The organism is Labrys neptuniae (assembly GCF_040797145.1).
Taxonomy (GTDB): Bacteria; Pseudomonadota; Alphaproteobacteria; order Rhizobiales; family Labraceae; genus Labrys; species Labrys neptuniae.
Genome location: NZ_JBFNQD010000005.1, coordinates 1 through 115,343, shown reverse-complemented (window position 1 = coordinate 115,343; position 115,343 = coordinate 1). Strand labels below are relative to the sequence as shown.

General features: G+C 63.7%; 103 protein-coding genes and 1 pseudogene (1 of these 104 running past the window's edge). 49 read left to right on the top strand and 55 right to left on the bottom strand.

Going from position 1 to position 115,343, the window contains the following annotated elements:
- Positions 1-1,375 carry the 3' portion of a caspase family protein gene (locus ABXS05_RS16530; RefSeq protein WP_367624684.1) on the top strand. It extends 713 nt beyond the left edge of the window, so 1,375 of the gene's 2,088 nt are visible here — the last part of the coding sequence; its start codon lies off the left edge, out of view; the stop codon is at positions 1,373-1,375.
- 92 nt (positions 1,376-1,467) lie between these two features.
- On the opposite strand, the gene ABXS05_RS16525 is transcribed toward ABXS05_RS16530, so the two are convergent.
- The 4 genes from ABXS05_RS16525 to ABXS05_RS16510 form a co-directional block, all read right to left on the bottom strand.
- A complete protein-coding gene (locus tag ABXS05_RS16525; protein WP_367624683.1) occupies positions 1,468-2,265 on the bottom strand; it encodes a phosphodiesterase in 798 nt (265 codons plus the stop codon).
- A 50-nt stretch (positions 2,266-2,315) separates the two neighbouring features.
- Positions 2,316-3,077, bottom strand: a complete 762-nt coding sequence (locus ABXS05_RS16520; protein ID WP_367624884.1) for an SDR family NAD(P)-dependent oxidoreductase — start codon at positions 3,075-3,077, stop codon at positions 2,316-2,318.
- A 59-nt stretch (positions 3,078-3,136) separates the two neighbouring features.
- Positions 3,137-4,075, bottom strand: a complete 939-nt coding sequence (locus ABXS05_RS16515) for a bifunctional helix-turn-helix transcriptional regulator/GNAT family N-acetyltransferase (protein WP_367624682.1) — start codon at positions 4,073-4,075, stop codon at positions 3,137-3,139.
- Between the two features lie 105 nt (positions 4,076-4,180).
- Positions 4,181-4,687 carry a DUF2165 family protein gene (locus tag ABXS05_RS16510; protein WP_367624681.1) on the bottom strand — a complete coding sequence of 169 codons (507 nt, stop codon included), beginning with the start codon at positions 4,685-4,687 and terminating at the stop codon, positions 4,181-4,183.
- Positions 4,688-4,726: 39 nt separating this feature from the next.
- On the opposite strand from ABXS05_RS16510, the gene ABXS05_RS16505 reads away from it, so the two are divergent.
- On the top strand, positions 4,727-4,981 hold the full coding sequence (locus ABXS05_RS16505; protein WP_367624680.1) for a Rossmann-fold NAD(P)-binding domain-containing protein: 255 nt from the start codon (positions 4,727-4,729) through the stop codon (positions 4,979-4,981).
- 53 nt (positions 4,982-5,034) lie between these two features.
- Here the strand turns inward: ABXS05_RS16505 and cuyB are convergent, their stop codons facing one another.
- From cuyB to ABXS05_RS16490, 3 genes are read right to left on the bottom strand one after another with little or no spacing between them, the layout of a single operon-like run.
- Positions 5,035-5,769, bottom strand: coding sequence for a cysteate racemase (gene cuyB, locus ABXS05_RS16500; protein WP_311936739.1), 735 nt, complete (start codon positions 5,767-5,769; stop codon positions 5,035-5,037).
- Positions 5,766-7,142: a dicarboxylate/amino acid:cation symporter gene (locus ABXS05_RS16495; protein ID WP_367624679.1), complete on the bottom strand. Its 1,377-nt coding sequence runs from the start codon at positions 7,140-7,142 to the stop codon at positions 5,766-5,768. The genes cuyB and ABXS05_RS16495 overlap by 4 nt, the downstream gene beginning before the upstream one ends.
- A gap of 4 nt (positions 7,143-7,146) precedes the next feature.
- Entirely contained in the window at positions 7,147-7,932 is a 786-nt protein-coding gene (locus ABXS05_RS16490) for a substrate-binding periplasmic protein (protein WP_367624678.1), read from the bottom strand.
- A 908-nt stretch (positions 7,933-8,840) separates the two neighbouring features.
- On the opposite strand from ABXS05_RS16490, the gene ABXS05_RS16485 reads away from it, so the two are divergent.
- From ABXS05_RS16485 to ABXS05_RS16470, 4 genes are all read left to right on the top strand, one after another.
- Positions 8,841-10,022: an efflux RND transporter periplasmic adaptor subunit gene (locus ABXS05_RS16485; RefSeq protein ID WP_367624677.1), complete on the top strand. Its 1,182-nt coding sequence runs from the start codon at positions 8,841-8,843 to the stop codon at positions 10,020-10,022.
- 3 nt (positions 10,023-10,025) lie between these two features.
- Positions 10,026-13,196: an efflux RND transporter permease subunit gene (locus ABXS05_RS16480; RefSeq protein ID WP_367624676.1), complete on the top strand. Its 3,171-nt coding sequence runs from the start codon at positions 10,026-10,028 to the stop codon at positions 13,194-13,196.
- A gap of 226 nt (positions 13,197-13,422) precedes the next feature.
- Positions 13,423-14,142 carry a response regulator gene (locus ABXS05_RS16475; protein WP_311936725.1) on the top strand — a complete coding sequence of 240 codons (720 nt, stop codon included), beginning with the start codon at positions 13,423-13,425 and terminating at the stop codon, positions 14,140-14,142.
- On the top strand, positions 14,139-15,587 hold the full coding sequence (locus ABXS05_RS16470) for an ATP-binding protein (protein WP_311936721.1): 1,449 nt from the start codon (positions 14,139-14,141) through the stop codon (positions 15,585-15,587). The genes ABXS05_RS16475 and ABXS05_RS16470 overlap by 4 nt, the downstream gene beginning before the upstream one ends.
- 134 nt (positions 15,588-15,721) lie before the next feature.
- On the opposite strand, the gene ABXS05_RS16465 is transcribed toward ABXS05_RS16470, so the two are convergent.
- From ABXS05_RS16465 to ABXS05_RS16455, 3 genes are all read right to left on the bottom strand, one after another.
- Entirely contained in the window at positions 15,722-16,054 is a 333-nt protein-coding gene (locus ABXS05_RS16465; protein WP_367624675.1) for a hypothetical protein, read from the bottom strand.
- An 814-nt stretch (positions 16,055-16,868) separates the two neighbouring features.
- Complete coding sequence (locus tag ABXS05_RS16460) at positions 16,869-17,654, bottom strand: FkbM family methyltransferase (protein ID WP_367624674.1); 786 nt, start codon at positions 17,652-17,654, stop codon at positions 16,869-16,871.
- Positions 17,655-17,744: 90 nt separating this feature from the next.
- Complete coding sequence (locus tag ABXS05_RS16455) at positions 17,745-18,065, bottom strand: hypothetical protein (protein ID WP_367624897.1); 321 nt, start codon at positions 18,063-18,065, stop codon at positions 17,745-17,747.
- Between ABXS05_RS16455 and ABXS05_RS16450 the strand changes: the two genes are divergently transcribed.
- From ABXS05_RS16450 to ABXS05_RS16440, 3 genes are all read left to right on the top strand, one after another.
- Positions 17,946-18,911 carry a UDP-glucuronic acid decarboxylase family protein gene (locus ABXS05_RS16450; protein ID WP_367624883.1) on the top strand — a complete coding sequence of 322 codons (966 nt, stop codon included), beginning with the start codon at positions 17,946-17,948 and terminating at the stop codon, positions 18,909-18,911. The two genes, ABXS05_RS16455 and ABXS05_RS16450, sit on opposite strands and share 120 nt — an antisense overlap.
- Positions 18,912-19,027: 116 nt before the next feature.
- A complete protein-coding gene (locus tag ABXS05_RS16445; protein ID WP_367624673.1) occupies positions 19,028-19,675 on the top strand; it encodes a carbohydrate binding domain-containing protein in 648 nt (215 codons plus the stop codon).
- A gap of 54 nt (positions 19,676-19,729) precedes the next feature.
- On the top strand, positions 19,730-20,575 hold the full coding sequence (locus ABXS05_RS16440; RefSeq protein ID WP_367624672.1) for a hypothetical protein: 846 nt from the start codon (positions 19,730-19,732) through the stop codon (positions 20,573-20,575).
- A gap of 7 nt (positions 20,576-20,582) precedes the next feature.
- Here the strand turns inward: ABXS05_RS16440 and ABXS05_RS16435 are convergent, their stop codons facing one another.
- The 27 genes from ABXS05_RS16435 to ABXS05_RS16305 form a co-directional block, all read right to left on the bottom strand.
- The gene (locus tag ABXS05_RS16435) at positions 20,583-21,068 is read right to left on the bottom strand and encodes a hypothetical protein (protein WP_311936706.1); all 486 of its coding nucleotides are present in this window, start codon (positions 21,066-21,068) and stop codon (positions 20,583-20,585) included.
- Positions 21,065-21,913 carry a hypothetical protein gene (locus ABXS05_RS16430; RefSeq protein ID WP_367624671.1) on the bottom strand — a complete coding sequence of 283 codons (849 nt, stop codon included), beginning with the start codon at positions 21,911-21,913 and terminating at the stop codon, positions 21,065-21,067. Before ABXS05_RS16430 ends, ABXS05_RS16435 begins: the two co-directional genes overlap by 4 nt.
- Positions 21,897-23,720 carry a carbamoyltransferase family protein gene (locus tag ABXS05_RS16425; protein WP_367624670.1) on the bottom strand — a complete coding sequence of 608 codons (1,824 nt, stop codon included), beginning with the start codon at positions 23,718-23,720 and terminating at the stop codon, positions 21,897-21,899. The genes ABXS05_RS16430 and ABXS05_RS16425 overlap by 17 nt, the downstream gene beginning before the upstream one ends.
- A 16-nt stretch (positions 23,721-23,736) precedes the next feature.
- Positions 23,737-24,510, bottom strand: a complete 774-nt coding sequence (locus ABXS05_RS16420; RefSeq protein WP_367624669.1) for a glycosyltransferase family 2 protein — start codon at positions 24,508-24,510, stop codon at positions 23,737-23,739.
- Positions 24,503-25,693 (bottom strand): glycosyltransferase, encoded by a 1,191-nt coding sequence (locus ABXS05_RS16415; protein ID WP_367624668.1) that lies wholly within the window; start codon positions 25,691-25,693, stop codon positions 24,503-24,505. The genes ABXS05_RS16420 and ABXS05_RS16415 overlap by 8 nt, the downstream gene beginning before the upstream one ends.
- Positions 25,690-26,637, bottom strand: coding sequence for an exostosin domain-containing protein (locus ABXS05_RS16410; protein WP_367624667.1), 948 nt, complete (start codon positions 26,635-26,637; stop codon positions 25,690-25,692). The genes ABXS05_RS16415 and ABXS05_RS16410 overlap by 4 nt, the downstream gene beginning before the upstream one ends.
- A gap of 18 nt (positions 26,638-26,655) precedes the next feature.
- Complete coding sequence (locus ABXS05_RS16405; RefSeq protein ID WP_367624666.1) at positions 26,656-28,092, bottom strand: DUF8712 domain-containing protein; 1,437 nt, start codon at positions 28,090-28,092, stop codon at positions 26,656-26,658.
- A complete protein-coding gene (locus tag ABXS05_RS16400) occupies positions 28,092-29,282 on the bottom strand; it encodes a glycosyltransferase family 4 protein (RefSeq protein ID WP_367624665.1) in 1,191 nt (396 codons plus the stop codon). Before ABXS05_RS16400 ends, ABXS05_RS16405 begins: the two co-directional genes overlap by 1 nt.
- 2 nt (positions 29,283-29,284) lie before the next feature.
- Complete coding sequence (locus ABXS05_RS16395) at positions 29,285-30,568, bottom strand: glycosyltransferase (protein ID WP_367624664.1); 1,284 nt, start codon at positions 30,566-30,568, stop codon at positions 29,285-29,287.
- On the bottom strand, positions 30,565-31,827 hold the full coding sequence (locus ABXS05_RS16390; RefSeq protein ID WP_367624663.1) for a glycosyltransferase: 1,263 nt from the start codon (positions 31,825-31,827) through the stop codon (positions 30,565-30,567). Before ABXS05_RS16390 ends, ABXS05_RS16395 begins: the two co-directional genes overlap by 4 nt.
- On the bottom strand, positions 31,824-33,113 hold the full coding sequence (locus tag ABXS05_RS16385) for a glycosyltransferase family 4 protein (protein WP_367624662.1): 1,290 nt from the start codon (positions 33,111-33,113) through the stop codon (positions 31,824-31,826). The genes ABXS05_RS16390 and ABXS05_RS16385 overlap by 4 nt, the downstream gene beginning before the upstream one ends.
- Positions 33,110-34,150, bottom strand: coding sequence for a glycosyltransferase (locus tag ABXS05_RS16380; protein ID WP_367624661.1), 1,041 nt, complete (start codon positions 34,148-34,150; stop codon positions 33,110-33,112). The genes ABXS05_RS16385 and ABXS05_RS16380 overlap by 4 nt, the downstream gene beginning before the upstream one ends.
- Complete coding sequence (locus ABXS05_RS16375) at positions 34,147-35,523, bottom strand: glycosyltransferase (RefSeq protein ID WP_367624660.1); 1,377 nt, start codon at positions 35,521-35,523, stop codon at positions 34,147-34,149. The genes ABXS05_RS16380 and ABXS05_RS16375 overlap by 4 nt, the downstream gene beginning before the upstream one ends.
- Complete coding sequence (locus tag ABXS05_RS16370) at positions 35,520-36,455, bottom strand: glycosyltransferase family 2 protein (RefSeq protein WP_367624659.1); 936 nt, start codon at positions 36,453-36,455, stop codon at positions 35,520-35,522. Before ABXS05_RS16370 ends, ABXS05_RS16375 begins: the two co-directional genes overlap by 4 nt.
- Before the next feature lies 1 nt (position 36,456).
- On the bottom strand, positions 36,457-37,344 hold the full coding sequence (locus tag ABXS05_RS16365; RefSeq protein ID WP_367624882.1) for a glycosyltransferase family 2 protein: 888 nt from the start codon (positions 37,342-37,344) through the stop codon (positions 36,457-36,459).
- Between the two features lie 5 nt (positions 37,345-37,349).
- Complete coding sequence (locus ABXS05_RS16360) at positions 37,350-38,186, bottom strand: FkbM family methyltransferase (protein ID WP_367624658.1); 837 nt, start codon at positions 38,184-38,186, stop codon at positions 37,350-37,352.
- Positions 38,183-39,409 (bottom strand): ABC transporter ATP-binding protein, encoded by a 1,227-nt coding sequence (locus ABXS05_RS16355; protein WP_367624657.1) that lies wholly within the window; start codon positions 39,407-39,409, stop codon positions 38,183-38,185. The genes ABXS05_RS16360 and ABXS05_RS16355 overlap by 4 nt, the downstream gene beginning before the upstream one ends.
- A gap of 24 nt (positions 39,410-39,433) precedes the next feature.
- Positions 39,434-40,306 carry an ABC transporter permease gene (locus ABXS05_RS16350; RefSeq protein ID WP_367624656.1) on the bottom strand — a complete coding sequence of 291 codons (873 nt, stop codon included), beginning with the start codon at positions 40,304-40,306 and terminating at the stop codon, positions 39,434-39,436.
- Positions 40,287-41,345, bottom strand: coding sequence for a glycosyltransferase family 4 protein (locus tag ABXS05_RS16345; RefSeq protein ID WP_367624655.1), 1,059 nt, complete (start codon positions 41,343-41,345; stop codon positions 40,287-40,289). The genes ABXS05_RS16350 and ABXS05_RS16345 overlap by 20 nt, the downstream gene beginning before the upstream one ends.
- Positions 41,346-41,370: 25 nt before the next feature.
- On the bottom strand, positions 41,371-43,185 hold the full coding sequence (asnB, locus tag ABXS05_RS16340; RefSeq protein WP_367624654.1) for an asparagine synthase (glutamine-hydrolyzing): 1,815 nt from the start codon (positions 43,183-43,185) through the stop codon (positions 41,371-41,373).
- Between the two features lie 40 nt (positions 43,186-43,225).
- The gene (locus tag ABXS05_RS16335) at positions 43,226-43,870 is read right to left on the bottom strand and encodes a hypothetical protein (protein WP_367624653.1); all 645 of its coding nucleotides are present in this window, start codon (positions 43,868-43,870) and stop codon (positions 43,226-43,228) included.
- Positions 43,867-46,077 (bottom strand): GumC family protein, encoded by a 2,211-nt coding sequence (locus ABXS05_RS16330; RefSeq protein WP_367624652.1) that lies wholly within the window; start codon positions 46,075-46,077, stop codon positions 43,867-43,869. The genes ABXS05_RS16335 and ABXS05_RS16330 overlap by 4 nt, the downstream gene beginning before the upstream one ends.
- Positions 46,078-46,117: 40 nt before the next feature.
- The gene (locus ABXS05_RS16325; RefSeq protein WP_367624651.1) at positions 46,118-47,506 is read right to left on the bottom strand and encodes an O-antigen ligase family protein; all 1,389 of its coding nucleotides are present in this window, start codon (positions 47,504-47,506) and stop codon (positions 46,118-46,120) included.
- Positions 47,507-47,675: 169 nt separating this feature from the next.
- Entirely contained in the window at positions 47,676-48,212 is a 537-nt protein-coding gene (gene nusG / locus ABXS05_RS16320) for a transcription termination/antitermination protein NusG (protein ID WP_311936644.1), read from the bottom strand.
- Positions 48,213-48,339: 127 nt separating this feature from the next.
- Positions 48,340-49,017 carry a hypothetical protein gene (locus tag ABXS05_RS16315; RefSeq protein WP_367624650.1) on the bottom strand — a complete coding sequence of 226 codons (678 nt, stop codon included), beginning with the start codon at positions 49,015-49,017 and terminating at the stop codon, positions 48,340-48,342.
- A 13-nt stretch (positions 49,018-49,030) separates the two neighbouring features.
- A complete protein-coding gene (locus tag ABXS05_RS16310; RefSeq protein WP_367624649.1) occupies positions 49,031-50,389 on the bottom strand; it encodes an outer membrane beta-barrel protein in 1,359 nt (452 codons plus the stop codon).
- A gap of 29 nt (positions 50,390-50,418) precedes the next feature.
- A complete protein-coding gene (locus ABXS05_RS16305) occupies positions 50,419-51,009 on the bottom strand; it encodes a polysaccharide biosynthesis/export family protein (RefSeq protein ID WP_311936635.1) in 591 nt (196 codons plus the stop codon).
- A gap of 216 nt (positions 51,010-51,225) precedes the next feature.
- Between ABXS05_RS16305 and ABXS05_RS16300 the strand changes: the two genes are divergently transcribed.
- The 4 genes from ABXS05_RS16300 to ABXS05_RS16285 all read left to right on the top strand — a co-directional run bounded on the left by ABXS05_RS16300 (position 51,226) and on the right by ABXS05_RS16285 (position 57,489).
- On the top strand, positions 51,226-51,966 hold the full coding sequence (locus ABXS05_RS16300; RefSeq protein WP_367624648.1) for a metallophosphoesterase family protein: 741 nt from the start codon (positions 51,226-51,228) through the stop codon (positions 51,964-51,966).
- A 401-nt stretch (positions 51,967-52,367) separates the two neighbouring features.
- Positions 52,368-53,648, top strand: coding sequence for a sugar transferase (locus tag ABXS05_RS16295; protein ID WP_367624647.1), 1,281 nt, complete (start codon positions 52,368-52,370; stop codon positions 53,646-53,648).
- Positions 53,649-53,669: 21 nt separating this feature from the next.
- Positions 53,670-54,914, top strand: coding sequence for a glycosyltransferase family 4 protein (locus ABXS05_RS16290; protein WP_311936629.1), 1,245 nt, complete (start codon positions 53,670-53,672; stop codon positions 54,912-54,914).
- A 187-nt stretch (positions 54,915-55,101) separates the two neighbouring features.
- The gene (locus ABXS05_RS16285; protein ID WP_367624646.1) at positions 55,102-57,489 is read left to right on the top strand and encodes a glucose/quinate/shikimate family membrane-bound PQQ-dependent dehydrogenase; all 2,388 of its coding nucleotides are present in this window, start codon (positions 55,102-55,104) and stop codon (positions 57,487-57,489) included.
- Positions 57,490-57,519: 30 nt separating this feature from the next.
- Here the strand turns inward: ABXS05_RS16285 and ABXS05_RS16280 are convergent, their stop codons facing one another.
- The 7 genes from ABXS05_RS16280 to ABXS05_RS16250 form a co-directional block, all read right to left on the bottom strand.
- A complete protein-coding gene (locus tag ABXS05_RS16280) occupies positions 57,520-58,707 on the bottom strand; it encodes a serine hydrolase domain-containing protein (RefSeq protein ID WP_367624645.1) in 1,188 nt (395 codons plus the stop codon).
- Positions 58,708-58,721: 14 nt separating this feature from the next.
- Positions 58,722-59,450, bottom strand: coding sequence for a glutamine ABC transporter ATP-binding protein GlnQ (glnQ, locus tag ABXS05_RS16275; protein WP_367624644.1), 729 nt, complete (start codon positions 59,448-59,450; stop codon positions 58,722-58,724).
- Positions 59,447-60,103, bottom strand: a complete 657-nt coding sequence (gene glnP, locus ABXS05_RS16270; RefSeq protein ID WP_367624643.1) for a glutamine ABC transporter permease GlnP — start codon at positions 60,101-60,103, stop codon at positions 59,447-59,449. The genes glnQ and glnP overlap by 4 nt, the downstream gene beginning before the upstream one ends.
- 93 nt (positions 60,104-60,196) lie before the next feature.
- Entirely contained in the window at positions 60,197-60,949 is a 753-nt protein-coding gene (locus tag ABXS05_RS16265; RefSeq protein ID WP_367624642.1) for a transporter substrate-binding domain-containing protein, read from the bottom strand.
- A 66-nt stretch (positions 60,950-61,015) separates the two neighbouring features.
- Positions 61,016-61,903: a PhzF family phenazine biosynthesis protein gene (locus tag ABXS05_RS16260; RefSeq protein WP_367624641.1), complete on the bottom strand. Its 888-nt coding sequence runs from the start codon at positions 61,901-61,903 to the stop codon at positions 61,016-61,018.
- Between the two features lie 78 nt (positions 61,904-61,981).
- On the bottom strand, positions 61,982-62,857 hold the full coding sequence (locus ABXS05_RS16255; RefSeq protein WP_367624640.1) for a helix-turn-helix domain-containing protein: 876 nt from the start codon (positions 62,855-62,857) through the stop codon (positions 61,982-61,984).
- Positions 62,858-63,105: 248 nt separating this feature from the next.
- Positions 63,106-64,125, bottom strand: a complete 1,020-nt coding sequence (locus ABXS05_RS16250) for a 1-aminocyclopropane-1-carboxylate deaminase (RefSeq protein ID WP_311936614.1) — start codon at positions 64,123-64,125, stop codon at positions 63,106-63,108.
- Positions 64,126-64,262: 137 nt separating this feature from the next.
- Here ABXS05_RS16250 and ABXS05_RS16245 point away from each other — a divergent pair, with 137 nt between their 5' ends.
- The 13 genes from ABXS05_RS16245 (at position 64,263) to ABXS05_RS16185 (ending at position 78,394) form a co-directional block, all read left to right on the top strand.
- A complete protein-coding gene (locus ABXS05_RS16245; protein WP_367624639.1) occupies positions 64,263-64,739 on the top strand; it encodes an Lrp/AsnC ligand binding domain-containing protein in 477 nt (158 codons plus the stop codon).
- Between the two features lie 210 nt (positions 64,740-64,949).
- Entirely contained in the window at positions 64,950-66,353 is a 1,404-nt protein-coding gene (locus tag ABXS05_RS16240) for a rhamnulokinase (RefSeq protein ID WP_311936610.1), read from the top strand.
- A gap of 36 nt (positions 66,354-66,389) precedes the next feature.
- Positions 66,390-67,145, top strand: coding sequence for a DeoR/GlpR family DNA-binding transcription regulator (locus ABXS05_RS16235; RefSeq protein ID WP_367624638.1), 756 nt, complete (start codon positions 66,390-66,392; stop codon positions 67,143-67,145).
- Positions 67,146-67,242: 97 nt separating this feature from the next.
- Complete coding sequence (locus ABXS05_RS16230; RefSeq protein WP_367624637.1) at positions 67,243-67,926, top strand: class II aldolase/adducin family protein; 684 nt, start codon at positions 67,243-67,245, stop codon at positions 67,924-67,926.
- 66 nt (positions 67,927-67,992) lie between these two features.
- Positions 67,993-68,766 carry an SDR family NAD(P)-dependent oxidoreductase gene (locus ABXS05_RS16225; RefSeq protein ID WP_367624636.1) on the top strand — a complete coding sequence of 258 codons (774 nt, stop codon included), beginning with the start codon at positions 67,993-67,995 and terminating at the stop codon, positions 68,764-68,766.
- A gap of 248 nt (positions 68,767-69,014) precedes the next feature.
- Complete coding sequence (locus tag ABXS05_RS16220; RefSeq protein WP_367624635.1) at positions 69,015-70,112, top strand: LacI family DNA-binding transcriptional regulator; 1,098 nt, start codon at positions 69,015-69,017, stop codon at positions 70,110-70,112.
- A gap of 85 nt (positions 70,113-70,197) precedes the next feature.
- Complete coding sequence (locus ABXS05_RS16215) at positions 70,198-71,547, top strand: extracellular solute-binding protein (protein WP_367624634.1); 1,350 nt, start codon at positions 70,198-70,200, stop codon at positions 71,545-71,547.
- A 151-nt stretch (positions 71,548-71,698) separates the two neighbouring features.
- Positions 71,699-72,631, top strand: a complete 933-nt coding sequence (locus ABXS05_RS16210; protein ID WP_367624633.1) for a carbohydrate ABC transporter permease — start codon at positions 71,699-71,701, stop codon at positions 72,629-72,631.
- Positions 72,624-73,445 carry a carbohydrate ABC transporter permease gene (locus ABXS05_RS16205; RefSeq protein WP_367624632.1) on the top strand — a complete coding sequence of 274 codons (822 nt, stop codon included), beginning with the start codon at positions 72,624-72,626 and terminating at the stop codon, positions 73,443-73,445. The genes ABXS05_RS16210 and ABXS05_RS16205 overlap by 8 nt, the downstream gene beginning before the upstream one ends.
- A gap of 129 nt (positions 73,446-73,574) precedes the next feature.
- Positions 73,575-74,345: an SDR family NAD(P)-dependent oxidoreductase gene (locus ABXS05_RS16200; protein ID WP_367624631.1), complete on the top strand. Its 771-nt coding sequence runs from the start codon at positions 73,575-73,577 to the stop codon at positions 74,343-74,345.
- A gap of 35 nt (positions 74,346-74,380) precedes the next feature.
- A complete protein-coding gene (locus ABXS05_RS16195; protein WP_311936583.1) occupies positions 74,381-75,274 on the top strand; it encodes a sugar phosphate isomerase/epimerase family protein in 894 nt (297 codons plus the stop codon).
- Positions 75,275-75,297: 23 nt separating this feature from the next.
- The gene (locus ABXS05_RS16190; protein WP_311936580.1) at positions 75,298-76,365 is read left to right on the top strand and encodes an ABC transporter ATP-binding protein; all 1,068 of its coding nucleotides are present in this window, start codon (positions 75,298-75,300) and stop codon (positions 76,363-76,365) included.
- Between the two features lie 232 nt (positions 76,366-76,597).
- Positions 76,598-78,394 (top strand): flavin-containing monooxygenase, encoded by a 1,797-nt coding sequence (locus tag ABXS05_RS16185; RefSeq protein ID WP_367624630.1) that lies wholly within the window; start codon positions 76,598-76,600, stop codon positions 78,392-78,394.
- An 82-nt stretch (positions 78,395-78,476) separates the two neighbouring features.
- Here ABXS05_RS16185 and ABXS05_RS16180 read toward each other — a convergent pair whose 3' ends face one another.
- The 9 genes from ABXS05_RS16180 to ABXS05_RS16140 all read right to left on the bottom strand — a co-directional run bounded on the left by ABXS05_RS16180 (position 78,477) and on the right by ABXS05_RS16140 (position 88,249).
- Entirely contained in the window at positions 78,477-79,268 is a 792-nt protein-coding gene (locus ABXS05_RS16180) for a glucose 1-dehydrogenase (protein WP_367624629.1), read from the bottom strand.
- Positions 79,269-79,279: 11 nt separating this feature from the next.
- Positions 79,280-80,251, bottom strand: coding sequence for a sugar-binding transcriptional regulator (locus ABXS05_RS16175; RefSeq protein ID WP_311936572.1), 972 nt, complete (start codon positions 80,249-80,251; stop codon positions 79,280-79,282).
- A gap of 140 nt (positions 80,252-80,391) precedes the next feature.
- Positions 80,392-81,156: an SDR family oxidoreductase gene (locus ABXS05_RS16170; protein WP_367624628.1), complete on the bottom strand. Its 765-nt coding sequence runs from the start codon at positions 81,154-81,156 to the stop codon at positions 80,392-80,394.
- A 14-nt stretch (positions 81,157-81,170) separates the two neighbouring features.
- Positions 81,171-82,670: a sugar ABC transporter ATP-binding protein gene (locus ABXS05_RS16165; RefSeq protein ID WP_367624627.1), complete on the bottom strand. Its 1,500-nt coding sequence runs from the start codon at positions 82,668-82,670 to the stop codon at positions 81,171-81,173.
- Between the two features lie 148 nt (positions 82,671-82,818).
- On the bottom strand, positions 82,819-83,757 hold the full coding sequence (locus tag ABXS05_RS16160; protein ID WP_311936563.1) for a sugar ABC transporter substrate-binding protein: 939 nt from the start codon (positions 83,755-83,757) through the stop codon (positions 82,819-82,821).
- 78 nt (positions 83,758-83,835) lie between these two features.
- On the bottom strand, positions 83,836-84,816 hold the full coding sequence (locus ABXS05_RS16155) for an ABC transporter permease (protein WP_311936560.1): 981 nt from the start codon (positions 84,814-84,816) through the stop codon (positions 83,836-83,838).
- A 66-nt stretch (positions 84,817-84,882) separates the two neighbouring features.
- On the bottom strand, positions 84,883-86,364 hold the full coding sequence (locus tag ABXS05_RS16150) for an FGGY-family carbohydrate kinase (protein ID WP_367624626.1): 1,482 nt from the start codon (positions 86,362-86,364) through the stop codon (positions 84,883-84,885).
- Positions 86,364-87,338: a transketolase family protein gene (locus ABXS05_RS16145; protein WP_367624625.1), complete on the bottom strand. Its 975-nt coding sequence runs from the start codon at positions 87,336-87,338 to the stop codon at positions 86,364-86,366. Before ABXS05_RS16145 ends, ABXS05_RS16150 begins: the two co-directional genes overlap by 1 nt.
- Complete coding sequence (locus ABXS05_RS16140; RefSeq protein ID WP_367624624.1) at positions 87,335-88,249, bottom strand: transketolase; 915 nt, start codon at positions 88,247-88,249, stop codon at positions 87,335-87,337. Before ABXS05_RS16140 ends, ABXS05_RS16145 begins: the two co-directional genes overlap by 4 nt.
- A 393-nt stretch (positions 88,250-88,642) precedes the next feature.
- Here ABXS05_RS16140 and ABXS05_RS16135 point away from each other — a divergent pair, with 393 nt between their 5' ends.
- From ABXS05_RS16135 to ABXS05_RS16115, 5 genes are all read left to right on the top strand, one after another.
- Complete coding sequence (locus ABXS05_RS16135) at positions 88,643-89,704, top strand: LacI family DNA-binding transcriptional regulator (RefSeq protein WP_367624623.1); 1,062 nt, start codon at positions 88,643-88,645, stop codon at positions 89,702-89,704.
- A gap of 27 nt (positions 89,705-89,731) precedes the next feature.
- Entirely contained in the window at positions 89,732-90,976 is a 1,245-nt protein-coding gene (locus ABXS05_RS16130) for an ABC transporter substrate-binding protein (RefSeq protein WP_437178674.1), read from the top strand.
- A gap of 104 nt (positions 90,977-91,080) precedes the next feature.
- Positions 91,081-91,962 (top strand): carbohydrate ABC transporter permease, encoded by an 882-nt coding sequence (locus tag ABXS05_RS16125; RefSeq protein ID WP_367624880.1) that lies wholly within the window; start codon positions 91,081-91,083, stop codon positions 91,960-91,962.
- Positions 91,959-92,819 carry a carbohydrate ABC transporter permease gene (locus ABXS05_RS16120; RefSeq protein ID WP_367624622.1) on the top strand — a complete coding sequence of 287 codons (861 nt, stop codon included), beginning with the start codon at positions 91,959-91,961 and terminating at the stop codon, positions 92,817-92,819. The genes ABXS05_RS16125 and ABXS05_RS16120 overlap by 4 nt, the downstream gene beginning before the upstream one ends.
- A gap of 24 nt (positions 92,820-92,843) precedes the next feature.
- Positions 92,844-94,808: a glycoside hydrolase family 127 protein gene (locus ABXS05_RS16115; RefSeq protein WP_367624621.1), complete on the top strand. Its 1,965-nt coding sequence runs from the start codon at positions 92,844-92,846 to the stop codon at positions 94,806-94,808.
- A gap of 107 nt (positions 94,809-94,915) precedes the next feature.
- Here the strand turns inward: ABXS05_RS16115 and ABXS05_RS16110 are convergent, their stop codons facing one another.
- Complete coding sequence (locus ABXS05_RS16110; protein WP_311936539.1) at positions 94,916-95,614, bottom strand: GntR family transcriptional regulator; 699 nt, start codon at positions 95,612-95,614, stop codon at positions 94,916-94,918.
- A gap of 95 nt (positions 95,615-95,709) precedes the next feature.
- On the opposite strand from ABXS05_RS16110, the gene ABXS05_RS16105 reads away from it, so the two are divergent.
- The 10 genes from ABXS05_RS16105 (at position 95,710) to ABXS05_RS16060 (ending at position 104,911) form a co-directional block, all read left to right on the top strand.
- Positions 95,710-96,312 (top strand): amino acid synthesis family protein, encoded by a 603-nt coding sequence (locus tag ABXS05_RS16105; protein ID WP_367624620.1) that lies wholly within the window; start codon positions 95,710-95,712, stop codon positions 96,310-96,312.
- 16 nt (positions 96,313-96,328) lie between these two features.
- Positions 96,329-97,174 (top strand): alpha/beta fold hydrolase, encoded by an 846-nt coding sequence (locus ABXS05_RS16100; RefSeq protein WP_311936533.1) that lies wholly within the window; start codon positions 96,329-96,331, stop codon positions 97,172-97,174.
- Complete coding sequence (locus ABXS05_RS16095) at positions 97,171-98,106, top strand: flavin reductase (protein WP_311936530.1); 936 nt, start codon at positions 97,171-97,173, stop codon at positions 98,104-98,106. The genes ABXS05_RS16100 and ABXS05_RS16095 overlap by 4 nt, the downstream gene beginning before the upstream one ends.
- Positions 98,103-99,140, top strand: a complete 1,038-nt coding sequence (locus ABXS05_RS16090; protein WP_367624619.1) for an LLM class flavin-dependent oxidoreductase — start codon at positions 98,103-98,105, stop codon at positions 99,138-99,140. The genes ABXS05_RS16095 and ABXS05_RS16090 overlap by 4 nt, the downstream gene beginning before the upstream one ends.
- Before the next feature lie 4 nt (positions 99,141-99,144).
- Positions 99,145-100,608 (top strand): aldehyde dehydrogenase, encoded by a 1,464-nt coding sequence (locus ABXS05_RS16085; RefSeq protein ID WP_367624618.1) that lies wholly within the window; start codon positions 99,145-99,147, stop codon positions 100,606-100,608.
- Positions 100,609-100,612: 4 nt separating this feature from the next.
- Positions 100,613-100,963: an NIPSNAP family protein gene (locus ABXS05_RS16080; protein ID WP_311936521.1), complete on the top strand. Its 351-nt coding sequence runs from the start codon at positions 100,613-100,615 to the stop codon at positions 100,961-100,963.
- An 18-nt stretch (positions 100,964-100,981) separates the two neighbouring features.
- Positions 100,982-101,992 carry an ABC transporter substrate-binding protein gene (locus tag ABXS05_RS16075; protein WP_367624617.1) on the top strand — a complete coding sequence of 337 codons (1,011 nt, stop codon included), beginning with the start codon at positions 100,982-100,984 and terminating at the stop codon, positions 101,990-101,992.
- Between the two features lie 165 nt (positions 101,993-102,157).
- Positions 102,158-103,030, top strand: a complete 873-nt coding sequence (locus ABXS05_RS16070) for an ABC transporter permease (RefSeq protein ID WP_367624616.1) — start codon at positions 102,158-102,160, stop codon at positions 103,028-103,030.
- 1 nt (position 103,031) lies between these two features.
- A complete protein-coding gene (locus ABXS05_RS16065; RefSeq protein WP_311936513.1) occupies positions 103,032-103,832 on the top strand; it encodes an ABC transporter permease in 801 nt (266 codons plus the stop codon).
- The gene (locus ABXS05_RS16060; RefSeq protein ID WP_367624615.1) at positions 103,829-104,911 is read left to right on the top strand and encodes an ABC transporter ATP-binding protein; all 1,083 of its coding nucleotides are present in this window, start codon (positions 103,829-103,831) and stop codon (positions 104,909-104,911) included. The genes ABXS05_RS16065 and ABXS05_RS16060 overlap by 4 nt, the downstream gene beginning before the upstream one ends.
- A gap of 68 nt (positions 104,912-104,979) precedes the next feature.
- Here the strand turns inward: ABXS05_RS16060 and ABXS05_RS16055 are convergent, their stop codons facing one another.
- A complete protein-coding gene (locus ABXS05_RS16055) occupies positions 104,980-105,621 on the bottom strand; it encodes a TetR/AcrR family transcriptional regulator (RefSeq protein ID WP_367624614.1) in 642 nt (213 codons plus the stop codon).
- A 307-nt stretch (positions 105,622-105,928) separates the two neighbouring features.
- On the opposite strand from ABXS05_RS16055, the gene ABXS05_RS16050 reads away from it, so the two are divergent.
- The 8 genes and pseudogenes from ABXS05_RS16050 to ABXS05_RS16015 form a co-directional block, all read left to right on the top strand.
- On the top strand, positions 105,929-107,041 hold the full coding sequence (locus tag ABXS05_RS16050) for a sugar ABC transporter substrate-binding protein (protein ID WP_367624613.1): 1,113 nt from the start codon (positions 105,929-105,931) through the stop codon (positions 107,039-107,041).
- 186 nt (positions 107,042-107,227) lie between these two features.
- Positions 107,228-108,193: an ABC transporter permease gene (locus ABXS05_RS16045; RefSeq protein ID WP_149249470.1), complete on the top strand. Its 966-nt coding sequence runs from the start codon at positions 107,228-107,230 to the stop codon at positions 108,191-108,193.
- Positions 108,194-108,200: 7 nt separating this feature from the next.
- Entirely contained in the window at positions 108,201-109,706 is a 1,506-nt protein-coding gene (locus tag ABXS05_RS16040; protein ID WP_367624612.1) for a sugar ABC transporter ATP-binding protein, read from the top strand.
- 11 nt (positions 109,707-109,717) lie between these two features.
- Positions 109,718-110,659, top strand: a complete 942-nt coding sequence (locus ABXS05_RS16035; protein WP_149249472.1) for an ABC transporter permease — start codon at positions 109,718-109,720, stop codon at positions 110,657-110,659.
- 16 nt (positions 110,660-110,675) lie between these two features.
- Positions 110,676-111,710, top strand: a complete 1,035-nt coding sequence (locus ABXS05_RS16030; RefSeq protein ID WP_367624611.1) for a zinc-dependent alcohol dehydrogenase — start codon at positions 110,676-110,678, stop codon at positions 111,708-111,710.
- A 78-nt stretch (positions 111,711-111,788) separates the two neighbouring features.
- The gene (locus ABXS05_RS16025; protein WP_367624610.1) at positions 111,789-113,288 is read left to right on the top strand and encodes an aldehyde dehydrogenase family protein; all 1,500 of its coding nucleotides are present in this window, start codon (positions 111,789-111,791) and stop codon (positions 113,286-113,288) included.
- Positions 113,288-114,892 (top strand): GMC family oxidoreductase, encoded by a 1,605-nt coding sequence (locus tag ABXS05_RS16020; protein WP_367624609.1) that lies wholly within the window; start codon positions 113,288-113,290, stop codon positions 114,890-114,892. The genes ABXS05_RS16025 and ABXS05_RS16020 overlap by 1 nt, the downstream gene beginning before the upstream one ends.
- Positions 114,893-115,149: 257 nt before the next feature.
- Positions 115,150-115,343 (top strand): annotated as a pseudogene (locus tag ABXS05_RS16015) (IS110 family transposase); the annotation flags it as partial.

Genomic DNA, 115,343 nt, shown 5'->3' with positions numbered 1-115,343 from the left:
GGTCCTTTCGCCGGGCTATTCGATCCAGCGGGTGATGAGCGAGGTGACGAACGCCGTGGGCGAGCAGACGACATGGGCCCAGACTCCCTGGATGAAGTCCTCGCTCACCCGCGAGCTCAAGCTCGACGGCGAGCAGACTTTGGCCGAGGCCCAGGCAGTGTCGCAAAACTGGGCGAACCTGTCGCTGAAGCTCCTATGGACGCATGAGGGCCGGCAAGCCGCGCTGGCTGCCGCCTTGAAGGGATTGCCGGCCGAGCCCAGCGAGGCGACGCTCAGGGCATTTCCGGATGCCTATCTCGCCGTCTTCTCCGCCATGCATGCCAGCATGTCGAAACTGCCGGTGAACGGCTTGCCCCTTGGCGACATCAACGGTGACCAGGTCGCAGTGTTTCGCCTGCTCGAGAACGGTGCCTCGAGCCTGGAGCTCTGGTCCCAGTCACGTCAGGTTCTGCTGCGCCCGGTGGCGGAATATCCCGCAAACGAGGCCCATGGCGCCAGGTTCAGTCCTGACGGCACCCTCCTTTTGAGCTTCGGCAATGGAACGGTTGCCGGATGGGATATGGCCACGGGCGTCAAGCGTTTCGAGACCGTGGTTGCGCATGAGGCCGCCGGCGGCCTGCTCGGCCAGCGCAAATGGGTCTTCGATGTCGGCTTCAGTCCCGATGGGCGCTTCTTTTATGTAACCGCAACGGACAAGAAGATTCTTCAGATCCTCGATGCCCGCACGGGCAATGTCGTCGAAGCCTTCGACGGTGCCGCGTTCGCGCCCGTTGCGGACGTCGCTCAGTCTCCGGCGGTGAAGTATATCGGTGACGACAAGCTGCTCCTGCTGCTCTCATCGAGCCAGCAGCCCGAAGGGCCGGTGATTGCGACCTATGATCTGAAAGAGCATCAGTTGACGCTGATCGATCGGGTTTCCGCGAAGTCGGTGACACATTTGGGCTATGACCCCGCGGGGCGTTACGTCGCTCTCACGCTCATGCCCGACAATGGCTTCAGCGGACAGGCCGACTTCATGGTCTGGGATATTCGTTCCAAGAAGAAGGTCTTGTCCGCCAAGGGCATGGTGATGGACGCCTCCTTCGATCCGACGGGGCGTTTCGTGCTTGCCAGCGCCGGAACATCGTCGACGGTGTATGACCTTTCCGACGGCAAGGAGACCAACCTGGCGGCGATACCATCCGGGTTTCGGGCCATGCCCGGCTATATTGCCTCGTCGACGGGGCTGTCGCCCGTGGTGATGCCGTCCGGTCCGTGGTTTTCGTGGGATCTACCGCATGGACGGGCGCTCGTCGATCTGGCCTTTTCGACGCTGCCTGGGGAACAGCAGGCCCGCGTGGCCCAGGAGAGGGTTTCCTACGTTGGAAATGACTGATCGAAGCGCGTTCGGGTGCGAATGCCCATCGGCTTCGCGAACCGGCCCGATCCGGCTTATGCTCGGAAGACTTGCGTTCGGAAGACTTGCGCTCAGAAGAAAGGCAGCGGTCCCGGGAAGTTTCCGATCGGCACCCAATGGGTCAGCAGGCCATGTCCGGGCCGCCAATGATGCAACAGGAAGGCCGGTGGCTCGACATAGGAGGCCGGTATGGAATCCGCCGCAAGGCGGAGCGCAATGGAGGTTGCGGTGCTCGGCGCGGTCATGAGCATGGTTCCGGCGAATCGCGCCTGCGCGAAACGATGAACATGCCCGCACAGGACGCGTTCGATATGGCCGTGGCGAAGCAAGAGCTCGGCAAGCCGCTCGCCACGAAGGCATTTATAGGCGTCGATGAAATGGATGCCGATGTCGATCGGGGGCTGGTGCATCAGGATGACGGTCGGCTGGTCCGGGTATTCTGACAGTGTCTGTTCGAGCCAGAGCATCGCTGCGTCATCGATGTCGCCGTGATGCTGGCCGGGGACAGTGACATCGAAGCCGATCACACGCACCGGCCATCGGGTGCCCGTGTCGAAATGAAGGGGGCCGGCCGCCGTCAGGCTTCCGGTTTCACCAAGACAGGTCCTGAAGGCTTCCCGCTCGTCGTGGTTTCCAGGGATGGCGAAAACGGGTTGCCGCAACCTGGAGAGCGCGTGCCGGGCGGTCTCATATTCGGCCTCGGATGCTTCATCGACCAGATCGCCGCCGATGATCACGATGTCCGGCTCCGGCCTGAGCGCCTCGAGCGTTTCCATCGCTAGGTCGAACATGGCATTGGAGTCCACCAGTCCCTGATAGAGATGGCCTTTTTCCCGCAGATGGGGATCCGACAAATGGGCGATCAGCACTCAATAACCTCATCTAAAGCCGCGGTACGCCCTGGAAGGTCGGGCCCTTCTCAGCCGGCCAGGAAACCACCATCCGCACCGAGCACATGGCCGACGATATAGCTCGCCTCGCCTGAAAGCAGCCAGACGACCGCTGCCGCAATTTCCTCCGGGTGCCCCATGCGGCGAAGCGGCAATCCCGCTGCGACACTCCGCATGTCCGCGATGCCCGAGGACAGCATCATGTCCGTGACGACCCGGCCCGGCGCGATGGCGTTTATCCGAATGCCCTTGGAGGCATATTCCATGGCCGCGGCACGCGTCAGCGCAATGGCGGCCGCCTTGGAGGCCCCATAGAGCGCCAGACCCGGATTGGGATTTCGGATGCCGCTGACGCTGGTGTTGTTGACGATCGCCCCGCCACCCGAGGCCATGAGCGCCGGGATTTCATGCCGCATGGCGTGGAACATGGCCCGTACATTGGTATCGAATACCTGCGCGTAGACGCCGTCGCTCTGTTCCGCCAGCGGCGCCCGTCTCTCCTGGAAACCCGCATTGTTGAACACGGCATCGAGACGGCCGAACCGTCGCATCGTCTGTTCCGTCAGCCTGGCGAGATCGTCTTCCTGCGTGACGTCGGCAGGGATGAACAGGCTCCTCGCCCCTGAGCGCTGCAGTTCTTCCTCGAGCCTGGCACCAAGCGTCTGCCGGCGGCCGGCGATCACGACGATGGCGGCGCCTTCCCGGGCCATGCGAAGGGCGGTTGCACGACCGATGCCGCTGGTCGCACCGAGAACGAGGCAGGTGCGCCCGTCAAGCCGTTCAGCCGGCATGTGGATCGGAGCAGGACCGGCAAGGTCCGAGAGGGTGGGGGGCGGTGCCACTGCGGACGTCATGGGCGGGGCCTCATGAAGCGCTGCTCCAATACTTCGCTGCCCCATTGCCGGCCGGGGCGCTCTTCGACGCAGACGAAGCCATGTCTTTCATAGAGGTGCCGCGCCGCCGCAAGGCCGGCAAAGGTCCATAGATGGGTCTCCTCGAACCGGTTCCGGTCCACGAAATCGAGCGCGGTCGAGAGCAATCGACGGCCGGTACCCCCGCCACGAACCGACCCTTCCACGATGAACCAGCGCAGATGCGCGATGCCGGATCCAAGGTCCTCGCCGTCGATGGCGATGGAGCCGATGATCCTGTCGCCATGGATAGCGCTCCAGATATTGTTGGCGGGCCTGTCGAGACGATCGCAGAAAGCGGCCAGACCGCCGGCGACGACGGATTCGAAAGCCTGGCCGAAACCGGACGCATCCGCGTAGTGAAGCGCGTGCATTTCGGTGATGCGGGCTATCAGTCCAGGTCGATAGCCGGGGGCGATGCGAAGCGGCGGCGCGGGGTCGGGCCCATCTGCGGCGAGGGACCCGGCGTAGAGGCGAAGGCCGTCCAGGACGACATTGCATTGGTCGGGAGACAGACGATCCAAGGCAGATACGACCTGCTCCCGGGCGAAGGCGTGAATGGCCGTAACCCGGTTTCGGCCAGCCGCAGTCAAGGAGAGCCTTCTTTCCCGGGCATCCTGCTCCCCCGGCTCTTCCAGGACGTCGCCGGAGAGGATGAGCTTGCGCAGCATGCGGCTGACACTGGACTTTTCCAGGCGAAGGATTGCGCTGAGCGTCCGGGCTGTGATGCCCTCATGCTTTTCGATTTCGATCAGGGCGTGGACGGCGGAGGGCGACAGGTCCGTTCCGGCCAGAGACTCGTGCATGAAGCCGAGTTCGCGGACGAGTTGCCGAGAAGCCTCGCGCACCAGTTCGATGATAGGCGGGGAGCCGGACATGGCGAAGCGTCCAATTTAGTTGTACGATACAACCATAGCTGCTTCTCGCCTTTTGTCGAGCCTCATCGTGTTCATCGCGGTGACCTTGGGCCCGCGGATACCCCGTTACGCCGTCGGGCGTTCGAGATCCTCGTCGGGCTGCATGATGAAGATCAGCACGAGGAGAATGGTGACATAGAACCGGAAGGCGGGATTCTGGCCATTCCAGGTCGAAGACTGCCACATGGCAAACCACTCCCCGCCGATCACCATGAAGCCGAAGAACCAGACGAGAAACCCGATCGTGGAGGCCATGACGGCATGGTTCTTGGCAGCATGGAAGCTTCTTGCCGGCGCGTGACGGGCTTTCCAGAGCGCAGCGCTGGCAAATAAGTACAAAATGCAGGTAATTGCTTCGCCGGCTATGATTAGAATGTAGGAAGCATTCCACAGGATCGGGCTGCTGATCGACCTATACATCAAACTATTGCCCGGAAACGTGCTGTCCATGGACAGGACATGCTTTACGAATTCGTAGTTCGAGCCATAGTCGGTGATGTTGCCGAAGGTCACGAGAAAGGCGAAGGCCGCAAGGCAGAGGCACATGACGATCTTGGCGTAGCGGGTGGACATATGCTGTACTTCCTCGGTTGAGACGGATGGGCCCGTGACTTGAGCAGTTCTCCAGCTAGCCTGCCTCGGGGAGGCAGGATCGTTCTCACGGCCAGTGCGAAGGCCTTTGCCGACAGGGCGGGGATACTGGCAGCCCTTGTCGGCGTGGCACTGCCTCTGGAATGCATGGTCGGCGATTGGGTGACCGTCTCCGGCAGCGATTTTGCCGTCATGCGTCGCCGCTGGGTTCTGGTGGACGAGGTCGTCAGCCTGGAAATCACGCTCGACCATCCCGCGGGGCGCGGCCTGCGCTGACAGAGCCTTTGTGGCCTGGGGCCTTCGGCGGAACCCTCAGACATCCGGGCACCTCACATGGCGATATTGCGCCGGCGATCGGGATCGCGAAGTCGTTGAATGCAGGTCAAGGCGAGGGCCAGCGATGCGTCGATCACCAGCATGCCCTCCGGCACCACCTCTTCTGCCGCGATGGGAAGCTCGGTGCAGGCGAGAATGGCCGCTTCGGAGCCGTCTTGCCTGCAGAGCTCGAAAGCCGCTGCACAGGCAAGTCGCGCCTGCCTCAGTTCACCGAGCTTGACCTGCAGGATTGCATCGTCGACGGCGTGCTGGAAGGCTGGCCCGATCGGGTTGCGGCAATCGAAGCCCGCTTCCCGCAGACGTTTCTGGTAGAAACCCGAACGCAGGGTCCCTCGCGTTGCCATCACGGCTGCCCGGTTCCCCTCGTACCGGCGATGCAATTCGCCGATGGCCGCGTCCGCGATATGGATGATCTCGGCCCTGGAGGCCGCAGACAGGGCGTCGTACCAGTGATGGGCCGTATTGCAGGCGATCGCGATGATCTCGACATCGAGGCTGTTGAGCATGTCGATCGCCTCGATCAGCCAGGGAAGGGGCTTGTCGCTGCCCTCGCGGATGGCGCCTGAACGGTCCGGTATCTGCGGCACGCTCAAGATCGCCATGGAGATATGGTCGGCATCGTTCTCGGCTGGAACCGCGTCGATGGTCTTGCGATAGAAATCCGCGGTGGCAAGCGGGCCAAGACCGCCGACCACACCGAGACGCGGTCGCAGGAGCCGGCCGGTCATGCCGCTGCTTCCGCCTTGGGAACGTTGAGCGCGAACCCCTCGCTCTCATCGACCGGATGCTGGGCCGAGTCCTTGGGCGCGATCGCGGCTGTCGCCGCGGCGATCGTCGATACGACCGTCAGCGTTCGCATGGTGTCGGTCAGCGCATCGATGGTGAGAAACAGCACGAAGGGTGCTTCGAAGGGCAGGTTCAGGTGCGCGCACAGGATCGCCATCTGCGACAGCGTGACGGCACCGCTCATCCCGGCCGTGGTCATGCCCACCAGGATCGAAGCGCCGGCGATGTAGACATAGTCGTTCATGCTGAGCGAACGGCCGTAAAGCTGGGCAATGAACAGCGAGCCGCACACGAACAGCATGATCGGCCCGGCGCGCAGCATGGTGACGTGAAGCGGCACCAGCATCTCCACGACGATACGGTTGAAGCGCAGGCGCTCGCCGACGAGGCTGATGATCCAGGGAATGCTCGCCGTGCTGGAGCGGGTGGCGATGGCGATCATGAACAAGGGCTGATGGGCCTTGAAGGTCGCCCACAGGCTTTCGCCGCTGCGAAACCACACCACAAGCAGCGACAATATCATGATAGTGCCGGTTGCAACGGCGAAAGTGGCGATGAAGCCGACCATCAGCAACAGTGGTTCGACGCCGGTCAAGGCGGTCTGGCTGGCGATGATCGCGAAGGAGGCGAGAGGCAGCAGGACGTTGAACCACCCTGTCATGATCAGGCAGGCACGATAGACCGTCTCGAGGGCGTTGGCGAAGCTGAGGGAGGTGGCGGCGGGCACCCGGCCGATGCCGATGCCGAACAATATGCAGAAGACCAGCACCTGCATGGTGTTGCCGACCGACAGCGAGTTGAAGATGTTGCTGGGGATCAGCTCCAGCAGACCTGAGAACACGCCCTCGTTCGTGGGGGGCTGGCTGGGTGGCGCCAGCGTCATCTGCAAATCCGTACCGATGGTTCCCCGGTTGTTGAGCACGGTGCCGAGCTCGATGCGATCCTGCACGTCGGTGATCACCCCCGGCTGCAGCACCAATGTCACGGCTCCTGTGATGGCGACGGCTGCCACGGATACCAATGCGATCGCCATGACGACCTTGGAAAGATAAGCGGCCGTTTGCGGATCCCGGGTCATCGATTTGATCGCGAAAACCGTCGCCGACACGATCAAGGGCAGGACGACCATCTTCAGCAGATTGAGGTAGGCGTCGCTGATCGGCGCGAGGGACTTGGCGAAATCCGGCAGGTAGGCGCCGCAGAGGGCCCCGAGCACCACCGACGCGATCACCGTCCAGGGCGATTGGGAGATGCGCCGCAGGCCCGCATTCCAGGTGGCCGATTTGTGCTCGCTTGGAACGGACACGGAGCTCATGGGGTCAGGCCTTGCGCAAATAGCGGTTCACCAGTTCGTCGGCCGTCATGGGCTTGTCGCGCCCCGACAGCTCGAGGAACAGATTGACGAATTCCAGGAGGTGGGGAGAACCGCGGCGCACGCCGATCGCAATGGTGTCGGTCAGATCGGTCAGGGTAACGGATCGCGCCACGATGGTGAGCGACGGGTCCTCGTGCAGCAAGCGCTTGATTTCCAGATCGTCGCGATAGGCCGCGTCCACATGGCCCTCCCGCACCGCTGCGACCAATTCCTGCCAGGTGAGGAAAGTCCGTACCTTCGCCTTGGTGAAATTGTTTCGCGCATAATATTCGAATGATGATCCGGCGATCACGCCCAGTTCGCCGTCGAATGCACGTACGACTTCCTCGGGTTGCCGCCCATTGGCAAGGATCGCGAAGCGGACCCGATTGATGATCAGGGCATGGCTCAGCTGGGCATAGGGACGCGAATAGCTGATGTTTCGCGCGCGACTGAGGGTACGGCTCAGCTTGGCGACGACGATGTCGGCGCGGCCCTGCTCGATCAGCGCAACCGCGCCATCGAAAGTGGGGGAACTGCGGTCGAGGACCAGCTTGACGCCGAGGGCGTCGGCAAGCTGCTGGCTGGTGTCGGCATCGATGCCCTGCAGCGTGTCGCTGCTCCCCCCAAAGAAGGGCGGCGATGCGAAGCCGGGCATGGCGACGACCAGCGATTTGCGCGCGAGAATCTCTTCGACATCCCCGACCAATGGCGTTGTTGCGAGAGACTCGTCGGGCTGGGTTGCTGCCACAACGGGCGATGCGGCAAGAGCAGGTGCTGCTAGAAAAAGAATTCGCCTGGTGATCATGATGTTGTGCAATCCCGAAAACAAACAAGACTCACATGCAATCCGAATAGGCAGCGCAATCAGGAGATGACCTGCAGAACAACGTGCTACCCTTTCGCTCTACACTGCATCCTCGCTCGGAGATCGGACACTTGAGGCGGGTGGGTCATAGGGCTTGCACAATGAATTCCCATCCGGTCAGGTCATACCGGCGGAAAGGTGTCGGCCCCATCTTCCAGGTGCTGATGTCATCCCCTCAATCCGAATTTCTCAAACCTCGGAAACACTGCGGCTGAACGCATTCGGCAAATTTATATCTAGTCTAGCGATAGGTTAGCTTAGATGGTGCCTGGATTTTTACAAGGTACCGCAGTGGCGAAAATTCCATCAGTTATGGCTATCCATGACCTTTTACACTTTATCCCGGAGATGCACACGTTCACGCTCCTCCGTCGTGTCGGTGATGATGGTTTATCGCTACGATATGGAAGTTTAATTATTTAAATTCAATATATAAAATTCCCATAATAAATGAATAATTTCAATTATACAAAATAATATTTGAGGATTTTTCTTATATAAATTGGTATTATCTGCAATTTTTTCAAAAAATTCATATTTGCAAAATTTTCAAGTGGAAAATTACTTCGAATATCCACGGCTCCGGCTCGAAGGGCGCCGCCGTATAATCCTGGGACAAAAGATATCGGCTTTGTCGCAAATTGTGCGATGCAGCAAAGTCGGTACATCCTTCGACAAACTGCGCCTTCCAACGGCACACTTTCGAGACAGGCCTCGATCAGTCTGACCCGCGACAAGGGCGCTCCGACGACAGGCGGAACGCTGATAGACGCATGGCGCGGAGCACGGACTTGAAAAACGCAAAGGCAATCATGGGGCTGGCCGGCCTGGCAATCCTCGCTGGCATGACGGCTGCGGGTTGGACTCTCTTTCAGGCACGGGCGGCGGTGACGCCGGCGCCCATCCGTCCCGCACCCTCGGTCGTCGTGTCCCAGCCCCTGCAGATGCGCGTCGTCGATACGCAGGAATTCGCAGGTCGCTTCCAGGCCAGCGCCATGGTCGAAATCAGGGCGCGGGTGCCGGGCTATCTCGACGCCATCAATTTCGAGGACGGACAATTGGTCGAAAAAGGCCGTGTGCTCTTCGTCGTCGATCAGCGTACCTATCAGGCCTCGCTCGACATGGCCAAGGCCCAGCTCAAGAGCGCGGGGGCACAGGCGGATCTGGCCGGTCAGGAACTGGAGCGGGCCCGCCAGCTCGCCGGCACGGCGGCCGTCTCGCGTTCCACGCTCGATCAGCGCCTGCAGCAAAAGGCGGCGGCCGATGCTGCGATCGAGACGGCGCAGGCCACCTTGCGACGGGCCGAACTGGATCTCGAATTTGCGACGATCCGTGCCCCGATTGCCGGGCGAGTTTCCAATCGCCGGCTCGATGTCGGCAGCCTCGTCTCCGACAGCGGCACGGTTCTCACCACCATCGTGGCGCTCGATCCGATCGACTTCGTCTTCGACATGAGCGAACGGGACTTCCTGCGCCATGAGCGCGCCATGAAGGCGGGAGCCATGCCGTCCATGCGCGACAAGGGTGTTGCCGTGCAGGCTCGGCCGGATGGCGAGACAGGTTGGTCCAATGACGGCGTCCTCAGTTTCGTCGACAATCGGCTGGAGCCGGGCGCCGGTACCATCCGCGCCCGCGCCACGCTCGCCAATCCGAGCCTTGCCATTACTCCCGGCCAGTTCGGCCGGGTTCGCATGGCCGCCTCCGGCGACTATCCGGCCTTGCTGATCCCGGAGACGGCCGTCCTCACCGACCAGGCAAGCCGCATCGTACTCAAGCTGGGAGCCGACAGCACACTGCAGGCCGCGACGGTCGGTCTTGGTCCCAGCCGGCCGGATGGGTTGAGGGTGGTGACCAGCGGGCTAGGCCCGGACGATCGCATCGTCGTCAACGGCCTGCTGCGGGCCCGGCCGGGCCAGAAGGTCGCGCCCCAACCGGGCAGCATCACCACACAGACGGCCGGCCTCGCGGAGTAGACGATGCGCATCGCCCATCTTTCGATCGATCGCCCGATCCTGGCGACGGTCATGTCCGTCCTCGTCGTGATCATCGGCGTGGCTGCCTATTTCACCCTGCCTCTGGCGCAATATCCCGAAATTGCCCCGCCGACGGTCGTGGTCCAGGCCCAATATCCCGGCGCGTCGGCCGAGACTGTGGGCGATACGGTCGCCGTGCCGCTCGAGCAGGAAATCAACGGTGTCGAGAACATGCTCTACATGTCCTCGCAGGCCACCGGTGACGGCCAGCTAACCCTCACCGTGACCTTCCAGCTCGGCACCGACCTGAACGAGGCTCAAGTGCTGGTGCAGAACCGCGTGGCGGTGGCGGAGCCTCGTCTGCCCGAGGAGGTCCGTCGCCTCGGCGTCACCGTGCGCAAGACCTCACCGGACCTTTTGATGGTCGTGCAGCTCTTCTCCCCGGACGGGTCGCGCGATCCCCTCTACATGGCCAATTATGCCACGCTGCGTATCCGCGATGCCTTGCTGCGCCTGGACGGCGTCGGCGATGTCCGTCTTGCGGCGTCCCGCGATTACGCCATGGTCGTGTGGCTCGATCCGGACAAGGTCTCGGCGCACAATCTTTCGGCGGGGGAGGTGGTAGCGGCCCTGCGGGCGCAGAATGTCCAGGTCTCGGCGGGGGTGATGAACCTGTCGCCGGTGCCGCGCCAGGGGGCCTTCGAACTCAATGTCGAAACGCTCGGGCGATTGACCGACAAGGAGCAATTCGAAAACGTCGTCATCCGCACCGATGCCGAAGGACGCGTCATCCGCATCCGGGATGTCGCCCGCGTCGAGCTGACGGCGCAGAGCTTTCGTGGCACCGCCTATCTCAACGGGCAGCCGGCCCAGCCGATCCAGATATTCCAGCAGCCCGGGTCCAACGCCATCGAGACGGCCGCGCGCGTGACGGCGACCATGACGCGTCTCGGTGCGGAGATGCCTGATGGCCTGAGCTACGCCATTCCCTTCAATCCCACAGAGTTCGTCGCGGAGTCGGTTCGCGAAGTCTACAAGACGATCTTCGAGGCCATCGGCCTGGTCGTCCTGGTGGTGCTCCTCTTCCTGCAGACCTGGCGCGCTGCCATCATTCCCATCCTGGCGATCCCGATATCCCTGGTCGGTACCTTTGCCGTCATGGCGGCGCTGGGCTACTCCCTCAACAATATCTCCCTGCTGGGCCTGGTGCTTGCCATCGGCATCGTGGTCGATGACGCCATCGTCGTCGTCGAGAATGTCGAGCGCCATCTGGCCGCCGGCCTTTCGGCGCGAGAGGCCGCCCACCGCTCCATGGACGAGATCGGCGGCGCCCTGATCGCCATCACTCTGGTCCTGTGCGCCGTCTTCGTGCCCGCCGCCATGATGTCGGGCATTTCGGGGCAGTTCTTCCGGCAATTCGCCGTCGTCGTCGCGGCGGCCACGGCCATTTCAGCCTTCGTTTCGCTGACGCTCAGTCCGGCTCTGTGCGCGCTGCTGCTGAAGCCGCATGCGGCCGAAGGGCAGAAGCGCCGGGGCTTCCTGCCGATGCGCCTGATCCATGGCTTCTTCGGTCTCTTCAACCGTGGCTTCGACCGCCTCTCCATTGCCTATGGCAGCATGACAAGGCGGCTCCTGCGTGTCAGCGTTCTCATCCTCGTCGCCTATGCCGGCCTGGTCGGTCTCTCCGGCTGGCAATTTGCCCGCGCACCCACCGGCTTCATCCCGGTGATGGACCAGGGCTACATCATCAATGCCGTGCAGCTGCCGCCGGGCTCGGCCCTGAGCCGGACCGATGCGGTGATGAAGGAAGTCTCGCGCCGGCTCCTCGCCACTGAAGGGGTGGCAAATGTCGTGGCCATTGCCGGGCTGGACGGCGCCACCTTCACCAACGCCTCCAGCAGTGGCGTCGCCTTCACCATCCTGAAGCCTTACGCCGAACGCGAGCGCCAGGGGCTGACCACCGACCGGATCATCGCCTCGCTGCAAGCGCGCTTCGCCGATCTCTACGAAGCGCGCATCATTCCGATCAAGCCGCCCTCGGTACGCGGGATGGGCAATGCCGGCGGCTTCAAGCTGATGGTGCAGGACCGCAACGGCCAGTCGCCCCAGGCGCTGGAGGCGGCGGCCCAGCAGGTGCTGGCCGCTGCTTCGCAAGCCCCCGGGATTGCCAATGCCTTCTCGCCGTTCAACACGGCGACCCCGCGGGTCTATGCCGATGTCGATCGCATCAAGGCGCAGATGCTGGGGGTGCCCGCCGCAAGCGTCTTCGAAGCGCTCGAAGTCTATCTGGGTTCGGCCTATGTCAACGATTTCAACATGCTCGGGCGAACCTTCCAGGTGCGGGCCCAGGCCGACGGGCGCTACCGCACGGATCTTGCCTCGATCGGCAATTTCAAGATGCGCGGCGATGGAGGGGCCATGGTGCCGTTGAGCGCGGTGGCGACCTTCCAGGAGAAGTCCGGCCCCTATCGCATTCCGCGCTTCAACCAATATCCGGCGGCCGAGATACAGGGGGCTGCGGCGGCGGGGACCTCGACCGGCGCTGCCCTCGACCGTATGGAGCAGATCGCGCGCGACAACCTGCCCGAAGGCTTTGGCTTCGAATGGACCGAAGTGGCCCTGCAGGAGCGGCTTGCCGGCAATACCGGCCTTCTGATCTTCGGTGCCTCCGTCGTCTTCGTGTTTCTCCTGCTGGCGGCCCAGTACGAGAGCTGGACGCTGCCGCTCGCCGTCCTGCTGATCGTGCCCGTATGCCTGCTGTCGGCGGTGAGCGGATTGCTGATCTTTGCCATGGACGTCAACATCCTGGCCCAGATCGGCTTCGTCATCCTGATCGGGCTGGCGGCCAAGAATGCCATCCTCATCGTCGAATTCGCTCGCCAGGCCGAAGCGGAGGGGCTCGGCCGCGTCGAAGCGGTGGTGCAGGGTGCCCGCATCCGCCTGCGACCGATCCTGATGACCTCGCTCGCCTTCATTCTCGGCGTGCTGCCGCTGTTCCTGGCCAGCGGTGCCGGCGCCGAGATGCGGCAGTCGCTGGGCACGGCCGTCTTCTTCGGCATGATCGGCGTCACGGCCTTCGGCCTCGTCTGCACGCCGGTCTTCTATGTGCTGTGCCGCATGCTTGAAGGGGGAGCTCGTCGAAAACCCGTCTCGGCCGCGATCGAAGCTTCCTAGTCAAAGCAGCGGGATCTGCAGGATTACGCCGGTCACAGGAAAAATGTCGCAAGCTATGGCGCGATATCCGCAGGATACAATTGGATACAGTTCAGGCTGGTTTGTCCCGACAGCCGGTCTACCCAGCCCGCTGCGACGCCATTACAATAGAACGTGGAAGAGACGGCGGTGGGCATGGTGCGAAGAGCCTGCTTTGCCCTGGTCGCCCTAGGTCGGAGTGTCATGCATGGAATCGGTGCCCCATATCGCGGTGGTCGACGACCACCGTGACATTCGCGACCTCGTCGGCAAATACCTCACCCAGCATGGCTATCGTGTCAGCGTGGCCGAGAATGCGGCGGCGTTGCGGCGGCTGCTCGAGCGCAACGCGCCCGACCTCATCATCCTCGACGTGATGATGCCGGGCGAGGATGGCCTGAGTGTCTGCCGCCATCTGCGCAGCACCACGGTGGTGCCGATCATTTTCCTCACCGCCATGGTCGATGACACCGACAGGATCATCGGCCTCGAAATGGGGGCAGACGACTATCTCACCAAGCCGTTCAATCCGCGCGAATTGCTGGCGCGGATCAAGGCGGTGCTGCGACGGGTCAACAGCCTGCCGCCGCAGCGCGGTGCGGTGAAGGCCAAGACGCTGCGCTTCGACCGCTGGCAACTCAATGTCGGCCGCCGCGAGCTTGCCGGCTCGGACGGTGTCGCCATCCCCCTCAGCACGGCCGAGTTCCGGCTGCTGACGGCTTTCCTCGACCATGCCGGCCTGGTGTTGAGCCGCGATCAATTGCTCGACCTCACGGTCGGGCGGGCCGCCGACACCTTCGACCGCAGCATCGACAACCAGGTCAGCCGTCTGCGCAAGAAGATCGAGTTCGATCCGAAAAACCCCATGCTCATCAAGACCCATTGGGGCGGCGGCTACAGCTTCACCGCGGAGGTCGAGCAGGCATGATGGCCTTGTGGCGGCGCAGCCTGGCTGCGCAGATCATCACATTCATGCTGCTGGCGCTGGCGGTCTCGCAGGGCATCGGTTTCTGCGTTTCCTGGGACGAGCGCGGCCAGGCCATGCGCGCGGCGGCCAAGGGGGAGTTCTTCAGCCGTGCGGCTTCGCTCGCTCTGTCGTTGAATGCGACGCCGGATGCGGTGCATGACGACATTCTCGCCGTCAGCGGCACGATCTATTCGCGCTTCTGGCTGTCCGACCGGGAGCCGGTCGATGCGACGGCCTGGGCCAAGGACGCCTGGATGCGCCTTCACCAGCCACTCCCGCCCGGCAAGGTGCCCGTCCATCCCAAGCCGTCCGGCGGCCCGCCGGTGGCGGCCGTACCGGAAATACCAACCGGCGCCGCCTTCGCCAGCGAACCTGCCCGCTGGGTGGAGATCGCGCCGCAGTCCTGGCTGCTTGCCCGTCCCGCGAAGTTTCAATATCTCAACACCGCGATCGGCATGGGTCTGGCCGTCCAGCTGGACCGGGGCATGTGGCTCAATGCGGCCTATGCCAAGAACTATCACAACGCCTTCTGGACCTCGCAATCGACCCTCTCGCTCGGCATCACCGCCCTGGTGCTGTCGGTCATCGCCATATGGGTGGCACGCAGCATAGCCCGGCCGATGCGCCGCCTGGCTACCGCGGCCGAACTGCTCGGGCGTGGCGAGGCCGTGCCGCCCCTGCCGGAATCCGGGCCTGACGACATCCGGCAGACCGCCGAGGCCTTCAACCGCATGCAGGCCCGGCTGCAGCGCTTCGTCGAAGACCGCACCCGTATGCTCGCGGCCATCGGGCACGACTTGCGCACCCCGCTGACTTCCCTGCGCCTTCGGGCCGAGTTCGTTTCGGACCCGGAGATCCAGGACAAGATGCTCAAGACCATTGCCGAGATCCAGACCATGACGGAATCGGCGCTGGCTTTCGCGCGCGAGCAGGCAACGGCCGAGACCACCCGCACGGTCGATCTTTCAGCGCTGGTGGAGAGCCTGTGCGATGATCTGGTCGATATCGGCCAGAACGTTGCCTTCCTTGACGGCCCGAAGATCAGCTATCGCTGCCGTCCCGATGCGCTGCGCCGCGCCGTCCGCAATCTGGTCGAAAACGCCGTGCGCTATGGCGAGCGTGCCAGGGTTACGCTCGCGCGCACGGCCGAGAGTATCGACATCGTCATCGAAGATGATGGGCCAGGTATTCCGGAGAATGTCGGCGACCAGGTGTTCGCTCCCTTCTTCCGCCTCGAGCACTCGCGCAACCGTGAGACAGGCGGGGTCGGTCTTGGCCTCTCGATCGCCCGTGCCATTGCCCGCCATCATGGCGGCGACATCCGGCTCTTCAATCAGGCCAAGGGGTTGCGGGCGGTGATCGGTCTGCCGCTCGTCACCGGCCGCACTGCCCGGGCCCGGGCGTGACGCCAAGGCCGTAGCCGCCTCTGATGGCACCCCTGCGGGGACTCAAGGCACGAGCGGCATTGCCAGCCCTTTCGACCGACTGGATAGGCTTGTCTTGCGGCCGTCAAGGCGCCCTGCAATTTGACGATGTCCCTTCAAATCGCAAGGGCGCATGGAGCGCTTGCCGCCTCAGTCGATGGCAGACTGATTGGGCGCGGCGTTGTCGGCGGCGGCGATGAGGCGGTGATTGCGGCGACCGACGTGAAACCTGTCGTGTCTTTGGCATGAGGGGCTGGCGAGACCAGCAGGTTCAAGGCGATGATCGCGGGAATCGAAGCGATGACGAGGATATCGAAAAACACGCCGCCGGCGCGGCGATAGGCGATGGCAGCGGGGCCATCCAGCGTCTCATAGGCGGGGTCGCCGACGAAAGGCACTTCATCGTCGACGATTTTCGATCGCGTGGAAAAACCAGCAAAGGATGTCATGGCCTTGCCTCCAGTTGCAGGGCGTGACCGTAAGCATCCTTTGTCGCGGGACTTCGCCGCCAGGGCGGAGATTTGTCGAAAAGCGTGTACCGGCGCCCCCTGTGACATTTGGATACCGTTGAGAGCCCCCGCAGGGACGCTTGGCAGGGCTGGATCCGTTGGCGGCATCGCCATTGCCTTCACCGTCCGGCATGGCCCGGGCCAGGATTCGTTTCAGACGGTGTTTGTTCCCTGAAACCGGCAAAAGCCCGGGGCCCGTACTTGCTCTGGTTTCAATCAGGGCCTGTGACACTTTCTTACAAAACAACCTGCTTCCGGACAAACTTGTGAGGCAGGTGCCGGCTATTATCAAAACAACGGCGATAAGGAATGTGGCGTCCGATCGATGATGGCCGAAGACAAGGGCAGGCTTGTGCTTTTCTTCAATCTAGCGATGCGGGTGGGCACTATCTGAATTGTAGGATTACTTTCAAATCCGCTCTTTGAATTTACAGGAATCTGCGTTTCTGTTGGAGCGAAAACCTATCTGTGAGGCAATATGAGCGATCAGATCATTAACGCCATTCTCCCTGCTGCAAAATATATCTATATCGTTTCTGTATTAACTTTTCTTTCGGTCCAGACTTTAATCACCTATCGCTATTATAAGAGTTGAATAAGGTATTATTTCACTCTTCTGGTGAATTTGAGCAGAAGACATTTCTCGGCCCGTATCAGTGATACGGGCCGAGTGTGTTCCTGAAGCTTTCATGCCCATCGCCTTTTCGCCGTCCTCGCGGGCAACATCCTTCGAGGCGGCTTTCCAGGGAAGGAGTTAGAATCTTTCCGGTTTTGACGGAGGCGTAGCTGCGGCCGGAGGAAGAGCGAAAAGCGCGTTGGAGACACAGAACATCTCGCCTTCGGCAACGACATAGTCGTTGTAGGACGCGACGAAGCGATAGCCATGGGGCCGCAGCAGCGTATCGATGGAGATCAGGTCGCCCCCCACCGCCTTCTCCTTGGGCTGCAAATCGTTGAACTCCACATAGATGAATTTGATGGCCCGCCGTTCCAGCATGGCGCGGCCGCCCTCGAGAACCATGCGGTCGAAGCCCTCGGTGTCGAGCTTGAGAATGTCGACCGCTTCGAAGCCGTTTTGCTGGCAATAGGCATCGAGGGTCATCGACCGAACACTGATCCGCGTGGCACCTTGCGGGTAGCGCAGCGCATATTGCGCGCGGTCGCTGAGGCTGTTGATCTTGGAGGAGGGGTACTCGAACATGTCGACTGTGCCGGTCTGCGTGCCGAGCGCCGTATTGACGCCGGTAAACCGGGGCTCCTGGCCGAGCCGTTGCATCAGGACGGCGAATGTATCCGGGTGCGGCTCGAAGCTGACGATTCTCGCGCCTGGGAATTTGCGCAGGGCGAGGGCGGCCGTCTCGCCATCATTGGCACCGACATCGAAGACGGTCACAATGGGATAGCACCAATCCTCGGCAAGATGCCGGATGTCGGCCCAGGGATCATGGCCGAATTTGGCCCCGGTCCTGATCAGGAGCAGTCCGTGCCGGGCCAGCACCCGTTTCACCAGCCTGGAGATTTGTGCGCGAAGAACGCCCATCGCCGTGCTGCACTCCAAGCTCGCCCGCTTTGACTGCGGGGCGGGGGATTCGACGAAGGCCTATTAAGTCATTTCACCTGTTAAGTCATTTTACCTGGCATGATAGCCCTGTTGAGCCATGGCCTGGATGTCCGGGAGGCAAAAGGGGAGGGTTGTGCCGGCAAGTGGCAGGCGTGGTTCCCCATCGAATTTGACGACTCCCCAAAAATCGATAGTTTTCTTGGTCATGAAGGTCTTGAATTGCGGCATCGGACTCGCAGGACGAACAGGAATGCGGCTTTGAGCAGCGTCTTGGTGACGGGTGGCGCCGGATTTCTCGGTTCGCATCTGTGCGAGCGCCTGCTGAAAGAAAATAAAGAAGTTATCTGCGTCGATAATTTCTTCACCGGGTCTCGCCGCAACGTCGATCAACTTCTTGGCGATCCTTCCTTCAGGCTGTTGCAACACGACATTACGACGCCGCTCAATCTCGAAGCCGACGAGATCTACAATCTGGCCTGTCCGGCTTCGCCCAAGCACTATCAGTTCGATCCGGTGCAGACGACCAAGACGAACGTGCTGGGCGCCATCAACGTGCTGGATCTGGCGCGGCGCCTGAAGATCAAAGTCCTGCAGGCCTCCACCTCCGAAATCTATGGTGATCCGCACACCCATCCCCAGGCGGAAGATTATTGGGGGAATGTCAATCCGATCGGGGCACGTTCCTGCTACGACGAGGGCAAGCGCTGCGCCGAGACCTTGTTCTTCGATTATGTCCGCCAGTACCATGTACCCGCCAAGGTCGTGCGGATCTTCAATACCTATGGCCCGCGCATGCAGCCCGATGATGGGCGGGTGGTGTCGAACTTCATCGTCCAGGCCCTGTGCAACCAGGACATCACGATCTATGGCGATGGCGGGCAGACGCGTTCCTTCTGCTATGTCGACGATTTGATCGAAGCGCTGGTCCGCATGATGGCAACGCCGGCCGATGTTCACGGACCGATCAATATCGGCAATCCCGTGGAGATAACCGTCCGGCACCTCGCCGAGCTCATCATCGAATTGACGGGTTCGTCGTCGCGGCTCAGATTCCGACCCCTGCCGGCGGATGATCCGCGCCAGCGCCAGCCCGATATCGCCAAGGCGCGTGCGTTTTTGGGCTGGGCGCCGTCTGTCGGCCTTCGCGACGGCCTCGCCAGGACGATTGCCTATTTCGAGGACCTGTTGAGATCGGACGAACATGGGTTGCTGCGCAGCCTCACTCCAGCCCAGTGAGTTCCTGAGGCCATGCGGGCAGCGCTGGCGGGAAGTTCAATGCGATTGTTGATTGGCCGGGCATGATCTATCTTGCCAAGCTAACCTGACGTGGGGACTGGCGCCGGGAGAGTGGCATGCAATTTCTGCTCAAGGCATGGGGGCCGTTGCTTCTGGCATTCGCCCTCGTTGTTTCGCCAATTCTGCTTGCACAGGCCCGCGCCCAGATCATCACCAATGGCGGCTTCGAGACGACGACCGGGTGGACGTATGCCGGAGGGTCGACGCGCACTCAGGAAGGGACATTGGCTCTCAACCCGCCGGCGCACGGTGGGAGTTTTTATGGCACGATTGCTACGGGCGGCGGCACGATTTCGCAATCCATCAATATTCCTACCGCTGGCACTTATCAGTTGAGCTTCTATCTCGCGCCGCAGATTTCTCTTTCTCTTGGAACTTTGAATTTTAGCGTGCAGATAGGTGGAACAACTTATAATTTGACCTATGGTATTACAGTTATTGGCTTGGGTGGGTACAATCTTTATACGCTTACCGTCAACTTGCCTGCGGGTCTGACAAATCTCGTTTTCACCAATCTGCCCGGTCTGCTGACGGCCCCGTTGCGCGTGGATGACGTGTCCCTCGTGCAAATTCCTGGGCCTGTGCCGGGGACGAGCACGATTTCCTATCTGGTGGTAGCCCTTCTGGCTCTGGTGCTGGGACGCCGGCAAATGCGAGATGGGTTGAGATGGCTCCGAAGCCTGTTATCGACTGGTTGTTCATAGTCTCAGCTTGGTAGTCGCGCTCCATTTCCACGTCTTGCGTTAGGGCAAATCCATATGCCTTCTCTGCCCATCGAGGTTTCACTGATCATTTTCGTGATCCTGGTGGCTATCGGCATCGCCGGCTTCTTCGCGTCCTCGCGGCCCTACAATATTTTTGCCGAAAGCTGGCGCCAGGCATGCGTGACGATCATACGCCAGCCAGGTCTGTTCTTGGCAGCCTGGTTGATCTTCGCCGTCCAGGAGGTGGTGCCACCGCTGTCCTTCCTGGTGGCGTGGCCGTCGGGTTTGGTTCAGATCGGCCTGCTTGTCGCCTTTCATGCCCTGACGACCTATCTGCTTGCCCGCGTTGCGCTGCGCCTGCACCGGGGGCTTATCCATGGCGAATGGCGCCCCATCATACCCACTGGGGCGCGGGCACGGCGCATGGGTTTCTACGTGCTGTCGTGCTGGGCCGTCATCGGGCTGCTCAAGCATCCGCCCTTGCCGGGTTCGCCGGTGCCGCATGAGCAACTCGTGCGTGGGGCCGTCCTGCTGTCCTATGCGCTCGGCTTCATGGCGACGGCCGGACTGGCGCTGGTGGGGCCTGCCGCCTCCCTGGACGAGCCTCGCCCGATATGGACTTCGCTGAGGACGGCGTGGCGCGAACCGATATCCATCCTGGTGATCATTATCGGCATCGGCCTGCAGATCGGCTTCGTGATGGAGGGGGCCAATCTGCTCCTCGGTCACTATCCCCAGATCGGCGAGTTGCGGCTGGTCGCAGCACCGGTCGTCTGGGCGTTCATGGCGCTCATCCTGTTCATGTCGGAATTCGCACTGGTGATCTTCCTCACGCGGGTGTGGGAAGACCGCTACGAGGAGGACACGCGCAGCGCGGCTCACAATTTCAATTGGACCTGAGCGCGGCTCAGGGATTGGTGAGCAGAGCTGACCAATCGGGCTTGTCACTCCGGCATCGATGGGGCGAGAAGACGGCGAGGCCGATGGAGTCCCAGGCGCTCGAGCGGGAAAGGCCGAGCGCGACGCCGAGCTTGCGCTGCAACCACGGCCAGGCGAGATCTCGCAGATGCAGGCTGGGCACGGCCGCGCCGCCATAGACGGTGGTCAGCTCTTCATCGGCACCGGACATATCCGCGAGAATCCGGGTGGCATCGCGGTGGATGGTCTGCGTCAGCACCGCCCGCGTCGGTGTGGTGCAGTCGGGCCGTGCGAAGGAGAACTCGGGGCCGAGCGGGGTCTTGCGTTGGGCCGAGAGCGAATAGCCGGCTTTTGCGAAAGCCAATGCGATCTGGGTTTCCGGGGCGGGCTGCGGCGGAAGACGAGCCTGGCGGATCGCCAGACCCAGTGAACAGACCACCAGCGCAGCGGCCAGGAGATGAAATAGGCGCGTCATACCGGAGCTTGCGTCTGCCCGGGCCTGGCCCGGCAATAGGCGAGGACGACGATCAGAACGGCATAGAACGCTGCCAGGAAACTCGCGCCCGTGCCTTCATGCCAGACCAGATATCCTTCCTTCGAGGCGCAGATCAGCACCAGGCGCAGCCAGTTCAAGGCGAAGGTGGTGCCGATCACGATGAGGAACGCCGCGCGGTCGGAACGGCGGAGCGGTCCCCCGAGGCCGACGGCGATGATGGCGTAGGCCGTGAGGTTCTGGACCAAAGTGGTCGAGGTGGCGCAGCCCCACATCACGTCGAAGCCGATATTGTCAGCCGGGCGGAGGATATAGGTGCCATAGCCCGATACGTCCTGGCCTGCCATCTGGAGCAAGGTTCGCACGGTGGTGGCATCGAGCAGGCCGACGACATTGTGAAGAACGAGGAAGGGCCAGCCCAGAAGCACGAACTGGGCGATGAAGGCCAGCAAGGCAAGGGCCGAGGCGCGGCAGGACGGGCGCTTGCGCAGGCGCCATGCCGCAAGGACGGCAAGCGCCAGCGCGGCAGCGAGCGGTATCTGGCGCAGCACGAGCACGCAGAAGGCCATTGCTGTAAGGATGAGGACCGCTTCGCCGATCTGGAAGGGGGCGTCACGACGCTCGCGGCCGATCAGCCGGACAATCATGGCGATCTCGATCACTTCCAGGACAGAGATCACGTTTGGCAGGTCGCCGATCTGCCGCAAGGGCTGCTGGCCCAGCCGATAATACAGCCATTCCAGGCAAGCGAGGACGAGGCACCAGCCATAGACGGCCCGGCAGGAGACGGCGCGCGAGGACGCCGTGGCTTCAGGAACCGCCGACATGGCTATCGGAGACGTGGTTATCGGCGGCGTACCGACTGTCGGGCAGGCCAAGGAGCCCTGTGTCCTGCCGGCGTCGGATCATCACATGCCCGAGCACGAGAATGTCCATGCGCGTGCGCAGGAAGCAGTCGAGCGCCTCGCGCGGGGTGCAGACGATGGGCTCGTTTTCGTTGAAGGAGGTGTTGAGCACCATGGGGATGCCGGTCCGCACGAAGAAGGCGGAAATCAAGGCATGATAGGCGGGGTTGGCCTTTTGCTGCACCGTTTGGGGCCGCCCCGTGCCGTCCACATGGGTGATGGCGGGCACGAGGGCACGCTTGTCGGGCCGGACCGGGAGAACCTCGGTCATGAACGGCACGTCGTCGATGCCCTCGAACCAAGCGGCGGCATGCTCGGCGAGAATGGAGGGCGCGAAAGGCCGGAACGACTCGCGGCGCTTTATCTTGTGGTTGAGAAGCTCTTTGATGTCGGCCCGGCGGGGGTCGCACAGGATGGAGCGGCTGCCGAGCGCGCGCGGTCCCCATTCCAGGCGCCCATCGAACCAGCCGACGACATGACCGGCCGCGATGGCGGACGCGGTCTCCCGGCAAAGCTCGGCATCATCGTCGAAATGCCCGATCTCACAGCCCATGGCGGCGAGATTGGCGGCCTCCGCCATCACCAGCCGATCGATGTCTGCGGAGGCAAAACCTGGTCCCCAATAGGCGTGATCCATCGGGGGCATACGATCGCCGCCGAGCTTGTGCCAGACGGCCAGGGCGGAGCCGAGAGCACCGCCGGCATCGCCGGCGGCAGGCTGCACATAGAGGTGCCGGAAGGCGGTGGTTCGCCTGATCTTGCCATTGGCCACCGAGTTGAGGGCGCAGCCGCCGGCCATAGCGAGGTTGGGCAGGCGATAATTGTCCCAGACAGCCTGCAGGATGTGGTCGAGGACCTCCTCATAAAGGGCTTGGGCCGAGGACGCGATATCACGATGGCGCTCGGTCAGTGCCTCGTTCGGCGCTCTCGCCGGGCCGAGCAAGTCCTCCAGCCCATCCGAATAGAGCGGGGCGAAGACTGGGGCACCGCCCTGCCAGTCGAAGGCGATCCTCTCGCGGTGATGCCGTAAATAGCCGAGATCGAGGCTGAAGCCACCCGCCGCTTCCAGCCTGATGACACGCCGCAGCCTGTCGAGGAAGAGCGGCCTGCCATAGGACGCCAGGCCCATGACTTTGTACTCGTCGCCATAATGCGGAAAGCCGAGATATTGGGTGAGCGCCTGGTAGAACAGGCCGATGGAATGGGGGAACAGGACCCGTCTTTCGACGGCGATGTTCTTGCCTTGCCCGCTTCCCCAGGCAGTGGAGGAAAAGTCGCCGAAGCCATCGAGGGAGAGGATGGCCGCTTCCTGGAAGGGGGAGGCGAAGAAGGCCGATGCCAGATGGGCCAGGTGATGCTCGATCCGATGCACCGTGCCCTTGAAAAGCTGCCCGGGAAAGGCGGCAACCAGTTCATCGGATACGGACAGGCGCTTGCGCCTGTTCCGGAGACGGTCGAGAACGAGGGCAGGATCGGGCCTGTGGCGCATCATATGGGCCAGACGCTCAAGACGATGCACCTTCGGGTCGCTGTTGAGGGCGACATGGTCGACGTCTCCAAGCCCGATACCGGCCTCCTGCAGACAATAGGCGATGGCCTGGCTCGGAAACCCCGCCCAGTGCTTGATGCGGCGAAAGCGCTCTTCCTCAGCGGCAGCAACGATCTTCCCGTCCCTGAGAAGGCAGGCTGCGGCATCGGCGTGGTAGGCGTTGAGGCCGAGGATGATCAAGCCGGTGCCCCTCCCGTCATTTTGCCAGGCGCCGATCGATCAGGGTCAAGGCAATCAGGCATTCGGCGATCAGGCGCTGCAGGGTGTAGTACCAGCCCGCCCAGCCATCGAGAAACGCGCCCTTCCACAGCAAGGTATAGAAGAATACCAGAAGCGGGGCCGGCCATGCCTTCAGCCTGAGACGGTCGACCCGGCTCAGTGCCTCCTTCGGGCTGGCAAGCAGATGGTCTGCCTCGATCTGCGCATAGCGCTTTTGGGAATCGACCCATCTGAGAAGGGGCTTGCGGTCGTCGTGATAGAGGGGAGCGGCCAGGCTGCCGACCTCGCCGGCCACGGTCACGCGATGGCCATGGCCCTCGTCGCGATAGCGTGCCGCCTGCCGGCGATAGAGCACGGTGCGGGCCGGATAGAGCGTCCCCCGCAGGGGCTTGCCATGGATGCGATAGATGAAGGCGGCCGAATAACCCCGCGCGGTCCCTTCGCGGAGCGACTGGATTTCGCTAACGAGGCTCTCGCTCAATTCATAATCGGCGTCGAGCGAGAGCACCCAGGGGGTCTCGATGAGGCCCAGGCCGAAATTGCATTGGCTGGCGAAACTGTCGAAGGGGCGATGCACGACCTCGACATTGGCGTATCGGCCGGCGATCTCGAGGGTCTCGTCCGTGCTGCCACTATCCACCAGCAGGATGCGCGGCGCCCAGTCCAGCCTGTCGAGGCAGCGCGCCAGATTGGGAGCCTCGTTGAAGCTCAGGACCAGGACCGTCGTCTGCGGCGCGATCAACTCAGACATGCACGGCTCTTCCGGCGAGGGCGGTTTGACCCGCCTGGGCGAGGATGGCCTCCTGGTAGACATCGAGCATGGTTGTTGCAATGCCCGGCCAGGAGAATTGCTCGCGTGCCGTCTTCTCGCCCGCCTGTCCCAGCCGCGCGGCAAGATCCGGGTCTGCCAGCAGTGAAGAAAGCGCTGCGCCAAGTGCCTCGGGAGTGCCTTCGACCACCAGGCCACAGCCGGCGCCGGTGACCACATCGGCCAGCCCGACTTCGGGGGTGACGACGACGGGGCGGGCACAGGCCATCGCCTCCAGGACGGCGTTGCCGAAATTCTCCGAATGGGAGGCCAGCGCGAAGGCGGCACAGCTGCGCAGCAGGGACCATTTCTTTTCGCCGTGCACGGGACCGACGAAGCGGATGCGGGCATCGAGGCCCAACGCTGTTGCTCGTGCCTTCAACCGGGCGGTTTCGCCCTCGTCGTCATTGCCGGCGATGACGAGATCGGCGTCGGGTACCAACCGCATGGCATCGATCAGGCGCTCGATGCCCTTCTTCCAGCTGATCCGCCCCAGAAAGAGGATATAGGGCCGGACGTAATCGGGCTGCATGAGGTCAGCACCGGCAGGCGGCGCGTCGATGCCATTGGGCACCAGGGCGAAAGCCTGGGCCGGCAGTCCCAGCTTCTCGATTTCGAGACGTTCGGATCGGCTGGTCACATGGACGGCCGCAGCCCCGGCGAGGTTGGCCCGGTCGAAGGCCTGTATCCAGGCCGATTTCAGCAGCCGGCTCTTGCGCTGGATCAGCGGACCGACGAGCATGCCTCGTGGTGCCAGCAGATAGGGAACGCCGTTTCGCCCTGCATGTCTTGCCGCGGCCGTGGTCGGCCATAGGAAAACGGAATGGAGATGAACGATGTCGAAGGAGCAGACGTGCTTTGCCAGGGCGCGGCCCATGGCGGGCGAGCGATAGAGACGCCGGCCCAGCCCGGCGGGGAAATAGTGGACATCCACCCCGTCGAGCTGCACCGGCCGATCGGTCGGGACCGGCAGGACACCGTTACCGTCGACATTGGTGGTGTAGACCTGCACGTCGCAGCCCTGGCTTGCCAATGCGCGGCACAGACCGTGCACGGCATGAATAGGCCCGCCATAGCGCAGCGCCGGCAGATAGGTCGGCACCACATGAAGGCAGCGCAGGGTCAAGATGTCAGCCCCGGCGCGGCGCGGAACCGCGTCTTGACCCGATGCGCCAGCGTATAGCCTTCACGCCAGCCCAGTGCCTTCCAGGCACGTCCAGCCAGTGCGGCGGTGCCTGTTTCGTAGGGAAGCATGACCAGCATGGCGAGCAGGCGGTCGAAGAAGACATCAGGGGCGAAATGCGCCGCGAACACCCGGCGCGCGCGATCGCCCATGGCAGCGGCCTCCCCGCGCGCCTCACTCAGGATGTGCGGTATGTGCATGACGTCCTTTTCGGCCACGAACAGGCTGAAGTCCCGCCACGGAATATCCGGCGGCGGCAGCCAGGCATCGGCGATGATCACCGGTGCACGGCCAAGCGCCATCGCCTCGAAAAGGCGGATGCTGGCGGCGCCGAAGCCGCGCGGACAAAGGGCGAATTGCGAGCCGAGCAGCAGCTCGCGATAGGTCCGGCGATAGTCGAAATCGGCGAAGCGGCCCGGTGCCGCCGCAAGATCGAGGCATGGCGTATCCGGGCTGTCGAGGGCCAGCAGACGCTCTCGTATCGGATGCGTGCCGGTCCGGCCCAGAAACGAGAAGAGATGGGCTGGCTCCTCCTGCGGCGGGGAGGCAGCCGGCATGGGGGCATCGGGGTCGGGCAGATAGCTCCAGCTCCGCGCCCAGGGCAGGGCCCTGGTGAGGGATGGATAGGCTCCTGGCAGCGCTGCATAGGGCCAGTCCGATTCCGAGAACAGGAAGTGCCTCGCCGCGGGTTGCGTCCCGATCTGGCGCCGCAAGTGCGGCAGGTCGGCAAGGCCGACATAGCCGCTGTCGAGGTACAAGACGATATCGGGGGTGTCGTCTCCCGCCGCGATCCGGAAGGCCGAGGGCGGATGCAGCGCTGCCAGCCTGCGAGCTTTCGAGAGAGCAGGGTTTTCCCGCAGGGCCGTGAGGAGAACGCAGGGGCGCATGGCGTTGCGTCCGTTTTGTCAGCGTCTTGCCGGCCTGGCTTCCAGCCAGGCGCGCAGGCGCGGTGCCACCAGCCGGACGAACAGGGCGGTGAGAAGGACCGAAACCATCACGCCGCCGACCAGTTTCGCCAGGCTGACTTCCAAAAGGGCGGCCTGGGCCAGGATGGCGCAGGCCGAGGTGAAGCCAAGCAGTGGTCCGGCTCGCGCAGAGTGCACCAGCCAGCGGTAGATGCGACCATAGAGATAGCCGAAGACCAGGATGACGGCCATCATCGGCAAAGGGCCGAAATCGATGTAGAGTTCGGCCATGTAGCCCAGGCTGATCGAGGTGCCGCGATAGGTGCCCGACAGGCCGCCCGTGTAGTAGTTGGTGCGGCGCGTGTCGTCGACCTGGCTCTTATCGGCAAACAGGATGCGCGGCATGAAGGGGCGGCTCGCCGCATCCAGCAGGAGCGCGCCCTTCTCATGGGGGATGGTCTGCGGGACGCGGGCGAGAACCACCGCGAACAATTCGACATAGGAAATTCGGTGGAGCATCTTCCCGGTCGCCTCCGACATCGAGGCGCCGTCGAGCCTGCCGAGGAGCTGGGCTATGGTGGCCAGCCGCTCGCCGAGGTCGAGCGTGACGGCCTGCGAGGCCGAACCTCCGGAGGCGGCATTGCGATAGTCTTCCTTGATGGCCGTCCACAGGATTCCGCTGACGACAATCAGACAGACCAGGATCGCTCCGCCCGCGATGTGAAGGCCGCGCAGGCGCGTTCCGGCCATGGCCGTGGCAAAGAGGGTGAAGAACATCACCGTCTTGAAATCGGAGAAATACCCGCCCGTGCTCATGGCCAGTTCGGCAAGAAAGACACAGGAAAACAAGGGGTTGCCTAGCTGATTTCGCACGAAGGATGCATAGGCGAACATCATGAAGAACGCCCATTTCAATCCGGCCAGGGCGAGGAGCGGCTGCGCAAGCCCGGGAATGAGCGCGGCAGCCTGGAGGGCGCCGACCGCGACGATCGAGGCCGCGAGATAGAGAAAGAACCAGGTGGCGAGCGGCCGGGCCAGCACCGCCTCCCGTGCCTGCCGGCTGGCGGCCCTGTCGGGCGGGCCGCTGCCGAGCCGCATGCCCAGCGCCAGGAACAGCAGGCCGGCCAGGGTCAGCAGGATCGCTGACTTGTTGTCCCCGCCATAGATCGTATAGGCGCTGACGTCGATGCCGAGCCAATTGGCATGGAAGGCCGATATCGAGGCCTGCAGCCATTGATAGGCGAAGATGAACAACCCGATCGGCGGCTCGCCCGGCCGCCACAGCAGGGCGACGCCGGCCACGAGCACGACCAGGCTGAAGGTGGTGAGCAGGGCGTTCTCGGCGGGCAGGTTCAAAATGGCGAGCAGCACCGCGCCGACAATCACGGCCCCGGGCAGCGGGGCTGCCGAGCGTGGGGAGGTGGCCGATATCGGCATCAGGTCAGGGCTCCCGACGTCCTGCGCTGGGAGGGCGCCTTTTCGAGGCAGGACGATAGGGCAGCCTCGATGCCATCGACAGCGGCGCCTACGCTATAGCGGCGGACCAGCGACGCAAGGGCCTCCTTCGTTGCGAGCCCCGTCGGCAGATCGGCGAGGGCTCCGGCAAGCGCGCTGACGTTACCGGTCTCGAAGGTCCGTCCGGTGCGGGGATCGGCGGCCAGGTCGGGGGCGCAGCCACATTGATCGGATACGATGATGGGCCGCCCGCAAGCCTGGGCTTCATTTGCCACGAGGCCCCAGGTTTCCTGCCCGGAGGAGGGCAACGCCAGCCCGTCGCAGGCGGCATAGAAAGCCGGCATTTCGGTCTGGTTGCGAAAACCGAGGAAATGCAGCCGTACTCCGACCTCTGCGGCGCGCGTGAGCACCACCTCGCGCATCGGACCATCGCCGGCGATCATCACCTCGATCTCGCATCCTTTGCTGCGGCACAGCGCTGCCGCCTCGATGAGGTCGAGAAGACGCTTACGTTCGACCAATTTGCCCGCAAACGCGATGGCCCGGCTGCCCTCGGCAATGGACAGGCTGGTGCGCAGGGCCTGGCGGGCCTCAGGCGTCGCCCGCGTGGCAAACCAGTCCGTGTCGACGCAATGGGGCGAAAAATGCAGCCGCTCGGGTGGGTAGCCATAATGACGGTAATAGGCCAGGGAGTTCTGCCCGACATAGAGCACCGCATCGAAGAGGCGCAGCAGGCGGGGATAGGCCGCCTGCTTGGTCCAGGCCTTCAGGCGCCGGCGCGGTGTCAACAGATGGCTGTCTCCTCGCACCAGCACGGGCAGGTTGAGGCGCCGGGCGGCGGCAATGCTCTGGAGATAGGATTTCAGGGCCCAGCCGCAGATGAGCAGGGCATCGAAACCGCCCTCCTGCAGGGCCCCGGCGATGGCGGGCGTATCGCAGCCGAAGAAATGATCCACGCCTGGGTTCCTGGCCTTGTTGGCAAGGAAGCGATGCGGGTAGCCGCTGGTGAGATCTATGTCCCAGTCGAACGCCACCCCGAAGCCGGCCTCGGCCTGCTGCCGGGGCGTGGGATTGTGCGCGAAGAAGACCTCCAGCTCCATGCGCCTGGCGAGTTCCCGGAAGATCGGCGCCTGGTACTGGATCGGATGGGAGGTGAGAACAGCCAGGCGCATGATCAGAGCAGCCCATCGAAAATGGCGCCATAGCGGCCGGCAATCGCCCGGGCCGAGAAGGGCTCCAGGAGATCCTGCCGGGCCTGACCGAGGCTGGCGGGGTCGAGGGCCAGGCGTTCCAATCCGGCGGCGATGCCCCGCGGCAGGCCGGCCAGGCCGCTTGCGTCGGCGAAGGAGAAATGGATGCCCCCGCCTGCTGCCGTGAGAAGGGCGTGGGCGCTGGACTGGCGGTGAAACAGCGAAAGATAAGGGCGCTGCGTCAGCAAGGCAGGATAGATCTTGGACGCCGTGTAGTGGGCCTCGTCCGAGCCGACCAGCAGGAGGCCCTGGGACTCAGCCATCAGTTGCAGCGCTTCGGCATAGGCAAGGCGCTGGGGCGTCTCGACGACGAGATCGGCGACGCCTTCCGCCTCGGCAAGCGGACGGATGGAGTACGTATCGCAGCCATTGGCCTGATTGCTGGTGCCGATGAAATGCAGACGCAGGCGCGCCGCAAGCTGCGGATGACGTGCCCTCACCGTGGCAAGGCCTTTCAGAAGGATGCGGAAAAGCTCCTGCGAGCGTGGCAGTGCCGTACCGACATAACTCAGATTGATCATCGCCGGATCGAGCCGGCTCGGGCGGGTGCCCGGCATGGCCCGGAGGAGATCGAGATCGCCGGGATCCCCGCCGATCGGCAACGCTGCCATGCGCGAGGCGTCGAGCCAGGAATGGCGCGCGGCCAATTCCTCGTTCTGGCGTGCGGAGACCGATGTCACGAAACGGGCCCTGCGCAAAGCCGGCCCTTCGAGGCGAAGCGCGAGCTGGTGGGATAGCCCGGCCTTGCTCAACCGTTTTTGATCCCCGCCCCAGGCCGAAACCCAGGGGTCCTGGAAATCGAGCACCACCGGCACGCCGAATTTCGGCTCGATCCAGCGCGACATCAGCATGGGGTAGAAGGGCGATCCCGTGATCAGCACGGCGTCGATTCGCCTGGTCGAGAGCAGTTCGGCCGCGCGGCTCGAAAGGGCCGACCAGGCCCGCAGGCTGAGATCCCCGATACCCAAACGGCGTGTCATGCGGGCTTGCAGGGCGGGAACCTTGACGATCTCCAGCCCCGGCGAGACCAGACTGCCGAGCAGGGGATCGGGTTCCTGCTCGTAGAAGCGATCATCCACGCAGAGGACGACAGGGGTCCAGCCCGCTGCCGGCAGGTGATTGGCCAAATGCCGGGCCCGATGCACGCAGGCCAGATTGGACGGCGGGAAATAGGGCGAGACGATCAGGACGGTGCGCGGGAGGGTCATGCCCGCCTCCGCGACGAACCGTCCAGGGCTTGGCGCGCCAGATCGACCACGATCGCGCCTTCCCGATCCCAATTATAGGTTTTCTGCGCAAGATCGAACGCGCATGCCCGCGCTTGCGCCAAGCGCGCCGAATCCTGCAGCAGGCTGTCGAGGCTGGCAGCCAGGCTCACGGCATCGCCAGCTGTGAAAAGTGCGGTGGCAAGCGGATGCAAGCCGGCGAACGCCCGCTGAGCCGGCGTATCGGAGAGGATGGCGGGGAGCCCGGCCATGAGATAGGTGAACAGCTTGTTGGAGAGGGCGAAGGCGTTGTTGGCCGTGTGCCCCGGTTCAGCGCACAGGCCGAGATCATGGTTGGCGGCCAGCCGGATGAGTTCGCCGGGCAGCGCGGAGGGCTGGAAATGCAGGCGCTCCGGCACGCCCTCCTGTTGCGCAAGGCTCTGCAATTGGTCTGCATAGGGCGCATCCACATGGCCGCGCAGATAGAGGTGCGGTCTTGAGGCGGCCCTCGCAATGGCCTTGATGGCACATTCGAGGCCGCGATCGGAGCCGATCACCTGCGAGAACCAGTAGAGCGAGGGACCTGGATCGGCCGTGCCCCTGGCGGTTGGGCGATCCGGGGCCTGCGACAGCGGAAAGCTGTTCAGCACGACCTGCGGCGGGTACATGGCGTAGGCCTGCGCATAGGCACGTGCGATCTCGGGCGAGGCGGCGGTGATATAGCGGCATCCCGGCAAGGCTGCGGCCTCGATGGCGCGCAGATGCGAGCGGTTCGGCTCTGCTGCCGGGCCGTCGCGCCATTCGCCGAGATGGAAATCCTCGGCGTCATAGGCATAGCCTGCCCCAAAGCGCAGGGCCGCGGCCCTGGCCGCCGGCAGGGCCGGCGGATAATGGGCGATGTAGAGATCGGCCGCGATGCGGCTGGCTGCGGCCATCAGGACGGGTGTGAACACGCTGAAGGCCCGGGAGCTGAAAAGGCGCCTGCCGCTCGCGGCGTGTGCAGCCCCCGCGAGTTCCTGGCCGAGCCGGCGCAGGCGCCAGCCCGCCCGCGAGCGCAGGTCGATGCGCTCGATCCGGAACGGCGCCTCTCTCAGGATGGATTGATCGCGCGGCTCCACGCCTTCCAGCATGCGGATGGCGACCACGGTGACGGTAAAGCCCGCCTCATGCAGGGCATGCGCCTCCTTGACCACACGCGGATTGGATCCGAGCTGGCCCGGGGTGAGGATACAGATATGAGATCCCGGGTGGGGGCCTGTCATGTCCGCTCCATCTGGGGCATCGGGGACCCCTGACCGGAGCTACGCAGGCGCTCCCTAAGGCCGTCGGCCAAAGCGGCACGATAAGCCGGCCATTGATGACGACGGGCCGTCTCGAGCGCGCCGGTCCGCATGGCTTGCAGGTGCTGGCGGTTGTCGAGGCACCAGGCCAGGGCCTGCGTCAAAGCCTCTGCATCGGCTGAGGGAATGACGAGCCCGTTCTCGGGCGTGACCAGGTCGGCCGCGCCCGTCATGTCGGTGACGATCACCGGCAGGCCGTGTGCCATGGCTTCGGCCACGACCATGCCGAAACCGTCGGCAAGGCTGGGAAACACCAGGACATCGGCCTGTTCGAAGGCCTGGAACAGATCGGCACGCGGGCGGGGCCCATGGAAGCGGACCGTCTCACCAGCCTGGGCAAGAAGGTCGGCGGGCAGCTCGATCCGGCCATAGATATCCAGCCTGGCATGATCAGCGGCCGGCAGTCGGCGCCAGGCCTCGAGCAGATAGGGCACGCCCTTGCCCAGGGTGACATTGCCGGCATAGACCACACGCAGGGCCTTCGCATCGTTCCTGCGTGGGGGCGGCTCGCGATCGAGCACCGGGGGAGCGCCGAGGGGGACGACCAGGATCTTGGCCGGATCCGCGCCCCCGGCGATATGGGAACGGGCGGTGAGGGCGGAATTGGTGACGATGAGATCGGCGAGCCCGATCTCCGCGTCGCGTCTCGCCTGCCTTCGCGCAAAGCGATCCGAGAAATAGGCGGCATTGGCATCGTCGAGCTGCTTCCACCGGGCCAGTTCACGCCGCCTGATGTTCTCGAATTGCCGGCTGCTGAGGGAGGGCAGGTGCAGTATGCGTGCCGCTTGTTCCCGTGCTGCGCGCTGGAAGCTCGCCAGCGCCGTATATTCGAAGGCATGGATGGCGTCGGCCCCGGGCACGTGGCGGCTGGCGACGGTGGCATCGAAGCGGTGGCTCATCCGGTCCCAGATGCGGTCGACGGTCACCGGCCCTGCGCCGCCCTTGGCCACGACGCTGCGCAGAATCTCCCAGGCCGGATAGGCCTGCACGAGGCTGTGCGGGACCGTCTCGATCGAACGGCGTAACAATTGTTCTCTTAGCGCCGCAGCCTGGCGCGACGGCAGGGTGCGCAGCAGGCGATCGCCCCAGCCCTGCGTGGAATAGTGGAAACCGGTCACGAAGGTCTTCAGCCAACCCTGTTCATGCAGGGCCAGGGCGATCTGCTGGGCATGCAGCATGGTGCCGGGATAGCTCAGCACCGACCTCATGCGGCAGCCCTCGAACCCCGTCCCGCGATCATGGCCTCGTAGATCTCTAAATAGCGATCGGTGACCGCATCCTCGCTATAGAACGTCTCGACCCGCTGCCGGCACGCGGCTCGTTCGATCCTCTTGAGTTCGGCGACTGCCGCTGCCATCTCCTCGACGGTGTCGACGACATAGCCGGTGCGGCCATGCTCGACCACTTCGGGGACGGCACCGCGTCGAAAGCCGATGACCGGCGTGCCGCAAGCCATCGCCTCCGCCATCACGATGCCGAAGGGCTCTTCCCACAGGATGGGCATCAGCAGGGCCGCGGCGCCACCGAGCAACGCGTCCTTCTGCCGGTCGTCGACGGGCCCAACATAGTCGATATCGCCGTCATGCAGATGGGGCGCGACATGGGCCTCGAACCAGGCCCGGTGCTCGGCAGCCAGATTGCCGGCGATGACCAGCCGCCGACCGGCCAGCCGCGCCGCTGTGATGGCAAGGTGCGGCCCCTTGATTTCTTCCACACGCCCCAGGAACACCAGCGGCGCATCGACCGGTATCTGCTCCCGGAGGGTATAGGTCTCGCTCGGCACGCCATTGGGAACGATGTGCCAGACGCCGATATGCCTGACATGGCGCACCATATGCTCGCTGATACCCGAGAATTGCAGCGTGCCGCGCGACAGGCGCTGCGCCAGCCCGGTGGTGCGCGGGCTGATCTCGCGCTGGTAGGTCATCAGCTTGGGGATCGCGCGCGGCAGGAGCGGCGCCAGATAGGCCAGTCGGGAGAAGCTGTGGATGATGTCGAAACGCTGGCCGGCGATCGCCCTCGCCAGTTCGCCGGCATTCCTGACCGTGTCGAAGCGCGAAAGGCTGCTCGCGCCGGGCCAGGCCCGCTTTGGGACGGGGCATTGCGAGGACGGGTGCGCGAACAGGGTCAAGTCGTGGCCGCGTGCCACCAGGCGGCGTGCCAGCATGTCGACCACGCGTTCGATGCCGCCATAGAATTGCGGCGGCACCGGCAGCTCGGGATCGCAGGTCAGGGCAATCCTCATGGCGTGATCCTCGCGAGCCGGCTTTCCGGGGCGAGGGCGGGCGGCAGCGACCGGTAGAGGCCGATCATGTCGTCGGCGACATCGGCCTGGCTGCGCAAGAGGCCCTGGAATTTCGGCAGGGGGCCCTCAGATTTGCGAGCCACCAGCCGCTCGATCGCCTTGGCCCAGTCCGGCACGGAGCCGGGCCGGAGCAATTCGCCGGCCTTCGTCCCGGCCACAAGCTCGGCGATGCCGCCGAGATCCGATCCCAGCACGTAGAGGCCGGCCGCCTGTGCTTCCAGCACGACCAGCGGACCGGTCTCCAGCCAGAGCGAGGGCACGACGAGAACATCGTGCGCGGCCAGGGTCTCGGCGATCTCCGAATGAGGCCGGGGCGGGTGGAACCGGATGCGCGAATCGCCTGCGGCCAGGGCTCGCACTTCAGCCTCATAGCCATCGTCCTCAGCGGCGCCGATGGCGTAGATGGAAAGTTCGACTGGCATCTTCTCCGGCAGGCTGCGGAGGGCGGCGACTGCGACATGAATACCCTTGGCCCGGTCCCATCGCCCGAGATAGACGAGCCGCAGCCTGGTGTCCTCCGATCTCTTTCGAGCCGCAGCTTGCCCGGCCTCCGCCAGATAGGACGCCGCGAGGCCATGGCGGCTGAGCGCGAGTTTGTCGGGCGGCGCGCCATTGCGCGTCAGCGTGTCGGCGAGCCATTGGCAGACGGCGACAAGCCGGTCGCTCAGCTCGAAGGCTTCGTCCAGCTCCTGCGCTTTCCCGAGGGCGAGTGCCCTTGCCGACAGCGCGGTGGCAAGCCGCGTGCGACCCTGCCAGGCCCTGGCGGCAAGGGCGCGGGGCAGCCGGCCGACCGCCCAGGCGGCGGCGCGCGGGGCGCCGCGGCTCTCGGCCCAGCAGGCGCCGCAGCGGGTCTCCTCGACGAGGCCGTCGCAAGGGGTCTCTCCGAAGCGAAGCAAGGTACCGCGCAGGCACACGGCTCCGGCAACATGAAGGGTCAGGACGGTTCTCAGCCCCTGTGCGCGGGCGGCGCGCAGATGGTCGAGACCGCATCCCGTCGTCCAGGAATGCTGGTGATAGATGGCGCGCGGATTCTGCCGGAGCAAAGCCTGGAAACGATCGAACTGGCCATGCCTGCGCGTGCCCGATCCAGGCTGTCTCGTCTCGGGCAACTCGACCGGATAGGTCCACACCGTCGTGCCCAGGTGTTCGTAGCGGTCCGGCGCGCCCGGCGCTCGCGGCACGAGCACGGCACATGTCAGGCCTTTGTGCGAGAGTTCCTGCACCAGCCCTTCCAGATAGACTTCGGTGCCGCCGAGATCATAGGGCGGATACCAGGCGGTCGCCATGACGACATCGGCTGGCTTCTCGCTCATGGCCGCCCCATCATCGACAGCAGGCCATGCGCGGCGCGCAGCCCCAGCAGGCGGGCGAGCGGCGTTGCGATACGCGTATGCCGCGATTGGCGAAGGCCGAGCGTACGGCTTGCGGCGCTCGCTTCGAAAAAGCCCTGGTCCCGGCAGCGCAGCAGGCCACGCCCGGCATTGTCGTAGAGGTCGCACAGTGTGGCGATGCGGTCCGAAGTGAGGGTGCCGTGCTCGCGCCACAGTGCCTCGATCTGCCGGCCGTTGCGGAGCACGTCACGCCAGAACCGCACCGGCTCACGCCGCGACAGGCTCTGTGCCGTGATCCGGTAGCGGGCGCCAATATGGGCGCTGGGCACGAAACGTGCTCCGTGAAAGGCCGCATCGAACATGAAGCGAGCGTCCTGGATCACCGGCAGATCGGGGCGAAAGCCGCCGATCGCCTCGACCAGTCGGCGGCGATAGAGCAGGGCGCCCGTGGTGATCCAGACATGGCTGGCGATCGCTCTTTCCGCGTCCTGGCGCAGCGCCGGCCAGTCGATGCCGCGGGCCTGCGAGAGGGTGGCAGTGCCCTGTTCGTCCGTGCTGAACTCCTGATAGTCGCAGGCGACCGCATCGGCCTCCTCGGCGACGGCAAGGCGCCGTTCGAGGGTGCCTGGCGTGAGCAGATCGTCCGCATCGAGGAACAGCAGCCATTCGGAGGAGGTTTCGGCGATGCCGCGATTGCGCGCCGCCGAGACGCCGCGATTGGGGCCCTCGATGACGCGATCGGCAGGCAGATAGCGCCGGGCGATCTCGGCCGAACCGTCGGTCGAACCATCGTCGATGACCACGAGTTCGGCGAGGCCGGGCTGGCCGATGGCACTTTCGAGCGTTTGCGCCAAGGTGAGGCCGGCATTGTAGCAGGGGATGACGACGGCAACGCCTGGCAGGAACGGCGGCATGTCAGCAAGGCTTCCCGGCGGTGTCGGGTCGACGGATAAGAAGAGGCGGCCGCGCGGCATAGATTACGGCCGCAGGAAGCGAAAGCCCCAGGGTCAGGGCCCTTGCAAGAGGGGTACCGCCGCGCAGATAGCCCGGGTGTCGCGCTTCGCTCGCAATCACCCGCAGCAAAGCCAGCAAGACGCCCGGCCAGCTACGGCCGGTCTTGCGGCGGAAATAGGCCGTCTGCCGCATCAGGCGCGCGGCTGCCTCCATCAGCGAGCGGCGATACCAGGTGCCGTTTTCCTGCCGGTTGTGATGCTGAGCCTGCAGATCGGGGTGACGGACGAGACGCAACCCCTGCTGCTTGAGGCGGTGGGAGAATTCGGCATCCTCGAAATTGCGGTCGAGGCGCTCGTCGAAGCCGCCCGCCGCCATGAAATCCTGCTTGTGCATGGCCAGCGCGCAGGTGGGCAGAAAGATCAATGGATCATCATCGCGCCCGTTCAAAGGGTTGCCATCCGCGCGCCCTATCGCGCCCTGCTGGGGCCAAGTCGCGCCCCACGCTGCCTGAGGCTTCTCGAGCATCAGCGAAAGCAGGCGTGGAATGTAGGATCTTTCGAGTTCCATATCGTCATCCAGGAACAGCAGGATGTCGCAGGATGCTGCATTTGCGCCGATATTTCGGGCCCTGGAAACATTGGCCTGAGCAAGACTGATGAAGCGCAGGCAAGCGAAATGCTCCGAAAAGCCCCGCAACTTCGAAAGGTCGGCGCCGGGCGTCTGGTCGACGATGGCTACGTCGAGATCGCAGGCCTGGTCGATCACCGATAATTTCGCAAGCAGGCTGGGCAGCCGCTCGACACGCCGGAAGGTCGGCACCACCACGGAGACGAGTGCCGGCGAAGACATCTGCTTCAAGCGGATATCCGTCGCGCCCACAGATTCTCCTCTGGAACGTCCTGTTCGGGCGAATAGCGAACCCCGTCGATTGTCAGCAGTTCGTAGCCGAAATCAGAAAAATACGCTGTGAGGTGGCTGGCCGCGATCGCATAGTCAAAGCGGGAGGGAAGGTACTCGAACAGGATATGCCGCGGCCGAAGGACGGAATTGCGGAACATGTCGTCGATGATGGCAAGATCATAGCCCTCGATATCGATCTTCATCACGGCGGCGGCCGCGATATCCAAGCGGTCGGCGAGTTCAGCGATCGTGACGGCCATGGTGAGGAGGCGCCGCGTTTCATCCGGTCTTCTGGGCCTCATGGTGCCAAGCGCTCCTGCTTCCGGAAGGCCGAATTCGATGAAGCCGGTCGCATCGGCAAGTGGTGAGGTTACCGGCAAGACCCGATCCTCGACCTTGCTCAGCCGGATATTGTCGAGAAGCCGGAAGCAAACCCCGGGGTGGGGCTCGATGGCGATCACACGTCCGGCCGGTCCCACCATGCGTGCGGCGGCAATACTGTATTGGCCCACATTGGCGCCGAGGTCGATCACCGTTTCCCCGCTCCCGATGAGGGATTGAAACAGAGCCAGGCTTTTGGGTTCGTAGGAGCCGTGCAGGAACATGGCATGCTGCACATAGTCGACAAGGTCCAGCTTGAACGTCCCGAAGGCCAAGCGGGCGATGACATGGCGAAAGGGCCGGCTGGCGCGCAGCCAGTCGTAAAGCCGAAGCTTCATCGGATGGTCCGGCATGTGCCAGTAGCGGCGCAGAAGCCGGGCGTGCAGCGGTAGGGATGATGCCGCTGTCATTCCTGCCTTTCAAAGGTGATCGGCACGGCCACGCATCCGCGTTCATAGGATTGCTGGAAATCGAAGCCCGCACGCCCCGGATCGGATTGCACGACATCGAAGCAGATGGGCTGGGACAGGCGATGAAACTCCTCGACCCAAGGCTTGGACAGCCACAGATGCAGCTCGTAGCTTCCCCGTGCCAGCGGCAGGGCGCCAATCTCCAGGAACACGCGATTGGTGCCGGGGTAAATGTCGAATTCCTGGCCATGCATTGGTGCTGTCGATGAATAGATCAGCTTGCGCCCCAATCCGTCATGGATTTCGATTTCGATCGCCGCGCGCCGCCGATCCGGGGATTGAATCATGCAGGTGACCGCGAGCTTCTCGCCGAACAGGATCTGGTTGGCGGCCAGGGTGGCTCTGGCGATATGCGGCCCCAAGGGTGGCCGGTCCTCGACCACCACACCATCGTCGCCCCGGAAAAGAGCGGAATAGCGCGCAATGGTCTCGGCAGCGGCGCCGTGGTGGAGAATGCGCCCGCCGTCAAGCAGGATGGCATTCTGACATAGAGCGCCGATGGCGCTGAGATTGTGGCTGACGAGCAGGACCGTCCGGCCCTGGCCCGCGATCTCGTTCATCTTGCCAAGGCATTTCTTCTGGAATTCCGCATCACCGACGGCGAGGACCTCGTCCACGATCAGGATTTCCGGCTCGAGATGCGCCGCAACGGCGAAGGCCAGGCGCGTATACATGCCGCTGGAATAGTGCTTGATCGGCGTATCGATGAATTTCTCCACCTCGGAAAAGGCAACAATCCGATCGAATTTGCGGGCGACCTCACTGCTGGTCATGCCGATGATGGCGCCGTTCAGCCGGATATTCTCCCGTCCCGTCAGCTCGGGATGAAAGCCGGTGCCAACCTCCAGGAGGCTGGCAATCCGGCCTCTTACTTCGATACGGCCCGTCGTCGGTGCCGTAATGCGCGAGAGGATCTTGAGGAGCGTGGATTTTCCAGCCCCGTTCCGCCCGATGATCCCCATCACCTCGCCGGGATGCACGTCGAATGAGACATCGGACAGGGCAAGGAAGCGGTCATCCTTGCTAGCCGGCCTTGCCGAGGGACGAAAACGCCCGGTGACGATGCCGACCAGTGCCTCCCGAAAGGTACGCAGGGACGGATTGTGACCGCCCCTGACATATTCCTTGCTAACCCCGCGGGCGCGGATGCTCGGCGCACTCATCGTGAACGAGTTCTTCGTTGGACGTCAGAGGATATCCGCAAAGCGCCTCTCCACCCGTTCGAAATACCACACGCCGAGGACGAAGAGCCCGAGCGACAGGAGCAGCGAGAGGCCGATCGACAGCCAATCGAAAGGATGCCCGAGGAAGGCCGAGCGGAAGCCTTCCACCAGCCCGGCCATGGGGTTGAGGAACAACAGCCAGCGCCAGGCTTCGGGCACTAGGCTGGCCGGATAGACGACCGGGGTGGCGAACATCCAGAACTGCAACAGGAAGGGAACGACGAAGCGGAAATCGCGATAGGTGGCCGTGAGCGCCGAAAGCCCGGTGCCGATGCCCAACGCGCAGAGAATGACCCCGGCCATCAGGAGAGGAGCCACGAGAAGGTTGATGCTCCAGCCGACACCATAGATCAGCATCATCACCAGCAAGAGCGCGGTCGTGACCAGGAAGTCGACGAGGCCGGCCCCCGTGGAGGCGAGCGGGATGATCAGGCGCGGGAAGTAGACCTTGCTGATCAGATTGACGGATCCGACCAGCGATCCTGCCGCAGCGGTCAGGGCGTTGGAGAAGAAAACCCAGGGCAGGAGGCCCGCATAGACGAAGATCGGATAGGGCGAACCGTCGGTGGGAATCTTGGCGAGATGCCCGAACAGCACCGAGAAGATCAGCATCAGCAAGACGGGCTGGATGATCGCCCAGGCGAAGCCCAGCACGGTCTGCTTATAGCGGACTTTGATATCGCGCTCCGTCAGCACCCAGGCGAGGTCGCGATAACGCCAGATCTCGTAAAGGTCGGTGAAACGCCATAGCCGGTCTGGAACGATGAGCGTGACCGCCGGGGTTGGCTCCGGCGGAGGCTGGTTGCCCCTAATTGGATCAGAATCGGCTTGATACAAGATGGTCGACCTGTGCGGCGAAATGGGAGAAGGCAAAACGACTGGGGTGCTCCGCCGTGGGCCTGCCTTGATCGAGACAGGCGATGATCGCCTCGGCGAGGTTTTGGGGGGCGCTGGCGTCGACGAGCGTGCCGAGTTCTCCCTCCGCCAGGGCATCGGTGCTGCCATCGCCCTTGGCTGCGACGATCGGCAGTCCCGCGGCCGCCGCCTCCAGAAAGACGATGCCGAAGCCCTCTCCCGTGCTCGGCATGGCGAAGACATCGGCCAGGCGATAGATGTCCGGCAACTGGTCATCGGCAACCGGCCCGGTGAAGCGGATCAGCTCCGAAACCCCCAGCCGCTGCCCGATCCCGGCGAGACGGTCGCGATCGTCCCCCTCGCCGGCGATGAGGTAGAGTATGTCCGGATAGCGGCTTCTGATCCAAGGCAGGGCCTCGATGACACGGTCATGGCCCTTGTAGCGCTCCTGCGAGGACAGGCGGCCCACGGTGAGGATCACCTTGCGTCCCCGCGTGCCGAGGCGATCGGTGAGACCGGCAGGCGGCGCGCCGGGCGAGAAGCGCTCGTCGACCGTATTCGGCAAGACGCGCAGGCGCTCCGGTTCGATGTCGCTCCAGGTGAGGGCACGATTTCGGGTCGCCCGGCTGACCGCGGTGATCAATCGGGCCTGCTGCACGGCCTGACGGATGGCGAGGTTCGGCCTGGCCCAGCTCTCGATGCCGTGCAGCTGCAGCCAGAGCGGCGTCCGTGCCAGCCTGGAGAGTACGGCCGCGAGCGGCGCCATGAAGAGGTGGCCGCAAAAGATCAGATCATAGCGATGCGAGGTCAACTGCCCGAACGCTGTCACACTATAGGCCAACCGGCCCGTCCGGGGGGCCAGTTGAACGACATGAGCGGGCAGGTCCGTCGAGGTGCCGGCCGACCGGGGCAGGACGACGATATCCCCGACGCTGGTACTTGCAACCAGAGCGGTAAGGAAATCCCTGTTGTAGCGGGCAATGCCGCCCGGCATGCCCCAGCCATCGGAGAGCAAGGCCAATATTGTCAGCCGCCGCGGCGCCATGTCATGCGAACTGGCGATGGACGATGCGGCTCCAGTCGCGTGCCCAGCCATGCTGGGTTGGCTTGCGTGGAACGGGCATGGAACCGAGAGAGGACGCCTGCAACCACTGTGCGATCGGAAGGGCGAAACCGGTCTTGGGGCGATCGAGCACAGATTGCGGCAAGATCTTTGCCGGTGCCTGGGCAAGCGCCGTCTTGCCCGCAACGCCCCTCAGATCGAGCCGGGCCGAGCGCTCGAGCACTTCGCTGTCGACCAGGGGTGTCCTGATCTCGACCGAGTGCGCCATGCCGGCCCAATCGGCATCGCGGAGCAACTGGTTACGCAGATAGAGGCTCGACTCCAGCGCTGCGACTCGGGCGAAGGGATCCTTCGGCTGTCCGTGCAACTGGGCGTTGATCAGCTTCAGCGGTCCCAGACGGCGCAGGCCTACCTCGACGGTGTCGCGGTCGAGCACCTCGCCCAGTTCCCAGGGCAAATAGAGCCCACGCTTGAGCAGATAGGCGCCGGCATAGGATCCGCCATATTCAGGCAGGCCGGCGAGCTTGGGATGAAGGCGCAGCCGCTCGACGAAAGGTCTTCCCAGACGGCGCAGGCTCGTGCCGAGAAGCGGAACGCGTGAAGGAACCTGCAGGGTCCTCACCCAGCGGGGAATGTCCCGGAAGGAAGGGTAGCCGCCCAGAAGCTCGTCGCCGCCCAACCCCGACAGCACCGCCTTGAGGCCAAGCTCGCGGGCCGTCTTGGCGGCGAACCAGATGTTGAGGCCATCGATGCTGGGCTGGTCCATGGCCTCGAAGAAACGCGGCAGATCAGTCTCGAACTCGCTTCTGGTGATCATGCGCGTAACATGGTGGGTGCCGTAGAAGCGGGCGGTGTCGGCGGCCGGAGACGTTTCGTCCGCCGGCGTGTCGGCGAATTCCTCAAATCCGATGGTGATGGTTTTGACCTGCCCGGCACCGGCGTCGCGCATGAGGCCGACCAGGGCGCCGGAGTCGACGCCGGCCGAAAGAAAGGCACCGACCTCGACATCCCCGGCCAGATGGTGCCGCACGGAGTCCAGGGCAATGCCGGCAAAGGCTGCTGGGCTGTCGCGCCCTGCCTCCAGGCTTTGCTGGGCGGCGCCATAGACGGACCCGACATGGTGATAGTTGCGCGGCACCTGTGCGCCGGCCCGGTCGACCAGCATCGTCGAGCCCGCCGGCAGGGCTCGAACCGCGCGGAAGCAGGTGAAGGGCTCGGGCACGCTGCCGAAAAGGTAGAAGCCGACGTCGCCGGCCGGGTCGCGGTCGCGAGAGATGCCGCCTCCGGCAATCAAGGTTTTCACCTGGCTGGCGAAGCGGAAGACCCAGCCGTCATCGCTGTAATAAAGCGGTTTGATGCCATAGGGATCGCGCGCCAGGAACAGGGTACGGGCGGTCGTATCGTAGATGGCGAAGGCAAACATGCCGCGCAGCCGCGTGACCATCCCCTCGCCGTAGCGGGCGTAAAGATGCAGCAGCACCTCGGTGTCGGACCAGGTCCTGAATTCGGCGCCTTCCTTTTGCAAGCCTTCGCGCAAGGCGAGGTGATTGTAGATTTCGCCGTTGAAGACGATGACATGACGGCCATCGGCGCTCGCCATTGGCTGCAAGGCACGATCCGCGAGATCGATGATCGCCAAGCGGCGATGGGCCAGGCCCAGTCGTTCCGCCGGATCGAACCATTCACCACTGGCATCGGGCCCGCGCTGGGCCATGTGACGGCTCATGGCGCCCAGTTCCGGGCGGCTGATGGCGTTCGCCGCATAGTGATAGGCAAAGATGCCCGCGATGCCGCACATCAGGCAGGCTGCCATTGGCTGGCGTTAAGGCCTGCCGATATCATGGCATCGAGCCTTCCGGCTGGGCTGGACCGAGGCCGAGATTGTCGAGTCTTGCTTGGCTCATGCTATCCGCCTGACGGAGCAGGGCGGTGAGCTCGGTACGGATGGCGGGAGTATTCGACAGAGCCAGGCGCATGACGAGCTTGTCCGAAGCCTCCAGGCGATCCCAGCCGCCGGCGATATCCTGCGCTGTGCGGCGGCGGAGGTCGTCGGGCAGGGCGGTCCATAGCGGCAAGGCAAAGAGGGCACGGCTCGCCATCGGTACCGATTCATTCGGTCCCGTGAGTGCCGACAGGCGCAGGGCCTGCTCGACCTCCTCCATGCCCTTTCCGGCGGCAAGCCGGGCGGTAGCCAGATCGAGCCAGGCACTGCTCGACAGAGGCTGGCGCTTCAGCAGGCGGACGGTGTCCTCGATCGTTCCGGTGGGCTGGGTCTGCGTGATGGCGGATTGCATGGCAGCTTCAGCCAGGGCACCGGTTTCCAGTGTCGCTGCAAAGGGTCGGAGAGAGGCCATGTCGCCAGTTTCTTTGGCCTGGCGCTCGGCGAGCGCATAACCGAGGACCGGGACCGAGCGCCAGACCGCAAAGCCGGCCACCGCTATGCAAAGAATCGCCGTGCCTGTTCGCATCAGCTGACCGCTCATTTCTCGTAATATTTCCGGTAGTAGCGGCTGCCATAATAGTAGCCATAGGCAAAGCGGCCATATTTCTTGGCCTTGTCGTCCATGATGTGGTTGAACACGATGCCGGCCACCTTCTTCTGGCCGGCGATCTGGCGTAGCGATTGCTGCACCATTTCGCGGGCTGTCGCGGCCCAGCGCACGATATAGATCACCTTGTCGACCAGATTGGACACGATGACCGGATCGATCACCGGCCCCATGGGCGGCGTATCCACGATCACCACGTCGAACCGGCTGCGCACCTTCGCCATCAGAGCCTTCATGCGCTCGGAGGCCAGGAGATCAGGCTGGTTCTTGCTCTCGCCACCAGCGGAAAGCGCCCAGATCCGGTATCTCTCGCTGTAGAAGAGCGCCTGTTCGAGTTCGATCTCGCCCAACAGGCATTCGATCAGGCCGGGCGCCTTCTCCTTCCTCAATTGCGAGGAAGCCGAGGGATGGCGCAGGTCGCAATCGATGAAAAGCACATTCTGGCCCGATTGGGCCGCCGAGGTCGCCATCATCAGGGCGATCGTCGTCTTGCCTTCGCCCGGCAGGGTGGACGTTACCTGCACCACCTTGGGGGGATGATCGACATCGCTCATCTGCACGGCGCTGCGCAGCGAGCGTATCGCCTCCGAGCTGCGTGCCAAAGGCATTCGCAGGGGATATTCGGGCAGGCTGAGCAGCCGGCCATTCTCGTCCTTGGTGCGGGGCGAGAAGCGGGAGATCGAAGCGAGCAGCGGCATTTCGAGCAACGTTTCGATCTCGCGCGGCGTGGTGAAGCCGGCGTTCAGGGCTTCCCTCAGATAAGCCGCCCCGATGCCGACGATAAGCCCGAGAATGAGCGATGTCAGGATGATCTGGGTGCGCTTGGGGGAGGAGGGGATGCCGGGTGCCACCGCGGGCGTGATGATCCGTGCGTCGCGCGCCTCGAAGGTCGATTGTTCCTGGGTGAGGCGCGCGCGCTGCAGGAAATCCTCGAACAGGCTCTTGTTGACGGCGGCGGTTCGCTCGAGTTCGCGCAGGGTGATCGCCTTGGAGGCGTCGAGGTCGGATTGCCCGGAGGCTTCCTTCAAGGCCTGCTCGGCCGCGTCCTGGCGGGCCAGGGCAAGATTGTAGTTGTTCCTGACGTCGCTGGCGATCTGGCGCAGGGTGTTGGCGATGCTGCGACGAACATCGGACAATTGGGCGCGGACGTTCACGACCTGGGGATGGGCACCGGTATAGCGCGCCAGGAGGTCCGCCTCCTGGCGGGACAGATCGTTTTCCTGGCGCCGAAGATCGGCCAGGACACCGGAACTGGCCGCCTCGGGCAGAGCGTCGAGCTTGCCGCGCTCGGCCTGGATCTTGGTCAACAGATCCAGATGCGACTTTCTTTCCGCCGTATCGGCGCGCGCCGCCACCAGCCGGCCGTTCAATTGCGTGAGTTGCTCCTGGTTGAGCGACGCACCGGGCACGGCCTGCGCGAGATTGTTGTCGGCCCGGAACTTGGTCACCGCTTCCTCGGATAGGCGCAATTGCTGACGCAACTCCACCAGGCGGTCGTTCAGCCAGTTCGAGGCGCGCTTGGCCGCTTCGAAGCGGGCGTCGAGCTTGTCGACCACATAGGCATCGGCAATTGCATTGGCCAATTGCATGGCCCTGGCCGGGCTGTCCGACGTATAGGAAACGTTGATCACATAGGCCTGGCCGGCCCGCGAAATCACCACCGCATTCTTGAGGCCTTCGACCGCGGCGACCATGGCCGGCGACATCGCGTCGTCGGACTCGCCGCCAGGAGCCGGCTGTGCCGATGTTGAGCCGGCATTGGTCTGGGGCGGCTGGGCGGGGGTGCCGCTGCCGCCGAGCAGGCCTTCCTTGAGCACCACGCGCTTGAGCAGAACGGTGGAGCGCATCACAGCGATCTCACTCTCGACCACGGACAGATCGAGAGCGGTGTCGGTGTAGATGGAGTCCGGGCCTGCAGCCTTTTCCTTGCGAGGGTCCAGCAGCAATTGGGTGGTGGCCGTATAGAGGGGCGTTTGCCGGGCGATATAGATTGCCCCCAGCAATCCGGCCAGGATGGTCCAGGCAAGGATGAAGGCCCATTGCCGCCAGACGAAGTTGACGGTGTCACGGATATCGAATCGGCCGCCCTGGGCTTCACTGTCCTCCAATCCGCGCAAGCTCGTGTCGAGACGGTTCAACATCTGGCGCAGCTCCGATGGTGATCAGGGATCCATCCGCAGTTCATGACAGTGTCCCATCCGACAGGTTCACGCTGGAACTGGCCCATTGGGACACGCCAGCGCCGAGCAAAGCCATAAAGGTCAACGAGATTGCCTGGATCTGCAGGCTGAAATCGACGAGCGCATGCACACCCAGCAATATGCCGGTGCCGACGGCGCAGATCAGCGGAGCCCGATGCCGGCGCCGGCGGAAGGCACCGATCCAGCAAAGTCCGACAAGCCAGGCCACCAAGGCTATCATCATGGTTCCGAATACGAGGCCAAGTCCTTGCAAAACCTCAAGATAGGTGTTGTGTGCCTTGTCCCACACGCCCGTCGTCGAAATGGATTGATCGCGATAGACGGGAAAAATATCGGTAAAGGTGCCGTAGCCAAAACCCGACAGTGGGGCATCCTGCAGGGAACGGATCATGATGTCGTTGACGGCCGCTCGGCTGGTGTCGGTCAGGCCGGAGGCAGCGATACGCCCGAAGACGACGTCACCCATGAAGACGACTGCGCCTCCTAAAGCCAGCAGCGGCACGAGGAGCACGGAAATCCGCTGGAGGATGGATCCGTCCGAGCGCGGGAACGTCAGGACCAGCACGCAGGCAAGGCCTGCGGCCGTGGCGATGACGCCGCCACGCGAACCGGTTGCCATGAGGGCGCCGAGCGCCAGCAATCCTGCCCCGATCTCGATCCAATGGAACTGGGCGATCAGTCGAAGGAAACGGCCTGGCTGATGAGAACCGGTTGCGGATGCGGCGCTTAGCGCCCTGAGCCACAGGGTCAAGGCGATGATGACGCCGATGCCGGCATAGGCGGCCAGGCTGTTGCGGTTGATGAAGGTCGATCGCACCAGGCCGGGTGCGGGACCGTCGAGATAGGGGATGCTCGAAGCCTCGAAGACCGCAAGGTAGAGCCCCAGCGCTGCATAGACGGCGATGATGGCCATGATCGCATGGAGCAGCAGATGCGCGCGGGGCGCCGAGCGGCAAAGGTGGAGCGCCAGCCAGAACACGCTGGCATCGGTGATCAGGCGAAGGAGCCCGAGCGCGCTCGCGCCGGGGTCGACACTGATCGAGCCGGGGACGGGTTCCCCGAGCGCCTGGGCGGCCAGGGGCCAGATGGGATGAACCAGGGTGGGCGGCATCCATGGCGAAATCTGCAGGAGGATCCAGGCGACGACACCAATGAAAAGGCCGATCGGGACCGAAAGATAGCGGGCAGCTACCGCATGAGGCCGGCCCAGGACGATCCGGCTGAGTTCGTAGGCGATCACCAGTCCGGGGAACAGGATGCCGTTCACGCCCCAAGCCATTGCGCGGTTGCTGCCGAGCCAGGCCGGGGCCCAGGCAAGGCCGAGGATGAGAGCGGCCAAGAGAAGCTTCTCGACAACGCCTGTCGTCATCCTCGTCTCTGCGCGAGACCTCAGGCGCTCATCCGCAAGCGTGCCGCTCGCCAATGCCACTCGCCCCGATCGCAACGATATCCGTTTTTGCCATGCTACCGCCGTTAGGGTGAAACGGTCTGTCTCACCCTCTGTCCGACATCTGGAGGCCGGCAAAAGCCGGCCGGCGTCAAACTGCCTCCAACGCTCGCCGTGGCAGATTGATCTCGACAGCTCGGCCCATGATCTCCAGCAGAACGCGGGCGCGTTCATTGGGATCGAGGCGCATCAACGGGCCGATGCTTTCAGTAAATGGACCCAGCGTCACGCGAACCGTCTGCCCTTGTGCAAGATCACGGTCGAGCCGGGCGACGCCCTCGGCATCGACATAGGTCAGGATCGTTTCGACCACGCCTTCGGGCACCGGGAGCGGCAGATTGGAGCCCATCACCACCTGCACCACGCCGATGGTGCCGTTGATCGAGCGCCAGCGTTCGCGTTCCAGATCGAGGCGTACGAACAGATAGCCTGGAAAGAGGGCGTGAAAGGCGGTCCGGCGCTTGCGCGCATGCAGGACGGTGCGAAGCGTGCGCGGCAGGAAAACCTCGAATCCCTGGTTCTCCAGATTGAAGCGCGCGGTCTCCTCCGAGCGGGCGCGTGTCTGCACGACATACCAGCGTTGCCCACGCATATTGGCCTGAAGCAGACTGGATAGGGCCCTGCTCATGATTGCAACCGGCGCAGGGAGCTGTTCCAGGCCTGCGTCCCCTCGATGGCGGCCTCAGGATTTGCAGACGCGTCGTTGCTGAACAACATGAGCTCAGGCTCGCGGAAATGACCGAATCTGGCAACCATCAATTTCGACTTATCGGCAGGCCGGTAGGGGCTGACGAAGTCCAGCCTGCGGCGTTGTGGGGACTTTGATAGACGGGCGCAAAACAGCCCCTCGGGGCGCCCGAGGCCGTCGCCAGCGCCGCGAATTGCTGGCGCGCAAGTGCGGTCAGGAGAGCGGTGAGCGTCTGGTTGGCGCATTGCATTGCGGCCCTGACGGGTGTGCCGCAGGTCAGTGGATAGGGTTTGACGTCAGCCTTTCCCGAAGAGCACTTCTCCCGGCTCGCAGAACGGGCGGCCATCGGCTTGAGACGGCGCAGCATCATGATCTTCTGCAGCCTGTCCATGCATCCGGCCCGGCATTGCGGACTGGATTCCGTCAATTCGTCGAAGGCATGCAGCAGGCCGCGGGCGATCGCCGCCATTTGCTCGGGATTGGAGCGATTGGCCAGGGCGATCAGCGCAAAGGCCTGTTCAGGTTGGGCGACGGCCATTCGATAGGCGGTCCCCTCCAGGGCCTGCCCGCCATGAGGATAGGCCGAAAGCAGCCTGAGCATTTCCGGCGCCAGGTTTTCCTGTGCCTGTTCGCAGCCAAGCGGGTCCGTTTCCGAAACGCAGGCCGGCGCCTGGGTCGATTGCGCCTGAGCAGCCGTAACGAGCCACAAGCAGGCAAGAATTGGCAGCGTGAGCCTCGCCAGCATGGTTCTCGGCTCCCTAGTAATGGTAAGTCAATCCGAGTGAGACGACGTTCTGGTTGAATGAAGCGGCGGAATTGAAAAGCGCTGCTTGCCTGTATTTCGAACTGGAACGGTTGAACTGGTATTCGACGGTGAGCGCCATGTTACGCCATAGATCATAGCGAAGCCCGGCGCCGGCCGACCAGACCTGAGTGTTGGTGAGATTGGAGACGGCGCTATAGCGCGTCTGGCCGTAGCCGCCCTGGACATAGGCGGACCAGAGCTGCGACAGGGCATAATCGACCTGGAGCCGGGACTGGAATGTCCGGCCGGACGCCGATTGCATGGCCTGTGTGACAGCACCATTGCCCGAGGGAAGCAGGACGGGGGTCTGCGAGAAGGAGAGCGACTGATCGACCGAAGCGGCAATGGTGAGGTATTGCGTCGGATAGTATGAAATCCGCCCGCCGAACGCCGGCTGGTTCGTCGAGCCGGAGATGCTGCGCGATCCGCTGCGAGCCTGGTACCCCACATAGATTTCGCCGCGCACGAGCCGGATCAACTCCGAGCCGAGGCCTGTCGTCACATGGTAGACGGAGTCGCCCTTGACCTTCCTGTCATAGCGATGGAAATCGGCGCCGCCCTCGACGAAGGCATAGATCTGCGGGGTCAGCATGGTGGTGGCACGAAGCGCCACATAATAGTCCGTGCCATTGAACGGGGTGGGGAAGCCGCTCCTTGCCGCGGCCTTGTCGTCGGGGCGATCGAAGCTGGCATAGATGACGCCGCCGGACAGGCGGATGGAGGTCTGATCGGTCACCTTCTTTTCGACCGCGACGCCGGCTTCGTAGGTATTGGTGAAAACCGAGGAATCGGTGAGGACGGCGCCCGGGCGCTGCCAGGTCTGGTAGGGCGATGACCAGAACCCCGGGCTGAACATGCCGTTGGCGCGGCTGAAGTCGCCGTGAAGCCGGATGGTGAGGTCCGGCAGGGGCGAATAGGTCCATGCCGCCCCGACCTTGGCAGTGATGCGGCTGCTGTCCTGGTGCGACGGGTAGAGCTGGAAATCGCCGTTGGCATAGACGGCAAGACGATGAATGCCGTCTTCCCATGCCGCGTCCAGGCGCGGTTGGATCTGTACCCCGAGGGATGATTGGCGGTTTCGGTCCTGGCCGTCGATATTGTCGTTATAGACCGCGCCGAGGAACAGGGATGGATAGACCAGCCAGCCACCGAAGGGCAGTCCTTCGACGAAATTCGGGCTGGCGGTGATGCCCAGGGTTTCGGCCGTCGCCTGGCTGGGCGTGGCCTCGAGCGCCGATGCATGCCGCAAGCCAAAGCCCGGAATGAGCATCGCCACCGAAGCCAGGAAAACCAGTGACGTTGTGCGCTGCATGAATACCCCTGGCTCTCGGGTTCGAGCGACTAGAAGTAACGCATGGGGACGCGGATAAGATCGCCCGGCAGAACGGGAATATTCGATGAAATCGGGTATTTCTTGAACCCGTTTTCGCCGACATGCTGAATATCGATGTTGGATGTGCTGGCCCTGTAGGTCGTGCCGCCGGCCACGGCCAGGGCGCTCACGATATTCAGGCCGCTCTTATAGTCATATTCTCCCGGCTTGTTGACCTCTCCCAGAATATAGAAGGGCCTGAAGCTGGCGAGGTCCACGGTGACCTTCGGATCACGCAGATACTCGCCGCTGAATTTGGAGGCGAGCGTCCTTTCCATCTGCTGCTTGCTCAGGCCTGCTGCCTTCACCGTGCCGGCAAGCGGCAGGGAGACGAAGCCGGCCGGATCGACCTGATATTCTCCGGTGAGACGGTCTTCCCCGAAGACCGTAACCCGGATCTTGTCGCCGGCCTGGATGTTCGGGGCTGCGACCGCTGCTTTCTGGATGAGGGCTTCCTGGTCGGCTTTCGAGGCAACGCCGACCGTGTCGTTTGCACAGGACGCGAGCAACAGGCAGAAAACCGCAATGAGTGCCGAAAATGGCCTCGATTGAATACCCATACGCGACACCCACAACCCCTCGCGCCTGAGATCGGATACGTAAACAACGTAACGATAGGCGTAAGTGTGTTTTTTTGTCCAATAATTTCTCCCGCCTGCCTTACGCTTTATTTAGTTTGCTTAATGAACAAATTCGTCCGACCTATGAAGAAGGATGTTGATAGCTCAAGCATCGGGCATAATCTTCGTGCTATTTGATTATAATTCGTGGCATGGATGGCGGCGTTGCCAAAGGGAGAAGGCGTGTCAACTGTCCCGCCTGGAACGAGAATTTACGCCGTTGGTGACATTCATGGCCGCCGGGACCTGCTGCTGCGGATGGAACAGCGGATCCTGGCCGACCTCGATGGCGGTATCACCGAACCTCTGGTGGTTTTCCTGGGGGACTATGTCGACAGGGGTCCCGAGTCGGCCGGCGTGATCGAGCATTTGTCCTCCTGCCGGTTCGGCGCGACCATCAAGGCCCTGCGCGGCAATCATGAGGATCTGCTGCTGTCCTTTCTCGATGACCCCGTGGTCCTCGAACGCTGGCGCAAGTTCGGCGGCCTGGAAACGCTTCACTCCTATGGGGTCGATGTCAGCGAAGCCCTGCGCGGGCGTGGCTATCGCCAGGTCCGCGAGCAGTTCGCCGGAAAGCTGCCCGCCGCCCATCGGCGATTCCTGGAAGACATGCCCCTGAGCCATAGTTGTGGTGACTATTTCTTCTGCCATGCCGGGGTGAAGCCGCGCATTGGCCTAGACCGGCAGGCAGGCGAAGACCTTTTGTGGATCCGGGACGAGTTTCTGAAGTTCGGCGGCAGCTTCGGCAAGATCGTGGTGCACGGTCATTCGCCCGTCTCCGAGCCGGAAATGCACGCCAATCGGATCAATGTCGATACGGGGGCCTTTGCAACCTCGCGTCTCACCGCAGTCGTGCTGGAAGAGGCAGGCCGGCGCTTCTTGAGTGCCACACCATGAGGAGCGGCAAGCCGATTACGCGGCAACAAGACCTGCGACCGCAATTGGGGAACGACAATGGTTCGGTGCGACCGCCTCGGAACTGGCAACCCTGTTTACGGGTTGGCAGCTTGACGTTGCTACAGTCATATTTATTCTGGGCTTGTAAGGAGCGTTGAATGCGGTCCCGAATCCCGACGTCATATAGTCCGCGTAAATTACGTCTGTCACTTTTCGACGTATTGTGGGTGATTGCCGCACCGATATTGACGCTGGCGTTGCGGGATATTGACCTCCTTGCCTGGCCGAATGTGCCATTCGACCTTCCGGGTCCCTATCTTTTTGTTTTTGTTACGATCGCATTTGCAATCCCGGCCTTGCTCATCTGTCGTGCCGGGGATGCCGTCCGGAACACGTTTTCGGTGCCGGACCTCTATGCGATCGGCGCGGTGATTGCATTGACCATCAGCGCCAGCGGCCTGGTGCTTTTCATGCTCACGCGACTCGATGGCATCCCGCGCTCGACCCCGATCATCTACTCGCTCGTCCTGGGCGCTGGCCTGGTGGGTGGGCGGGCCTTCTCGAGGCTCGTTTCCCATGAGCGCGCCAGGGTCAGTGCCAAGCGCAACATCACCGATCTTCGCAAGGTCATCCTGATCGGCACGGATCAGTTCGCCTGGCTCGTGATCAAGCTCATCGAGAGCCAGGCGCCGGTCACCACGCAGATCATGTCGGTCCTCGACGAGGGACCGTCGGCGACGGGACGCTCGCTCAACGGTGTGCGCGTAGCCGGGCGCGTGGGCGATCTCGGACGCATCGTCGACGAATATGCCCTGCATGGCGTGACCATTGATGCGGTGTGGCTGTCCATGGAGCCCGGCCAGCTGGAGACAGCCAGCCTCCGGTTCGTCACGGAAGAGTGTGGTCGCCGCGGCATCGCGCTCAAGAGCGTGGCACAGGCGCTGGAGCTCATGCCCAAAGGCACTGCGGGGATACCGGCCTTGCCCATGCTGGCGGCCCGGGATGCGCAGGCACAGCCTGCGGCCGTGTTGCGGCGCTATTTCGGCGTGAAGCGTGCCATCGACATCGTGGCCTCGATTGTCCTCATGCTGCTGCTGGCGCCCGTCTGGCTGCTGGTCGCCACGCTCGTATTGTTCGACGTCGGACGCCCCCTGCATTTCTGGCAGCAGCGGGCGGGACGGGGAGGCCGGCATTTCTTCATCTACAAGTTCCGGACCTATCACGCTCCCTACGACGCCAAGGGGCATGTGGTTCCCGGGCCCGAGCGTCTGTCGCCGATCGGGCGGTTCATCCGGAAGATGCGGCTCGACGAGATTCCGCAATTGTTGAACGTCCTTACGGGTGAAATGTCGCTGATCGGCCCGCGTCCGCTTCTGCCGGCGGACCAGCCGGCCAATCCCGGGCTCCGCCTTGCCGTGCGGCCCGGCATCAGCGGCTGGGCCCAGGTCAATGGCGGCAATCTCGTCACCAGCGAGGAGAAGGACGCCCTCGACGAGTATTACATCGACAATGCATCCCTCGCCCTGGACCTGAAGATTGCCGTCATGACCGTGATCTTCGTATTGGGTGGCGAACGGAGGGGAAGTGCTGCGCTCAATCGCGCCATGGCCGCGCGCAGGGGCAGAAAAGCTCTGGCGCGGAGCTTGGCGGAACAACACTCCCCCCCGACCTATCGACGTTGACCGGAACGGCAGCGATCCCGCATGGCTCCGAAACAGCGCCGCGTTTTTCTGGTCAACCGCTATTTCCATCCGGACACGTCCGCGACCAGCCAGATCGCGTCGGATCTGGCGGGCTTCCTTGCCGAACAGGGCTGGGAGGTGATCGCCATCACGGGTGCCGGCCGTTATGACGAACCCACCTGCAGGCTGGATCCCGACGCGGTTCTGCCCGGTGTTGCTATCCACCGCGTCGGTCCGGTGACGGAGGCGAGCTCATCGCTCCTCCGGCGTGCCGGCGTTGCGCTCGCCGTTCATGCGGCCCTGGCCGTCGAGGTCTGCCGATGCGCACGCGCTGGCGATATCGTCGTGGTCAAGACCGATCCGCCATTGCTGAGTGTCTCCCTCTTGCCTGTCGTCTTGGCGCGGCGCCTCAGGCAGGTCAACTGGCTGCAGGATGTCTATCCGGAAGTTGCGGCAGAGCTCGGCCTGAAGGCCGGCAAGGGGCTGCTGGGAGGTATCCTGCGCAGGCTGCGGAACGCCAGCCTTCGCCATGCTGTCATGAACGTGGCGGTCGGCGAGAGGATGAAGGCGAAGATCACCGGATTTGGCGTGCCGGCTGCCCGGGTCACGGTGCTCTCCAACTGGTGTAATGACCGCAGCATCGTGCCGGCCGGCGGGGAGCCCAGTCGGTTGCGCCGTGACTGGGGACTGCAGGACAAGTTCGTGATCGGCTATTCGGGCAATCTCGGCCGGGCGCATGAGATCGACACACTCATCGGTGCCGCCCGCCTGCTGCGGGACGAGCCCGGGATCGCCTTCCTGTTCATCGGAAATGGCTATCTGACCCCTTACCTCAAGCGGGCCGTCGCCGAGCATAGGCTGGGAGCGATGTTTTACTTCCAGCCCTATCAGGATGCCGGCGCATTGCCGCAGTCCCTGACGGTACCGGATATTCACTGGCTGTCGCTCAATCCGCACCTGGAAGGCCTGATCGTGCCGAGCAAGTTCTACGGTATCGCCGCGGCCGGAAAGCCGATGATTGCGGTCATGGCGCCGGACGGCGAGATCTCCGACCTGGTCCGCCGCTCCGACTGTGGGGCCGTCATCGTTCCCGGCGACAGCGCGGGCTTCGCGGCGACCGTCCGCCAATGGTGCGGCCGGCCTGATCTCCTGGCGGAGAAAGGGCGCAACGCGCGCGCCCTGATTGAGAGTGGGCTTGACCGGCGTTCCAGCCTGCACGCCTGGCAGACGCTGTTGCTGTCGGTCGCGGGGCCGCCGAAAAGCTAGGTCGCAGCCATGGATGCGTGGCGCGGTGCCGTCGCTCCACTCATTCAAATTGCGGGCTGCGGTAGCTTTTTGCCAACCTGAGCAGGCAAGGTGAAATACCCCCGCCGCGGGCTGTTGCCTCCCCCGTCCAGGCCTGCTAGTCCTTTTGCAAGGGGATACGACATCTTTCGCTGAACTGGATGGCTCAATGCACCAGCGTCGTGGCCTTATGCTTACCATTACTTGGGTTGTCTTTGCGATAATCGGCCTGGCCCTCGGTGGCGGGGGGATCTGGCTGCTGATGCTGGGGGGATCCCCCTACTATATCGTCGCCGGGCTTCTGATGCTGGTGACGGCCTTCCTGCTCGCCAGGCGTCATTCCTCCGCCCTCGTCGTCTATGCCGTGCTCCTGCTCGGCACGCTCATCTGGGCCGTGTGGGAATCCGGTTTCGATTTCTGGCTGCTGGCACCGCGCGGCGACATTCTCGCACCGCTCGGCCTATGGCTGCTGCTGCCCTTCGTCACCCGTCCCTTGCGTTCCCCCGCAACCGGCGAGTTGAGCCTGGCGGCCCGCATGCCGCTCATCGTCGCGCTGCTCGCCTGCGCCGGCGTCCTCGGCTATTCGCTCACCCAGGACCCGCAGAGCTTTGCCGGCAACCTGCCGCCGGTCGCTTCGCCGGCCCCTGTCGCAGCCGATGGGGCAAACCTGCCCGACGGCGACTGGCCGTCCTATGGACGCACCCAGTTCGGCAACCGCTATTCGCCGCTCGCCCAGATCACGCCGCAGAACGTGTCCCAATTGAAAGTGGCCTGGACCTTCCGGACCGGCGATCTCAAGGGGCCCAACGATCCGGGGGAGCTGACCAACCAGGTCACGCCGATCAAGATCAAGGACACGCTCTATCTGTGCTCGCCCCATCAGATCCTGTTCGCGCTCGACGCGAACACGGGCAAGCAGAAATGGAAGTTCGATCCGAAGATCGCCTATGACAAGACCTACCAGCACATGACCTGCCGCGGGGTCTCCTATCTCGAGACCAAGGCCGATGCCCGAACCTCCGATGGCAATCCCCCGCCGGCGGAGTGTCCGACGCGGATTTTCCTGCCGACCAATGACGGCAGGCTGTTCGCGGTGGATGCCCAGACAGGCACGCCCTGCGCGCAATTCGGCAAGGGCGGGTCGATCGACCTGATGGAGGGCATGGGGGTCACCCAGCGCGGTTTCTACTACGTGACCTCCCCGCCCGTGGTGACCGACAGGATCGTGATGGTCACCGGCTCGGTGATCGACAATTATTCGGCTACCGTGCCGTCCGGCGTGTTCCGCGGCTTCGACGTGCATACCGGCAAGCTGGTCTGGGCCTTCGACGCCGGCAATGAGGATCCCAACCAGATGCCGTCGGCGACGCATAAATTCGTCGACGCCTCGCCCAATTCCTGGATCGTGTCGTCCTACGATCCGAAGCTGAACCTGGTCTACATCCCGACCGGCGTGCAGACCCCCGACATCTGGGGCGGCAATCGCACGCCTGCCAGCGAGCGCTACGCTTCCTCCATCGTCGCCCTCAACGCCGATACCGGCAAGCTCGCCTGGTCCTACCAGACCGTCCATCACGACCTCTGGGACATGGACGTGCCGGCCCAACCCAGCCTCGTCGACCTCGCCAGGCCCGACGGCAGCGTGGTGCCCGCCCTCTATGCGCCGACCAAGACCGGCAACATCTTCGTGCTCGACAGGCGGGACGGCAAACCGATCGTACCCGCCCCCGAAAAGCCGGTGCCGCAGGGCGCTGCCCCGGGCGACCGGGTCTCGCCGACGCAGCCCTTCTCCGAGCTCACCTTCCGGCCGGAAAAGAAGCTGACCGATGCGGATATGTGGGGCGCGACCATGTTCGACCAGCTCGCCTGCCGGATCATCTTCAAGCGCTTGCGCTATGAAGGGACCTTCACGCCGCCTTCGCTACAGGGAACGCTGGTCTTCCCCGGCAATCTGGGCACCTTCGAATGGGGCGGCATCGCCGTCGACCCGGTACGGCAGGTCGCGATCGCCAACCCGATCTACCTGCCCTTCGTGTCCAAGCTGATCCCGCGCGGCCCCAACAACCCGGCAACGCCGGATGCCAGCCTGCCCTCGGGAACCGAGCAGGGCGTGCAGCCCCAGTTCGGCGTTCCCTTCGGCGTGACGATCAATCCGTTGCTGTCACCGGTCGGCTTTCCGTGCAAGCAGCCGTCCTGGGGCTTCGTTGCCGGCATCGACCTGAAGACCAACAAGATCATCTGGATGCACCGCAATGGCACCATCCGCGATGTCTCGCCGATCCCGTTGCCCTTGAAGATCGGCATGCCCGGGCTCGGCGGTCCCATCGTCACGGGCGGCGGCGTCGCCTTCATGACCTATACGATGGACAACTACATCCGCGCCTATGACGTGACCACCGGCAACCAGCTCTGGGAGGACCGCCTGCCGGCCGGCGGTCAGTCCACGCCGATGAGCTACGAGATCGGCGGCAAGCAATATGTCGTCACCATGGCCGGCGGCCATGGTTCGTTCGGCACCACGATGGGGGATTACCTGGTCGCCTACAGCCTGCCGTAGCGCCGATCGGATCCTGAATCCGCCGGGCTCTCAAATGATCTTCGCAATCGCGTCGAACAGCGCAAGATTGAGATCCTTTGCGTCGTCGACCACGGCCTCGGGCTGGGACGAGACCTTGGCGACGACCATTTCGGCTTGCGGGTCGACATAGAGCCACTGGCCGTGAATGCCGAGGGCGAAGAAGGCGCCGTTGCCGGTGCCGGTCTGGTACCATTTGTTGCGATAGCGCCCATGTGGCAGCCATGCCGCGGAGGTGCCTTCGGCCCAGGCCCTGGAGGAGCCGCCGGTAGTGGTGTCGGTGACCCATTCCTGCGAGACGATCCGGCGTCCATTGGCCATGCCACCCTGGCGCATCATCTCGCCGATGCGGGCGAGATCGCGTGGTGTCATGTTGATGCCGCCGCCGGTGCGCGGCGTACCGGCCCTGTCGACCGTCACATAGGCGTCCTGCCGGGCCCCGAGCGGCTGGAACAGGCGCTCTGATGCGAGCTCCGGAAAGCGCTGTCCCGAGGCGCCCTGGATGATCAGGCCGAGGACGTCGGAATTGGGCGAGGCATAGTGATAGGGGCCACCGTGGGGAGCCTTGCCCTTCTTCAATCCGGCAATGAACTCAACGACCGTTTCGATCTTGTCGTCGGGGTCTGGCGGGTCCAGGAGACCGGCACGCCGATAGCGGGCATAGGGACCGCGCGGGTCGTGGTAGATCTCCTCGAAATCCAGGCTCACCCTCATGTCAAGGACGTCCCTGACGCGCGCATCGCCATAGGCCGAGGCTCTGAGGGCCGGCACATAGCGCGATACCAGCTCGTCGAAATCGAGCAACCCGTCGTCGCGGAGGATCCCCGCGATGATCGAGGTGACGGATTTGCTGGTCGAGAACAGGATATGCCGGCTCTGCAGCGTAAAATTCGGGGCGTGGAAGTCTGCAATGATGCGGCCGGACTTCATGACGACCATGGCGTCGGCGCAAGTCTTGCGGAGGAGTTCGGCCACCGTGACAGGCCGCCCTTCGAGCCTCACTGTCTCGTCCAACAGGTCCCTCGCATCGACGACCGGCTCCTCCGCCAGGCCGGGCGTGGCTGCGATCCGAGCTGTCGGAATGAGTTCGCAGACATGGCGAAACGCCCAGACGTTCCAGGGCGCCGCGCGCCAGTTGTCGAGCCGGACCGCGTCCCTGGCGAAACCCCACGCCGCCTCGAACGCCGATGGATAGGTCATCAGGGGATACTCCGTCAGTCGATATGCTTGAGGAAATCGGCAAAACGCTCGCTTGGCGGATCCGACAGCAGGTCCGCGGGCTTGCCGTCGTGGACGAGTTGGCCGCCATCCATGAAGAGCAGACGTGAGCCGACACGCTTGGCAAATCCCATCTCGTGGGTCACGACGACCATGGTCATGCCTTCGAGCGCCAATGTCTGCATGACCTTCAGAACCTCCTGGCGCAGTTCCGGATCGAGCGCGGATGTGGGTTCGTCGAAGAGCATCAGCTTGGGCCCGACGGCCAGGGACCGGGCGATGGCGACGCGCTGCTGCTGGCCGCCGGAAAGCTGCGAGGGGTAGTGGTCCATGCGTTCGCCGAGGCCCACCTTCTGCAACAGGGCGGCGGCGATGTCGCGCGCCTCCGCCTTGCTCTTGCCGCGCGCTCGGATCGGGCCGAACATCACGTTCTGAAGGGCGGTGAGATGCGGGAACAGGTTGAACTGCTGGAAGACCATGCCGGCCTCGAGCCGGATGCGCCGCACATCGCGTGACGTGCCCAGGACGCTGATGCCATCGACCAGGAGGGTGCCTTCACTCACCCTTTCCAGCACGTTGATGCAGCGGAGCATGGTCGACTTGCCGGACCCGGATGGGCCGATCACGACGGCAACCTCGCCGGGATCGATGGCAAGATCGATCGATTTCAGAACGCGATGGCTGCCGAACTGCTTCGAGACCTTGGAGAATTCGACCATGCTCATGGCAAGCGCGCCGCCCGTTCGACGAACCGCAGGCTGACGGCGAGAATGCTGATGACGATCAGATAGATCACGGCCACCGCCGTCCAGATCTCCACGGCACGAAAATTGCCCGACATGATCTCCTGCCCGCGCCTGGTCAATTCCCCGACACCGATGACGAGAAAAATCGAGGTGTCCTTGACCACCGAGACGAGCTGATTGCCCATGGCGGGAAGAGCGCGCCTGACAGCTATGGGGGAGATGACATGGACGAGCACCTTGCGAAAACTCAACCCCATGGCGAGGCCGGCCTCGCGCAGGCCCGCCGGAACGCTCTCGAGCGCGCCGCGAACGATCTCGGCATTGTAGGCACCGGAATTGATGATCAAGGTCAGAATCCCCGCGCTGGCGGCGCTGATGCGGACATCGATGAGGATGGGCAGCGCGAAATAGATGAACATCACCTGCACGGTGATCGGCGTGCCGCGGATCAGGGCGACATAGAGCTGAGCCGGAACCTGCGTCAGCCACCCTCCATAGGTGAGCAGGGCGCCGGTGATGGCCCCGACAACCACGCCGCCGGCCAGGCCGGCCAGAGCGATCAGCATGGTTACCTCGAGGCCTTGCAGCAGCTCGGGTAGAGCGTCGAAGACGGCCGTCCAGTCAAAAGTCATCAGGGGTCCCGTCGATGGTTGACCACATGACAAGTGGGCTAGGCGAGCCTCGGCTGTGATTGCGCCTCGGCTCTCGATGGCTTGCCGCCGAGCTCACGCCGGGTCCTGTCCAAACCATTTTTCGCGAATGGCCTTGAGCCGCCCGTCGGCCTTCATCGCCGCCAGCGCCGCATTCGCCGGCATCACGAGCGGGCTGCCCTTCCTGAAGCCGATACCGACATCACGGCCTTCGAGGGTCGGGCGTATGACCCGGACTTTGCCCTTGCCCGTGTTGTTGGCGTAGTACATCAGGGCCGGCGTGTCATAGATGACCGCGTCGGTACGCCCGGCCTGAAGCGCCAGCAAGGCGTTGTTGATGCTCGGCAACTGGTCGAGCGTCGCGCCCTTGATGTGGTCCTTGATGTAGTCGACGGCGATGGTTCCGGTCTCGGTGCCGATCGCCTTGCCGGCCAGGTCGTCGGGCGTGTTGATGGTGGTGTTGCTGGCGCTCGTCACCGCCACCAGCCCGCTCTGGTAATAGGGGGCCGAAAAATCGATGACTTTCTGCCGCTCGGGTTTGATGAACAGCTGCGAGACGATCGCATCGATGTTGCCCGTCTGCAGGGCAGGGATGAGGGCGCCGAAGTCCATCGGCTGCACGCGCCATTTGCGGTTCAGGGCCTTGGCGACTTCGGCGAACATCTCCATGTCGAAGCCGGAATAGTGATCGCCATCCTTGTAGGCGAAGGGTGGGCTGCCGACATTGGAGCCGACGATGAGCTCGGCTTCGTCGGCCCTTGCCGGGCCAGCGAGAATTGTGGCGGGCACCGCCAGAAGGCCGAGCTGGAGAATCTGTCTGCGATCCATTTTTTTCCCCTTTGTTATGGCAGGCATCAGAGCGCTGGTGCCTGTGGTGATCGGGCCTGTTGCCGATCAGGACCTGGCTCGGTCACGCCCTTCCAGGCGGACGGCCCCTCCCAGCCAGCAGCCGGCAGGGCGCCCATGGCCGAGTTGAAAACGCACCAGGATTTCCGAGGGGCGCCGCATTGCCCGTCCCTGGCGGATGGTTATCGGGCGCTCTGATGCTTCCACCATGGCGTTCGCGAGCAGGCCGAAGGACAGGGCCGATGCCGCAATGCCGGTGGCTGCGTCCTCGGGATAGCCGGATGCCTTGGGGAACTGGCGAGCCTCGACGATCTGGGCGTCCCCATCGAGCACCGCGTAGGGATAGAGGCCGGTCGAGCCGATCCGGTCACATAGGTCCTCGATCCTGGCGAAATCGGGGCTCAACCCGTTCAGGGTCTCGGCGCTCTTCAGGGGGACGAGCGTCTTGACCCGGCTGGTCGACGCGTTCTGGATCGGTCTTGGTGCGAGATCGCCCGATCCCACCCCGAGAACCTCGAGGATGCCGGCGGTGTCGCCATCGCCGAGCGTTTCGACCGTGCCGACCGGCTGCGAGATTTCGACAGCCGCACCGCGTTCGGTTCGTTCCCGAATTCTCGCCGCAACGCGGCCGCTCTTGGTCCAGATCGCAAGCTCGTTACCCGGCAGCCGTCCCAGCCGATCCAGCAGCCACAAGGCGCCGACGGTCACATGTCCACACATCGACATTTCGTGGTTGGGCACCCAGAAGCGGAGTTCGAAATCGCAATTCGAGGCGGGCGGTGGCGGAAGAACGAAGCCGCTTTCATAGCCGGAGGAACGTGCAACCTGCTGCATGTCCGCATCGGACATTCCAGCGGCATCGATCACGATCGGTGCCGGATTGCCTCCATTGGGGCCCGCCGCAAACACACTGACTATCTCAACGTCCGAACCCATTGCCAACCTGCCTGTCGCGCAGAATTTACGGCGTGCAGGCTATCGCGGCGGTCCTCGCTCCGCGCGTCCGAACGGGCCTTAGATTTTGATCGACCGGGCCAGGCTCTTGCGGATGTCGGAAGGGGATCGGCCCTCGGCGCGCCGCATGGCATGGGCAAGCGCCGCTCCGCTCTCGAAACCCACCCGGAAGGCGATCTCGCCGACCGGCAGGTCGGTTCCGGTAAGGAGTTCGCATGCCGTTCGCAGACGGATCCGCAATTGGAACTCGCCCACCGAGAAGCCGGTGCCTTCGCGGAACAGGCGCGTGACGTGGCGCCTCGAGACGCCGAAGCGATCCGCCAGGGCGTCGAGCGGAACCTGCTCGTCGGCATGAAGCGCCAGATAATGCTTGAGATCCTCGACCAGCGCCATGCCGTGTTCGTAGCGTGAGGCAGCGGGCGCGATCTCCCCTGCCATGACTTCGGCGATGCATTGCACGAGCAGGGCGGATGTCAGCGCCTGCCTGACCTTGCCATCGCCGTAGGCGCCCTGGCCATTTCGAAGCGATAGCGCCTGCAAGGCTTTCACGGCGGAGGTGCGGTGAACCAGGATCGTGGTGCGCGTGCGCCGGTGAAACTCGCTGAGCGAGCCCGCTTCCCGGTCGAGCCGGCTGAGCGTGGCACCCGTCACATAGATGGCAAGGTGACGATGAGCGCCGATGGCCGCCCTCGTTTCATGCGCCTGGTTCGGGGGCACCACCGCAAACCGGTCCTGCGACAGCCAGGCCCCCTCGCGGCGGCCTTCGTGCTTGAGTTCGACGGTCCCCTGGCTGGGCAGGATGAACATCAGACAATCGTGCCAATGCCAGGGCATGGCATAGCTGCCGCTACCTGCCACCGCCGCATGCTCGTCGTCGGCGGCTATGAGCAGATCGGACCTTGCCGTGTCGCGCAATTGCTCGAATGACCGCAGCATCCTTGATCTCTGATCCCTTCCTTCGCACAGAGTAACAGTGGTAGATGGGAACCGGCAATGCAACTCTGTGTGCCCTTAGCCAGTCAGCCCACGCAAGGGCTGCGCATCGGTGTCTTCGCGTCAGGCGTGGCCGCTGCTACCGCCCGCAGAGCGCCAATGCGGCATGCGCTGGGCGGGGACGGACCTTTTTCGGATCCGCCCCCTCGGCCGCCCGCTTGCCGGACAGGCGCGGGAACGCACGATCCCTGTCAGCCTTCGCGATAGTAATAGCTGTAGCCGTTCAAGGCCGGCGCACCGCCGAGATGGGCGTAGAGCACGCGCGAGCCCTCGGGGAAGAACCCCTTGCGTGTCAGGTCGATCAGCCCCTGCATCGACTTGCCCTCATAGACCGGATCCGTGATCATCGCCTCGGTACGGGCGGCGAGGCGGATCGCCTCGTTGGTCTCGTCCGACGGCACGCCATAGGCCGGATAGGCGTAGTCCGGGTTGATGACGATCTCGTGCTCGCCGATCGTGCGGCCAAGGCCGACCAGTTCCGCGGTGTTGTCGACGATGGAGCGCACCTGCGCCCGCGTCTGTTCGAGGGTGCCCGAAGCATCGATGCCGATCACGCGATCGGCGCGCCCCTGCGCGGCAAAGCCGACGATCATGCCGCCCTGGGTCGAGCCGGTGACGACGCAGACCACGACATAGTCGAACGTGAAGCCAAGCTCAGCCTCCTGCCTGGCGACCTCCTCGGCAAAGCCGACATAGCCGAGGGCGCCGAACTTGTGCACCGACGCGCCGGCCGGGATCGGATAGGGCTTGCCGCCGGCCGCCTCGACCGACTGGATCGCATCCTGCCAGCTCTTGCGGATGCCGATATCGAAGCCGTCATCGACGAGCCGGGAATCCGCGCCCATCAGCCGGGTCATCAGGATGTTGCCGACGCGGTCATAGACGGCGTCGTAATGCGGCACCCATTTCTCCTGGATGACCACGCATTTCATGCCGATCTTGGCAGCGGTCGCCGCCACCATGCGAGTGTGGTTGGATTGAACGCCGCCGATCGACACCAGCGTGTCCGCACCCGAGGCGATGGCATCCGGCACGATATATTCAAGCTTCCTGAGCTTGTTGCCGCCCATGGCGAGGCCGGAATTGCAATCATCGCGCTTGGCATAGATCTGGACCTTGCCGCCGAGGGCCTGGGTGAGACGCGGCAGGTGCTCGATCGGGGTTGGACCGAAGGTGAGCGGATAGCGCTCGAACTTTTCAAGAAGGGACATTGGACGGGCTCCATGAGACGGAACGGAGCCTAGTCGAAAAGCTCTGGATGGTGCTTCCGAATTTGACCTTCGGCTTTCACGAGAATGAAAGCCGAACTATCATTATGACATAATATCTCTCATCAAGAAGTATAAAAATGAAAGAATCTTCCATCAGCGATCTCGATCGCATCGACATCAACATCTTACGGGCACTGCATATCGACGGCCGGTTGAGCAATGCCGATCTCGCCGCGCGCGTGAATGTCAGCCCGGCCACCTGCCACAGGCGCACGCAGCGCCTGTTCGACGAAGGTTTCATCACCGGTGTGCGTGCCGAAGTCTCTCCGACGTCCGTCGGGCTCGATGCCCTCGTGATGGTCGGTGTGGTGCTTGACCGTTCGACACCCGAGAGCTTTGCGGCCTTCGAGGGAGCAGTGCTCAAGCTCAAGGAAGTTCTGGACTGCAACCTGGTGGCGGGCGATTTCGACTATCTGCTGAAAATCCGCGTCCGCGACATGGCGGATTTCAACAAGCTGCACGGGCAGAAACTGATCGCATTGCCGGGCGTGAGGCAGACCCGCACCTTCTTCGTCATGAAACAGGTCAAGGACAATGCGCGCCTGCCATTCTGATGGCGGGGCTCCCGGTACCGCGAGAGGGCGGCGCCGTGCCGGCTCGGGATTCATGGCTCTAGAGGATGGATGCTGTACGGCACGGTCATGGGTTGCCGATCAGGCGCGTGGGGGCGTAAGGTCGCATTCGGACTTTTTTCAACAATCGGCCTGGCAAGATTTGCCCGATAATGTTGTTTGTCGAAGAAGATGAAACCGGAAGGAGTGCCGATGGCGCGCTGTCTCGTCCTCGACCTCGGAGCCGGCAGTGGTCGCGCGATGCTGGCGACGTTCGAGAATCGTCGGCTGCGGCTCGATGAAATTCACCGCTTCGACGGCTACGCGGTCGAACGGGACGATGGCCCGCATTGGTGTCTTTCGCGCCTGTTCGACGGGGTAGAGGAGAGCTTGCGCCGATGCAGCGCCGCAGTGAGTTCGCTCGATTCCATCGGAGTGGACAGCTGGGGCCTGGATTACGCGCTGCTGGATCACGCCGGCGGCATCGTGGAAGAGCCCTGCCACTATCGCCATCCGCGTTCGCAGCGCGGGCGGGATGCCCTGCCGCTCGCCCCGGAGGAGCTCTATGCGATCTCGGGTGCGCAGGACCTGCCGGTCAATACGATCTGCCAGCTTTTCGACCAGTCGCGGCACGCCTCCGGGACGTTGGCGAGAAGCCGCAACCTCCTGATGATGGCCGATATCGTCAACCATCATCTGACCGGCAGGCTGCGGTCCGAATTGACCCTGGCCCGTACGTCCGGGCTCGTCGATGCCCGCACGGAGGATTGGAGCGCCGAACTCTGCCAAAGGCTCGGCCTGCCGCAGAGGTTGCTGCAGCCCATCATCCGTCCCGCCGAGGTCTATGGCAGGTTGCGCGGCGAATTTGCCGACAGGCTGGGGCCGGTTCCGGTGATCTCGGTCGCGGCCCATGACACGGCCAGCGCCGTGGCGGCTCTCGATCTTGCGGATGGCGGTGGCTTCGTGATCTGTGGATCCTGGTCACTGATCGGTCTGGAGCGGCGCGCCCCCGATCTCGACGATGCCGTGCGGGCGGCGGGATTCGGGAACGAGGGCGGTGTCGATGGCCGCACCTTCCTGATCAAGAGTTTGAACGGCCTGCATCTCATCCAGAAGCTGCGGGCCGCCTGGCAGCAGCGCGATGGCCGGCCCGTGACGTTTGCCGGGATCGCCGATCAGGTGATGGAGGCCGCCCGTCTGGACGATACGCCCGCCATCGACCCATCCGATCCGCTCTTCTTCAATCCTCCCGATATCATCGAGGCGATCCGCCGGTCCTGCGCGCGGAACGGCACCTTTCCCCCTTATGACCTCGGTGGTCTGGCGCTGGCCGTCTATAATGGCCTCGCCTCAGAAATCGGCTCTGCGGTCCGGGTGATCGAGCAGCTGACAGGCCGCGTGCTGCCGAGCCTCACCTTGTGCGGGGGCGGCGCGCAGGACGCGATTTTGTGCGACCGGATCGCAGCCTGTTCCGCAAAGGCCGTGCGCATCGGTCCAATCGAGGCGAGTTCCTGGGGTAACGCCTTGGTCCAGCTCCTTGGTCTGGGGCAGATAAAATCCTTGGAAGAAGGCCGGGCTCTGGTTGAACGATCCGTCGACATTCGCAATCTTGTCTGAAACGTTCCGATATTTGGTCAGGTGATCTGGTGATGCATGTTGGCGGCTGAGCGAAAAACCAGGATACTCGACCTTGTCACCCGTAATCGCAGCGTCATGGTGACCGCGCTCAGCCAGGAATTGGCGGTTACCGAAGAGACCATACGGCGCGATCTCAACAAGCTCGAGAAAGAGGGTCTGCTCAGCCGGACGCATGGGGGCGCGGTCGCGCTCAAAGGCGAAGCCGAAGACCTGCCTTATCGGACACGACATCTCATCAATATCGGGGCCAAGCGCCTGATCGCCCAGAAGGCATCGGCACTGGTCAAGGATGGCGATGCGGTGATGATGGACTCATCCTCGACGGCCTATGAAACCTTGAGAGGTCTCGGCAACCGGCGAGATCTGACCCTCATCACCAATTCCGTCCGCGTCCTGTCGGACCCTAGCTTGCCTGCCTATACGATCATGTCGGTCGGCGGAGAATTGCGGCGCCGCTCGATGACCTTCGTCGGCCCGCTGGCCAGCCGGACCATCGCCCAGTTCAATGCGGATGTCGCCCTGATCAGCTGCAAGGCAATCTCGCTGGCTGGCGGCCTCATGGAGGCGAACATGGCCGATGCGGAGGTGAAGCGGGCCTTCATCGCCAGCGCACAACGGGTTTGCCTCCTCGTCGACGGCGAGAAGTTCGGCAAGACGGCCTTGATCAGCATCTGCGGCTTCGAATCCATCGATTTCGTGGTCACGGACCGGGAGCCATCACCGGAATGGCGCGACTTGTTCGAAAGGAACAAGGTGAAGCTGATCGTGTGATGGGCAAGATCGGGCAAGTTCAAAAATAAAATGTCCGAATAGTTGACTTTCTGACCGAATTTGCGATAGCTCGGGCCAACCTAGCGAGGTGCCCGGCATGCAAGACGATCTCCGATTGCGCGAATATATCTGTGAAATCGGGCGCCGCGCCTATGCGCGCGAGATGGGCGCCGCCAATGACGGCAACTTCTCGGTTCTGCTGGACGACGGCACCTTGCTGTGCACCCCGACCAGCGTGTCCAAGGGGTTCATGACGCCGGAGATGATCTGCCGGATCGACCGGCAGGGGGCACTCGTCGAGGACAAGGGCTTTCGTCCCTCGACCGAGATCAAGATGCATCTATGCGTCTATGATCATCGGCCCGATGTCCGGGCGGTCGTGCACGCCCATCCTCTCTATGCCACGGTTCACGCCATCTGCGGCAAGCCGATCACGCAGCAGATCATGCCCGAATCCACCATGTTCCTCGGCGAGGTGCCGCTGACGCCCTACGCGCTACCCTCGACGAGCGAATTGTCCGAGGCGATCGCGCCCTATCTCGACCGATATGATGCGCTGCTGCTGGAAAACCACGGCGCACTCTCCTACGGCCACGATCTCACCAGCGCCTATTTCAAGATGGAAGCGCTCGATTACTACGCCAAGGTCGTCTATCTCGCGGCCCATTATGGCGGCGCGAAGGAATTCAACGCCGAGCAGATCGAGAGGCTTCTCGATATCCGCCGCACCAAGTTCGCCCAGCCCGGTCGCCATCCTTTCCTCGACCGCGCCGCCGAATAGGGCCGGCCTCGACGGGCATTCCCACAAAATCTTGCATTCCCACAAAATCTGGAACGGGAGGACGCCATGTATGCACGCAAGTTCCGCCTCGACGGGAGGGTTGCCGTCGTCACCGGCGGTGGGCGCGGCATTGGCCTGAGTTGCGCCGAAGCCCTGTTGGAAAACGGCGCAAAAGTCGTCATTGCCGACATCGACCTGTCGATCGCCGCCGAGGGGCGGGCGGAACTGGCGCGCAAGGGCTACGAAGTCGATGTGCGCCAGGTCGACGTGACCAAGCCCGCCGAGGTCGAGGCCCTGGCGGAGGATGTCGTGAGGGACCATGGCCGGGTGGACATCCTGGTTGCCAATGCCGGCATTGCCCGTTCTGGAACGGCGGCCGAGGATGTGAGCGACGAGCATTGGCTGCATGTGAACGACGTCAACTACAACGGCGTCTTCTGGTGCAATCGTGCATTCGGCCGCCACATGCTCAAGGCCGGCCGGGGAGCCATCGTGAATATCGGCTCGATGTCCGGCCTGATTTCGAACCGCCCGCAAAAGCAGACCTACTACAATGCAGCCAAGGCTGCCGTGCACCAGATGACCTCGTCGCTGGCCGCCGAATGGGCCGATCGGGGCGTGCGGGTCAATGCGGTGGCGCCGACCTATATCGAGACCGCCATGACCATGTATCGCCACGACAATGACGGCATGATCGACGTCTGGCTGCGCGACACGCCGATGCATCGTCTCGGCAAGCCGGACGAGATCGCCTCGGTGGTGCATTTCCTGGCTTGCGATGCCTCCAGCCTGATGACGGGCACCACGGTGGTGGCGGACGGCGGCTTTACCTGCTGGTGATGGCGGCCGGCGGAAGGGCCCGCGGCCTTCACCGTCGACAGCCCTTTGCAACGATTTCCTTCGGTCCCGATGGCGGCTTGGCGGGACGCTGAGGCGTGGACGCTACCGCTCGCGGCCGTCTTCTCTCCTGTGATCGGGTCTCCGTACTAAAACGATTCAGTAAGGTGTTGACAAACACGATCAGCTGGTGAATCGTTTTATTAAATCGTTTAAGTAAGAATGACAGGGAACGGAAACGTTGGGCTGCCATGCGCAAACCTAAGCGTATTTCCATCAGGAATGTTGCAACGCGGGCCGGCGTTTCGCCGGCGACGGTGTCGAACGTCCTCAATGGCCGCCAGGGGGCGGCAACCCCGGAGGTCGCCGAGCGCGTGCAGGCCATTGCGCGTGAATTGGGCTACGAGGTCGACCGGGTTGCCTCGCAACTCAGAACGGGAAAGGCGCGCGTCGTCACCGTTCTGGTACCAAGTCTCGACAATCCCTATTTCAGCGCCGTCATCGCCAGCCTGGAACGTTGCGTCCAGGATGAGGGCTACGACATCATCGTGGCGAGCTCGAACGAGAATGAAGAGGTCGAGCGATCCCGCCTGTCGGCCCTGCTGTCCTGGCGTCCGTCGGGCGTCGTCATCATTCCGAACGATGATCGCTTCGCCACCCGCACGCTTCTCGACGATGTCGGCGTGCCCTATGTCGTCGTCGACCGCATAACCGAGGGTTTCGAGGGCGATACCATCGGCAGCGACAATTTTTCCGCCGGGCGACACGCCGCCGAGCACCTCCTGGAATATGGGCACAGCAATGCCCTGGTGGTCGCAACCACCACGCGTATCGCCAATATTCGCGAGCGCTGCGCCGGCATTGTGCAGGTCTTCGAGCAAGCGGGCCTGCCTGCTCCGCCCATTCTCGAAGTCGGCCAGACATTCGAGACCGTCGCCGAGGGCCTGCAACGCTGGTTCACGGCCAATGAGCGGCCCACCGCCGTCATCGCCCTCACCAATTTCGGGACCCTCGGTGTTCTTGCCGACATGGCCCAGCGCAATATCCGGATTCCCGAGGACATCTCGCTGGTCGGCTTCGACGACTATGCCTGGATGCGCGCGACGGCGCCGCCCATCACAGCCATGCGGCAGGACGTCGAGCAGATCGCCGCGCAGGCTTGGGCGACCATTCGCGCCAGGATCGACGATCCGGCTGCCGTGCCCCGGCATGTCCGCCTGCCCTGCGAACTCATCCTGAGAAACTCGACCAAGAGGATCGGCTTGCCGATCCGTCGCCTGCCTGCCGCCGAAGAGCCGGCCAAGGGCGGAACGCGACGAAAATCCGTGGCCAGGCAGCCCAGGGTCTAGCTCGCCAGCCCCTTCGGGATCTTGAAACGACGCGCCGTCACCGGCACCGGCGCGCCCATAAGAACGGCCGGAATGGAGGATGAATATGGAACGCCCCGCATTCAAGCAGATCATGATCGGCACGGCATCCGCGCTGGCCTGTCTCGTCGGCCTGGCCGCTCATGCCCAGGACATCGACTGGAAAGGCAAGCTTGCCGACCAGGCCGGCAAGACGCTGAAGCTGATCAGCATCAGCGATCCCTTCATCGAGGCGATCAAGGCCACCAAGGACGACTTCACCAAGCTCACCGGCGCCAAGGTGGAGGTCGACGGCAACGGCTATGACGCCCTGCACGACAAGGAGCTGTTGAACTGTTCGCAGAACGACAGCAGCTACGACGTGCTGCTCATCGACGGCATCTGGATCGGCGAGTTCGTCGAGGCAGGTTGCATCGATGCTCTCGACGACCGCATCGCCAAGGAGGATCCCAAGGTGATCGCCTGGGACGACTACACCTCCTCGGGCGCCGGCCAGGCGAGCTGGGACAACAAGAAATACTGCCTGCCCGTCGCGATTTACTACGAGCTGATGTATTACCGCACGGACCTGTTCGACAAGGCGAAGATGCAGCCGCCCAAGACCTTCGACGAATTGCAGAAGGCTGCCAAGTTCTTCACCAACAATCCGGATTTTCCGGGCGTCTATGGCTATGCCATGAACAATCAGCGTGGCGCAGCAGCCGGCCAGCAATATTTCGAATGGATCTTCAATGCCGGCGGCTCACCCTGGAAGAGCAATGTCATCGGCGCGGCTGATCCCTATGCCGACATGACGCCGACCCTGAATTCGCCCGAGTCCCTCGATCTCGTGCAATTCTTCAAGGACATGGTGAAATTCGGCCCGCCCGGCGTCGAGAGCTACGCCTGGGACGAACGTGCCAGCGCCTTTGCCAGCGGCAAGCTCGCCATGATGAACGACTGGTCGGTGCGCGCCCAGATCGCCAACGATCCCAAGACCAGCCAGATCGCCGGCAAGTTCGGCAGCGTCCTGATGCCGTCCAAGGCAGGCAAGCCGGTTCCGCCGGTCGGCGGCTGGGTCATGTGCCTCAACGCCCATGGCACCCAGAAGGACGCGGCCTGGGATTTCATGAAATGGTATGCGAGCCCGGCCGAGCACAAGCGCTATGCCCTGGCGGGCGGCACGCCGAGCCGCCTGAGCGCCATCAACGATGCCGAGGTCCAGGCCAAGTTCCCCTGGACCAAGACCATCGCCGAGGCCCAGAAGACGGCCTGGACGGAGGTCCGCCCGCGCATTCCCGCCACCTTCCAGCTGATCGACACCATTGGCGTCAACGTCAACAAGGCGATCATCGGCGAGATGTCGGTGAAGGATGCCATGGACGATGCCAATGCCAAGGCCACGCAGCTCCTGAAGTCCTCGGGCGCCCTGAAGTAAGCCTATAGCGTTTTGCTCTAGTGGGCATAACCCGCTTCATGTCCTGATCGGACGACCCCTCCTCCGGCATGGGGGAGGGGGATTGCCGAGATCCCTGGCGGTTTGCATCCGCCAGGGTCCGGCCGGCAGCCAACCAGAGAGGCGGACCTCCATGCAGCCCGCGGCCCTCGCATATTCCCAAGACCTGCCCTGGCGGCGGCTTGCCTTCCTGCGCAACGACCGCCTGCAGCAGACGGCCTTTATCCTGCCGACCTGTCTCTTCCTGCTGTTCCTGACGATCTATCCCTTCGTCTATTCGGTCTATCTCAGCCTGCATCAGGTCAAGCTCACCACGCTGCAGCGCGCCGTGTTCACCGGCTTCGACAATTATCTCTTTCTTCTGCATGACGGGCTGTTCCTGCGCGCCCTCCTCAACACGGCCATCCTGGGCGTCAGTTCGATCTCGCTGGAGATCGTCATCGGCTTCACCGCCGCGAAGGTGTTCTACGAGTTGTCGCATCTGCGCTGGGTCGGGGCGCTGCGCTCGCTCTATCTGATGCCGATGATGGTGACGCCGCTGATCGTCGGCATGATCTTCGCCTATCTGTTCAACCCGACATTGGGGGTGGTGAACTACGTCATCCAGCTCGTCGGGCTGACGCCCGTTTCCTGGTTCGGCGAGCCCGTCACGGCCATGGTCTCCATGGTGCTGATCAATGTGTGGCAGTGGTCGCCCTTCATGATGCTGCTGTGCCTGGCGGCCCTGACCTCGATCCGCACCGATCTCTATGAAGCCGCTCGCGTCGACGGCGCGCGCTGGCACCATATCCTCTGGTCGCTGGAAGTGCCCTCGATCCTCAATGTCGTGCTGCTCGGAGTCATCCTGCGCATCATCGACGTGCTGCGCTTCTTCGACGTCATCTATGTCACCACGCGCGGCGGCCCTGGCGATGCCACCATGGTGGTGACGCTCTATGCCTACCAGCAGGATTTCCAGTATTTCCAGATCGGCGTCGGCTCGGCCGCCGCCGTTCTCATCCTCGTCATCAGCATCGTCATCACCACCTTCGCGGTTCGCCTGCTGAGGAGCGTGGAAAATGCATAGTATTCGTGGCAAGGACATCGGGCTCGTCATTGCGGCTCTCGCCTTCACGGCCTTCGCCGTCGGGCCGTTGCTGTGGATCGGCCTGAGTTCGTTCAAGAACACCAGCGACATCATCGCCATTCCGCCGGTCTGGATCCCGGACTTCACCTATCTCGACAATTACGCGCATATCTTCAGCGACTACTGGCCCTTCATCCTGAACTCGGTCGTGGTCACGCTCGGCGCCACCGCGCTGGCGCTGCTGTTCGCCATTCCCACTGCTTTCGGCCTGGTGAACTTCCAGATGCGCGCCTCCAACGCGATCGCCGACTGGATCCTGTCGACCCGCATGATGCCGCCGATCGCCGCCGCCGTGCCTCTGTTCGTGATCTTCAGGGGGCTCGGCCTTCTCGACAGCGTGTGGGCGCTGATCATCGCCTATGCCGGCTTCAACCTGCCCTTCGCGGTCTGGGTCTCGATGTCCTTCCTGCGCCGGGTCCCGCGCGAGGTGATCGAGGCGGCGCGGCTGGAAGGCTGCAGCTGGGTCCAGGTGCTCGTGCGGATCGCCCTGCCCATGAGCCTGAGCGGCGTGATGACGGTGGCGACCTTCGTCTTCATCTTCTGCTGGAACGAGTTCCTGCTCTCGCTGTTCCTGACCACCCGCTCGGCCCGCACGCTGCCGGTGGTGATCTCCTCCTTCATCGGCACGGGCAAGGTCTATTGGGACCTGATCGCCGCCGCCTCGATCATCCAATGCGTGCCACCGGTAATCTTCACCCTCTTCATGCAGCGCCACATCGTCTCGGGAATGACGATGGGCGCTGTCAAGGACTGACCTCAAAGCGTTTTCCAGAAAAGTTGATCGACTTTTCGATCAAGAAAACACGTTAAAACAAAGGGTTATAGCAAAATGACAATAAGGGGAATGTCATTTTGCTCTAGAACAAGACCACGGAGATCCCACATGTCTGAATTAGCCCAGCGCGGCCGGAACCGCGCAGCCGTCGTCACCGGCGCGAGCCGTGGCATCGGGCGCGCCATCGTCAAGCGTCTGGCGGCCGAGGGCTACCACGTCGTCGCCAACGACATCGAACGCCAGCACGAAGAAATGGAAAAGCTGCGGGCCGAGGTCGAGGCCAGCGGAGGGCGCTGCGACATCGCCTATGCCGATGTCAGCAATCCCGATGACGTCGCCTCGCTGGCGGAATACGCCCTTGCCCGCTGCGGCACCATCGATGTCCTGGTCAACAATGCGGGCGTCCTGTCCGTCCACAAGGTCGAGGACATCGAGCCGGACGAATGGGACCGCATGTATGACGTCAACACCAAGGGCACCTTCATGGTGACCAAGGCGTTGCTCGGCCATTTCCGGCAGCGCAAGGCAGGCCGCATCATCAACATCGCCTCCATTGGCGGCAAGCGCGGCGGCGTCGGCCAGGCCCATTACTGCTCGTCCAAGGCCGCCGTGATCAGCTTCACCCATATCCTGGCTATGGAGGTCGGCCTCGACGGCATCACCGTCAATGCGGTCTGCCCCGGCATCATCGACACCGACATGGGCCGCAACAATTATCGGGACGAGGAGTCGCTCAAGAAAGTCATCGAGAAGACCACGCTCGGCCGCCTGGGATATCCTGAGGATGTCGTCGGTTCTGTCGCTTTTTTCGCGTCCGATGATGCATCCTTCATCACCGGGCAGGCGCTCAACGTCTGCGGCGGCATCATCTTCCACTGAAACCATCAACCTCTGCTGAAAGAAAGACCAGCATCGTGAACAATAAACTGGGACTGCACGCCTTTGTCTGGACGCCCGGCTGGAGCCACGAGCAATGTGCTCGGGCCATCGGGAAGACGGCGGAACTGGGCTATGACATCATCGAGGCGCCGGCCCTGGATCCGAGCGTGTTCGACGTGGACTTCACGCGGCGCGAGCTCGAGAAGGCCAATGTCGGCATCACCTTCTCCCTCGGCCTCGATGCCACCACCGATATTTCGAACGGCGACCCGGAGATGGCCAAGCGCGGGGAACGGCGCCTTCTCGACATCGTCTCGATTGCCCGGGACCTCAAGGGCACGCATATCTGCGGGATCATCTATTCGGCGTTCCAGAAATATGCCGTGCCGCCCACCAAGGACGGCGTCGCCCGCGCGGTCGAGGTCCTGCAGCGGGTCGCCGAGCAGGCGGCCAAGAGCGACATCACCCTCGGGCTGGAGGTGGTCAACCGCTATGAGAGCAACGTTCTCAACACGGCGGCGCAGGCGGTCGAGATGTGCAAGCGGATCGGTGCGCCGAACGTCAAGGTCCATCTCGACTGCTATCACATGAACATCGAGGAAGCTGACGTCGCCGCCGCCATCGTCGAGACCGGACCGCTGCTCGGCTATTTCCATACCGGCGATTCAAACCGGGGCTATCTCGGCACCGGCTCGATCGATTTCAAGATGATCTTCCGCGCCCTCGCCAAAGCCAACTACCAGGGGCCGATCACCTTCGAATCCTTCTCCTCCCGGGTCGTCGGCCAACCTCTCGAAGGCATCCTCGGCATCTGGCGTGACCTGTGGGACGACGGGGATGACCTCGCCGCGCACGCCAAGATCTTCACGCAGGCTCACCTCAAGGCCGCCTACGAGACCGAAAAGCGCGGCCGCAGCGGCCTCGTCTAGATCTCAGCCATCAGGAGGTGACCATGGGAAGCATCCAGTTCGACCGTGTCAGCAAGAAATATGGGTCTCACCAGGTCATCTCCGATGTCAGCCTGGAAGTGAAGGACGGGGAGTTCGTGGTGTTCGTCGGCCCGTCGGGCTGCGGAAAGTCGTCGCTGCTCCGGCTGATCACCGGTCTGGAGCAACTGTCGGACGGCCGTGTCTTGATCGACGGCAAGGATGTCTCCCGGCTCGCGCCGGCGGATCGCCGCATCGCCATGGTCTTCCAGTCCTATGCGCTCTATCCGCATATGAGTGTGCGGGACAATATCGGCTTCGGCCTGAAGATCGCCGGCATGTCCAGGCAGGAAATAGCCGGCAAGGTGGCGGAAGCCTCGCGCATCCTGGCCCTGGAGGACTACCTGGACCGCAAGCCCCGCCAGCTTTCCGGCGGCCAGCGCCAGCGCGTGGCGATCGGGCGGGCCATCGTGCGCTCGCCCACCGCCTTCCTGTTCGACGAACCCCTGTCCAATCTCGATGCGGCCCTGCGCGTGCAGATGCGCATCGAGCTGATCCGGCTGCACCGGACCCTTCGCACCACGATGATCTACGTGACCCACGACCAGGTCGAGGCCATGACGATGGCCGATCGTATCGTGGTGCTGCGGGCGGGCAATGTCGAACAGTTCTCTACGCCGCTCGAACTCTACGACCATCCCGCCAATCTCTTCGTCGCGAGCTTCATCGGCTCGCCCAAGATGAACTTCCTGCCGGCGGCGCCGAGCGGCGACAGGGACCTGGAGCTTCCGGGTGGCTCGACAGTCGCCCTGCCGGATGGGTGGCACTCGCGACTGGACCAGAAGATGACGCTCGGCATCCGCCCGGAGCATGTTCTCTACTCGCCCGATGAGGGCCTGTGGGAAGGCACGGTGTCCCTGGAGGAGCAGTTGGGCAGCGATGCCCTGCTCTATGTCGAGGTTCCATCGCTCGGCACCATCACCGTGCGCGCCGTGGGCGAAAGACGCTTCAAGACCGGCGACAGGATCTTCCTGACGCCGGATGCGTCCCGCGTCCATCTCTTCGATGGCGGCGGAACGGCGATCGCCGCATGAGGGGTGCTTCCATCCCAGGTACTTCTGACTTCGAAATTACTTGACACATACTTTGCAATCACTTCCCCTTGATGCTGAAAGAACGAGGTGCAAGAAGAATCCATAGTATTACGTTTTGATATACGGTTGGTTGGCGAGGCAGATTGCCGGTGTGCGTCGTCAAGCCGCCGCTTTTTACGAGCGCCCGCATCACAATGAGGCGCGATTTGAAAAACCATAGGGATGAAATGTCATGAGTAGACCGGATGCAAAGGGCCAGCTTTCGAGGTGGCTGGATCGCTTTGCTCTCGCCGCGGCGGCTGCCGACAGATCTGCGCTCCTCGCTTTGTTCGCCGAGGATTGCTATTGGCGCGATCTGCTGGCGTTCACCTGGAACCTGCACACCGCCGAGGGCAGGGAAGGCGTCGGTGACCTGATTGACGCGACCTTCGCACGCACCCGGCCCAGCGCCTTTACCGTGCAGGACGAGGCGTCGGAAACCGATGGCATCACCGAAGGGTTTTTTACGTTCGAAACCACAGAGGCACGCTGTCGCGGCTATGTCCGCCTCAAGGGCGATCTTTGCTGGACGCTGCTGACTTCGATGGAGGAGTTGAAGGGCTTCGAGGAAAAGAAGGGGCGCCGGCGGGTCATGGGGGCCCAGCATGGCGTTCACCGCGATCGCCAGACCTGGTTGGAGCGACGGCAGGAAGAGGAGGCTTCCCTCGGCTCCGAGACCCAGCCCTATTGCCTGATCGTCGGGGCGGGGCAGGGCGGCCTGGCGCTCGGAGCCCGGCTGAAGCGCCTCGGCGTGCCGACGCTCATCGTTGAGGCCCATGATAGGCCGGGCGATGCATGGCGCAAGCGCTACAAGTCGCTCTGCCTGCATGATCCGGTCTGGTACGACCACATGCCCTATCTGCCTTTCCCCGACGACTGGCCGGTCTATACACCCAAGGACAAGATGGCGGACTGGCTCGAGGCCTATGCCAAGGTGATGGAGCTCGATGTCTGGAGTTCCTCACCCTGTCGCAAGGCGTCCTTCGATGCCGAGCGAGGGCAATGGAGCGTGGAGGTCCTGCGCGAGGGCAGGCCGGTTACGCTCGCGCCCAGGCATCTCATTCTCGCGACCGGCATGTCCGGCATTCCCAATGAGCCTGCTTTTCCCGGCATGGATCTCTTCGCAGGCGAGCAATGCCATTCCAGCCGCTACAAAAGCAGCGAAGCCTATAGTGGCAAGAAATGCGTCGTCATCGGCTCTAACAATTCCGCCCACGACATCTGCGCGGATCTGTGGGAGAAGGGCGCCGATGTCACCATGGTGCAGCGTACCTCGACGCATGTCGCCACCTCGGACGCGCTCTTCCGGTTCGGCACCAGCCGGCTCTATTCGGAGGACGCCCTCGAGCGGGGCATTGATACCGACAAGGCCGATCTGCTCAACGCCTCGGTGCCCTACAGGCTCATGCCGGAAATCCTCAAGCCCGTGACCGCCTCCATCAAGGCTGCGGATGCCGATCTCCTGGAGAGGCTCGAAAAGGCAGGCTTCCTGCTCGACTTCGGCGACGACGAATCCGGCCTGTTTCTCAAATATATGCGGCGCGGTTCGGGCTACTACATCGATGTCGGTGCTTCCGACCTGATCGCGAACGGGGATATCAAGCTGAAAAGCGGCGTCGGGGTCCGCGAAATCACCCGGAACGGCGTGGTGCTCAGCGATGGCACCGAACTGCCGGCCGATCTCATCGTCTACGCCACCGGCTATGGTTCGATGAACGGCTGGGCCGCCAGGTTGATTTCGCAGGAGGTGGCGGATCGGGTGGGCAAGGTCTGGGGGCTCGGCTCCGATACCACCAAGGATCCCGGCCCTTGGGAGGGCGAGCCACGCAACATGTGGAAGCCCACCCGGCAGGATGGGCTCTGGTTCCATGGCGGGAACCTGCACCAGTCCCGCCATTACTCCCAATATCTCGCCTTGCAGCTGAAGGCGCGCCTGGAGGGAATACCCACGCCGGTGTTCGGCATCCCGCCGGTTCATCACCTGGCCTGACGAGGGGAAAGGTCGTCCGACGGTCGATCGTCGCGGCCTGCGCCCGGTGGTCGGTATCGATCACCGGGGGTGGATGGCTGCTTCACGACATGATCAGCCCGCCATCGACATTGATGGTCTGGCCGGTGATGTAGGCGGCGTCGTCGCTGGCCAGGAACGCGACCAGGCCGGCGACGTCCTCGCCATTGCCGGCACGGGCCATCGGGATGTTGCGAACCCATTCGGCCATCAACTCGCCGGGCTTGTAGTTGCCCAGCAGCTTGCCCCAGGCCGTGTCGTTATAGGCCCACATGTCCGTTTCGATGATGCCGGGGCAGAAGGCGTTGACGGTGATGCCTTCCTTCGCGACTTCCTTGGCCAGGCTCTGCGTAACGCCGACGACGCCGAATTTCGAGGCGGCATAATGCGGCGTGAAGATGAAGCCCTGCCGCGCCTGTCCCGAGGCGGTGTTGATCAAGCGGCCTCCCTGGCCATGCTTGCGGATACGCCGGATCGCTTCCTGGCAGCACAGGAAGACGCCCTTGGTGTTGACGTCCATGACCTTGTCCCACTCCGCCTCGGTCATGTCCTCGATCCGTGCGATGGTGATGACGCCGGCATTCTGGACCGATATATCCACTTTGCCGAATTGCTGCTCGGCGATATCGTAAAGTGCCGTCACGCTGGCCCTATCCGTGACGTCGGCGACGAAGGCCGCCGCCTTGCCGCCTTGCGCCTTGATCTCGGCAGCCACCTCCTCGACGCGCGCCTCGTTGGCGCTCACGACGACCGCCGCGCCTTCCCGGGCAAAACGTCGTGCAATGGCGGCGCCGATGCCTCGACTGGCGCCGGTGATCACGACGGTCTTTCCGGTGAAGCGGGAGGGGGCGGTCATGGCTCTTCCTTTCAGGTCTTTCGGGGGGGATCGCCGCTGAGTAACTGCTCGGCGGTGAAGTGATCGGTAATGAGGACGTCGATGTAGCCGCCGAGCATGGCGGCCCGAATGGCCGGCACCTTGCGGCTGCCGCCGGCGACGGCGACCACCCGCTTGGCGGCCTTGATCTCTTCGAGGGGTATCGAGATGACCCTGTCGTTGAGGGGGGTGATCACCGGCCGGCCTTCCGCATCGAAGAAGCGCAGGCCCATGTCGCCGACGGCGCCATGGGCGGCCAGTTCGTCCAGCTCCTCGCGCGTGAAGGCATTGCCTGAATTGACCAGCATGTAGGACGGCGTCATCGAGCCGATGCCGACCAGCATCAAGGTGATCTCGCGAAAGCAGCGCACCGTCTCCTCGACGAACGGGTCGGCCATCAGGACGTTCCTGCTCTCCGGCGAGCCGGCGACGCCCGGAGCAGGCAGGAATTGCGGTTTGGCATTGGTGAGCTGGGCGAGGCGCGTGACGATGTGCTGGGCATGGGACTGCATGGTGGGATTGCCCATGCCGCCGAAGATCTGCACCACCTTCTGCGCCTGGACGCGCTTGATCGGCGTGATCGCATCGACGGTGCGCATCAGCGACAGGCTCCATGAGGAAACCCCGATCACCTCGTCATCCGCAATCGTCGATTCGAGGAAATGGGCGGCGGCATCGCCGATGGCGGCCAGAACGGTTTCGTCCCGTTCGCTGAGCGCCTCGGCAACGATGGCCTCCTCGATGCCGAAACGCTCGCGCAGGCCGGCCTCCAACTCCGCGAAGACCCCCGGCGGCGGCGTGATCGAGATGCGGACGATGTTCTCGTCCAGGGCCTTCTTCAGCAGGCGCGAAACCCGGGCCTGCGGGATGTGCAGGCGCTCGGAGATATCGGACTGCTTGATGGCATCAAGGTAATACATCTGCGCAACGCGTGTGATGAGGCGGAGTTCGTCGGCCCTGGACATGGCTTCGGTCACTATCCGGCGAGAGAGCTATTTTCGCGGGCAAGCTGCCGCACGAGGCGAACCCGCATTCTCGACCGGATCGTCGAAGGGCGACAAGCACGGATCTCACTCTTGCACCGTGACGTTGCCCTGTGCGGCATTCACCAGCACTCGAAGCCGCCATCGACCAGCAGATCGACACCCGTCACGAAGGACGAAGCGCGCGAAGCAAGGAAAACGGCCGGTCCGACCATTTCGTCGACGGTTGCCATGCGGCCCATCGGGGTCTCGGCTTCGAAGCGCTTCACCTGTTCGGCGACCTCAGCGCGCAGATTCATGGGCGTCGAGGTATAGCCCGGGCTGATCGCATTGACGCGGATGCCGCGATCGACCCACTCCATCGCTAGGCTCTTGGTCAGATGGACGACACCGGCCTTGGAGGTGTTGTAGTGGATCTGCTGGATGCCCCGATTGACGATCGAGCCGGACATCGAGGCGATGTTCACGATGGTGCCTCTCCCCTGCGGCAGCATGACGCGAGCCTCGGCCTGGCACGACAGGAAGATGCCGGTCAGGTTGATGTCCAGCATGCGCTGCCATTGCTCGAGCGGCATGTCCTCGGCCGGCGCCGCATTGGCGATTCCAGCGGCATTGACGGCGATGGTCAGCGGACCCACCGCCTCCTCGGCCTCCCGGATGCCGTGGGCAAGATCCTCCGCCTGGGCGACGCTGCCCGCCAGGGCGACGACCTTGCGGCCGAGCTTTTCGATGGCGCTCACAGTCTGGCCGATGGTCGCCGAGCCCGGCAGGTCGAAGCAGGCGACGTCGGCGCCCGCCTCCGCAAGGCCGATGGCGATCCGTTGGCCGATGCCGCTGCCGGCACCCGTCACGAAGGCGGCCTGGCCATCCAGTCTGAAGATTTCCATGTTCGCTCCTGGCGTCAGAGTGTGGCGCGTTCCATCACGGAGACGCGATTGGCTTGATTGCGATCGAGAATGCCGCGATTGAGGCCGCGGCTGAGCACCATCACGCGATTGGACAGGCCCAGGACCTCGTCCAGGTCCGAGGAGACCACGATGACGGCGAGCCCCTGCTGGGCGAGGTCTGCGATCACCTCGTAGATCTGGGCGCGGGCGCCGACGTCGATGCCGCGGGTCGGCTCGTCGAGGATGACCACCTTGGGACGGCGCGAGATGCACTTGGCCAGGACGACCTTCTGCTGGTTGCCCCCTGAAAGATGGCCGACGGGCTGACTGGCGCTGCCTTTCACGCCGAAACGCTTGATGTTCTGGTTGGCGTAGCTGCGCACGGCGCCCGGCGTCACGAAGCCGGAGGGGGCGATCCGCGGATAATTGCCCAGGGCGATATTGTCGCCGATCGTATGCTCCAGGATGAGGCCCTGGTCCTTGCGGTCCTCCGGCACCAGCACGATGCCGGCCGTCAGGCTGTCGGCCGGGCTTCGCGGGGAAAGCGGCCGGCCGTCGATGGTGATCGAGCCGGCGGCAATGGGATCGGCGCCCGCGATGGCGCGCACCAGCTCGGTACGGCCGGCACCCACGATGCCGGCGATGCCGAAGACCTCGCCGGCACGCACGTTGAAACTGATGTCGCGAAAGGATTTGTCGGGTGCGCTCAGACCTTCGATGCGCAGGACCTCCCGGTCGCCCGGCGTGGTCATGGCAGGAAACATGCGTTCGACCGAGCGGCCGACCATGGCCTCGACCAAGGTCTTTACCGGCACCTGCGCCGTCGCATAGGTGCCGACCAGCCGCCCATCCCGAAGCACGACGACGCGATCGGCGATGCGGGCGATCTCGTCCAGGCGATGGCTGATATAGACGAACCCCATGCCCTCCTGCTTCAGGCGCTCGATCTGTTCGAAGAGGTGATCGGTTTCCTCGCCGCCCAGGGCGGCGGTCGGCTCGTCGAGGATCAGGAGCTTGGCGTCGAGGGTGAGCGCCTTGGCGATCTCGACCTGCTGCTGGGCAGCGACGCGCAGATGGCGCACCAGGGTGGAAGTGGGCACGTCGAGACCCAGGCGATGGAGCTGCTCGGCGGCGCGCCTTGCCATATAGGCGCGATCGACCCGGCCTGATTTCGTAGGCTGGCGGCCGACGAAGACGTTCTCCGCGATGGTGAGATCGGGCAGGAGCCGCATCTCCTGGTGGATCAGGCCGATGCCGCGGGCGAGTGCATCGGCGGGGCTGGCCGGCGCATAGGGTTCGCCGTTCCAGGTCATCGTGCCGGCGGTCGGCTGGATCAGCCCGGCGATGATGGAGGAGATGGTCGATTTGCCGGCCCCGTTCTCGCCGAGCAGCGCGACGACTTCGCCGGGCCGGACATCGATGTCGACGCCTTCGAGCACCGTCACCGGCCCATAGCGCTTGGAGGCGCCACGCACCGACAGGCCGGCGGTGAATGGTTCTGGGGATTCATTCATGACGGGCCTCCTGGAGAGGGGCGCCCCGGCCGCCGTGGCCGGGGATCCGATGAAGAGCGGGCGTGCTCGCGAGGAGCGTTCGCAAGGGGCGTTCGCAAGGGGTGTTCGAGTGTCTGCGGCGCGGGACGCGCCGCAGACGGGTCGGGCCTCAAGGGTGCTCGGCGATGTACTGATCCACATTGTCCTTGGTGGTCAGCGCCGCGTCCTGCAACTGCTCGGCCGGCACCTTCTTGCCGGCGACGAGGTCGAGCGCCGATTGCAAAGCGAGCTTGCCCATGAACTGGGTGCGCTGCGTCATGGTCGCGTCGAGTGTACCGTCCTTGACGGCCTTGAGGCCGGCAAGGTCGCCGTCGAAGCCGAAGACCCAGACCTTGTGATCGGAACCGGCGGCCTTGGCTGCCTGCGCGGCGCCGAGGGCGAGAGCATCGGCCCGCCCGAAGAAGATGCTGACGGTGGGATCACGCTGCAGCATGTTCTGGGCAATGTTGAAGCCCTCGTCCTTCATCCACATCTTGGAGGCTTCGCGGCCGACTTCCTTGATGCCGGGGCAATTGGCCATGGCTTCCTTGAAGCCCTTGTCACGGTCCTGTTCCGGCGTGGTGCCGATCTGGCCCTGGATGATGGCGAGGTCGCCCTTGCCGCCGGTGACCTTGCAGACATAGTCGCCGAGCGTCTTGGCCGCGGCTACCGAGTTGGTGGCGATGAAGGTATCGCCCGGGGCGTCGGCCGGGTTGCGGTCGACGGCGATGACCGGAATGCCGGCAGCCTTGGCGGCCTTGACCGGAACGCTGGCGGCTGCCGCGCCGGCGGGAATGTAGATGAGGGCCTGGACCTTCTGCGTGATCAGGTCCTGGATCTGGCTGACCTGGGTGGCGCCATCGCCCTTGGCATCGACGGTGACGACCTCCGCTCCCATCGCCGCGGCGTTCTTCTCGACCGACTGCTTGATCTGGTTGAAGAAATCGGCCTGGAGATTGGCGACGGCAAGGCCGACCTTGACCTTGTCGGCGGCCCAGGCGCCGGAGACGGCGAGGGGCGAGACGGCAAAGGCGAGCGTCAGGCCGAGAGCGCGGATGGTTCTGCTCATGGGTGGTTTCCTCGGTTGGAGTCTTTGTTGCAGGCGTAGTTGGAGACACCGGGGAGGGCGGCGCCCGCCCCGATCGGGTTACCGGCGTCGCCGGATGAGGGTGTCGAAGGCCACGGCGGCCGCGATCATGATCCCGATGATCACGTCCTTGTCGTAGGTCTGCGCGCCGATCTGGCTCAGGCCCGAATTCAGCACGCCGATGATCAGGATGCCGATGAGCGTGCCGCCGATGCTGCCGACGCCGCCGGAGAGGGACGCCCCGCCGATCACCACGGCCGCGATGGCGGTGAGCTCATAGCCAAGCCCGTCATAGGGCTGGGAGGTCTGCAGTCGGGCGGCATTGGCCATGCCGGCGATGGCCGACAGGGCGCCTGCGACGGCATAGACGACGACGATCTGCAGTTTCACCGAAATGCCGGCCAGGCGCGCGACTTCCGGATTGCCGCCGATCGCATAGAGATTGCGCCCGGCCGGGCGGTATTTCAGGAAGGCCCAGGTCAGCACGACGAGCAGGAGAAAGAAGGCCGTGGTGGCCGTGATCAGCCCGAAATGGCGGTAGGTATTGAGCGTGTTGAAGGCGTCGGGCCAGCCGGAGACGACGTTTCCGTCCGTATACTTGTTGGCGAGGCCGCGGGCGACCGTCATCATGGCGAGCGTCGCGATGAAGGGCGGCAGGCGCGCCTGTGTGATCAAGAGGCCCGAGACCAGCCCGCAGGCAGCCCCGGCGAGGATGCCGAGGAGCAAGGCCGGCACGAAAGGCAGCCCGATGGTGGAGAACAACCAGCCCGTGGTCATGGCCGAGAAGGCCAGCACCGAGCCGACCGACAGATCGATCCCGCCGGTGATGATCACCAGCGTCATGCCGATGGCGAGGATGCCGTAGACCGTGACCTGGTCGAAAATGATGATGGCATTCTGTACCGTGAAGAAGTGTGGCGCCCGGATCGAGAAGAAGGCGATCAGCACGAGGAGGCCGATCAAGGGCCCCCAGACCCCTCCGGTCAGGTCGATCTTGAAGCGGGGTCTCGCTCGATCGGAATTCTCTGCTTGGGCTGACATGGTCCCTCCTTCCCGCTTTGGTTCTTCCGCCCTCGTCGTGGCTCTTGTCGTGGTGGTGACGCCGGTCTAGGCGCCTGGCCGGAAGCGCGAACGCGCGACGGCATCGAGCCAGCGCCGGCGCTCGGCCTGGCGCTCGGCTGGCCGCATCGATGGTTCGAAGACATCCCGCGGACGTTCCAGCCCTGCCAGTCTCCCGGCATTCCAAAGCCCGGCCTTGAGACCCGCCAGATGGGCGACACCCAGTGCCGAGAGCTCGGCCGTATGCCCTCGCAGGATGGGCCGGCCGATCATGTCGGCCTCCATCTGCATGAGCTGGTCGTTGCGGGTGGGGCCGCCATCGACATGCAGCCGGCGCACGGGCGAGCCGCTGCGCTCGAGGGCCTCGACCACATCGGTGATCTGGTGTGCGATGCTGTCGATTGCCGCCCGTGCGATACAGTTCCTGTCGGTGCCGAGCGTGACCCCCGTCAACAGGCCGACGGCTTCGGCGTCCCACCATGGCGCGCCGAGGCCGGTGAATCCAGGTACCAGGGTAACGCCGCCGGCCGATGCCGTCTTCGCCAGCCTTGCCAATTCGTCCGTATCGATGCCCAGAATGCCGGCCACCCATCGCAGGGTGGAACCTGCCGCGCGGATATTGCCTTCGGCCGCCAGAGCGAGATGCTCGGGCCCGATCCCGTCGATGGCCCAGGCGATGGTGAGGCAGAGGCCCGGGTCGAGCGCGGTGCCATTGGGGATCAGGCCCATCACGGACGAGCCGGTGCCCTGCGTGGCCTTGACTTCGCCGGGCTGGATCGCGCCATGCGCGAACAGCGCCGAATGGGAATCGGCCATCACGGCCAATAGGGGAATACCGTCCGGCAGGGGCGCGAAACCGCGAAGGCTTGGAAAGGGGCCACTTGAGGCGGTAAGGCGCGGCAGTGCTTCGGCTGGCACGCCGAACAGCTCCAGAAGGCCTTCATCCCATCGCCCCTTGGCGACGTCGAGCAATTGCGTGCGCGAGGCATTGCCCGCCTCGATGAGATGATCGTCGGACAGGCGGCCCAGCAGCCAGCTATCGATGGTGCCGACGCGGATGTCGCCGGCGCGCGCCTTGGTGCGATCGGGGTCGATCTGGTCGAGCAGCCAGTGCAGCTTGAGGGCAGAGAACATCGGGTCGAGCGGCAGGCCACTGACCTGGCGCACCCGGGCGAGCGCATCGGGCGTGCCGATCGCCTGCGCCAGAGCGGCGGTTCGCTGATCCTGCCAGGACAGCACGGGCGAGAGCGGAGCGCCCGTCTTGCGGTGCCATAGCAGGCAGGATTCCCTCTGCGTGCTGATCCCGGCAGCAACGACGGCTCGGGCCTGCTCGGGTGTGACGCAGGCCGCGACGGCTGCCCGGATGCTGTCCCAGATCTCTCCGGCATCCTGCTCGACCCAGCCGGGCTGCGGATGGCTCTCGCGTAGCGGTGCCTGTCCGCGCGCGACCACGGCGCCGGAGCTGTCGACCAGCAGGCACTTGGTCGAGCTCGTGCCCTGATCGATGGCGAGGACGAGCGGGCCGGTCATCAATGTGCTCCCTTGCCCAGGAGAGCCAGCGCCGCTTCGACGATGCCCTTGGCGTTCAGGCCGAAATGGTCGAGCAGGAACTGGGTGTCGCCCGTCGGTGCAAAGCCGGGCACGCCGAGAATGCGCATCGGCACGGGATGGTGCTGGGCAACCGTCTCCGCGACGGCACCGCCGAGACCCCCGACATTGATTGCTTCTTCCGCCGTGACGATGCGGCCGGTTTCGCGCGCTGCCTTCAGGATGGTTTCCTCATCCAGTGGCTTGAGGGTCGAGACGTTGAGGACACGGGCGGAGACGCCCTGTGCCGCGAGCAGGTCCGCCGCCTCCAGCGCCCGCGATACCATGGTGCCGATGGCAGCCAGCGTGACGTCGCCGCCCTCGCGCAGCGTGCCGATCCTGCCCGGCTGGAAATCGTCGCCCGGCCCGTTCACGGCAGGGATCTTGAAGCGCCCGACACGCATGAACACGGGCTTGCCCGCATTGGCTGCCCAGCGGACGGCCTGGCGGGTCTCCTGGGGGTCGGCCGGAGCCATCACCGTGAGCTCGGAAATCGCCCGCATCCAGGCGAAATCCTCGATGGAATGATGGGTCGGGCCCAATTCGCCATAGGCCATGCCGGGCGACATGCCGCACAGCACCACCGGATATTGCGAATAGGCGCAGTCCGCCTTGATCTGTTCGGTCGCCCGGCCCGTGAGGAAGGGAGCGGCAGCGCAGACGAAGGGGATCAGGCCGGCATTGGCAAGGCCGGCGCCGACGCCGACCATGTTCTGCTCGGCGATGCCGACATTGATCAGGCGATCCGGAAACTCCTTCTGGAAGGCCCCGAGATTGCTCGACCCGACGCTGTCGTTGCAGACCGCTACGATGCGGCTGTCCGTCCGGGCGAGGGCGGTCAGTTCCTCGGCAAAGGCCACCCGGCAGTCGAACGTCTCGGGGGCGCTGGCGGGGCGGGGGGCTTCGGGGGCGCTCATAGCGACAATTCCTTCAATGCGATCTCGACCTGCTCGGCGCTCGGCACCTTGTGATGCCACTCCACGCGGTCTTCCATGAAGGAGACGCCGCGGCCCTTATAGGTCTTGGCGATAACGGCCCGGGGCCGGTCCGTGCCGCGGGCGGCAAGCACGTCGAGCAAGGCCGCGGTGTCATGGCCGTCGACGTCGATGGCTTCCCATCCGAAGGCTCGGAACTTGTCGGCAAGCGGTTCGAGCGTGTTGGTGGCCTCCGTGCCCGCGCCCTGTTGGAAGCGGTTGCGGTCGACGATGGCAGTGAGGTTGGACAGCTTGCGATGACCGGCAGCCATGGCTGCCTCCCAGTTCGAGCCTTCCTGCAGCTCACCGTCACCGAGCACCACGAAGGTACGCCAATCCTGACCGGCGATCTTCGCGCCGACGGCCGCGCCGACTCCGATCGGGAGGCCATGGCCCAGCGGACCCGTATTGGCCTCGACGCCCGGGATCTTGCGGCGATTGGGATGGCCGTTGAGGGCCGCAAGGGGCCTCATGAAGGTGTCGACGGCGGCGGGATCAAAGAAGCCGCGCAGCGAAAGAACGCTGTAGAAGGCGGCGGCGCAATGCCCCTTGGAGAGGATGAAACGATCCCGGTCCGGCTTGGTCGGGGCAGAGGGATCGACGTTGAGCACGCCGAAATAGAGCGTGGTGAGGATGTCGGTCACCGAGAGGTCGCCGCCGACATGGCCAAGGCCTGCCTGTGCGATGGTCCTGACGATCTTGATCCGCACCTGGCGGGCAATTTCCGCCAGGGCCACGGGATCGGCCGTCTTCTCGAAGCTCGGATGGGCAACGGCTGCCAGCGGCACCGGAAACGAGGCAGGGCCGGACGCGGCGGCATCAACGAGATTCAAAGCGTGAGGGGGCGCCGTCATCAGTCCTCCATGTCGATATGAATATTTATTCATATGTGATATTAAATTCATTCTGAGACTAGATATCGACCTTGTCAAGCGTTGTGAACGCCGACGGTTCGCAGAAGGGAGACCAGGCCGTGGAGGAAGGGGCAGCAACTGGTCTTGGAATGTCGTCGAGCGTCCTGAACGACGCCGGCTAGGGGAGGTCCTGTTGTCTGCGGCGAACCGGCCAATCGGCGGAGGAGAAAAGGGCTCTCCAGCCATTTCAATCATCCGACGAATAACCCTTGTCGGAAGCCTTGATCTCCTGTAAAAGTGAGAAAACCTTTTCTCACACAAAAGCAGCACCTTTTGCTCAAGGTGATGCTTAGATCGAGAAAGAGAAAACCTTTTCTCAATCGGGGAGCTTCGATGACGAAGGGAGGCGAGGGGGCGTCGGAGCCAGTCACGTTGCGCGACGTTGCCGCTGCCGCCGGCGTCAGCCTCGCCACCGCGTCCAAGGCGCTCAACGACCAGGGGCGGATGACGATCGAAACCCGCAAGCGGGTGCGTGAGGTTGCCGCACTCCTGGGATTTCGCCCCAATGCCCTGGCGCAGAGCCTGCTCCGCCGCCGCAGCTTCACGGTGGGGTTGCTGACCAACGATACCTATGGCCGCTTTTCGCTTCCGCTGATGGCCGGAATTACAGAGGCCCTCGTCGACAAGGGGGTCTCGGTCTTCCTGTGCAATGTCGAGGACGATCCGCGCCTGGCGCAGCTCCACGTCAATGCCATGCTCGACAAGCGCGTCGATGGCATCATCGCCACCGGCAAACGGATCGACCGCCGGCTCCCGGTCGACCTCTCGAATCTCGGCATACCGGCGGTCTACGCCTTCACCGAACCCGATCCGGGCGCGGCGGCGTTCGTCTCCGACGACGAAGCCGGAGCCCGACTGGCGACCGAACACTTTCTGGGTCTCGGCAGACGCCGGATCGCCCATGTTACCGGTCCGGCGAGTTTCTCCGTCGTGCATCTTCGCGCCAAGGCCTGCCACGACGTGCTGGCCCAGGCCGGATTGCCGCCCTTACCGGCCCTGATGGGGGCCTGGTCCGAGGCGTGGGGGCATGAAGCGGTGGGGCAGCTCTTTGCGGGGCGAGGTACCAAGCCCGATGCGATCTTCTGCGGCAACGACATGATTGCGCGGGGGGTGATCGATGCCCTGCGCGAGCGCGGCCTCAGCGTGCCGGGAGATGTGGGGGTCATCGGTTTCGACAATTGGGAGATCATCGCCTCCCAGAGCCGGCCGCCGCTGACCTCCATCGACATGAATCTCGCCGCACTCGGGCGGCAGGCCGGGCTGGCGCTGCTGGCCCAGGTCGATGGCCGGCCAGTCGAGCCGGGCGTCAGGAAATTGCCTTGCCGGCTTGTGGTGCGGGAGTCCTGCGGCGGCCCGCTCCATGACAGTGAGACCCCATCAACAAGGGGTGGCTAAGTCGATGATACCAAAGGGGAGGAGACAATGAGAAAGCTGATGATAGGCTTGGCGACTTTGATCGCCACGGCGGCGATCGGGCTGCCGGCATGGAGCGCCGAGACCGCGACCATCTGGGTCCGCGCCGACGCCTCCAACTTCATGCCGAAAGTGGTCGAGGCGTTCAACAAGAGCCACGACAACCAGATCAAGCTCGACATCATTCCCAATGCGGAGATCATCACCAAATACGGGGCTGCCGCGGCGGGTGGTACCGCGCCCGACGCCTTGTCGCTCGACCTGATCTATACGCCGGCTTTCGCCGCCTCGGGGCAGTTGGAAGACATTACCGATTGGGCCAAGTCGCTGCCCTATTTCGCCGCGCTGTCGCCGGCCCACGTGAAGACGGGCACCTATCACGGCCGGATCTATGGCCTGCCATTCTCGGCCGATAGTTCCGTACTTATCTGGAACAAGAAGCTGTTCAAGAAGGCGGGGCTGGATCCCGAAAAGGGCCCGGCCAACTGGGCCGAAATCGAGGCGGATGCCGAAAGGATCAACGCGCTCGGCGGGAACATCAAGGGCTATTACTTTTCCGGCAACTGCCCGGGCTGCAATATTTTCACCCTGACCCCACTGGTATGGGCCTCGGGCGGCGACATTCTTTCCGACGACGGCACGAAGGCGACCCTGGAGGGACCGCAACTGCGCGCCGCCATCGATTTCTATCGTTCCATGATCAAGAAGGACCTGGTGCCGGCCGGTGCCCAAAGCGATACCGGCGCCAATTTCTTCGCCGCCTTCGCCGCCGGCAATATCGGCATCAGCCCCTCGGGCGCCTTCGCCATCGGAGCGTTGAACACGCAATATCCCGATATCGACTATGGCATCACCTTCCTGCCCGGCAAGGATGGCGGCTGGTCATCCTTCGCGGGCGGAGACAATTTCGTCGTCACCAAGGGGACACCCAAGGTCGCGGTGGTGAAGCAGTTCCTCGAATTTGCCTATTCCCTGGAGGGGCAGACCCTGCTGGCCAAATATGGCAGCCTGCCGGTGCGCAGCGATATTGCCAAGCAGGCCCTCAAGGATCTCGATCCGCGCTACCAGATCGCGGCAGAAGCCATGGCCAAGGGCCGCACACCCTACAGCACGGTTTTCAACGACATCATCAACTCGGCCAATGGCCCGTGGAACCAGCTGATCGGGGAGGCCCTCTATGGCGATGACGTCGAGGCGGCCATCACCACCGCCCAGAAGACCATGCAGTCCATTATCGACACCGCCCCGCAATAACGCCCGGTAATTGCCGCCGCCTCGGCAGAGGCGGCTCGATGGCCTCGCATCGACAGGAGTGGACGATGAGTGTCTCGGCAGCCTTGCCGCGCGCGCGGACGCGAATGCGCCGCCGCAGTTCGGGCAATCTCATGGGGCTGGTCTACATCGCGCCGGCGATCGCCCTGGTGAGCGTGTTCTTCATCATGCCGCTGTGCATGACGGCCTGGATGTCGCTGCACAACTGGCCCTTGATGGGAGTGCCGCGTTTCATCGGCATCGCCAACTATCTGGCGATCGCCCATGACACGCGCTTCTGGTCGGCCCTCGGCTTTACCGCCTACTACACCGGCATCGTGACGGTGGCGATCTTCGCCGTCGCCTTTCCGCTGGCCCTGTTCATCGAAAGGCCGCGGCCGGGCGTCGGCGTCTACCGCACCTTCTTCTTCATGCCGGTGGTCGTCGGCTTCGCTTCCGCCAGCCTGTTGTGGTCCTGGTTGCTCAACGTCGATTCCGGCCTCTTCAGCCCGGCTCTGTTCGACCTCGGCTTGACGCAGAAGAAGATCAATCTTCTCGCCAGTTTCCAGCCGGCGTTCTGGTCGATCATCGCCATGGTGGTGTGGAAGGTCGCCGGCTTCACCATGGTCATCCTGATGACCGGCCTGCAGTCCATACCCGGCGAACTGCACGAAGCGGCCAAGATCGACGGGGCAGGGGCCCTGGCCCGGTTTCGCCTGATCACGCTGCCCCTGATGCGGCGCACGTTGGCGCTTGCGCTGATCCTCTCGGTATCGGGATCGGTGCTGGCCTTCGACCAGTTCTACATCATCCTTCGGGGCGGCCCGAACAACCAGACCCTCACTGCCGTCTACTGGATCTTCAACCAGTCCTTCGTTTCCTTCAAGCTCGGCTACGGCGCTGCCCTTTCGATGGTGCTGCTAATCGTCCTGATCGTCTTGAGCCTGATCCAATTGCGAATCCTCCGCCAGCCGGAGGGCGTGGAATGAAGACGGCTGGCGCAACCGAACGAGGATCCCCCGTCTCCTTTCTGGGGACCCATGCGATCGGCGTGTTCATTGCGGTGGTGTTCGCCGCGCCGATCGTCTGGACGGTCCTCTCCAGCCTCAAGTCACCGATGGAGGCGCGCCAGCCGCCCTTGCCGCCCTGGCCGAGCAGCGGCCTGTCGCTGGAGAACTATGCGGCATTGAATGGCTTCGGCAACGGCCTGGCCCAGCCGGCCCTGAACAGTATCTATGTCACCGGCATGACGGTGCTGCTGTCGGTATTGATCAGCGTTTTCGCCGGATACGGCTTTTCCCGCTTCCGCTTCCCGTTCAAGAACCTGCTGTTCATGATGATCCTGTCGACCATCATGATCCCGTTCCAGTCGATCCTGACGCCGATCTTCCTGATCCTGACCAAGCTCGGCCTGCACAACACATTGACGGGCCTGGTCGGGGTCTATGTGACGCTGCAACTGCCCTTCTCCATCTTCATGATGCGCAACGCCTTCGATGCAGTGCCGCGAGAGATCGAGGAAGCCGCCCGCATGGACGGGGCCAACGACGTCAGCCTGCTGATCCGCGTCATGCTGCCCCTGGTCTGGCCGGGGATCGTGACGATCGCGCTATTCGCTTTTCTCGGTGCCTGGAACGAATTCCTTGCCGCCCTGGTGCTGATGACGGACCAGAGCAAGTTCACCCTGCCGGTCATGATGACGGCCCTGCAGTCGGGCCGCTTCGGCGCCATCGACTGGGGAGCGGTGCAGGCCGGCGTCACCGTGATGATGATCCCCTGCCTCCTGCTCTTCCTGCTCTTGCAACGCTACTACATCCGCGGGCTCACGGCCGGCGCGGTGAAGTAGCCGACATCACCTGGAGATCCGTTCATGCCTGGTTTTAGTGCCGCACCATCCAACGCGCCCGCCAACACGACCTTTCGCCCACCCTCGGTGGCGCAAGTCGAGATCGCCGGGTTCTGGGGCGACCGCATCGACGCGGTTGCCTCGCGCACGGCCGACATCCTCTACGATCGCTGCGTCGAGGCCCGCATGCTCGAGCAGATCGATCCCGACGTCCCGTCGCCGGGCGTGGTCATTCCATTCCATTCGATGTCGCCAACCGGCAACGAGTTCACCGGCGCCACGGTGACGACCCAGATGTTCTGGGACTCCGACTGGGGCAAGACGATCGAGACCGCCGCCTATTCGCTCTATCGCCGCCGCAATGACGAACTGGAACGCAAGATCGACGCGGTCATCGACATGTTCGGCAAGCTTCAGCAGGCGGATGGTTATCTGTCGAGCTGGTATCAGCGTATCCAGCCGGGATTGCGCTGGACGAATTTGCGCGACTGTCATGAGCTCTATTGCGCCGGCCATCTCATCGAAGGGGCCGTCGCCTATTTCCAGGCCACCGGCAAGCGCAAGCTTCTCGACATCATGTGCCGGTTTGCCGACCACATCGCCGACATGTTCGGGACCGAGCCGGGCAAGCGGAAAGGCTATTGCGGGCACGAGGAGATCGAGCTTGCCCTGGTCAAGCTCGGTCGGGTGACGGGCCAGCGCAAATATCTGGAGCTCGCGCGCTATTTCGTCGACCAGCGCGGCCAGCAGCCGCATTACTTCGACGAAGAAGCCAGGGCCCGTGGTGCCGACCCGAAGGACTATCACTTCAAGACATATGAATATAGCCAGTCCCACAAGCCCGTGCGCGAGCAGGACAAGGTCGTCGGCCATGCCGTCCGGGCGATGTATCTTTATGCCGGCATGGCCGACATCGCCGCGGAATTCGCAGACGACTCGCTTCGTGTCGCGCTGGAGCGCCTGTGGGACGACCTCACGACCAAGAACCTCTATGTCACCGGCGGGCTCGGCCCATCGGCGGCCAATGAGGGCTTCACGTCCGATTACGACCTGCCCAACGATACCGCCTATGCCGAGACCTGCGCCTCGGTCGCCCTGGTGTTCTGGGCAAGCAGGATGCTCGGCGTGGGCCCCAATGCACGCTATGCCGACGTGATGGAGCAGGCGCTCTACAATGGCTCGATCTCGGGCCTGTCGCTCGACGGCTCGCGTTTCTTCTACGAAAATCCGCTCGAAAGCCGTGGCCGGCACAATCGCTGGAAGTGGCACCGCTGCCCCTGCTGCCCGCCCAATATCGGACGGATGGTCGCCTCGATCGGCACCTATGCCTATGGCTTGGCCGAGGACGCGGTTGCGGTGCATCTCTATGGGGACAGCACCGTCCGGTTCGAGGTGAACGGACAGAAGGCGGTGCTGGCGCAGACCAGCCGCTATCCCTGGGATGGCGCGGTCTCGATGACGATCGACACCGAGCGGCCGCTGCGCTTCAAGCTGCATCTGCGCGTTCCCGGCTGGTGTCCCCGGGCGCAACTGGCGGTCAATGGCGAGACTGTCGATCTCCCGGCGGTGCTGGCCGATGGCTATGTCACGCTCGATCGCGAATGGAAGGCGACGGATACGATCCGCCTCGACCTCGACATGCCGGCGCGGCGCCTCTACGCCAATCCCAGGGTTCGCCAGGATGCCGGCAGGGTCGCGCTTGCCAGGGGGCCGGTGATCTATTGCGTGGAGGAGGTCGACAATTCCGAACCGCTCCATAGCCTTGTCCTGCCGCCGGCCGCTACGATCGAGGCCACCGAGGCGCCGGATCTACTGGGCGGCGTGGTGACGCTGTCGGCGCAGGCTGTTGCCGATCGGACCTCGGATTGGGGCGATTCCCTTTATCGCAACACCCCTCCCGACAGGGAACGGGCCATGGTGCGGGCTGTACCCTATTTTGCCTGGGACAACCGGCAGCCGGGCGACATGCGGGTGTGGCTGCGGGAGTAGCCGCCGCCGCGCTGAGCGGCGGGCGGTGTGACATGTCGTTCCCATCGCCGCCTTGGGCAGCCGCTCCCCGCCTGCCATGGATGTCATGAACGGCCAGGGGCGCGGCTTTACGCCCTGGCCTGCATGTCGCCCAGAACCACCTCGGCAATCGCAGCGGCGGCCGAAATGTGCCGCCGACAGGCTGCTGCTGCGGCGTCCGGATCGTTCTTCTCGATGGCGTCGAAAATCTCGCGTATCTGCGCTGGGCCGGTGACCATGCGGTTGGCGGTCGACAGCGTCATCACGCGCAGTCTGGAGATACGGCTGTTCAGGCGGCTGACGATGTCCCAGGCGATCTTGTGGCCGCCAGCCTCGAAGATGATCTTGTAGAGCTCGGTCGTCGCGTCGATGATCGCGGCTGGGGAGCGTTGCCGCGACGTGCGGTCGAGATTGTCCAGCGCTTTCCTCAGCCGCCTCTTCACGTCGGCATCGGCAAGGCGGGCACAGTCGGCAACGGCCGTCGATTCAACCGCGGCCCGGATGGCATAGATCTGGCGGGCATCGTCCCAATCGAGCCGCGCCACGATCGGCCCCTTATTGAGAAGCATCGTCACCAGACCCTCGGCTTCCAGGTGACGAATGACCTCGCGAATGACGGATCGGGAAACGCCGAGCTGATCGCACAGGGTGCGCTCGACGAGACGCTCCTCCGGCTCGAAGAGGCCGTTGATGATCGCCCGCCTCATCCTCTCCAGAGCGATTTCACGCAATGTCGCGGGCGGATTCTCGATTCTGAGGGCGGCGAGATTGTCGGCGTTCTTGCTCATGTCTTGGTGTAGCCGCAAAAAATCATCCGGGCAAGGCATTGACACGTGATCTTATGGTATACCATAAGATGCAATGACCGTATGAGGATATTTCCATGGCCATCCAGATCCGCAAGACATTGCTCCAGGTCGAGACGACGTTGATCGAAGGAGGGAAGGCTGCTCCCCGGCCTCTGAAGCTCTTTGCGGCTATCGCCGTGGTGAAGAACCCCTGGGCAGGCAGGGGCTTCGTCGACGATCTGAAGCCCGAGATCCACGCCGTCGCGCCTGTCCTGGGCGAATTGCTGACCAGGATGATCCTCGATGCGGTCGGCTCCGGCGAGGCGGTGGAAGGCTACGGCAAGTCCGCCGTCGTTGGGCTGGACGGCGAGATCGAGCATGCCTCGGCCCTGATCCACACGCTGCGCTTTGGCAACCACTATCGCCAGGCGGTCGGCGCCAAATCCTATCTCGCCTTTTGCAACACGCGTGGCCCGGCCAATGCTCCCATCATGATCCCGCTGATGGACAAGAACGACGAGGGGCGGCGTTCCCATTATTTGACGATCCAGGCTGCGATCGCGGATGCCCCCGCCGCCGACGAAATCGTCGTGGCCTTGGGCGCCTCCGTTGGCGGGCGTCCCCATCACCGCATCGGCGATCGCTACCAGGATCTGAAGGATCTCGGGCAGGATGTCGCCAATCCGGCCGGCGTCTGAGCAGGCGGGCGCTGCCATGCAGACCGGACCCGCAACGCCATCCAGCGATACCGACCTGGCAGCCGCCGGGGCGTTTCCGCGCCAGAAAAGCGCACGGGGAGCGGCCTATTTCGAGGCGGGTGAGGGCGATGCGCTGCTCCTCATTCACGGGGTCGGCATGCGCCTGGAAGCCTGGGCCCCTCAGATCGAACGGTTCTCGAAGACGCATCGTGTCATCGCCGTGGACATGCCGGGACATGGCGGGAGTGACAGGCTGCCGGTGGGAAGCAGCGTCACGGATTTCGTCGCCTGGCTCGGCCGGTTTCTTGATGATTTGAACCTGGGGCGCACCAGCATTGCAGGCCATTCCATGGGCGCGATGATTTCGGGTGGCGCCGTTGCGAGCTTTCCTGGGCGGGTTGCCCGCGTCGCCTATCTGAATGGCGTCTACCGGCGGGATCCGCAGGCGAAGGCGGCTGTGCTGGCCCGGGCCGAGGCCATCCGCGCGGAGGGCGTCGACAAGGAAGGCCCGTTGGCGCGCTGGTTCGACGACGAGCCGAACAATCGCCGCGCCCGCGAACTGACCCGAGCCTGGCTCGAACAGGTCGATCCGGAGGGGTATGCTGTTGCCTATACAGCCTTTGCCGGTGGCGACGAAACCTATGCCGACTGCTGGCCCGAGGTGGCTTGTCCCGCGCTGTTCCTGACCGGATCGGGCGATCCCAATTCCACGCCGGAGATGGCGCGGGCGATGGCTGCCGCCGCTCCGAAGGGGTGGGCTCGCATCATTGAGGGCCACCGGCACATGGTCAATCTGACGGCGCCCGAAGCGGTCAACGCCGTCCTGGCGGAATGGCTGGTGGCAGAGGAGAAGCCGGCATGAGCGCACCAAACCTCGATCCCAAAGCCCTTCGTGACGCCTTCGGTGCCTTCGCTACCGGCGTGACCGTGGTGACGACGCGCGATGCGGCGGACAAGCCGATCGGTTTCACGGCCAATTCCTTCACCTCCGTGTCGCTTGATCCGCCCCTCCTGCTCGTCTGCCTCGCCAAGAGTTCACGCAACTATGCGGCGATGACGGAGGCCGGCGCCTTTGCCATCAACATCCTGTCCGAGACGCAGAAGGATGTTTCCAACACTTTCGCGCGGCCGGTCGAGGACCGCTTCGCGGCTGTGGATTGGCGTCCTGGCGCCCAGGGTTGCCCGATCCTTTCCGGCGTATCGGCCTGGTTCGAATGCGCGATGCATGAGGTGGTCGATGCCGGGGACCATGTCATCCTGGTCGGCCGGGTCCTGGTCTTCGACAATTCCGGCCTGAATGGCCTGGGTTATGCGCGGGGCGGGTATTTCACGCCCAATCTTTCCGCCAGGGCGGTATCGGCGGCGGCCGAGGGCAATATCGAGTTCGGTGCGGTCCTCGAGCGCGAGGGGGAGGTGCTGCTGCTCGGCGAGGGCCCGATGACCCTTCCGGCCTGTCGCGGCGGTGATGGCAATCCCACCGATGTGCTGGCGCGCTACCTGGAGGAACTCACGGGACTGTCCGTCACCATCGGCTTTCTCTACTCGGTCTATGAGGACAAGGGTTCGGGCTTCCAGCACATCGTCTACCGTGCCTTCGCGGGCGAGGGGGAACCGAGGGTCGGTCGGTTCATCCGGCCGGACGCGGTCCGTGCCGGTGAGGTCAAGGATCAATCCACCGCCGACATTCTCGCGCGCTTTGCCCTGGAAAGCTCCATCGGCAATTTCGGCGTCTATTTTGGGAGCGAGACGGCCGGCAGGGTGCATTCCATTTCTACGAAGGGACCCCGTCCATGAAGTTCTCGCTATTCGTGCACATGGAAAGGCTGGATGCCGGCCAGTCCCACAAGCAGCTCTACGACGAGTTCGTGGCGCTGTGCGAAATCGCCGACAAGGGGGGCATGCACGCCATCTGGACCGGCGAGCATCACGGCATGGACTTCACCATCGCGCCGAACCCCTTCGTCACCATCGCCGACCTGGCGCGGCGTACCAGCAAAGTCCGCCTCGGCACCGGTACGGTGATCGCGCCCTTCTGGCACCCGATCAAGCTGGCCGGCGAAGCCGCGATGGCGGACCTGATCAGCGACGGGCGTCTGGACGTGGGCATCGCCCGCGGCGCCTACTCCTTCGAATATGAGCGCCTCCTGCCGGGTCTCGATGCCTGGCAGGCCGGCCAGCGCATGCGCGAGCTCATCCCTGCCGTCCGGGGTGTGTGGGCAGGGGACTACGCCCATGACGGCGAGTTCTGGAAATTCCCGGCCACGACCTCCGCGCCCAAGCCGCTGCAGGATCCGGTGCCGATCTGGGTCGCCGCCCGCGATCCCAACAGCCATGAGTTTGCGGTCGTCAATGGCTGCAATGTGCAGGTCACCCCGCTCTGGAATGGCGATCGGGAGATCGAGAGCCTGATGGAGCGTTTCGAGGCGGCCTGCGCGAAGGCGCCCGAGGTTCCCAGGCCCAAGATCATGCTCTTGCTTCACACCTATGTCGGCGCGGATGCGGCCGACGTGGCGCAGGCGACCCGGGAATTGAGCGTCTACTACAACTACTTCTTCGCCTGGTTCAAGAACGAGCGGCCGATCCATCAGGGGCTGATCCAGCGGCTGAGCGAGGAGGAAATCGCGGCAAATGCCACGCTCTCGCCGGAGGTCATGCGGGCCAATCTCGCGCTTGGCACGGTCGACGAGGTCATTGCCCGCCTCAAGCACTACGAGGCGCTGGGCTATGACGAATATTCGTTCTGGATCGACACCGGCGTGAGTTTCGAGCGCAAGAAAGCCTCGCTCGAACGCTTCATCGCCGACGTCATGCCTGCCTTCAAGGATTGATGCGATGCAGCGCTTCCAGCTCTACATCGATGGGGCCTTTTGCGACGGCGAGGCTTCCTTCGACAGCGTGGATCCGGCAACCGGCAAGGCCTGGGCCCAGATGCCCGAGGCGCGTGAGGCTGACGTCGACAGAGCGGTCGAGAGCGCACACAAGGCGCTCTATGACGGCCCCTGGTCGAAGCTGACGGCCACCCAGCGTGGAAAGCTGCTTTACAAGCTGGCGGATCTCGTTGCCGCCAATGCAGCCAGGCTGGCCGAACTCGAGACCCGCGACACCGGCAAGATCATCCGCGAGACATCGGCCCAGATCGCCTATGTGGCGGAATATTACCGCTATTATGCCGGCATCGCCGACAAGATCGAGGGCTCCTATTTGCCGATCGACAAGCCGGACATGGAAGTCTGGCTGCGCCGGGAGCCGGTTGGCGTGGTCGCCATGGTCGTGCCCTGGAACAGCCAGCTCTTCCTGTCGGCCGTCAAGCTCGGTCCTGCGCTCGCCGCCGGCTGCACCCTGGTGCTGAAGGCCTCGGAGGACGGGCCGGCGCCGCTCCTCGAATTCGCCCGGCTGGTGCATGAAGCCGGTTTTCCGCCGGGCGTCGTCAACATCATCACCGGTTTTGGCCCCTCCTGTGGCGCTGCGCTCGGCCGGCATCCCAGGATCGCCCATGTGGCCTTCACCGGAGGACCGGAGACGGCGCGCCATGTCGTGCGCAATTCCGCCGAGAACCTGGCCTCCACCTCGCTGGAACTGGGCGGTAAGTCGCCCTTCATCGTGTTCGCCGATGCCGATCTCGAAAGCGCCGCCAATGCCCAGGTCGCGGGGATCTTCGCGGCAACCGGCCAGTCCTGCGTCGCCGGCTCGCGCCTGATCGTCGAGGCAAGCGTGAAGGATCGCTTTCTCGCGCTTCTCAAGCGCAAGGCCGAGGCCGTGCGCATCGGCAGTCCGCTCGACATGGCGACCGAGGTCGGGCCGCTCGCTACGGCACGTCAGCGCCAGCATATCGACGCGCTGGTCGAGCGCTCGTCCGCAGCGGGTGCCAGGGTCGTCACCGGCGGCCGGGTGCCTGTCGGGGAGGGGTTCTACTATCCCCCGACCATTCTCGACTGCGACGGCGTGGATTCGCCGTCGCTGGCCGAGGAATTCTTCGGGCCGGTTCTATCCGTCGTCTCCTTCGAGACGGAGGAGGAAGCCCTGCGTCTGGCCAACGACACCGTCTATGGCTTGGCGTCGGGGGTGTTCACCCAGAACCTGACGCGCGCCCATCGCCTGATGAAGGGCATCCGCGCCGGTGTCGTCTGGGTCAACACCTACCGCGCCGTCTCGCCGATCGCGCCTTTCGGTGGCTTCGGGCTTTCCGGCCATGGCCGCGAGGGCGGCCTCGCCGCGGCGCTTGATTACACCCGGACGAAGACGGTCTGGCTCAGGACCTCGGACGACCCGATCCCCGATCCCTTCGTGATGCGGTGACGCCATGTTTTACGAGGTCCGCACATACAGGCTCAGGAACGGCACGGTGCCAGCCTACCTCAAGGTCGTCGAGGACGAGGGCATCGCGATCCAGAAGGAGCATCTGGGGCATCTGGTCGGCTACTTCTTCTCGGAGATCGGTCCGATCAACGAAATCATGCATATCTGGGCCTATGCGAGCCTCGACGACAGGGAACGGCGCCGGGCCTCGCTCGCCTCCGATCCGCGCTGGCAGGCCTTCCTGCCGAAGATCCGCGACCTCATAGAAACTGCCGAAAACAAGATCATGAAACCGGCCGCCTTCTCTCCGTCGGAGGGGCACCGTTCACATGACACATCCAGACAAGAGCCCTGACAACCGGAGCGTGGGAACATGAAATCGACATCGATACTGGCGGCCTTTGCGGCATTGCTGATCATGGCGTCACCTGCAGTCGCAGCGGACCTGGTCTTCTCGAGCTGGGGTGGAACCACCCAGGACGCCCAGAAGGAAGCATGGGCGGACAAGTTCACGGCGAAGGCCGGCGTCAATGTCGTACAGGATGGGCCGACAGACTACGGCAAGATCAAGGCCATGGTCGAGGCCGGCAATGTCACCTGGGACGTGGTCGACGTGGAAGGTGACTACGCCGCGCAGGCCGGCCCTAAAGGCCTTCTGGAAAAGCTCGACTTCGGCGTCATCGACAAATCCAAGCTCGATCCGCGCTTCGTGACCGACTATTCGGTCGGCAGCTTCTATTATTCCTTCGTGATCGGCTGTAACGCCGATGCGGTGGCGGCCTGCCCGAAGACCTGGGCGGATCTGTTCGACACCGCCAAATTCCCGGGCAAGCGGACCTTCTACAAATGGTCGGCGCCCGGCGTGATCGAAGCCGCGTTGCTGGCTGACGGCGTGCCGGCGGACAAGCTCTACCCGCTGGATCTCGACCGCGCCTTCAAGAAGCTCGACACCATCAAGGCCGACATCATCTGGTGGTCGGGCGGGGCGCAGTCGCAGCAGTTGATCGCTTCGGCGGAAGCCCCGTTCGGCAGCGTCTGGAATGGCCGTATGACGGCGCTCGCCAAGACCGGCGTCAAGGTCGAGACATCCTGGGAACAGAACATCACGGCGGCGGACTCGCTCGTCGTGCCCAAGGGCACGAAGAACAAGGATGCCGCCATGCAGTTCATCGCCTTCGCCACCTCGGCCCAGGCCCAGGCGGACATGGCTGCTACGACGGGCTATGCGCCGATCAACCTAGGTTCCGCCAAGCTCATGGATGCGGAGACGGTCAAGACCCTGCCCGATCAGCAGAAGGCGAGCCAGGTCAACGCCGACATGACCTATTGGGCTGCCAACCGCGATGCGATCGGCGAACGCTGGTACGCCTGGCAGGCAAAGTAAACTGGCAGGCAAAGTAAAGCGGAGCAGCGTGCAAGGGGAGGGAGTGCTCCCTCCCACCCGTTCCTGCCCGGCAGCAACATCGAATGATGCAAGGATGGCCCGGACGGGAGCCGGAACGACGGACTGTTCGGGCTTCCCGATATGTCCCATGCGGAAAGGATTGCCATGTCCCAGCAGATAATAGCCGGCGCCGCGGTACAGCCTGTTTCGCGCCCGACCAGGCCGACGGGCCTGGCCTGGATCATGCCGGCCCTAGCCTTCGTCGCCCTCTTCTTCGTCGTGCCGGTGGCCCTGCTGCTGCTGCGAAGCGTCCTGGAACCCGTGCCGGGCTTCGGCAATTATGCCGAACTGCTGGGTTCCTCCACCTATCTGCGGATCTTCTTCAACACTTTCCTGGTGTCGGCGGTGGTGACGGTGGTTTCGCTGGCCATCGGCTTTCCCGTCGCCTGGGCGCTGGCGATCATGCCCAGGAAGCTCGCCGCCATCGTCTTTGCGATCCTCTTGCTGTCGATGTGGACGAACCTGCTCGCCCGTACCTATGCCTGGATGGTGCTGCTGCAGCGCACCGGCGTGATCAACAAGCTGCTCATGAGCATCGGGCTGATCGACAAGCCGCTGGCGCTGGTCAACAATCTCGTCGGCGTGACGATCGGCATGGTCTACATCATGCTGCCTTTCATCGTGCTGCCGCTCTATGGGGTGATCCGGAAGATCGATCCGGCGATCCTCCAGGCCGCTGCCCTGTGCGGCGCCACGCGCTGGCAATCGCTGACGCGCATTCTCCTGCCTCTGGCGGTGCCGGGCATGGTCGCCGGCGCGCTCATGGTCTTCGTGATGTCGCTCGGCTATTTCGTCACCCCGGCCTTGCTCGGCGGTACCGCCAACATGATGCTGGCCGAACTCATCGCCCAGTTCGTGCAGTCCCTGGTCAATTGGGGCATGGGGGGCGCCGCAGCGCTGGTCCTCCTCGTCGTCACGCTCTCGCTTTACGCCGTGCAGCTGCGCTTCTTCCGCTACCATAGCCTGGGAGGGCGCTAGCATGCTGCTGAACTTCGAACGCCTGGGCTGGTGGAAATTCGTCCTGCTCGCCATCACGGCCCTGACCGCTGCCTTCCTGCTGCTGCCGATCCTGTTCATCGCGGCCCTGTCATTCGGCTCGTCGCAATGGCTGATCTTCCCGCCGCCGGGCTGGACGCTGAAATGGTATTCGGATCTGTTCGCCGATCCGCGCTGGCTGCAGTCGGCCTGGACCAGCTTCAAGATCGCGGCGATCGTGACGGTGCTTTCCGTCCTGCTGGGGCTCGTCACCTCCTTCGGCCTGGTGCGCGGCCGGTTCTGGTTCCGCGAAGGGCTGAAGGCCCTGTTCCTGACGCCGATGATCCTGCCGGTGGTGGTGCTGGCCGTCGGCCTCTATGCCTTCTTCCTGAAGATCGGGCTGAACGGCACCATGACCGGATTCGTCGCCTCCCATCTGGTCCTGGCGCTGCCCTTCTCCATCCTCTCGATCAGCAGCGCCCTCGAGGGCTTCGACAAGTCGATCGAGGATGCGGCCGTGCTGTGCGGGGCATCGCCGCTCGAGGCCAAGATCAGGATCACGCTGCCCTCGATCAGCCACGGCCTGTTTTCCGCCGCGATCTTCTCCTTCCTGACCTCGTGGGACGAGGTGGTGGTGGCGATCTTCATGGCAAGCCCCACCCTGCAGACCTTGCCGGTCAAGGTCTGGGCGACCTTGCGCCAGGATCTGACGCCGGTGGTTGCAGCAGCCTCGACGCTGTTGATCCTGCTGACCCTGGTCCTGATGACGCTGGTCGCTCTCGTGCGTAAAGGATTGAAATCATGACGCAGCCCTTCCTGCAAATCCAAGGCATCCGCAAGGAATACGGCACTGTCGTCGCAGTCCAGAACGTCAACCTCGATGTCGAGAAAGGCGAATTCCTGACCTTTCTCGGCCCCTCCGGTTCGGGCAAGAGCACGACGCTCTATATCCTGGCCGGCTTCGACAATCCGACGGCGGGCGATATCAAGCTGAACGGGGCGACCTTGCTGTCCACCCCCTCGCACCAGCGCAATATCGGCATGGTTTTCCAGCGTTATACCTTGTTTCCGCATCTGTCCGTCGGCGAGAACATCGCCTTTCCCCTCAGGGTCCGGCGCAAGCCCAAGGCCGAGGTCGATGCCAAGGTCAGGCAGATGCTGCGGCTCGTCCGGCTGGAGGGGTATGAGGACCGCAAGCCGGCCAACATGTCGGGCGGCCAGCAGCAGCGCGTGGCTCTCGCCAGGGCGTTGGCCTATGACCCTCCGGTGCTGTTGATGGACGAGCCCTTGTCCGCGCTCGACAAGAAGCTTCGCGAGGAGATCCAGTACGAGATCCGCCGCATCCATCAGCAGACAGGTGTGACCATCCTCTATGTGACGCACGACCAGGAAGAGGCGCTGCGCCTGTCCGATCGCATCGCGGTCTTCTCCAAGGGGGTGATCGACCAGATCGGAACCGGGCCGGAACTCTATGCCAATCCGGCGACGCGTTTCGTGGCCGAATTCATCGGCGACAGCAATTTCCTGCCCTGCGAGATTCTCTCGTCAGCCCCCGGCCGTGCCAGCATCTCGATCTGCGACACGATGACGGTGCCCGATGTGCCCATGCACGGCTCGGCCTCCGGCAGCAAGGCTTCGGTCATGCTGCGGCCGGAACGCTTGTTCTTGTCGAAAGCGTCGCCGGACAAGGGGGTGCCCGTCACAGTCAGCGACATCACCTTTTTGGGCAACAACATTCATGTGGTGACGAGGACAGGCAAGGGACACGAACTGTCCGTAAGGCTGCCGTTCGGCCACGAGGCTATTGCCGGCCTCAGCCGCGGCGATGCGGTATGGCTGCGGTTCGATGCAGAGGCGGCTCACGTCTTCGGCGACAGCCGCTGATTTTCGGCAAGGACGATGCGATTCATCCCTGCCCGCGACAGCTCGGTTCGCGTTGACCCGTTCATGCGTCAGGCTTCTACAAGTCGCATGATGGTATCGACATTGAAACGGATCCGTTCTTCCAGTGCTTCGGGGGTCATAAGGTCGCGCTGAAAGACGATCGACCCGGTATAGCGGTTCGTAAAATAGTAATATCCGATTGCCGCGATCGTTATATTCAGCTGTACAGGGTCGATGCCCGATCGGAATTCGCCGGTCTCGACGCCGCGGTCGAGCAGGTTCCCGACCATGTCGACAAAGCGCGTGCTCACCTGGCGAACGACCTCGGATTTCTTGATGTGCTTCGCCTTGTGGAGATTGGCGCTGTTGACGAGCGTCAAGAATTCTGGGTTCTTCAGGTAATAGGTCCAGGTAAAGCGCACCAGACGTTCAAGCGCTTCCTTGGGTGGGAGGCGCTCCAGGTCGAGTTTTTGCTCGGCCGTTCGTATGTCGGAATAGGCGTCTTCCAGAACGCGCTGAAACAGATCTTCCTTGCTGTTGAAGTAGTGATAGATCATGCGCTTGTTGGCCTTGGCGCGTTCGGCAATGATATCGACCCTCGCGCCGCCAAGTCCGTTCTTCGCAAATTCCTTCTTTGCTGCGGCCAGGATTCTTGCCTGGGTGGCTTCCGCGTCTCTGATCCGAGGGCGCTTGGGGGACTTGGTGAGCATTCCTACCTCATTGGCGTTGCCTGACGCGCTGCCGTCCGTGATCTCTTTCCAGTTGCACTTTGTCCGCTGCTAGCCGGATTCGCTCAAGAATTTTGGTAACTTACTGGTTACTTTGGCGCGGCGCCAGTGCCGTATGCACTTTCCCGCACTGCCCTGCTGCAACGATCCGAGGCCAGCTCCGTGCATCCAGCGGCGTTGACACGCCATCGATAACGAAGTAACTAGATAGTGCAATATCGAAAATGCGGCAGCGTCCGGTGACGCTCAAAAACGCGGTGCGATGCACGGGTCCGCAGGGGAGGAAGGCATGTCGTTCATCAAGAAATTCATCGAGCAGGAGACGGTCAATCGCCGCAATCTGCTGCTGGCATCGGCCTATGGCCTGGGAGGCCTGGCGGCGCTCGGCGCGCTGGGATCGGGGCCCGCACGAGCGGCGACAACCAATCCGACGATAGCCTGGAGCTATCGCGACAGGACCAATCCCTACTGGAACTACATCGTCTCGGGCGGCGAAGCCTTCGTCGAGAGCCTGGGGCTGCCCAAGACCGCCCTGGTTAATCTCATCAACGAAGGCTCCAGCGAAAAGTCGCTGGCGGACGTCAAGGCGCTGCTCGGCAAGAATGGCAGTAACGTCGCGCTGGCGATCGATGCGAACGATGCACCGAACTGCCGTCCCGTGGTGGAGGCCGTCGCCGCCGCCGGCGCTTATGTCTCCACCATCTGGAACAAGACCGACGATCTGCATCCCTGGGACTTCGGCGACCATTACGTCTCCCACATGACCTGGTCGGATGAGGGACCGGCCGAGCAGACGGCCCGCATCCTCATGGACGCCATGGGCAAGAAGGGTGGCGTGGTTCACCTGGGCGGGATCGCCTCCAACAATCCTGCCATCGAGCGCCTCAACGGACTCAAGAAGGCCCTCAAGGACTATCCCGACGTGCAACTGCTCGACGCGCAGCCGGCCGATTGGGATACCCAGAAGGCCAACCAGGTCATGGCCGGCTTCATCACGCGCTATGGCGACGAGATCAAGGGTGTTCACTGCGCCAATGACACGATCGCCTATGGCGTGCTCGAGGCACTGCGCGCCGAGGGTATCGAGGGAATGCCCGTCGTCTCCTATGACGGCAACCAGCAGGCTGTCGAACTCGTCGCCAAGGGCCAGATCCTGGCGACTGTCTTTACCAACCCTTATTGGGGTGGCGGTATCAGCGCGGCGCTTGCCTATTACGCGGCGACAGGGGCCTTCAAGCCCTCGAGCGAACCCAAGGAACATCGCGAGTTCTACGGGCCGACGATCCTGGTCACGCCCAAGGACGCCCAGGAATTCAAGGCGAAATATCTCGACAGCAATCCCAAATATGACTGGAAGGACTTCTGGGGCCCGAGCAAGGGACAGATCCAGTACAAGTCCTGATCCCTTCCTTCCGCATCGGTCGCACGCTGCCCTCCAGAGCAAAGCGCGTTCAAGCGTGAACGCTTGTTTGCTCTGGTTCCCTGTTTCGACGCGTCTTTGCGTTTCCTGGTGATTCCACCAAATCGCAAAACGCCATGGGAAAGGGCGTGCGCCTGCATCCCGTTCCCTCTGACGCAAGAGCGCGACATGGATAGCCTGCTCACCAAGGACAATATTCAGAAATGGGCGCCCGTCCTGGTGCTCCTGGCGCTGGTGTTGTTCTTCTCGGTCGTCAATCCCAACTTCCTGTCGGTGCGCAATTTTGCGCGCATCGCGATCTCGTCGACGCCGGCGCTGATGGTCGCGGTGGGCGTGACATTCGTCATCCTGATGGGCTCGATCGACCTGTCGATGGAAGGCTCGGTCGCGGTCTGCGCGGTGCTTTTCGCGACGCTGTTCGGAGCCTTGGGTGGTTCCCTGGCCGGTTGGGGCTGGCTGGCGATCCCGGGCGCCATGGCGGTCGGAGCGATCTTCGGCGCGGTGACCGGCCTGGTCCATGTCCGCCTCAAGATTCCCTCCTTCATGGCCAGCCTTTCGATGGGCTTCGTCGGCATCGGGCTTTCGCTGCTGATCACGGGCGGTGACCGCATCCTGGTCGAGGATCCGCTCTTTCGCTCGCTGCTCACCTACCGTCTCGGCGGCTTTCCGCTGATGGCCTATGTGGCGCTCGCGGCGGTCATCGCCGGCTGGTTCATCCAGACACAGACGACCATCGGCCGGAATTTCTACGCCGTCGGCGGCGGCGAGGACCTGGCCCATGCCTCGGGCCTCAATGTCTCCAGGGTACGGGTCATCTGCTTCATGATCGCCGGCGTCTTCTATGCCCTCGGCGCCATTCTCGCCGTGGCCCAGATCGGCATCGCCGAGACCGTGACTGGCCGTAACTTCATGTTCGTCTCGATCACCTCGGTCGTCGTCGGCGGCACGGCGCTCTGGGGCGGCGCCGGCGGTGTCTGGAACACGCTGGTCGGCGTGCTGATCGTCAACGTCATCGGCAATGGCATGGTGGTGGTCGGCCTGCCGAGCTACGTCCAGGACGGCGTCCTCGGCCTTCTGGTCATCACAGCAGTCTATCTGTCCACCGATCGTCGATCGCTGGCCTTCGTGAAATAGGCGCGCCATGTTCGAACTTCGAAACGTCGAAAAACGCTTCCCCGGCGTCCATGCCCTGAAGGGCATCAATTTCCAGATCGACCGCGGCGAGATCATCGGGCTTGTCGGCGAGAACGGCGCCGGCAAGTCGACGCTGATGAAGGTGATCTATGGCGCCGTCCAGCATGACGGCGGCGAGGTGCTCGTCGACGGCAAGGCCGTCCGCTTCCAGAACCCGCGTGAAGCGATGGATCGCGGCGTCGGCATGGTCTTCCAGGAACAGTCGCTCATTCCCAATCTGAGCGTGATGGAGAACATCTTCCTCGGCTTCGAGAAGCAGTTCGCCCGCTTCGGCAAGATCGACTGGAAGCGCATGGCCAAGGCGGCCGGCGAACAGCTCAAGAAGGTCAAGCTGCAGATCGACCCCAGGACGGTCACCGCCAAGCTCTCCTTTGCCCAGCGTCAGCTCGTCGAATTGGCGAAGGTGCTGACGCTCGAGGAGCGCGTGCATGGCCATCTCGTGATCCTCCTCGATGAGCCGACATCGGTACTTTCGAAGGAGGAGATCGGGCTGCTGTTCGGCCTGGTGCGCGACCTGCGCAAGCGCGCCTCCTTCATCTTCGTCTCGCATCGCCTCGACGAGGTCATCGAACTGTCCGACCGCATCTATGTGCTCAAGGATGGTGCGGTGGTCGATGTCGTCAAAGGCGCCGAGGCCAAGGCCGAAGCCATCCAGCAGCGGATGGTCGGGCGCGACATCAACCAGGAATATTACCGCGAAGAAAAGCAGCGCCCCTACGATGTCCAGAAGCTGCTGTTGCAGGCGGACCGGATCAGCCTGCCCGGCCACTACAAGGACATTTCCGTCAAACTGCATGCCGGCGAAGTGCTGGCGCTCGTCGGGGTCGAAGGGTGCGGCAGCGAGGCGATCCTGCGCACGATCTTCGGCCTGGAGCGCATGCAATCGGGCACCTTGGCGTTCCATGGCAGTCCGGTGAACGACTTCGGTCCTTCGCAGGGTGTCGCCCGCGGCATCGGCTATGTCCCCAGGGAGCGCAAGATCGAAGGCATCGTCGGCGGCATGAACGTCTTCGAAAACATGACGCTCTCGCAGCTCAGGAACTATGCCAGGGCCGGCGTTCTCGACATCGGCTCCGAGCGCAAGCTCGCGCGCGACTGGATCAAGCGCCTGTCGATCAAGGCCTCCTCGGAGAACGCCGATTGCGGAAACCTCTCGGGCGGCAACCAGCAGAAGGTCGTGCTCGCCAAATGGCGCAGCGGCGGCTCGAACATCATCCTCCTCGACCATCCCACGCGCGGCCTCGACATCGGTGCCAAGGAGGACGTCTACGAAATGATCCGGGAGATGTCGGCCGATGGGGTGGGCATCGTGCTCATCGCCGACACGCTCGAAGAGGCCATCGGCCTCAGCCACACCATAGCCGTTGTCAAGGATGGCGAGATCCAAAAATGGTTCAATTGTCAGCCAGGCGCAAAGCCCTCCCTTTACGACCTGCTTCATCACATGACGTGAGCGCCAGGGTGATGAATCTCCACCAGCTCAAGCGCCATTTCCCCTGGATCACGCTTCTCGTGCTGATCCTGCTTGTCGGCATCATGGACCCCACCTTCCTCAGGCCGCAGAACCTGATGGAACTCGGCGCCGACATTGCGCCGCTGTTCATCATGGCGCTCGGCATGACGCTCGCCATCTATATCGGCGGCATCGATCTTTCGGCCCAATCGGTAGCGAACATGACGACGGTGCTCGCCACCTTGTCGCTGCCCTATCTCGGCGTCTTCAGCGCCCTCCTGATCGCGCTGGTCGGCCTGCTGTTCGGCGCCGTCTCCGGGTTGGTGACGACGAGGCTCAAGGTGCCCTCCTTCATCGCCACTTTGGCGGTCGGCGGCCTGGCCCTTTCGGTCGGTCAGTTCGCGTCGGGCCAGCGCGCTCTGCACATGGATGTGGCAGCCAGGGACCAGGCGTTCGGATGGATGTTCGGCAGAACCGCCGGGATACCCCACGAACTGGTCGTGTCCCTGGGGCTGCTTGCGATCGCATGGTTCATTCAAAGCCGGACGACCGCCGGGCGCACGCTGAAGGCCGTGGGCGCCGGCGAACTTGCGGCCGTGGCATCGGGCATCCGGGTCGAGCGCTACAAGGTCCTGGCCTTTGCCCTTTCCGGCCTGTTCGCGGCGATCGCGGGGCTGATGTTCTCGGTCAAGCTCTCGGGTGGCTCGCCGACCCTGGCCGAGGGCTTCCTCCTGCCGGCCATCGTCGCGGTGCTGGTCGGCGGCACCCCGCTCACGGGCGGCGTCGGCGGTGTCGTCAACACGCTCATCGGCGCGATGATCGTCGCGGTCGTACGCGCGAGCATGCTCTATCTCAACATCCCCGCGACCGGCCAGCAGATCTTCTTCGGCATCGTGCTGATCGTTGCGATCGCCCTCACCATCGACCGCTCGAAGATGCGGATCGTGAAATAAACGAGGGATTGGCGACATGGACATGATGCGAGCCGCAGTGCTCACCCACCCCGGGAGGTTCGAAGTCCGGGAGGTGCCCATCCCCCGGATCGGCCCTGATGACGCTCTCATCAGGGTGGATCGCTGCGGCATCTGCGGCACCGACATCCATATCTTCAGCGGTCACTATGCCGCCGACACCCTGCCTTTCATCCCGGGGCATGAGTTCACCGGCACGGTGAGCCGCGTCGGCGACAGGGTTCAGGGCTTGCAGGTCGGGCAGCGTGTCGTCGCGGACGTCAATGTCGGCTGCGGACATTGCTTCTTCTGCCGCCGCGGCGAGGTCCTCAACTGCCAGGCGGTCAGCCAGATCGGCATCCATCGCGATGGTGGCTTTGCCGAGTTCGTCGCGGTTCCGGCGCGCCTGGTCATCCCTGCGCCCGGCGAAGCCAAGCCCGAGCTGCTTGCCCTGACGGAGCCGGTCGCCTGTGTCGTCCGGGCCGCGCGCAAATCCGCCATCGGTTTCGGCATGTCGGTCGTCGTGCTCGGCGCCGGGCCGATCGGCAATCTCCACATCCAGATGATGCGCCTCGTCGGCGCCGCGCCGATCATCGTGGTGGAACCCTCGCAACCTCGTGCGGAACTCGCGAAGAAGGCCGGCGCCGATCTCGTCATCACCGACCCCAAGGACGCTCGCAGGCTCGTCGCCGAGGCGACGGAAGGGCGGGGAGCGGACGTGGTGATCGAAAGCGTCGGCGCCCCCGCACTCTACGCCGAGGCTTTCAGGCTCATCCGCCCCGGAGGCCATGTTGCCGCCTTCGGCATCACCAGCCCTGATGACAGCGTGCCGCTTCCCTTGCTCGAAACGGTGCTGCGGGAAAACTCGGTCAAGGGCTCGGTAGCCGGCATCGGCCAGGACATGCACGATGCCCTGACGCTGCTCAAACACGGGCGCTTCCAGGTAGACGCCTTCATCGGCTCGGTCGTGCCGCTGAGCGCGATTCAATCGGCCTTCGAAACCATCCAGGGCCGGCCGGCCGTCCTGAAAACGCAGATCGACACGACGGCGTGACGGCCCGCCAAGGCAACGGAATGACGTGCGCCCCGAGCGCGTTGACACAATTGCTCTTAGAATAAAAGGATTCAGGACATGGACCAGGTCGTCGGTAGACAGGCGCTTCCCGACAGTCCCAGGACGTTCGGCTTTTTTGTCGATGGCAAGCGGATGGAGGCGGGAGACCGGGCCTATTTCGAGCGCCGCAGCCCGGGACATGACGTGCCGGTGACGCGCATTCCGAAGTGCACCAAAGAAGACCTGGACCTTGCCGTCAAGGCAGCGCGGCGCGCTTTCGAGGACGGGCGCTGGTCGAGGATCCCGGCCGTGGAGCGGGCGAACGTGCTCCTGCGTGCCGCCCAGATCCTGCGCAGCCGTGCCGCGGAACTCGCCTATTGGGAAACCCTGGAGAACGGCAAGCCCATCAGCCAGGCGCGGGCGGAAGTGGATGGCTGCGCCGGCATGTTCGAATATGCCGCCGGCCTCGCCAGGACGCTGCATGGCGATGCCTTCAACAATCTGGGCGACGGCATGTTCGGCCTGGTCACACGGGAGCCGATCGGCGTGGTCGGCCTGATCACGCCGTGGAACTTCCCCTTCCTGATCCTCTGCGAAAGGGTGCCCTACATCCTTGCGGCCGGCTGCACCATCGTCGCAAAGCCCTCCGAGGTGACGTCGGCCACCACCCTCATGCTGGCAGAGATCCTGTCGGAAGCGGGGCTGCCCGACGGTTGCTACAATGTCGTCACCGGTTCGGGCAGCGTGATCGGCCAGGCCATGACCGAACATCTGGATATCGACATGGTGTCCTTCACCGGTTCGACGTCCGTGGGTCGGCGCTGCGTCGAGGCAGCCGGCGGCAATTTCAAGAAGCTCGGTCTGGAACTCGGGGGCAAGAATCCGCAGATCGTCTTCGCGGACGCGGATTTGGAGGATGCTGCCGATGGCGTGGCGTTCGGTATCGGCTTCAACACCGGCCAGTGCTGCGTGAGCGGCAGCCGCCTGATCGTCGAACGCTCGGTGGCGGCGGAGTTCGAGAAGCTGGTCGCCGCCAAGCTGGCCAAGGTCAAGGTCGGCGATCCGCTCGATCCGAGCACGCAGATCGGCGCCATCACCACCACGGCCCAGAACGAGACCATTCTGGGTTATATCGCCAAGGGCAAGGAGGAGGGCGCGCGGCTGGTCTGCGGCGGGGAAGCGCTCGACTTCGGTCGCGGCCAGTATATCGCGCCCACTCTGTTCGGGGACGTCACCGGCTCGATGGCGATCGCCCGCGACGAGATTTTCGGCCCCGTGCTTGCGGTCATGCCCTTCGACAGCGAGGACGAAGCGATCGCCATGGCCAATGACACCGTCTACGGCCTGGCCGCGAGCGTGTGGACCAAGAACATCGACAAGGCCTTGAACGTGACCCGCCGCGTTCGTGCCGGCCGCTTCTGGGTCAACACCACGCTGGCCGGCGGCCCGGAGCTTCCGCTCGGCGGCTTCAATCAGTCGGGCTGGGGACGCGAGGCTGGCTCCTACGGCATCGAGGAGTATACCCAGATCAAGTCCGTCCATATCGAGATTGGCAAGCGCGAGCCTTGGGTGCGCTGATGAAGGAAGATGGCTACGATTATGTGATCGTCGGCGGCGGGTCGGCGGGCTGCGTGCTTGCCGCGCGCCTCAGCGAGAACCCGGCCGTGCGCGTGCTGTTGCTGGAGGCCGGCGGCCGCGACACCAACCCCTACATCCACATGCCGGTCGGCTTCGCCAAGATGACGGCGGGGCCGCTGACATGGGGCCTCAAGACGGCGCCGCAGCGCCATGCCTGCGACCGGGAGATCCCCTATGCCCAGGCCAAGGTGATCGGGGGCGGCTCCTCGATCAATGCGGAGATCTACACACGGGGCCACGCCGCCGATTTCGACCGCTGGGCGAGCGAGGAGGGGGCGGCCGGCTGGTCCTTCAAGGAGGTGCTGCCTTATTTCATCCGCTCCGAAGGCAACACCATTCTGTCCGGCGACATGCATGGGGCGGACGGGCCACTGGGGGTCTCGAACCTGCCCGACCCGCAGCCGATGTCGCGCGCCTTCGTCCAGGCCTGCCAGGAGTTCGGCATGCCCTATAATCCGGACTTCAATGGCAGGGCACAGGAAGGCGCGGGGATCTACCAGACGACCATCCGCAACGGGCGGCGCTGCTCGGCGGCCGTTGGCTATCTCAGGCCGGCAGCGAAGCGGTCCAATCTCACCGTCGAGACTGGCTGCCTCGTCCGGCGCATCCTGTTCGCGAAGGGGCGCGCCATCGGCGTCGAATTCGTCAGGAATGGCCAGCTCGTCATCGCGAGAGCGGAGAGCGAGGTCCTCGTCACCTCCGGGGCGATCGGATCGCCCAAGATCATGATGCTTTCGGGGGTCGGGCCTGCTGATCATCTTAGGAAATTGGGGATCGAGGTGGTCGAGGATTTGCCCGGCGTGGGCGAGAATCTCAACGACCATTTCGGCGTCGACATCGTGGCGGAACTGAAGGGGCCGACCAGCCTCGACAAGTACAACAAATGGCATTGGATGCTATGGGCGGGGCTCCAATACCTGCTCTTCAAGTCCGGGCCGGTCACCTCCAATGTCGTCGAGGGCGGCGCCTTCTGGTATGGCGATGCCGATGCCGATGCCGCGATACCGGACCTGCAATTCCATTTCCTGGCCGGCGCGGGCGCCGAAGCGGGCGTGCCCACGGTTCCCTCCGGATCGGGCATCACGCTGAACTCCTACACGCTTCGCCCGAAAAGCCGCGGATCGGTCCGGCTGGCTTCCTCCGATCCTGCCGTCAATCCGATCGTCGACCCGAATTTCCTGGCGGAGCCGGACGATGTCCGCGTGTCCGCCGAGGGGGTGAGGATCAGCCGGGAGATCTTCGCCAGGCCTTCCCTGCAGAAGTTCATCAAGCGGCTGCATCTGCCGGAAGACGACGTCAGAACCAACGCCCAGTTTGCGGACTATGCGCGCCGCTACGGCAGGACTTCCTATCACCCCAGCGGCACCTGTAAGATGGGCATCGATGCGATGGCCGTGGTCGATCCCCAACTGCGGGTGCGGGGCCTCGAGCGGATCCGCATCTGCGACAGCTCGACCTTTCCGAGCCTGATCGGCTCGAACACCAATGCCGCCGCGATCATGGTCGGCGAGAAGGCTACGGACCTGATCCGCGGGAATATGTAGAGAGAGCGGTTTTTCTCGGATCGCAGGCATCTTTGCCTGCTTTTCCCGCGGTCTGGCTAACGCTTCCAAAAGCAGGCAGAGATGCCGGCGGTCCCTGTGTAGTTAGACTGTGTCAGGATGGGTGCGGGCGAGAGACCGTGCGATCCTGGGTCGTTGAAGACCGTTTCCTGGCTTGGTCCTCGCCCGCGTTCGAGTACCCAATCTGAACAGTTGATCGAGGCCGCACCACCGGACCTCGTAGCACAGGGATAGGCGCGATGATCATACACCCTGGCTTCATCGGGATCGATGTCTCCAAGCACCATCTCGACATTTTCAATGCCACCACTCAGCATGTCGAACGCATCGACAACACGGCGCAGGCGATCATCTCAACCTTCGAGCTGCTGCAAGCCGATCCGATCAAGCTCATCGTCTTCGAGGCGACCGGGTCTTATGATGGGTCGCTACG

Coding starts and splice junctions, on each gene's coding strand:
- ABXS05_RS16245 (WP_367624639.1), top strand. CDS start 64,263: ATGAAAGAATCTTCCATCAGCGATCTCGATCGCATCGACATCAACATC.
- ABXS05_RS16080 (WP_311936521.1), top strand. CDS start 100,613: ATGTTTTACGAGGTCCGCACATACAGGCTCAGGAACGGCACGGTGCCA.
- ABXS05_RS16060 (WP_367624615.1), top strand. CDS start 103,829: ATGACGCAGCCCTTCCTGCAAATCCAAGGCATCCGCAAGGAATACGGC.
- ABXS05_RS16025 (WP_367624610.1), top strand. CDS start 111,789: ATGGACCAGGTCGTCGGTAGACAGGCGCTTCCCGACAGTCCCAGGACG.
- ABXS05_RS16205 (WP_367624632.1), top strand. CDS start 72,624: ATGCATAGTATTCGTGGCAAGGACATCGGGCTCGTCATTGCGGCTCTC.
- ABXS05_RS16095 (WP_311936530.1), top strand. CDS start 97,171: ATGAGCGCACCAAACCTCGATCCCAAAGCCCTTCGTGACGCCTTCGGT.
- ABXS05_RS16465 (WP_367624675.1), bottom strand. CDS start 16,054: ATGACATCCTTTGCTGGTTTTTCCACGCGATCGAAAATCGTCGACGAT.
- ABXS05_RS16265 (WP_367624642.1), bottom strand. CDS start 60,949: ATGGATCGCAGACAGATTCTCCAGCTCGGCCTTCTGGCGGTGCCCGCC.
- glnQ (WP_367624644.1), bottom strand. CDS start 59,450: ATGAGCATGGTCGAATTCTCCAAGGTCTCGAAGCAGTTCGGCAGCCAT.
- ABXS05_RS16170 (WP_367624628.1), bottom strand. CDS start 81,156: ATGGAAATCTTCAGACTGGATGGCCAGGCCGCCTTCGTGACGGGTGCC.
- glnP (WP_367624643.1), bottom strand. CDS start 60,103: ATGACTTTTGACTGGACGGCCGTCTTCGACGCTCTACCCGAGCTGCTG.
- ABXS05_RS16405 (WP_367624666.1), bottom strand. CDS start 28,092: ATGCCGATATCGGCCACCTCCCCACGCTCGGCAGCCCCGCTGCCCGGG.
- ABXS05_RS16225 (WP_367624636.1), top strand. CDS start 67,993: ATGTATGCACGCAAGTTCCGCCTCGACGGGAGGGTTGCCGTCGTCACC.
- ABXS05_RS16520 (WP_367624884.1), bottom strand. CDS start 3,077: ATGCCGGCTGAACGGCTTGACGGGCGCACCTGCCTCGTTCTCGGTGCG.
- ABXS05_RS16175 (WP_311936572.1), bottom strand. CDS start 80,251: ATGTCCAGGGCCGACGAACTCCGCCTCATCACACGCGTTGCGCAGATG.
- ABXS05_RS16290 (WP_311936629.1), top strand. CDS start 53,670: ATGGCTCCGAAACAGCGCCGCGTTTTTCTGGTCAACCGCTATTTCCAT.
- ABXS05_RS16440 (WP_367624672.1), top strand. CDS start 19,730: ATGCCTTCTCTGCCCATCGAGGTTTCACTGATCATTTTCGTGATCCTG.
- ABXS05_RS16280 (WP_367624645.1), bottom strand. CDS start 58,707: ATGACCTATCCATCGGCGTTCGAGGCGGCGTGGGGTTTCGCCAGGGAC.
- ABXS05_RS16145 (WP_367624625.1), bottom strand. CDS start 87,338: ATGAGCGCCCCCGAAGCCCCCCGCCCCGCCAGCGCCCCCGAGACGTTC.
- ABXS05_RS16335 (WP_367624653.1), bottom strand. CDS start 43,870: ATGAGCGGTCAGCTGATGCGAACAGGCACGGCGATTCTTTGCATAGCG.
- ABXS05_RS16185 (WP_367624630.1), top strand. CDS start 76,598: ATGAGTAGACCGGATGCAAAGGGCCAGCTTTCGAGGTGGCTGGATCGC.
- ABXS05_RS16075 (WP_367624617.1), top strand. CDS start 100,982: ATGAAATCGACATCGATACTGGCGGCCTTTGCGGCATTGCTGATCATG.
- ABXS05_RS16125 (WP_367624880.1), top strand. CDS start 91,081: ATGCGCCGCCGCAGTTCGGGCAATCTCATGGGGCTGGTCTACATCGCG.
- ABXS05_RS16355 (WP_367624657.1), bottom strand. CDS start 39,409: ATGAGTGCGCCGAGCATCCGCGCCCGCGGGGTTAGCAAGGAATATGTC.
- ABXS05_RS16300 (WP_367624648.1), top strand. CDS start 51,226: ATGGCGGCGTTGCCAAAGGGAGAAGGCGTGTCAACTGTCCCGCCTGGA.
- ABXS05_RS16160 (WP_311936563.1), bottom strand. CDS start 83,757: ATGAGCAGAACCATCCGCGCTCTCGGCCTGACGCTCGCCTTTGCCGTC.
- ABXS05_RS16310 (WP_367624649.1), bottom strand. CDS start 50,389: ATGCAGCGCACAACGTCACTGGTTTTCCTGGCTTCGGTGGCGATGCTC.
- ABXS05_RS16180 (WP_367624629.1), bottom strand. CDS start 79,268: ATGACCGCCCCCTCCCGCTTCACCGGAAAGACCGTCGTGATCACCGGC.
- ABXS05_RS16035 (WP_149249472.1), top strand. CDS start 109,718: ATGAATCTCCACCAGCTCAAGCGCCATTTCCCCTGGATCACGCTTCTC.
- ABXS05_RS16090 (WP_367624619.1), top strand. CDS start 98,103: ATGAAGTTCTCGCTATTCGTGCACATGGAAAGGCTGGATGCCGGCCAG.
- ABXS05_RS16385 (WP_367624662.1), bottom strand. CDS start 33,113: ATGAGGTCGGTGCTGAGCTATCCCGGCACCATGCTGCATGCCCAGCAG.
- ABXS05_RS16070 (WP_367624616.1), top strand. CDS start 102,158: ATGTCCCAGCAGATAATAGCCGGCGCCGCGGTACAGCCTGTTTCGCGC.
- ABXS05_RS16255 (WP_367624640.1), bottom strand. CDS start 62,857: ATGCTGCGGTCATTCGAGCAATTGCGCGACACGGCAAGGTCCGATCTG.
- nusG (WP_311936644.1), bottom strand. CDS start 48,212: ATGAGCAGGGCCCTATCCAGTCTGCTTCAGGCCAATATGCGTGGGCAA.
- ABXS05_RS16325 (WP_367624651.1), bottom strand. CDS start 47,506: ATGACGACAGGCGTTGTCGAGAAGCTTCTCTTGGCCGCTCTCATCCTC.
- ABXS05_RS16200 (WP_367624631.1), top strand. CDS start 73,575: ATGTCTGAATTAGCCCAGCGCGGCCGGAACCGCGCAGCCGTCGTCACC.
- ABXS05_RS16365 (WP_367624882.1), bottom strand. CDS start 37,344: ATGTCTTCGCCGGCACTCGTCTCCGTGGTGGTGCCGACCTTCCGGCGT.
- ABXS05_RS16380 (WP_367624661.1), bottom strand. CDS start 34,150: ATGAGGATTGCCCTGACCTGCGATCCCGAGCTGCCGGTGCCGCCGCAA.
- ABXS05_RS16055 (WP_367624614.1), bottom strand. CDS start 105,621: ATGCTCACCAAGTCCCCCAAGCGCCCTCGGATCAGAGACGCGGAAGCC.
- ABXS05_RS16435 (WP_311936706.1), bottom strand. CDS start 21,068: ATGACGCGCCTATTTCATCTCCTGGCCGCTGCGCTGGTGGTCTGTTCA.
- ABXS05_RS16410 (WP_367624667.1), bottom strand. CDS start 26,637: ATGCGCCCCTGCGTTCTCCTCACGGCCCTGCGGGAAAACCCTGCTCTC.
- cuyB (WP_311936739.1), bottom strand. CDS start 5,769: ATGACCGGCCGGCTCCTGCGACCGCGTCTCGGTGTGGTCGGCGGTCTT.
- ABXS05_RS16050 (WP_367624613.1), top strand. CDS start 105,929: ATGTCGTTCATCAAGAAATTCATCGAGCAGGAGACGGTCAATCGCCGC.
- ABXS05_RS16515 (WP_367624682.1), bottom strand. CDS start 4,075: ATGTCCGGCTCCCCGCCTATCATCGAACTGGTGCGCGAGGCTTCTCGG.
- ABXS05_RS16100 (WP_311936533.1), top strand. CDS start 96,329: ATGCAGACCGGACCCGCAACGCCATCCAGCGATACCGACCTGGCAGCC.
- ABXS05_RS16115 (WP_367624621.1), top strand. CDS start 92,844: ATGCCTGGTTTTAGTGCCGCACCATCCAACGCGCCCGCCAACACGACC.
- ABXS05_RS16375 (WP_367624660.1), bottom strand. CDS start 35,523: ATGAGCGAGAAGCCAGCCGATGTCGTCATGGCGACCGCCTGGTATCCG.
- ABXS05_RS16460 (WP_367624674.1), bottom strand. CDS start 17,654: ATGGGCGTTCTTCGCGCACAAATCTCCAGGCTGGTGAAACGGGTGCTG.
- ABXS05_RS16110 (WP_311936539.1), bottom strand. CDS start 95,614: ATGAGCAAGAACGCCGACAATCTCGCCGCCCTCAGAATCGAGAATCCG.
- ABXS05_RS16480 (WP_367624676.1), top strand. CDS start 10,026: ATGCGCATCGCCCATCTTTCGATCGATCGCCCGATCCTGGCGACGGTC.
- ABXS05_RS16190 (WP_311936580.1), top strand. CDS start 75,298: ATGGGAAGCATCCAGTTCGACCGTGTCAGCAAGAAATATGGGTCTCAC.
- ABXS05_RS16165 (WP_367624627.1), bottom strand. CDS start 82,670: ATGAATGAATCCCCAGAACCATTCACCGCCGGCCTGTCGGTGCGTGGC.
- ABXS05_RS16360 (WP_367624658.1), bottom strand. CDS start 38,186: ATGACAGCGGCATCATCCCTACCGCTGCACGCCCGGCTTCTGCGCCGC.
- ABXS05_RS16240 (WP_311936610.1), top strand. CDS start 64,950: ATGGCGCGCTGTCTCGTCCTCGACCTCGGAGCCGGCAGTGGTCGCGCG.
- ABXS05_RS16250 (WP_311936614.1), bottom strand. CDS start 64,125: ATGTCCCTTCTTGAAAAGTTCGAGCGCTATCCGCTCACCTTCGGTCCA.
- ABXS05_RS16395 (WP_367624664.1), bottom strand. CDS start 30,568: ATGACCCTCCCGCGCACCGTCCTGATCGTCTCGCCCTATTTCCCGCCG.
- ABXS05_RS16135 (WP_367624623.1), top strand. CDS start 88,643: ATGACGAAGGGAGGCGAGGGGGCGTCGGAGCCAGTCACGTTGCGCGAC.
- ABXS05_RS16235 (WP_367624638.1), top strand. CDS start 66,390: ATGTTGGCGGCTGAGCGAAAAACCAGGATACTCGACCTTGTCACCCGT.
- ABXS05_RS16315 (WP_367624650.1), bottom strand. CDS start 49,017: ATGCTGGCGAGGCTCACGCTGCCAATTCTTGCCTGCTTGTGGCTCGTT.
- ABXS05_RS16155 (WP_311936560.1), bottom strand. CDS start 84,816: ATGTCAGCCCAAGCAGAGAATTCCGATCGAGCGAGACCCCGCTTCAAG.
- ABXS05_RS16215 (WP_367624634.1), top strand. CDS start 70,198: ATGGAACGCCCCGCATTCAAGCAGATCATGATCGGCACGGCATCCGCG.
- ABXS05_RS16390 (WP_367624663.1), bottom strand. CDS start 31,827: ATGACAGGCCCCCACCCGGGATCTCATATCTGTATCCTCACCCCGGGC.
- ABXS05_RS16210 (WP_367624633.1), top strand. CDS start 71,699: ATGCAGCCCGCGGCCCTCGCATATTCCCAAGACCTGCCCTGGCGGCGG.
- ABXS05_RS16130 (WP_437178674.1), top strand. CDS start 89,732: ATGAGAAAGCTGATGATAGGCTTGGCGACTTTGATCGCCACGGCGGCG.
- ABXS05_RS16150 (WP_367624626.1), bottom strand. CDS start 86,364: ATGACCGGCCCGCTCGTCCTCGCCATCGATCAGGGCACGAGCTCGACC.
- ABXS05_RS16510 (WP_367624681.1), bottom strand. CDS start 4,687: ATGTCCACCCGCTACGCCAAGATCGTCATGTGCCTCTGCCTTGCGGCC.
- ABXS05_RS16420 (WP_367624669.1), bottom strand. CDS start 24,510: ATGTCTGAGTTGATCGCGCCGCAGACGACGGTCCTGGTCCTGAGCTTC.
- ABXS05_RS16445 (WP_367624673.1), top strand. CDS start 19,028: ATGCAATTTCTGCTCAAGGCATGGGGGCCGTTGCTTCTGGCATTCGCC.
- ABXS05_RS16220 (WP_367624635.1), top strand. CDS start 69,015: ATGCGCAAACCTAAGCGTATTTCCATCAGGAATGTTGCAACGCGGGCC.
- ABXS05_RS16400 (WP_367624665.1), bottom strand. CDS start 29,282: ATGCGCCTGGCTGTTCTCACCTCCCATCCGATCCAGTACCAGGCGCCG.
- ABXS05_RS16120 (WP_367624622.1), top strand. CDS start 91,959: ATGAAGACGGCTGGCGCAACCGAACGAGGATCCCCCGTCTCCTTTCTG.
- ABXS05_RS16045 (WP_149249470.1), top strand. CDS start 107,228: ATGGATAGCCTGCTCACCAAGGACAATATTCAGAAATGGGCGCCCGTC.
- ABXS05_RS16495 (WP_367624679.1), bottom strand. CDS start 7,142: ATGAGCTCCGTGTCCGTTCCAAGCGAGCACAAATCGGCCACCTGGAAT.
- ABXS05_RS16470 (WP_311936721.1), top strand. CDS start 14,139: ATGATGGCCTTGTGGCGGCGCAGCCTGGCTGCGCAGATCATCACATTC.
- ABXS05_RS16085 (WP_367624618.1), top strand. CDS start 99,145: ATGCAGCGCTTCCAGCTCTACATCGATGGGGCCTTTTGCGACGGCGAG.
- ABXS05_RS16330 (WP_367624652.1), bottom strand. CDS start 46,077: ATGTTGAACCGTCTCGACACGAGCTTGCGCGGATTGGAGGACAGTGAA.
- ABXS05_RS16260 (WP_367624641.1), bottom strand. CDS start 61,903: ATGGGTTCGGACGTTGAGATAGTCAGTGTGTTTGCGGCGGGCCCCAAT.
- asnB (WP_367624654.1), bottom strand. CDS start 43,185: ATGTGCGGCATCGCGGGCATCTTTGCCTATCACTATGCGGCGAACGCC.
- ABXS05_RS16105 (WP_367624620.1), top strand. CDS start 95,710: ATGGCCATCCAGATCCGCAAGACATTGCTCCAGGTCGAGACGACGTTG.
- ABXS05_RS16030 (WP_367624611.1), top strand. CDS start 110,676: ATGGACATGATGCGAGCCGCAGTGCTCACCCACCCCGGGAGGTTCGAA.
- ABXS05_RS16140 (WP_367624624.1), bottom strand. CDS start 88,249: ATGACGGCGCCCCCTCACGCTTTGAATCTCGTTGATGCCGCCGCGTCC.
- ABXS05_RS16040 (WP_367624612.1), top strand. CDS start 108,201: ATGTTCGAACTTCGAAACGTCGAAAAACGCTTCCCCGGCGTCCATGCC.
- ABXS05_RS16305 (WP_311936635.1), bottom strand. CDS start 51,009: ATGGGTATTCAATCGAGGCCATTTTCGGCACTCATTGCGGTTTTCTGC.
- ABXS05_RS16370 (WP_367624659.1), bottom strand. CDS start 36,455: ATGCCGCCGTTCCTGCCAGGCGTTGCCGTCGTCATCCCCTGCTACAAT.
- ABXS05_RS16475 (WP_311936725.1), top strand. CDS start 13,423: ATGGAATCGGTGCCCCATATCGCGGTGGTCGACGACCACCGTGACATT.
- ABXS05_RS16020 (WP_367624609.1), top strand. CDS start 113,288: ATGAAGGAAGATGGCTACGATTATGTGATCGTCGGCGGCGGGTCGGCG.
- ABXS05_RS16285 (WP_367624646.1), top strand. CDS start 55,102: ATGCACCAGCGTCGTGGCCTTATGCTTACCATTACTTGGGTTGTCTTT.
- ABXS05_RS16430 (WP_367624671.1), bottom strand. CDS start 21,913: ATGTCGGCGGTTCCTGAAGCCACGGCGTCCTCGCGCGCCGTCTCCTGC.
- ABXS05_RS16230 (WP_367624637.1), top strand. CDS start 67,243: ATGCAAGACGATCTCCGATTGCGCGAATATATCTGTGAAATCGGGCGC.
- ABXS05_RS16065 (WP_311936513.1), top strand. CDS start 103,032: ATGCTGCTGAACTTCGAACGCCTGGGCTGGTGGAAATTCGTCCTGCTC.